Origin of the sequence: Pseudomonas oligotrophica (assembly GCF_021726475.1) — a bacterium.
GTDB classification, from domain to species: Bacteria; Pseudomonadota; Gammaproteobacteria; order Pseudomonadales; family Pseudomonadaceae; genus Stutzerimonas; species Stutzerimonas oligotrophica.
Window position 1 is genome coordinate 1 of record NZ_JAKJRU010000009.1, and the last position, 108,194, is coordinate 108,194.

Annotated in this window: 120 protein-coding genes, 4 tRNA genes, 1 pseudogene and 2 riboswitches (1 of these 127 running past the window's edge); of the genes and pseudogenes, 82 read left to right on the forward strand and 43 right to left on the reverse strand. The window is 66.6% G+C overall.

From position 1 onward, the window contains the following. Window positions 1–166: 166 nt before the first annotated feature. The 49 genes from birA to L3N39_RS17650 all read left to right on the forward strand — a co-directional run bounded on the left by birA (window position 167) and on the right by L3N39_RS17650 (window position 36,138). Complete coding sequence (birA, locus tag L3N39_RS17410) at window positions 167–1,129, forward strand: bifunctional biotin--[acetyl-CoA-carboxylase] ligase/biotin operon repressor BirA (protein WP_237258690.1); 963 nt, start codon at window positions 167–169, stop codon at window positions 1,127–1,129. Then, window positions 1,119–1,853, forward strand: coding sequence for a type III pantothenate kinase (locus L3N39_RS17415; protein WP_237258691.1), 735 nt, complete (start codon window positions 1,119–1,121; stop codon window positions 1,851–1,853). The genes birA and L3N39_RS17415 overlap by 11 nt, the downstream gene beginning before the upstream one ends. Window positions 1,854–1,862: 9 nt before the next feature. After that, window positions 1,863–2,546 carry an SPOR domain-containing protein gene (locus L3N39_RS17420; protein WP_237258692.1) on the forward strand — a complete coding sequence of 228 codons (684 nt, stop codon included), beginning with the start codon at window positions 1,863–1,865 and terminating at the stop codon, window positions 2,544–2,546. A gap of 132 nt (window positions 2,547–2,678) precedes the next feature. Further along, window positions 2,679–2,763, forward strand: a tRNA-Tyr gene (locus L3N39_RS17425). A 24-nt stretch (window positions 2,764–2,787) separates the two neighbouring features. Next, window positions 2,788–2,861 (forward strand) — tRNA-Gly (locus tag L3N39_RS17430). Between the two features lie 21 nt (window positions 2,862–2,882). Further along, window positions 2,883–2,958, forward strand: a tRNA-Thr gene (locus tag L3N39_RS17435). An 81-nt stretch (window positions 2,959–3,039) separates the two neighbouring features. After that, window positions 3,040–4,233, forward strand: coding sequence for an elongation factor Tu (tuf, locus tag L3N39_RS17440; protein WP_237258693.1), 1,194 nt, complete (start codon window positions 3,040–3,042; stop codon window positions 4,231–4,233). A gap of 52 nt (window positions 4,234–4,285) precedes the next feature. Further along, window positions 4,286–4,361 (forward strand) — tRNA-Trp (locus L3N39_RS17445). A gap of 44 nt (window positions 4,362–4,405) precedes the next feature. After that, window positions 4,406–4,774, forward strand: coding sequence for a preprotein translocase subunit SecE (secE, locus tag L3N39_RS17450; protein WP_237258694.1), 369 nt, complete (start codon window positions 4,406–4,408; stop codon window positions 4,772–4,774). A gap of 9 nt (window positions 4,775–4,783) precedes the next feature. Continuing rightward, complete coding sequence (nusG, locus tag L3N39_RS17455) at window positions 4,784–5,317, forward strand: transcription termination/antitermination protein NusG (RefSeq protein WP_237258695.1); 534 nt, start codon at window positions 4,784–4,786, stop codon at window positions 5,315–5,317. A 111-nt stretch (window positions 5,318–5,428) separates the two neighbouring features. After that, window positions 5,429–5,860, forward strand: a complete 432-nt coding sequence (gene rplK / locus L3N39_RS17460; protein WP_237258696.1) for a 50S ribosomal protein L11 — start codon at window positions 5,429–5,431, stop codon at window positions 5,858–5,860. Next, window positions 5,860–6,555: a 50S ribosomal protein L1 gene (gene rplA / locus L3N39_RS17465; protein WP_237258697.1), complete on the forward strand. Its 696-nt coding sequence runs from the start codon at window positions 5,860–5,862 to the stop codon at window positions 6,553–6,555. Before rplK ends, rplA begins: the two co-directional genes overlap by 1 nt. A gap of 193 nt (window positions 6,556–6,748) precedes the next feature. Then, window positions 6,749–7,249, forward strand: coding sequence for a 50S ribosomal protein L10 (gene rplJ / locus L3N39_RS17470; RefSeq protein ID WP_237258698.1), 501 nt, complete (start codon window positions 6,749–6,751; stop codon window positions 7,247–7,249). A gap of 75 nt (window positions 7,250–7,324) precedes the next feature. Next, on the forward strand, window positions 7,325–7,693 hold the full coding sequence (gene rplL / locus L3N39_RS17475) for a 50S ribosomal protein L7/L12 (RefSeq protein WP_237258699.1): 369 nt from the start codon (window positions 7,325–7,327) through the stop codon (window positions 7,691–7,693). A 205-nt stretch (window positions 7,694–7,898) separates the two neighbouring features. Continuing rightward, window positions 7,899–11,969, forward strand: a complete 4,071-nt coding sequence (gene rpoB, locus L3N39_RS17480; RefSeq protein WP_237258700.1) for a DNA-directed RNA polymerase subunit beta — start codon at window positions 7,899–7,901, stop codon at window positions 11,967–11,969. A gap of 65 nt (window positions 11,970–12,034) precedes the next feature. After that, a complete protein-coding gene (rpoC, locus tag L3N39_RS17485) occupies window positions 12,035–16,234 on the forward strand; it encodes a DNA-directed RNA polymerase subunit beta' (protein WP_237258701.1) in 4,200 nt (1,399 codons plus the stop codon). Between the two features lie 140 nt (window positions 16,235–16,374). Then, window positions 16,375–16,746: a 30S ribosomal protein S12 gene (gene rpsL / locus L3N39_RS17490; RefSeq protein WP_237258702.1), complete on the forward strand. Its 372-nt coding sequence runs from the start codon at window positions 16,375–16,377 to the stop codon at window positions 16,744–16,746. Window positions 16,747–16,831: 85 nt separating this feature from the next. Further along, on the forward strand, window positions 16,832–17,302 hold the full coding sequence (gene rpsG / locus L3N39_RS17495) for a 30S ribosomal protein S7 (protein ID WP_237258703.1): 471 nt from the start codon (window positions 16,832–16,834) through the stop codon (window positions 17,300–17,302). A 30-nt stretch (window positions 17,303–17,332) separates the two neighbouring features. Then, window positions 17,333–19,438 (forward strand): elongation factor G, encoded by a 2,106-nt coding sequence (fusA, locus tag L3N39_RS17500; RefSeq protein WP_237258704.1) that lies wholly within the window; start codon window positions 17,333–17,335, stop codon window positions 19,436–19,438. Window positions 19,439–19,468: 30 nt separating this feature from the next. Further along, window positions 19,469–20,662: an elongation factor Tu gene (tuf, locus tag L3N39_RS17505; RefSeq protein ID WP_237258693.1), complete on the forward strand. Its 1,194-nt coding sequence runs from the start codon at window positions 19,469–19,471 to the stop codon at window positions 20,660–20,662. 149 nt (window positions 20,663–20,811) lie between these two features. Next, entirely contained in the window at window positions 20,812–21,123 is a 312-nt protein-coding gene (gene rpsJ, locus L3N39_RS17510) for a 30S ribosomal protein S10 (RefSeq protein ID WP_003103876.1), read from the forward strand. A gap of 84 nt (window positions 21,124–21,207) precedes the next feature. Continuing rightward, entirely contained in the window at window positions 21,208–21,843 is a 636-nt protein-coding gene (gene rplC / locus L3N39_RS17515; protein ID WP_237258705.1) for a 50S ribosomal protein L3, read from the forward strand. A 12-nt stretch (window positions 21,844–21,855) separates the two neighbouring features. After that, window positions 21,856–22,458, forward strand: coding sequence for a 50S ribosomal protein L4 (rplD, locus tag L3N39_RS17520; protein ID WP_237258707.1), 603 nt, complete (start codon window positions 21,856–21,858; stop codon window positions 22,456–22,458). Continuing rightward, window positions 22,455–22,754 carry a 50S ribosomal protein L23 gene (rplW, locus tag L3N39_RS17525; protein ID WP_237258708.1) on the forward strand — a complete coding sequence of 100 codons (300 nt, stop codon included), beginning with the start codon at window positions 22,455–22,457 and terminating at the stop codon, window positions 22,752–22,754. The genes rplD and rplW overlap by 4 nt, the downstream gene beginning before the upstream one ends. A 14-nt stretch (window positions 22,755–22,768) precedes the next feature. Beyond that, on the forward strand, window positions 22,769–23,590 hold the full coding sequence (gene rplB / locus L3N39_RS17530; RefSeq protein WP_237258709.1) for a 50S ribosomal protein L2: 822 nt from the start codon (window positions 22,769–22,771) through the stop codon (window positions 23,588–23,590). Between the two features lie 16 nt (window positions 23,591–23,606). Then, window positions 23,607–23,882, forward strand: a complete 276-nt coding sequence (rpsS, locus tag L3N39_RS17535) for a 30S ribosomal protein S19 (protein WP_237258710.1) — start codon at window positions 23,607–23,609, stop codon at window positions 23,880–23,882. Between the two features lie 12 nt (window positions 23,883–23,894). Beyond that, window positions 23,895–24,227, forward strand: a complete 333-nt coding sequence (gene rplV / locus L3N39_RS17540) for a 50S ribosomal protein L22 (RefSeq protein WP_003103908.1) — start codon at window positions 23,895–23,897, stop codon at window positions 24,225–24,227. A 13-nt stretch (window positions 24,228–24,240) separates the two neighbouring features. Beyond that, window positions 24,241–24,927, forward strand: coding sequence for a 30S ribosomal protein S3 (rpsC, locus tag L3N39_RS17545; RefSeq protein ID WP_237258711.1), 687 nt, complete (start codon window positions 24,241–24,243; stop codon window positions 24,925–24,927). 12 nt (window positions 24,928–24,939) lie between these two features. Next, window positions 24,940–25,353: a 50S ribosomal protein L16 gene (gene rplP / locus L3N39_RS17550; RefSeq protein ID WP_041110237.1), complete on the forward strand. Its 414-nt coding sequence runs from the start codon at window positions 24,940–24,942 to the stop codon at window positions 25,351–25,353. Continuing rightward, window positions 25,353–25,544, forward strand: coding sequence for a 50S ribosomal protein L29 (gene rpmC / locus L3N39_RS17555; RefSeq protein ID WP_003289209.1), 192 nt, complete (start codon window positions 25,353–25,355; stop codon window positions 25,542–25,544). The genes rplP and rpmC overlap by 1 nt, the downstream gene beginning before the upstream one ends. 2 nt (window positions 25,545–25,546) lie before the next feature. Next, entirely contained in the window at window positions 25,547–25,813 is a 267-nt protein-coding gene (gene rpsQ / locus L3N39_RS17560) for a 30S ribosomal protein S17 (protein ID WP_237258712.1), read from the forward strand. Window positions 25,814–25,836: 23 nt separating this feature from the next. Then, window positions 25,837–26,205, forward strand: a complete 369-nt coding sequence (gene rplN, locus L3N39_RS17565; RefSeq protein WP_237258713.1) for a 50S ribosomal protein L14 — start codon at window positions 25,837–25,839, stop codon at window positions 26,203–26,205. A 12-nt stretch (window positions 26,206–26,217) separates the two neighbouring features. Next, window positions 26,218–26,532 carry a 50S ribosomal protein L24 gene (rplX, locus tag L3N39_RS17570; protein WP_237258714.1) on the forward strand — a complete coding sequence of 105 codons (315 nt, stop codon included), beginning with the start codon at window positions 26,218–26,220 and terminating at the stop codon, window positions 26,530–26,532. 19 nt (window positions 26,533–26,551) lie between these two features. Next, complete coding sequence (rplE, locus tag L3N39_RS17575; protein ID WP_237258715.1) at window positions 26,552–27,091, forward strand: 50S ribosomal protein L5; 540 nt, start codon at window positions 26,552–26,554, stop codon at window positions 27,089–27,091. 12 nt (window positions 27,092–27,103) lie between these two features. Then, window positions 27,104–27,409 (forward strand): 30S ribosomal protein S14, encoded by a 306-nt coding sequence (gene rpsN / locus L3N39_RS17580; RefSeq protein ID WP_237258716.1) that lies wholly within the window; start codon window positions 27,104–27,106, stop codon window positions 27,407–27,409. A gap of 178 nt (window positions 27,410–27,587) precedes the next feature. Next, on the forward strand, window positions 27,588–27,980 hold the full coding sequence (gene rpsH / locus L3N39_RS17585; RefSeq protein WP_237258717.1) for a 30S ribosomal protein S8: 393 nt from the start codon (window positions 27,588–27,590) through the stop codon (window positions 27,978–27,980). 13 nt (window positions 27,981–27,993) lie between these two features. Then, on the forward strand, window positions 27,994–28,527 hold the full coding sequence (gene rplF, locus L3N39_RS17590; RefSeq protein ID WP_237258718.1) for a 50S ribosomal protein L6: 534 nt from the start codon (window positions 27,994–27,996) through the stop codon (window positions 28,525–28,527). Between the two features lie 10 nt (window positions 28,528–28,537). Next, the gene (gene rplR / locus L3N39_RS17595; protein WP_237258719.1) at window positions 28,538–28,888 is read left to right on the forward strand and encodes a 50S ribosomal protein L18; all 351 of its coding nucleotides are present in this window, start codon (window positions 28,538–28,540) and stop codon (window positions 28,886–28,888) included. Window positions 28,889–28,891: 3 nt separating this feature from the next. Then, complete coding sequence (rpsE, locus tag L3N39_RS17600) at window positions 28,892–29,392, forward strand: 30S ribosomal protein S5 (protein ID WP_237258720.1); 501 nt, start codon at window positions 28,892–28,894, stop codon at window positions 29,390–29,392. A gap of 2 nt (window positions 29,393–29,394) precedes the next feature. Beyond that, window positions 29,395–29,574 (forward strand): 50S ribosomal protein L30, encoded by a 180-nt coding sequence (gene rpmD, locus L3N39_RS17605; RefSeq protein ID WP_041110244.1) that lies wholly within the window; start codon window positions 29,395–29,397, stop codon window positions 29,572–29,574. 2 nt (window positions 29,575–29,576) lie between these two features. Next, a complete protein-coding gene (gene rplO, locus L3N39_RS17610; RefSeq protein WP_237258721.1) occupies window positions 29,577–30,011 on the forward strand; it encodes a 50S ribosomal protein L15 in 435 nt (144 codons plus the stop codon). Beyond that, a complete protein-coding gene (gene secY, locus L3N39_RS17615) occupies window positions 30,012–31,340 on the forward strand; it encodes a preprotein translocase subunit SecY (protein WP_237258722.1) in 1,329 nt (442 codons plus the stop codon). A gap of 30 nt (window positions 31,341–31,370) precedes the next feature. Beyond that, window positions 31,371–31,487 (forward strand): 50S ribosomal protein L36, encoded by a 117-nt coding sequence (gene rpmJ / locus L3N39_RS17620; protein WP_043217073.1) that lies wholly within the window; start codon window positions 31,371–31,373, stop codon window positions 31,485–31,487. 127 nt (window positions 31,488–31,614) lie between these two features. After that, window positions 31,615–31,971, forward strand: coding sequence for a 30S ribosomal protein S13 (gene rpsM / locus L3N39_RS17625; protein WP_237258723.1), 357 nt, complete (start codon window positions 31,615–31,617; stop codon window positions 31,969–31,971). A gap of 32 nt (window positions 31,972–32,003) precedes the next feature. Beyond that, window positions 32,004–32,393, forward strand: a complete 390-nt coding sequence (gene rpsK / locus L3N39_RS17630; RefSeq protein ID WP_021702690.1) for a 30S ribosomal protein S11 — start codon at window positions 32,004–32,006, stop codon at window positions 32,391–32,393. Window positions 32,394–32,411: 18 nt separating this feature from the next. Continuing rightward, window positions 32,412–33,032: a 30S ribosomal protein S4 gene (gene rpsD / locus L3N39_RS17635; RefSeq protein ID WP_237258724.1), complete on the forward strand. Its 621-nt coding sequence runs from the start codon at window positions 32,412–32,414 to the stop codon at window positions 33,030–33,032. 22 nt (window positions 33,033–33,054) lie between these two features. Next, window positions 33,055–34,056 carry a DNA-directed RNA polymerase subunit alpha gene (locus L3N39_RS17640; protein WP_237258725.1) on the forward strand — a complete coding sequence of 334 codons (1,002 nt, stop codon included), beginning with the start codon at window positions 33,055–33,057 and terminating at the stop codon, window positions 34,054–34,056. A gap of 45 nt (window positions 34,057–34,101) precedes the next feature. Further along, window positions 34,102–34,488 (forward strand): 50S ribosomal protein L17, encoded by a 387-nt coding sequence (rplQ, locus tag L3N39_RS17645; RefSeq protein WP_237258726.1) that lies wholly within the window; start codon window positions 34,102–34,104, stop codon window positions 34,486–34,488. A gap of 189 nt (window positions 34,489–34,677) precedes the next feature. Then, window positions 34,678–36,138, forward strand: a complete 1,461-nt coding sequence (locus L3N39_RS17650; RefSeq protein ID WP_237258727.1) for a catalase — start codon at window positions 34,678–34,680, stop codon at window positions 36,136–36,138. A 66-nt stretch (window positions 36,139–36,204) separates the two neighbouring features. On the opposite strand, the gene L3N39_RS17655 is transcribed toward L3N39_RS17650, so the two are convergent. Then, the gene (locus tag L3N39_RS17655) at window positions 36,205–37,470 is read right to left on the reverse strand and encodes a M14 family zinc carboxypeptidase (RefSeq protein ID WP_237258728.1); all 1,266 of its coding nucleotides are present in this window, start codon (window positions 37,468–37,470) and stop codon (window positions 36,205–36,207) included. Window positions 37,471–37,565: 95 nt separating this feature from the next. Then, window positions 37,566–40,406 carry an excinuclease ABC subunit UvrA gene (gene uvrA, locus L3N39_RS17660; protein ID WP_237258729.1) on the reverse strand — a complete coding sequence of 947 codons (2,841 nt, stop codon included), beginning with the start codon at window positions 40,404–40,406 and terminating at the stop codon, window positions 37,566–37,568. Window positions 40,407–40,536: 130 nt separating this feature from the next. On the opposite strand from uvrA, the gene L3N39_RS17665 reads away from it, so the two are divergent. The 4 genes from L3N39_RS17665 (at window position 40,537) to L3N39_RS17680 (ending at window position 44,352) form a co-directional block, all read left to right on the forward strand. After that, complete coding sequence (locus L3N39_RS17665) at window positions 40,537–41,904, forward strand: MFS transporter (RefSeq protein ID WP_237258730.1); 1,368 nt, start codon at window positions 40,537–40,539, stop codon at window positions 41,902–41,904. Window positions 41,905–42,047: 143 nt separating this feature from the next. After that, window positions 42,048–42,536 (forward strand): single-stranded DNA-binding protein, encoded by a 489-nt coding sequence (locus tag L3N39_RS17670; protein ID WP_237258731.1) that lies wholly within the window; start codon window positions 42,048–42,050, stop codon window positions 42,534–42,536. A 9-nt stretch (window positions 42,537–42,545) separates the two neighbouring features. Then, window positions 42,546–43,430: a sugar nucleotide-binding protein gene (locus tag L3N39_RS17675; protein ID WP_237258732.1), complete on the forward strand. Its 885-nt coding sequence runs from the start codon at window positions 42,546–42,548 to the stop codon at window positions 43,428–43,430. Next, entirely contained in the window at window positions 43,423–44,352 is a 930-nt protein-coding gene (locus L3N39_RS17680; RefSeq protein ID WP_237258733.1) for an NAD-dependent epimerase/dehydratase family protein, read from the forward strand. The genes L3N39_RS17675 and L3N39_RS17680 overlap by 8 nt, the downstream gene beginning before the upstream one ends. A gap of 64 nt (window positions 44,353–44,416) precedes the next feature. On the opposite strand, the gene L3N39_RS17685 is transcribed toward L3N39_RS17680, so the two are convergent. Further along, window positions 44,417–45,082, reverse strand: a complete 666-nt coding sequence (locus L3N39_RS17685) for an OmpW/AlkL family protein (RefSeq protein ID WP_237258734.1) — start codon at window positions 45,080–45,082, stop codon at window positions 44,417–44,419. Window positions 45,083–45,262: 180 nt separating this feature from the next. On the opposite strand from L3N39_RS17685, the gene L3N39_RS17690 reads away from it, so the two are divergent. Genes L3N39_RS17690 through L3N39_RS17715 form a run of 6 tightly spaced genes read left to right on the forward strand, consistent with a single transcriptional unit; the run spans window position 45,263 to window position 50,157 of the window. Beyond that, window positions 45,263–46,045 carry a DUF3450 domain-containing protein gene (locus L3N39_RS17690; protein ID WP_237258735.1) on the forward strand — a complete coding sequence of 261 codons (783 nt, stop codon included), beginning with the start codon at window positions 45,263–45,265 and terminating at the stop codon, window positions 46,043–46,045. Continuing rightward, window positions 46,042–47,388, forward strand: a complete 1,347-nt coding sequence (locus L3N39_RS17695; RefSeq protein ID WP_237258736.1) for a MotA/TolQ/ExbB proton channel family protein — start codon at window positions 46,042–46,044, stop codon at window positions 47,386–47,388. The genes L3N39_RS17690 and L3N39_RS17695 overlap by 4 nt, the downstream gene beginning before the upstream one ends. After that, entirely contained in the window at window positions 47,381–47,926 is a 546-nt protein-coding gene (locus L3N39_RS17700) for a MotA/TolQ/ExbB proton channel family protein (RefSeq protein WP_237258737.1), read from the forward strand. The genes L3N39_RS17695 and L3N39_RS17700 overlap by 8 nt, the downstream gene beginning before the upstream one ends. Window positions 47,927–47,936: 10 nt before the next feature. Further along, on the forward strand, window positions 47,937–48,350 hold the full coding sequence (locus L3N39_RS17705) for an ExbD/TolR family protein (RefSeq protein ID WP_237258738.1): 414 nt from the start codon (window positions 47,937–47,939) through the stop codon (window positions 48,348–48,350). After that, a complete protein-coding gene (locus L3N39_RS17710) occupies window positions 48,351–49,064 on the forward strand; it encodes an energy transducer TonB (RefSeq protein WP_237258739.1) in 714 nt (237 codons plus the stop codon). Window position 49,065: 1 nt separating this feature from the next. Beyond that, a complete protein-coding gene (locus L3N39_RS17715; RefSeq protein WP_237258740.1) occupies window positions 49,066–50,157 on the forward strand; it encodes a tetratricopeptide repeat protein in 1,092 nt (363 codons plus the stop codon). A 7-nt stretch (window positions 50,158–50,164) separates the two neighbouring features. On the opposite strand, the gene L3N39_RS17720 is transcribed toward L3N39_RS17715, so the two are convergent. From L3N39_RS17720 to L3N39_RS17735, 4 genes are read right to left on the reverse strand one after another with little or no spacing between them, the layout of a single operon-like run. Beyond that, window positions 50,165–50,677, reverse strand: coding sequence for a DUF3299 domain-containing protein (locus L3N39_RS17720; RefSeq protein WP_237258741.1), 513 nt, complete (start codon window positions 50,675–50,677; stop codon window positions 50,165–50,167). Window positions 50,678–50,685: 8 nt separating this feature from the next. After that, the gene (locus L3N39_RS17725; RefSeq protein ID WP_237258742.1) at window positions 50,686–51,951 is read right to left on the reverse strand and encodes an ABC transporter permease; all 1,266 of its coding nucleotides are present in this window, start codon (window positions 51,949–51,951) and stop codon (window positions 50,686–50,688) included. A 3-nt stretch (window positions 51,952–51,954) separates the two neighbouring features. Continuing rightward, window positions 51,955–52,662 (reverse strand): ABC transporter ATP-binding protein, encoded by a 708-nt coding sequence (locus L3N39_RS17730; protein ID WP_237258743.1) that lies wholly within the window; start codon window positions 52,660–52,662, stop codon window positions 51,955–51,957. 7 nt (window positions 52,663–52,669) lie between these two features. Next, window positions 52,670–53,272, reverse strand: a complete 603-nt coding sequence (locus tag L3N39_RS17735) for a DUF2796 domain-containing protein (protein WP_237258744.1) — start codon at window positions 53,270–53,272, stop codon at window positions 52,670–52,672. Window positions 53,273–53,382: 110 nt separating this feature from the next. On the opposite strand from L3N39_RS17735, the gene L3N39_RS17740 reads away from it, so the two are divergent. Beyond that, a complete protein-coding gene (locus tag L3N39_RS17740) occupies window positions 53,383–53,733 on the forward strand; it encodes a hypothetical protein (RefSeq protein ID WP_237258745.1) in 351 nt (116 codons plus the stop codon). Between the two features lie 6 nt (window positions 53,734–53,739). On the opposite strand, the gene trxA is transcribed toward L3N39_RS17740, so the two are convergent. The 4 genes from trxA to L3N39_RS17760 all read right to left on the reverse strand — a co-directional run bounded on the left by trxA (window position 53,740) and on the right by L3N39_RS17760 (window position 56,329). Continuing rightward, entirely contained in the window at window positions 53,740–54,609 is an 870-nt protein-coding gene (trxA, locus tag L3N39_RS17745) for a thioredoxin (RefSeq protein ID WP_237258746.1), read from the reverse strand. Between the two features lie 99 nt (window positions 54,610–54,708). Beyond that, on the reverse strand, window positions 54,709–55,245 hold the full coding sequence (thpR, locus tag L3N39_RS17750; protein WP_237258747.1) for an RNA 2',3'-cyclic phosphodiesterase: 537 nt from the start codon (window positions 55,243–55,245) through the stop codon (window positions 54,709–54,711). Further along, window positions 55,242–55,910: a class I SAM-dependent methyltransferase gene (locus L3N39_RS17755; protein ID WP_237258748.1), complete on the reverse strand. Its 669-nt coding sequence runs from the start codon at window positions 55,908–55,910 to the stop codon at window positions 55,242–55,244. Before L3N39_RS17755 ends, thpR begins: the two co-directional genes overlap by 4 nt. Continuing rightward, window positions 55,907–56,329: a YbaY family lipoprotein gene (locus L3N39_RS17760; protein ID WP_237258749.1), complete on the reverse strand. Its 423-nt coding sequence runs from the start codon at window positions 56,327–56,329 to the stop codon at window positions 55,907–55,909. The genes L3N39_RS17755 and L3N39_RS17760 overlap by 4 nt, the downstream gene beginning before the upstream one ends. Window positions 56,330–56,447: 118 nt before the next feature. Here L3N39_RS17760 and nrdR point away from each other — a divergent pair, with 118 nt between their 5' ends. The 11 genes from nrdR to L3N39_RS17815 all read left to right on the forward strand — a co-directional run bounded on the left by nrdR (window position 56,448) and on the right by L3N39_RS17815 (window position 64,492). Then, window positions 56,448–56,915: a transcriptional regulator NrdR gene (gene nrdR / locus L3N39_RS17765; protein ID WP_041110273.1), complete on the forward strand. Its 468-nt coding sequence runs from the start codon at window positions 56,448–56,450 to the stop codon at window positions 56,913–56,915. Next, window positions 56,915–58,012, forward strand: coding sequence for a bifunctional diaminohydroxyphosphoribosylaminopyrimidine deaminase/5-amino-6-(5-phosphoribosylamino)uracil reductase RibD (gene ribD / locus L3N39_RS17770; RefSeq protein WP_237258750.1), 1,098 nt, complete (start codon window positions 56,915–56,917; stop codon window positions 58,010–58,012). Before nrdR ends, ribD begins: the two co-directional genes overlap by 1 nt. A gap of 79 nt (window positions 58,013–58,091) precedes the next feature. Beyond that, a riboswitch (FMN riboswitch) is annotated at window positions 58,092–58,237 on the forward strand. A 115-nt stretch (window positions 58,238–58,352) separates the two neighbouring features. After that, a complete protein-coding gene (locus L3N39_RS17775) occupies window positions 58,353–59,015 on the forward strand; it encodes a riboflavin synthase (RefSeq protein ID WP_237258751.1) in 663 nt (220 codons plus the stop codon). A 10-nt stretch (window positions 59,016–59,025) separates the two neighbouring features. Beyond that, window positions 59,026–60,105 carry a bifunctional 3,4-dihydroxy-2-butanone-4-phosphate synthase/GTP cyclohydrolase II gene (ribBA, locus tag L3N39_RS17780; protein WP_237258752.1) on the forward strand — a complete coding sequence of 360 codons (1,080 nt, stop codon included), beginning with the start codon at window positions 59,026–59,028 and terminating at the stop codon, window positions 60,103–60,105. Between the two features lie 58 nt (window positions 60,106–60,163). Further along, window positions 60,164–60,640 carry a 6,7-dimethyl-8-ribityllumazine synthase gene (gene ribH, locus L3N39_RS17785; RefSeq protein WP_237258753.1) on the forward strand — a complete coding sequence of 159 codons (477 nt, stop codon included), beginning with the start codon at window positions 60,164–60,166 and terminating at the stop codon, window positions 60,638–60,640. 2 nt (window positions 60,641–60,642) lie between these two features. Beyond that, on the forward strand, window positions 60,643–61,122 hold the full coding sequence (gene nusB / locus L3N39_RS17790) for a transcription antitermination factor NusB (protein WP_250646618.1): 480 nt from the start codon (window positions 60,643–60,645) through the stop codon (window positions 61,120–61,122). Window positions 61,123–61,135: 13 nt separating this feature from the next. Continuing rightward, window positions 61,136–62,092, forward strand: a complete 957-nt coding sequence (gene thiL / locus L3N39_RS17795; protein WP_237258831.1) for a thiamine-phosphate kinase — start codon at window positions 61,136–61,138, stop codon at window positions 62,090–62,092. A 49-nt stretch (window positions 62,093–62,141) separates the two neighbouring features. After that, entirely contained in the window at window positions 62,142–62,633 is a 492-nt protein-coding gene (locus L3N39_RS17800; RefSeq protein WP_237258832.1) for a phosphatidylglycerophosphatase A family protein, read from the forward strand. A 79-nt stretch (window positions 62,634–62,712) separates the two neighbouring features. Then, window positions 62,713–63,360, forward strand: coding sequence for a retropepsin-like aspartic protease family protein (locus L3N39_RS17805; protein WP_237258755.1), 648 nt, complete (start codon window positions 62,713–62,715; stop codon window positions 63,358–63,360). 110 nt (window positions 63,361–63,470) lie between these two features. Beyond that, window positions 63,471–64,088: a GTP cyclohydrolase II gene (gene ribA, locus L3N39_RS17810; RefSeq protein ID WP_237258756.1), complete on the forward strand. Its 618-nt coding sequence runs from the start codon at window positions 63,471–63,473 to the stop codon at window positions 64,086–64,088. Beyond that, a complete protein-coding gene (locus tag L3N39_RS17815; protein ID WP_237258757.1) occupies window positions 64,085–64,492 on the forward strand; it encodes a hypothetical protein in 408 nt (135 codons plus the stop codon). The genes ribA and L3N39_RS17815 overlap by 4 nt, the downstream gene beginning before the upstream one ends. A gap of 7 nt (window positions 64,493–64,499) precedes the next feature. On the opposite strand, the gene L3N39_RS17820 is transcribed toward L3N39_RS17815, so the two are convergent. From L3N39_RS17820 to L3N39_RS17835, 4 genes are all read right to left on the reverse strand, one after another. Beyond that, complete coding sequence (locus L3N39_RS17820; protein ID WP_237258758.1) at window positions 64,500–65,228, reverse strand: ABC transporter ATP-binding protein; 729 nt, start codon at window positions 65,226–65,228, stop codon at window positions 64,500–64,502. Beyond that, window positions 65,219–66,205, reverse strand: coding sequence for a FecCD family ABC transporter permease (locus L3N39_RS17825; protein WP_237258759.1), 987 nt, complete (start codon window positions 66,203–66,205; stop codon window positions 65,219–65,221). Before L3N39_RS17825 ends, L3N39_RS17820 begins: the two co-directional genes overlap by 10 nt. Further along, window positions 66,193–66,966 carry a substrate-binding domain-containing protein gene (locus L3N39_RS17830; RefSeq protein ID WP_237258760.1) on the reverse strand — a complete coding sequence of 258 codons (774 nt, stop codon included), beginning with the start codon at window positions 66,964–66,966 and terminating at the stop codon, window positions 66,193–66,195. The genes L3N39_RS17825 and L3N39_RS17830 overlap by 13 nt, the downstream gene beginning before the upstream one ends. Before the next feature lie 85 nt (window positions 66,967–67,051). Continuing rightward, complete coding sequence (locus tag L3N39_RS17835) at window positions 67,052–68,944, reverse strand: TonB-dependent receptor plug domain-containing protein (RefSeq protein ID WP_237258761.1); 1,893 nt, start codon at window positions 68,942–68,944, stop codon at window positions 67,052–67,054. 91 nt (window positions 68,945–69,035) lie between these two features. Next, window positions 69,036–69,250, reverse strand: a riboswitch (cobalamin riboswitch). Between the two features lie 177 nt (window positions 69,251–69,427). Here L3N39_RS17835 and L3N39_RS17840 point away from each other — a divergent pair. Further along, the gene (locus L3N39_RS17840) at window positions 69,428–70,753 is read left to right on the forward strand and encodes an RNA helicase RhlE1 (protein ID WP_237258762.1); all 1,326 of its coding nucleotides are present in this window, start codon (window positions 69,428–69,430) and stop codon (window positions 70,751–70,753) included. Between the two features lie 12 nt (window positions 70,754–70,765). Here the strand turns inward: L3N39_RS17840 and L3N39_RS17845 are convergent, their stop codons facing one another. Next, window positions 70,766–71,995 carry a BaiN/RdsA family NAD(P)/FAD-dependent oxidoreductase gene (locus L3N39_RS17845; protein WP_237258763.1) on the reverse strand — a complete coding sequence of 410 codons (1,230 nt, stop codon included), beginning with the start codon at window positions 71,993–71,995 and terminating at the stop codon, window positions 70,766–70,768. Between the two features lie 147 nt (window positions 71,996–72,142). Here L3N39_RS17845 and bfr point away from each other — a divergent pair, with 147 nt between their 5' ends. Then, entirely contained in the window at window positions 72,143–72,607 is a 465-nt protein-coding gene (bfr, locus tag L3N39_RS17850; protein ID WP_237258764.1) for a bacterioferritin, read from the forward strand. A 37-nt stretch (window positions 72,608–72,644) separates the two neighbouring features. Here bfr and cueR read toward each other — a convergent pair whose 3' ends face one another. After that, window positions 72,645–73,049 carry a Cu(I)-responsive transcriptional regulator gene (gene cueR / locus L3N39_RS17855; RefSeq protein ID WP_237258765.1) on the reverse strand — a complete coding sequence of 135 codons (405 nt, stop codon included), beginning with the start codon at window positions 73,047–73,049 and terminating at the stop codon, window positions 72,645–72,647. Then, on the reverse strand, window positions 73,046–75,457 hold the full coding sequence (locus tag L3N39_RS17860) for a heavy metal translocating P-type ATPase (protein WP_237258766.1): 2,412 nt from the start codon (window positions 75,455–75,457) through the stop codon (window positions 73,046–73,048). The genes cueR and L3N39_RS17860 overlap by 4 nt, the downstream gene beginning before the upstream one ends. Before the next feature lie 142 nt (window positions 75,458–75,599). On the opposite strand from L3N39_RS17860, the gene L3N39_RS17865 reads away from it, so the two are divergent. Continuing rightward, window positions 75,600–75,791 carry a heavy-metal-associated domain-containing protein gene (locus tag L3N39_RS17865; protein WP_237258767.1) on the forward strand — a complete coding sequence of 64 codons (192 nt, stop codon included), beginning with the start codon at window positions 75,600–75,602 and terminating at the stop codon, window positions 75,789–75,791. An 8-nt stretch (window positions 75,792–75,799) separates the two neighbouring features. Here L3N39_RS17865 and L3N39_RS17870 read toward each other — a convergent pair whose 3' ends face one another. Beyond that, window positions 75,800–76,450 carry a TetR family transcriptional regulator gene (locus L3N39_RS17870; RefSeq protein ID WP_237258768.1) on the reverse strand — a complete coding sequence of 217 codons (651 nt, stop codon included), beginning with the start codon at window positions 76,448–76,450 and terminating at the stop codon, window positions 75,800–75,802. Between the two features lie 182 nt (window positions 76,451–76,632). Between L3N39_RS17870 and L3N39_RS17875 the strand changes: the two genes are divergently transcribed. Continuing rightward, the gene (locus L3N39_RS17875) at window positions 76,633–77,805 is read left to right on the forward strand and encodes a multidrug effflux MFS transporter (RefSeq protein ID WP_237258769.1); all 1,173 of its coding nucleotides are present in this window, start codon (window positions 76,633–76,635) and stop codon (window positions 77,803–77,805) included. Here the strand turns inward: L3N39_RS17875 and L3N39_RS17880 are convergent, their stop codons facing one another. The 3 genes from L3N39_RS17880 to L3N39_RS17890 form a co-directional block, all read right to left on the reverse strand. Beyond that, window positions 77,806–77,967 (reverse strand): hypothetical protein, encoded by a 162-nt coding sequence (locus L3N39_RS17880; protein ID WP_237258770.1) that lies wholly within the window; start codon window positions 77,965–77,967, stop codon window positions 77,806–77,808. Window positions 77,968–78,057: 90 nt separating this feature from the next. Next, window positions 78,058–79,008 (reverse strand): adenosine deaminase, encoded by a 951-nt coding sequence (locus tag L3N39_RS17885; protein ID WP_237258771.1) that lies wholly within the window; start codon window positions 79,006–79,008, stop codon window positions 78,058–78,060. Between the two features lie 369 nt (window positions 79,009–79,377). After that, window positions 79,378–79,980: an IMPACT family protein gene (locus L3N39_RS17890; protein ID WP_237258833.1), complete on the reverse strand. Its 603-nt coding sequence runs from the start codon at window positions 79,978–79,980 to the stop codon at window positions 79,378–79,380. A gap of 185 nt (window positions 79,981–80,165) precedes the next feature. Here L3N39_RS17890 and L3N39_RS17895 point away from each other — a divergent pair, with 185 nt between their 5' ends. Further along, entirely contained in the window at window positions 80,166–80,495 is a 330-nt protein-coding gene (locus tag L3N39_RS17895; RefSeq protein ID WP_237258772.1) for a four-helix bundle copper-binding protein, read from the forward strand. A gap of 20 nt (window positions 80,496–80,515) precedes the next feature. Here L3N39_RS17895 and L3N39_RS17900 read toward each other — a convergent pair whose 3' ends face one another. The 5 genes from L3N39_RS17900 to L3N39_RS17920 all read right to left on the reverse strand — a co-directional run bounded on the left by L3N39_RS17900 (window position 80,516) and on the right by L3N39_RS17920 (window position 85,417). Continuing rightward, window positions 80,516–80,896, reverse strand: coding sequence for a hypothetical protein (locus L3N39_RS17900; protein WP_237258773.1), 381 nt, complete (start codon window positions 80,894–80,896; stop codon window positions 80,516–80,518). Between the two features lie 95 nt (window positions 80,897–80,991). Next, window positions 80,992–81,816 carry an NYN domain-containing protein gene (locus L3N39_RS17905; protein ID WP_237258774.1) on the reverse strand — a complete coding sequence of 275 codons (825 nt, stop codon included), beginning with the start codon at window positions 81,814–81,816 and terminating at the stop codon, window positions 80,992–80,994. Between the two features lie 69 nt (window positions 81,817–81,885). Beyond that, on the reverse strand, window positions 81,886–83,442 hold the full coding sequence (locus L3N39_RS17910; RefSeq protein WP_237258775.1) for a GGDEF domain-containing protein: 1,557 nt from the start codon (window positions 83,440–83,442) through the stop codon (window positions 81,886–81,888). A 236-nt stretch (window positions 83,443–83,678) separates the two neighbouring features. Continuing rightward, window positions 83,679–84,971 (reverse strand): PQQ-dependent sugar dehydrogenase, encoded by a 1,293-nt coding sequence (locus L3N39_RS17915; protein WP_237258776.1) that lies wholly within the window; start codon window positions 84,969–84,971, stop codon window positions 83,679–83,681. Further along, window positions 84,968–85,417, reverse strand: a complete 450-nt coding sequence (locus L3N39_RS17920; RefSeq protein WP_237258777.1) for a DUF2231 domain-containing protein — start codon at window positions 85,415–85,417, stop codon at window positions 84,968–84,970. The genes L3N39_RS17915 and L3N39_RS17920 overlap by 4 nt, the downstream gene beginning before the upstream one ends. Before the next feature lie 183 nt (window positions 85,418–85,600). On the opposite strand from L3N39_RS17920, the gene L3N39_RS17925 reads away from it, so the two are divergent. Then, window positions 85,601–86,296, forward strand: a complete 696-nt coding sequence (locus L3N39_RS17925) for a DUF1294 domain-containing protein (protein ID WP_237258778.1) — start codon at window positions 85,601–85,603, stop codon at window positions 86,294–86,296. Window positions 86,297–86,348: 52 nt separating this feature from the next. Here L3N39_RS17925 and L3N39_RS17930 read toward each other — a convergent pair. Continuing rightward, a pseudogene (locus L3N39_RS17930) lies at window positions 86,349–86,692 on the reverse strand (zinc ribbon domain-containing protein YjdM). Between the two features lie 65 nt (window positions 86,693–86,757). Continuing rightward, entirely contained in the window at window positions 86,758–87,264 is a 507-nt protein-coding gene (locus L3N39_RS17935) for an acyl-CoA thioesterase (RefSeq protein ID WP_237258779.1), read from the reverse strand. A 279-nt stretch (window positions 87,265–87,543) separates the two neighbouring features. On the opposite strand from L3N39_RS17935, the gene L3N39_RS17940 reads away from it, so the two are divergent. Then, window positions 87,544–88,224 (forward strand): c-type cytochrome, encoded by a 681-nt coding sequence (locus L3N39_RS17940; RefSeq protein ID WP_237258780.1) that lies wholly within the window; start codon window positions 87,544–87,546, stop codon window positions 88,222–88,224. Here the strand turns inward: L3N39_RS17940 and codA are convergent. The 8 genes from codA to L3N39_RS17980 all read right to left on the reverse strand — a co-directional run bounded on the left by codA (window position 88,218) and on the right by L3N39_RS17980 (window position 100,623). Then, on the reverse strand, window positions 88,218–89,453 hold the full coding sequence (gene codA, locus L3N39_RS17945; RefSeq protein ID WP_237258781.1) for a cytosine deaminase: 1,236 nt from the start codon (window positions 89,451–89,453) through the stop codon (window positions 88,218–88,220). The two genes, L3N39_RS17940 and codA, sit on opposite strands and share 7 nt — an antisense overlap. Before the next feature lie 97 nt (window positions 89,454–89,550). Beyond that, a complete protein-coding gene (gene cynS / locus L3N39_RS17950; protein WP_237258782.1) occupies window positions 89,551–90,000 on the reverse strand; it encodes a cyanase in 450 nt (149 codons plus the stop codon). 77 nt (window positions 90,001–90,077) lie between these two features. Then, window positions 90,078–90,833, reverse strand: a complete 756-nt coding sequence (locus tag L3N39_RS17955) for a phytanoyl-CoA dioxygenase family protein (RefSeq protein WP_237258783.1) — start codon at window positions 90,831–90,833, stop codon at window positions 90,078–90,080. 58 nt (window positions 90,834–90,891) lie between these two features. After that, window positions 90,892–92,289, reverse strand: coding sequence for a glutamine synthetase family protein (locus L3N39_RS17960; RefSeq protein ID WP_237258784.1), 1,398 nt, complete (start codon window positions 92,287–92,289; stop codon window positions 90,892–90,894). A 106-nt stretch (window positions 92,290–92,395) separates the two neighbouring features. Further along, window positions 92,396–93,790, reverse strand: a complete 1,395-nt coding sequence (locus L3N39_RS17965; protein WP_237258785.1) for an aspartate aminotransferase family protein — start codon at window positions 93,788–93,790, stop codon at window positions 92,396–92,398. 113 nt (window positions 93,791–93,903) lie between these two features. After that, the gene (locus L3N39_RS17970) at window positions 93,904–97,557 is read right to left on the reverse strand and encodes an AAA family ATPase (protein WP_237258786.1); all 3,654 of its coding nucleotides are present in this window, start codon (window positions 97,555–97,557) and stop codon (window positions 93,904–93,906) included. Then, window positions 97,554–98,789, reverse strand: a complete 1,236-nt coding sequence (locus L3N39_RS17975) for an exonuclease SbcCD subunit D C-terminal domain-containing protein (RefSeq protein WP_237258787.1) — start codon at window positions 98,787–98,789, stop codon at window positions 97,554–97,556. The genes L3N39_RS17970 and L3N39_RS17975 overlap by 4 nt, the downstream gene beginning before the upstream one ends. Window positions 98,790–99,750: 961 nt before the next feature. After that, the gene (locus tag L3N39_RS17980) at window positions 99,751–100,623 is read right to left on the reverse strand and encodes a WYL domain-containing protein (RefSeq protein WP_237258788.1); all 873 of its coding nucleotides are present in this window, start codon (window positions 100,621–100,623) and stop codon (window positions 99,751–99,753) included. A 323-nt stretch (window positions 100,624–100,946) separates the two neighbouring features. Here L3N39_RS17980 and L3N39_RS17985 point away from each other — a divergent pair, with 323 nt between their 5' ends. Then, the gene (locus L3N39_RS17985; protein WP_237258789.1) at window positions 100,947–101,162 is read left to right on the forward strand and encodes a DUF3509 domain-containing protein; all 216 of its coding nucleotides are present in this window, start codon (window positions 100,947–100,949) and stop codon (window positions 101,160–101,162) included. Here L3N39_RS17985 and L3N39_RS17990 read toward each other — a convergent pair. From L3N39_RS17990 to L3N39_RS18005, 4 genes are read right to left on the reverse strand one after another with little or no spacing between them, the layout of a single operon-like run. Beyond that, window positions 101,156–102,499, reverse strand: coding sequence for an ATP-binding protein (locus tag L3N39_RS17990; protein ID WP_237258790.1), 1,344 nt, complete (start codon window positions 102,497–102,499; stop codon window positions 101,156–101,158). The genes L3N39_RS17985 and L3N39_RS17990 overlap by 7 nt on opposite strands. After that, window positions 102,496–103,161, reverse strand: coding sequence for a response regulator transcription factor (locus tag L3N39_RS17995; RefSeq protein WP_237258791.1), 666 nt, complete (start codon window positions 103,159–103,161; stop codon window positions 102,496–102,498). Before L3N39_RS17995 ends, L3N39_RS17990 begins: the two co-directional genes overlap by 4 nt. Next, window positions 103,161–103,469 carry a PepSY domain-containing protein gene (locus L3N39_RS18000; protein ID WP_237258792.1) on the reverse strand — a complete coding sequence of 103 codons (309 nt, stop codon included), beginning with the start codon at window positions 103,467–103,469 and terminating at the stop codon, window positions 103,161–103,163. Before L3N39_RS18000 ends, L3N39_RS17995 begins: the two co-directional genes overlap by 1 nt. After that, the gene (locus L3N39_RS18005; protein WP_237258793.1) at window positions 103,469–103,777 is read right to left on the reverse strand and encodes a PepSY domain-containing protein; all 309 of its coding nucleotides are present in this window, start codon (window positions 103,775–103,777) and stop codon (window positions 103,469–103,471) included. The genes L3N39_RS18000 and L3N39_RS18005 overlap by 1 nt, the downstream gene beginning before the upstream one ends. A 159-nt stretch (window positions 103,778–103,936) precedes the next feature. Between L3N39_RS18005 and L3N39_RS18010 the strand changes: the two genes are divergently transcribed. Together L3N39_RS18010 and L3N39_RS18015 are read left to right on the forward strand one after the other, a co-directional pair. Beyond that, on the forward strand, window positions 103,937–104,302 hold the full coding sequence (locus L3N39_RS18010; protein ID WP_237258794.1) for a copper-binding protein: 366 nt from the start codon (window positions 103,937–103,939) through the stop codon (window positions 104,300–104,302). Window positions 104,303–104,382: 80 nt separating this feature from the next. Then, entirely contained in the window at window positions 104,383–105,267 is an 885-nt protein-coding gene (locus tag L3N39_RS18015) for a pseudouridine synthase (protein WP_237258795.1), read from the forward strand. Between the two features lie 306 nt (window positions 105,268–105,573). Here the strand turns inward: L3N39_RS18015 and L3N39_RS18020 are convergent, their stop codons facing one another. After that, window positions 105,574–106,740: a PilT/PilU family type 4a pilus ATPase gene (locus L3N39_RS18020; protein WP_237258796.1), complete on the reverse strand. Its 1,167-nt coding sequence runs from the start codon at window positions 106,738–106,740 to the stop codon at window positions 105,574–105,576. A 221-nt stretch (window positions 106,741–106,961) separates the two neighbouring features. Between L3N39_RS18020 and L3N39_RS18025 the strand changes: the two genes are divergently transcribed. Continuing rightward, window positions 106,962–107,747, forward strand: a complete 786-nt coding sequence (locus L3N39_RS18025; RefSeq protein ID WP_237258797.1) for a DNA-formamidopyrimidine glycosylase family protein — start codon at window positions 106,962–106,964, stop codon at window positions 107,745–107,747. 221 nt (window positions 107,748–107,968) lie between these two features. Here L3N39_RS18025 and L3N39_RS18030 read toward each other — a convergent pair whose 3' ends face one another. Continuing rightward, a protein-coding gene (locus L3N39_RS18030; protein ID WP_237258798.1) for a ribose-phosphate diphosphokinase crosses the window boundary here: on the reverse strand, window positions 107,969–108,194 show its end. 671 nt of this gene lie beyond the right edge of the window; only the last 226 of its 897 coding nucleotides appear in the window; its start codon lies beyond the right edge, outside the window; it ends in the stop codon at window positions 107,969–107,971.

Here is a 108,194-nt window from a genome sequence, read left to right on the forward strand (position 1 = left end):
GACGCATCGCCGATGGTAGTGTGGGGCTTCCCCATGTGAGAGTAGGTCATCGTCAAGCACCTATACCAAACCCCCGATCCGCTCTAGCGGGTCGGGGGTTTGTCTTTGGCGAGCGAAAAGGTCAGACTCGCCGGCTTGGTAAATATCGGTTGCGCTTGGAGCGCGTATGCAAAGGGTCCTCGAGTTGTTGCAAGACGGCTGTTTTCACTCCGGGGAGGAGTTGGGTGCCGTCTTTGGGGTTACGCGCACTGCAGTCTGGAAACATCTCAAGAAGTTGGAGTCCGAGAGCGGCATCGTCGTGCATCGTGTCCCTGGAAAAGGATACCGCCTGGCCTCTCCTTTATCCTTGCTGCGCGCCTCTCCACTTGAGGCGGGCTTCAAGGCGATGGGCTGGGTGTTGCATTGCCATGATCGGATCGACTCGACGAACGCTGAAGCGTTACGCCTGCTGGCAGCGGGGGGCGATGCGCCCCTTGTCGTTCTGACAGAGGCGCAAATCAGCGGGCGAGGGCGGCGAGGACGGGCTTGGGTAAGTCCGTATGGAGACAATCTCTATTTCAGCTTGGGCTGCAGGATCGTCGGGGGTTTTTCGCGGCTTGCCGGGCTCAGCCTGATTGTCGGGCTTGCCGTTGTTCGTGCGATCCAGGCGCAAGGCTTTGCCGATGTCGGCGTCAAATGGCCAAACGACGTCTATCTAGCCGGAAAGAAGGTCGCAGGTATCCTCGTGGAAATCGCCGGTGACCCGGCCGATGCTTGTGACGTGGCTATCGGGATAGGTATCAATGTCAACATGACTGGCACCGAGGCGTGCATCGACCAGCCATGGACGTCGTTGCGCCTTCGGTCCGGGGCCTTGGTGGATCGAACGAATTTCGCGCTGGGCGTGGGCAGTGCGCTGGAACGCTACCTTGCGCGGTTTCTTGCTGAGGGTTTCGCGGGGCTCAGGGGCGAGTGGGAGTCCTGCCATCTTTGGCAGGGGAGGGAGTGCGTGCTGGGCACGCCTACCCAAGGTATCCAGGGCACCGTGCTGGGCGTGGATAGTCAGGGCGGCCTCAGGCTTCGAGTCGATGGTAAAGAAGAGGTGTTTTCCGGTGGTGAGCTTAGCCTGAGGCGTGTGCATGATTCTTGAACTGGACTGTGGTAACAGCTTCATCAAATGGCGGCTGGTATCCCCCTCTGGCGAGGTCATTGCCTGGCATGTCGCGCCCGACCAGGCCGAACTGCAAGGCTGGCTGCAACAGCGCCGGGATGGGGGCCTGACTGCCGCCCGCCTGGTAAGCGTCCGCGGTGAAGAGGAGACCAGGTCGATCGTTCGCCTCGTCGAGAAATTCGTGGCGGGTCCGGTGCTCGAGGCCAAAGTCAGTGCCGAACGGGGCGGCGTCCAGAACGGCTACGAGAATCCTCTGCAATTGGGCGTGGATCGCTGGCTGGCTATGCTGGGTGCCTATGATTTGGTCCGGCGGTCGCTGGTAGTGATCGATCTGGGAACTGCAGTTACCGTGGACCTTGTCCACGCCTCTGGACGGCATTTAGGCGGATATATTGCTCCGGGACTGCCCCTGTTGCGCCGCCAGCTCCGATCCTCCACGAGCCGGATATCGTTCGACCTGCGCGAGCAGACGCTGGGAAGTATCGACGAGCCCGCGCGTAGCACCAAGCAATGCGTCGAGCGAGGCTGCCATCTGATGCTCGTGTCTTATGTGGCAGCGCAGATCGAAAATGCTCGACGCCATCTGCCAGATGATCCTGTCATCTTTGTCACTGGGGGCGACGCGGGCACGGTCTCTGCGCTTCGCGGGGTCAGGCATGTGCCAGACCTGGTCTTTCGTGGCTTGGCTATCGCCTGCCCCTGAGGAGACGGAATGCGCTGGATATTGCTGCTCCTGCTTACGCTGAACGTGCTGTTCTACCTGGCGCATCAGCAGCAGGCTCCCTTCAGGGTGCATGAGGTCGCCCCGGTCGGCGGCTACACAAGCGCTGCGCCTGCGATTCAGCTCGTCTCGGAGGCAAAACCCTCGCCGCGCAAGCAGGTCGAGGAGGATGAGGCGGTCGAGGCGAATGCCTGTCTGTACCTCGGCGGTTTCGACCAGGAGGTGGCTGCGCGGCAAATCGAGCAACGCCTGCTGAGCCTGGACATCAGGTCCGACATCCAGGTAATGGAGCGATCGGCGGGCACCGATTACTGGGTCTACTTGCCACCGCTTGCCTCCCGAGCAGCGTCGCTGCGCCAGCTGCGCGAGCTCCAGTCGCGAAACATCGACAGCTATATCGTCACCGTGGGCGATCTGGCCAACGGGATATCGCTCGGCATATTCACCCAAAGGGCATCTGCCGAAGGGGTGGTGACGCGCCTCCAGGAGGCCGGCTACGAGGCGCTCATTCGCGAGCTTCCACGCATGCACCGTCGTTATTGGGTGCGCGTCGGGAAGGAGGATGCTCGCCTGGTTGACGCGCCGATGCTGCAGGCCATGCTAAGGGACATGCCAGCGATGCAGCATGCGCAAATGCCCTGCAACGGCGTTGCAAGGCCGGCTGGTTTTGAATAGAATGGCGCCCGCTTCAGCGCTGGTGGCTTTGCTGCCGATGATGAGGTTGCTGTCAGATCACCTAAGCTCAAGATATTTATGAGAAAAAGGTTGACAGCAGGGCGGCCGATCTAGAAAATGCCGCCTCACTTTGGAGGGGTTCCCGAGCGGCCAAAGGGATCAGACTGTAAATCTGACGTCATCGACTTCGAAGGTTCGAATCCTTCCCCCTCCACCAGATTAAGCGCAGGCGCAAGCTTACGCGGGTATAGTTCAGTGGTAGAACCTCAGCCTTCCAAGCTGATGATGCGGGTTCGATTCCCGCTACCCGCTCCAGAGTGCGAATGTCAGTTTAATGCTCATGTAGCTCAGCTGGTAGAGCACACCCTTGGTAAGGGTGAGGTCAGCGGTTCAAATCCGCTCATGAGCTCCAAATCCAACAAAGGCAGATATGAAAATATCTGCCTTTGTTTTAATGGCGGATTAGTTCAGCTCGACATGGGAGACGGTCTCGATGGCTAAAGAGAAGTTCGAACGTAACAAACCGCACGTCAACGTCGGCACCATCGGTCACGTTGACCATGGCAAGACCACTCTGACTGCTGCGCTGACCCGCGTGTGCTCGGAAGTGTTCGGTTCGGCTCGCGTCGACTTCGACAAGATCGACAGCGCTCCGGAAGAAAAGGCGCGCGGTATCACCATCAACACCGCCCACGTGGAATACGACTCCAACATTCGTCACTACGCGCACGTTGACTGCCCCGGTCACGCCGACTACGTAAAGAACATGATCACCGGTGCTGCCCAGATGGACGGCGCGATCCTGGTCTGCTCGGCTGCCGACGGCCCCATGCCGCAGACTCGCGAGCACATCCTGCTGTCCCGCCAGGTAGGCGTTCCGTACATCGTCGTGTTCCTGAACAAGGCCGACATGGTCGATGATGCCGAGCTGCTGGAACTGGTCGAGATGGAAGTTCGCGACCTGCTGAGCACCTACGACTTCCCGGGCGACGACACGCCGATCATCGTCGGTTCTGCGCTGATGGCGCTGAACGGCGAAGACGAGAACGGCCTGGGTACCTCGGCAGTGAAGAAGCTGGTCGAGACCCTGGATACCTACATCCCCGAGCCGGTTCGTGCCATCGACAAGCCGTTCCTGATGCCGATCGAAGACGTGTTCTCGATCTCCGGTCGCGGTACCGTGGTCACCGGTCGTGTGGAGCGTGGCATCGTCAAGGTGCAGGAAGAGATCGAGATCGTCGGTCTGCGTCCGACCACCAAGACCACCTGCACCGGCGTGGAAATGTTCCGCAAGCTGCTCGACGAAGGTCGTGCCGGCGAGAACTGCGGCGTGCTGCTGCGCGGTACCAAGCGTGATGAAGTCGAGCGTGGCCAGGTTCTGGCCAAGCCGGGCACCATCAAGCCGCACACCAAGTTCGAAGCCGAAGTGTACGTGCTGTCCAAGGAAGAAGGTGGTCGTCACACCCCGTTCTTCAAGGGCTACCGTCCGCAGTTCTACTTCCGTACCACTGACGTGACCGGCTCGTGCGAACTGCCGGAAGGCGTCGAGATGGTGATGCCGGGCGACAACATCAAGATGGTTGTCACCCTGATCAAGCCGATCGCCATGGAAGACGGCCTGCGCTTCGCGATCCGCGAAGGTGGCCGTACCGTCGGCGCCGGCGTGGTCGCGAAGATCATCGAATAAGTAGTTGATCTAGCCTCTGCAGGCCGGCATAATAGTCGGCCTGTCTCTTTCTAGGCCAGTAGCTCAATTGGCAGAGCGGCGGTCTCCAAAACCGCAGGTTGGGGGTTCGATTCCCTCCTGGCCTGCCAAATTCCAGCAGGGAATTTTGGCAGTCTTTAGAAGGTTCTAGCAGATGAATGTCAAAGCTGAAGCCAATGAGTCGCGCTTCGATCTCGTGAAGTGGCTGGTGGTGGCTGCTTTGGTCGTGGTTGCCGTGGTCGGCAATCAATACTATTCCGCTGAGCCGATTCTCTATCGCGTGCTGGCGCTTGTGGCTGTGGCTGCGGTTGCTGGTTTTGTCGCGTTTCAGACTGTCAAGGGGCGCGCCTTTCAGCTGTTGCTGAAGGAAGCTCGCGTCGAAATTCGTAAGGTCGTCTGGCCGACTCGTCAGGAAACCACCCAGACCACTTTGATCGTCGTGGTGGTGGTTCTCGTCATGGCCTTGCTCTTGTGGGGTCTCGATACCCTGCTGGGCTGGCTGGTTTCCATGATTGTGGGTTAAGGGTGTCTCGTGGCTAAGCGTTGGTATGTTGTTCATGCTTATTCGGGTTACGAAAAGCATGTGATGCGCTCGCTGGTCGAGCGCGTCAAGCTTGCTGGCATGGAGGAGTTTTTTGGCGAGATTCTCGTGCCCACTGAGGAAGTGGTCGAGATGCGCAATGGCCAGAAGCGCAAGAGTGAGCGCAAGTTCTTTCCGGGCTACGTGCTGGTCCAGATGGAAATGAACGAAGGTACCTGGCACCTGGTGAAAGATACGCCGCGTGTCATGGGTTTCATCGGTGGGACCGCCGATAAGCCGGCGCCCATCACCGATCGTGAGGCCGAGGCAATCCTGCGGCGCGTGGCTGATGGCAGCGACAAGCCGAAGCCGAAGACGTTGTTCGAGCCGGGTGAGGTTGTTCGTGTCGCCGATGGTCCGTTCGCCGATTTCAATGGCGTCGTCGAAGAAGTGAATTACGAGAAGAGCCGCATCCAGGTTGCTGTGCTCATTTTCGGTCGCTCTACTCCGGTGGAGCTCGAGTTCAGTCAGGTCGAGAAGGTCTGACGACAAAAGCGCGTTCCCTGATCCCCGCAGCTGTCTGGCTGCGGGGTTTTTTGTCGGTGGGGCGCTGGTAAGCGGGGAGCCGAAAGGCGTTTAACCCATAGCGGAGTAATTATGGCTAAGAAGATTCAAGCTTATATCAAGCTTCAGGTTAAGGCCGGCCAGGCCAACCCGTCGCCGCCGGTAGGTCCTGCCCTCGGCCAGCACGGCGTCAACATCATGGAGTTCTGCAAGGCGTTCAATGCCCGTACCCAGGGCATGGAGCCGGGCCTGCCGACTCCGGTGATCATCACCGTATACAGCGACCGTAGCTTCACTTTCGAGACCAAGAGCACTCCTGCCTCGGTTCTGCTGAAGAAGGCTGCCGGCATCACCAGCGGTTCGGCGCGTCCCAATACCCAGAAGGTGGGTACTGTGACTCGTGCTCAGCTGGAAGAGATCGCCAAGACCAAGAATGCCGATCTGACTGCAGCGGATCTCGAAGCGGCCGTGCGCACCATCGCTGGTTCTGCGCGCAGCATGGGCCTGAACGTGGAGGGTGTGTAATGGCTAAGTTGACCAAGCGCCAGAAGGCCATTGCCGCCAAGGTAGAGGCTGGCAAGCAGTACGGTTTCGAAGACGCGGCCAAGCTGCTTGCCGAGCTGTCGGCGGTGAAGTTTACCGAGTCGTTCGATATCGCCATCAACCTGGGCGTCGATCCGCGTAAATCCGACCAGGTCGTGCGCGGTGCTACCGTGCTGCCCAACGGCACCGGCAAGAGCGTTCGCGTGGCGGTGTTCACCCAGGGTCCGGCGGCCGAAGCTGCGCTGGCCGCAGGTGCCGATCGCGTCGGCATGGACGAGCTGGCTGCCGAGATGAAGGGTGGCGACCTGAACTATGACGTCGTGATTGCTTCTCCGGATGCGATGCGCGTAGTAGGCCAGCTGGGTCAGATCCTCGGTCCGCGTGGCCTGATGCCGAACCCCAAGGTCGGCACCGTGACTCCGGACGTTGCCACCGCGGTGAAGAACGCCAAGGCCGGCCAGGTCCGCTTCCGTACCGACAAGAACGGCATCATCCACACCTCCGTCGGCAAGGTCGGCTTCGAGGCCGCTGCGCTGAAGCAGAACGTGGAAGCCCTGCTGGCTGACCTGAAGCGTCTGAAGCCGTCGACCTCGAAGGGCATCTACGTCAAGCGCGTGACCCTGAGCACCACCATGGGCCCGGGGCTGATCATCGATCAGGCATCGCTCGAGGCTTAAGTTTCAAGGCAGGCCCGCGCGGCGGGCCTGCGAAATTTTGGGGTCCCTGCCTGGCGGGGGCTATCCAAGACCGTAGGCGACGCAAGTCTTAAACGGGAAAGCCTACGCAGAGGTGCTCCCGATTCGTACCGAATCGACACCAACACCCGTCCGGCCCTGCCGGATGAAACGGTAAAAACCAGGAGTTAAACCCGTGGCAATCAAGCTCGAAGACAAGAAGGCCATCGTCGCTGAAGTCAACGAGGCTGCCAATGCTGCCCTGTCCGCTGTCGTGGCTGATGCCCGTGGCGTGACCGTGGGCGCCATGACCGGACTCCGTAAAGAGGCCCGCGCCGCCGGCGTATACGTGCGTGTCGTACGTAATACCCTGCTGCGTCGCGCAGTCGAAGGCACTCAGTTCGAAGTGCTGAACGATGCGTTCAAGGGCCCGACCCTGATTGCGTTCTCCAAAGAACATCCGGGCGCTGCTGCTCGTATCTTCAAGGAATTCGCCAAGGGTCAGGACAAGTTCGAGATCAAGGCGGCCGCGTTCGAGGGGCAGTTCCTCGCAGCCAATCAGATCGACGTACTGGCAACCCTGCCGACCTACGACGAAGCCGTAGCACAGCTGATGAGCGTCATTCAGGGCGCAACCAGCAAGCTGGCTCGTACGCTGGCGGCAATCCGCGACCAGAAAGAAGCCGCGGCTGCCTGATCGGCGCCCGTTCTTTCAGCTTTCTTATCTATTCAGATGGCCGAAGGCCGTCAACCCAATACAGGAACTAGAGTCATGGCTCTTACCAACGAAGATATCATCAACGCCGTTTCCGAAATGTCCGTGATGCAGGTCGTCGAGCTGATCAAGGCAATGGAAGAGAAGTTCGGCGTTACCGCCGCTGCTGCCGTTGCTGCCGGCCCGGCTGCTGCTGCTCCGGCTGCCGAAGAGCAGACCGAGTTCACCATCGTCCTGGCCGAAGCCGGCGACAAGAAAGTGAACGTCATCAAGGCCGTTCGCGAACTGACCGGTCTGGGCCTGAAAGAAGCCAAGGCTGTTGTTGACGGCGCCCCGGGCGTGGTCAAGGAAGGCGTTTCCAAGGAAGAGGCCGAAGCGGCCAAGAAGGCTCTGGAAGAAGCTGGCGCCAAAGTCGAGCTCAAGTAAGCACCGACCTTGCGTCTACAGCCGAAACGTTAAGCGTGAGGCTGACGGCTGGTGGCTTTTGCCACCGGCCTTTTTCCGTTATGGCCAGCCTAGGCTGGCATGACGGACCACCCGATCAGGGTGGCGCGAACCTGGGTTCGCACGATTTTCTGGCAGCTCCCGCCGGGAGTGGCCAACAAGCAGGTGACCAAGCTGGGGAACGCTGATGGCTTACTCATACACTGAGAAAAAACGTATCCGCAAGGACTTTAGCAAGTTACCGCACGTGATGGACGTGCCGTATCTTTTGGCCATCCAGCTGGATTCGTATCGCGAATTCCTGCAGGCAGGAGCTAGCAAAGAGCAGCTCCGCGACGTCGGCTTGCATGCCGCCTTCAAATCCGTTTTCCCGATTATCAGCTACTCCGGCAATGCAGCGCTGGAGTACGTGGGCTATCGCCTCGGCGAGCCGGCTTTCGACGTCAAGGAGTGCGTGCTGCGCGGCGTCACCTTTGCCGTGCCGCTGCGCGTCAAGGTGCGTCTGATTATTTTCGACAAGGAGTCGTCGAACAAGGCCATCAAGGACATCAAGGAGCAGGAAGTCTACATGGGGGAAATCCCCCTGATGACCGAGAACGGTACCTTCATCATCAACGGTACCGAGCGGGTGATCGTTTCCCAGCTGCACCGTTCGCCAGGCGTGTTCTTCGATCACGACCGCGGCAAGACCCACAGCTCCGGCAAGCTGCTGTATTCCGCGCGCATCATTCCCTACCGTGGCTCCTGGCTGGACTTCGAGTTCGACCCGAAGGATGCCGTGTTCGTTCGTATCGACCGCCGTCGCAAGTTGCCGGCAAGCGTCCTGCTGCGTGCGCTGAACTACAGCACCGAAGAAATCCTCGACGCGTTCTACGACACCAACGTGTTCCATGTCCGCGGTGAGCAACTCGCCCTGGAACTGGTGCCGCAGCGCCTGCGCGGCGAGATCGCTACCTTCGACATCACCGATGGCAGCGGCAAGGTCATCGTCGAGCAGGGTCGCCGCATCACCGCGCGCCACATCAACCAGCTCGACAAGTCCGGCATCAAGGAACTGATGATGCCCATGGACTACGTGCTGGGTCGCACCGTGGCCAAGGCCATCGTGCATCCGGCCACCGGCGAGATCATCGCTGAGTGCAACACCGAGCTCACCGTCGAGGCCATGGCCAAGATCGTCAAGGCTGGCGTGGTGCGTTTCGAGACGCTGTACACCAACGACATCGACTGCGGTCCGTTCATCTCCGACACGCTGAAGATCGACTCGACCACCAACCAGCTCGAGGCGCTGGTCGAGATCTACCGCATGATGCGTCCCGGCGAGCCGCCGACCAAGGATGCTGCCGAGACCCTGTTCAACAACCTGTTCTTCACCGCCGAGCGCTACGACCTGTCCGCGGTCGGCCGCATGAAGTTCAACCGCCGGATCGGTCGTTCGGAGATCGAAGGCCCGGGCGTGCTGAGCCGCGAGGACATCGTCGCGGTGCTGCGCACCCTGGTCGACATCCGCAACGGCAAGGGTATCGTCGACGACATCGACCACCTGGGTAACCGTCGCGTGCGTTGCGTCGGCGAGATGGCCGAGAACCAGTTCCGTGTAGGCCTGGTGCGGGTCGAGCGCGCGGTCAAGGAACGCCTGTCGATGGCCGAGAGCGAAGGCCTGATGCCGCAGGACCTGATCAACGCCAAGCCGGTCGCGGCGGCGGTCAAGGAATTCTTCGGTTCCAGCCAGCTTTCGCAGTTCATGGACCAGAACAACCCGCTTTCGGAAATTACCCACAAGCGCCGTGTTTCCGCACTCGGCCCGGGTGGTCTGACCCGTGAGCGCGCCGGCTTCGAGGTTCGCGACGTACACCCGACCCACTACGGCCGCGTGTGCCCGATCGAAACCCCGGAAGGCCCGAACATCGGCCTGATCAACTCGCTGGCAGCCTATGCCCGCACCAACCAGTACGGCTTCCTGGAAAGCCCGTACCGCGTGGTCAAGGAAGGCGAGGTCACCGACGAGATCGTCTTCCTGTCGGCGATCGAGGAAGCCGACCATGTCATCGCCCAGGCCAGCGCCAAGCTGGACGGCCGCAAGCTGGTCGACGAGCTGGTGGCCGTGCGTCACCTGAACGAATTCACCGTCAAGGCGCCGGAAGACGTGACCCTGATGGACGTGTCGCCGAAACAGGTGGTTTCCGTCGCGGCTTCGCTGATTCCGTTCCTCGAGCACGACGACGCCAACCGGGCCCTCATGGGTTCGAACATGCAGCGCCAGGCCGTGCCGACCCTGCGTTCGGATAAACCGCTGGTGGGGACCGGCATGGAGCGCAACGTCGCCCGTGACTCCGGTGTCTGCGTGGTTGCCCGTCGCGGTGGCGTGATCGACTCGGTCGATGCCAGCCGTATCGTGGTGCGCGTGCGTGACGATGAAGTCGAGACCGGTGAGGCGGGTGTCGACATCTACAACCTGACCAAATACACCCGCTCCAACCAGAACACCTGCATCAACCAGCGCCCGCTGGTGAACAAGGGTGACGTGGTGGCGCGGGGCGACATCATGGCCGATGGCCCGTCCACCGACATGGGTGAGCTGGCCCTGGGTCAGAACATGCGCGTGGCGTTCATGCCATGGAACGGCTTCAACTTCGAAGACTCCATCTGCCTGTCCGAGCGCGTGGTCCAGGAAGACCGCTTCACCACCATCCACATCCAGGAACTGACCTGCGTGTCGCGCGACACCAAGCTCGGCCCGGAAGAAATCACCGCGGACATCCCGAACGTGGGTGAGGCTGCGCTGAACAAGCTGGATGAGGCCGGTATCGTCTACGTCGGTGCCGAAGTCGGCCCGGGCGACATCCTGGTCGGCAAGGTCACGCCGAAGGGCGAGACCCAGCTGACGCCGGAAGAGAAGCTGCTGCGCGCGATCTTCGGCGAGAAGGCCAGCGATGTGAAGGACACCTCCCTGCGCGTACCGACCGGCACCAAGGGCACCGTCATCGACGTGCAGGTATTCACTCGCGACGGCGTCGAGCGCGACTCCCGTGCGCTGGCCATCGAGAAGATGCAGCTCGACGAGATCCGCAAGGACCTCAACGAAGAGTTCCGCATCGTCGAAGGCGCCACGTTCGAGCGCCTGCGTTCGGCGTTGGTCGGTGCGGTCGCCGAGGGTGGCGCGGGCCTGAAGAAGGGCGCCGAGATCACCAACGAGGTGCTCGACGGTCTCGAGCACGGCCAGTGGTTCAAGCTGCGCATGGCCGAGGACGCGCTGAACGAGCAGTTGGAGAAGGCCCAGGCCTATCTGTCCGACCGTCGCCAGCTGCTCGACGAGAAGTTCGAGGACAAGAAGCGCAAGCTGCAACAGGGCGACGACCTGGCGCCAGGCGTACTGAAGATCGTCAAGGTCTACCTGGCGATCAAGCGTCGCATCCAGCCGGGCGACAAGATGGCCGGCCGTCACGGTAACAAGGGTGTGGTCTCGGTGATCATGCCGGTCGAGGACATGCCGCACGACGCCAACGGCGTGCCGGTGGACATCGTGCTCAACCCGCTGGGCGTACCGTCGCGCATGAACGTCGGTCAGATCCTCGAAACCCACCTGGGCCTGGCGGCCAAGGGCCTGGGCGAGAAGATCAACCTGATGCTCGAAGAGCAGCGCAAGGTGATCGAGCTGCGCAAGTTCCTCAACGAGATCTACAACGAGATCGGTGGGCGCCAGGAAAACCTCGACGAGCTGAACGACCAGGAAGTCCTTGCGCTGGCGGAGAACCTGCGCAAGGGCGTGCCGATGGCCACGCCGGTGTTCGACGGTGCCAAGGAACGCGAGATCAAGGCCATGCTGAAGCTGGCCGATCTGCCGGAAAGCGGCCAGATGCAGCTGTTCGACGGTCGTACCGGCAACGCTTTCGAGCGCACCACCACCGTCGGCTACATGTACATGCTCAAGCTGAACCACCTGGTCGACGACAAGATGCACGCGCGTTCCACCGGTTCCTACAGCCTGGTCACCCAGCAGCCGCTGGGTGGTAAGGCGCAGTTCGGTGGCCAGCGCTTCGGGGAAATGGAGGTCTGGGCGCTGGAAGCCTATGGCGCCGCCTACACCCTGCAGGAAATGCTCACGGTCAAGTCGGACGACGTGAACGGGCGGACCAAGATGTACAAGAACATCGTGGACGGCGATCACCGCATGGAGGCCGGCATGCCGGAATCCTTCAACGTGCTGATCAAAGAGATCCGCTCGCTCGGTATCGATATCGATCTGGAAACCGAATAACCACGCACCGCGCACGCGGCACCCGGCGAGAGCCGGCTGCCGCAGGTCCGTGAGGAGGAAAGGCCTTGAAAGACTTGCTTAATCTGTTGAAAAACCAGGGTCAAATCGAAGAGTTCGATGCCATCAAGATTGCCCTGGCTTCGCCCGAGATGATCCGCTCGTGGTCGTTCGGTGAAGTGAAGAAGCCCGAGACCATCAACTACCGTACGTTCAAGCCCGAGCGTGACGGCCTGTTCTGCGCCAAGATCTTCGGCCCGGTGAAGGACTACGAGTGCCTGTGCGGCAAGTACAAGCGCCTCAAGCACCGCGGCGTGATCTGCGAGAAGTGCGGCGTGGAAGTCGCCCTGGCCAAGGTGCGCCGCGAGCGCATGGCACACATCGAGCTGGCCTCGCCGGTCGCCCACATCTGGTTCCTCAAGTCGCTGCCGTCGCGTATCGGCCTGCTGCTGGACATGACCCTGCGTGACATCGAGCGCGTGCTCTATTTCGAGAGCTACGTGGTGATCGATCCGGGCATGACCACCCTGGAAAAGGGCCAGCTGCTGAACGACGAGCAGTACTTCGAGGCGCTGGAAGAGTTCGGCGACGACTTCGACGCGCGCATGGGCGCCGAGGCGGTCCGCGAGCTGCTCAGCCAGATCGATCTGGAGCACGAGATCAACCGTCTGCGCGAAGAGATTCCGCAGACCAACTCGGAAACCAAGATTAAGAAGCTGTCCAAGCGGCTGAAGCTGATGGAAGCCTTCCACGGCTCGGGCAACCTGCCCGAGTGGATGGTGCTGACCGTGCTGCCAGTGCTGCCGCCGGACCTGCGTCCGCTGGTGCCGCTGGATGGTGGTCGCTTCGCGACTTCGGATCTCAACGATCTTTACCGCCGGGTGATCAACCGTAACAACCGTCTGAAGCGCCTGCTCGACCTGGCTGCTCCGGACATCATCGTGCGCAACGAAAAGCGCATGCTGCAGGAAGCGGTCGACGCGCTGCTGGACAACGGTCGTCGTGGCCGTGCCATCACCGGCTCGAACAAGCGTCCGCTCAAGTCCCTGGCCGACATGATCAAGGGCAAGCAGGGCCGCTTCCGTCAGAACCTGCTCGGCAAGCGCGTCGACTACTCCGGTCGTTCGGTGATCACCGTCGGCCCGACCCTGCGCCTGCACCAGTGCGGCCTGCCGAAGAAGATGGCGCTCGAGCTGTTCAAGCCGTTCATCTTCGGCAAGCTCGAAGCCAAGGGCATGGCCACCACCATCAAGGCGGCCAAGAAGATGGTCGAGCGCGAGCTGCCCGAGGTCTGGGACGTGCTCGCCGAGGTGATCCGCGAGCATCCCGTGCTGCTCAACCGCGCACCGACCCTGCACCGTCTGGGTATCCAGGCGTTCGAGCCGGTGCTGATCGAAGGCAAGGCTATCCAGTTGCATCCGCTGGTCTGTGCCGCGTACAACGCCGACTTCGACGGCGACCAAATGGCCGTGCACGTTCCGCTGACCCTCGAGGCCCAGCTGGAAGCGCGTGCGCTGATGATGTCGACCAACAACGTGCTGTCGCCGGCCAACGGCGAGCCGATCATCGTGCCGTCGCAGGACGTGGTACTGGGCCTGTACTACATGACTCGCGAGGCGGTGAACGCCAAGGGCGAGGGTCGCGTGTTCGCCGACCTGCAGGAAGTCGACCGCGTGTTCCGTGCCGGCGAGGCGTCGCTGCATGCGCGCATCAAGGTGCGCATCAACGAGACCGTCAACGAGCGTGACGGCAGCGTCAACCACAACACCCGCATCGTCGACACCACCGTCGGCCGTGCGCTGCTGTTCCAGGTTGTCCCGAAAGGCATGCCTTTCGAGGTGGTCAACCAGCCGATGAAGAAGAAGGCGATCTCCAAGCTGATCAACCAGGCCTACCGCACCGTCGGCCTGAAGGACACCGTCATCTTCGCCGACCAGCTGATGTACACCGGTTTCGCCTACTCGACGCTGTCTGGTGTCTCGATCGGCGTGAACGACTTCGTCATTCCCGAGGAGAAGGCGCGCATCATCGACGCCGCCACCGAGGAAGTGAAGGAGATCGAGAGCCAGTACGCCTCCGGCCTGGTGACCCAGGGCGAGAAGTACAACAAGGTGATCGACCTCTGGTCCAAGGCCAACGACGAAGTGTCCAAGGCGATGATGGCCAACCTCTCGAAGGAGAAGGTGATCGACCGCGAGGGCAAGGAGGTCGAGCAGGACTCCTTCAACTCGATGTACATGATGGCCGACTCCGGTGCGCGGGGTTCCGCTGCCCAGATCCGTCAGCTGGCCGGTATGCGTGGTCTGATGGCCAAGCCGGACGGCTCGATCATCGAGACGCCGATCACCGCGAACTTCCGCGAAGGCCTGAACGTACTGCAGTACTTCATTTCCACCCACGGTGCTCGTAAGGGTCTGGCGGATACCGCGCTGAAGACCGCGAACTCCGGTTACCTAACCCGTCGCCTGGTCGACGTGGCCCAGGACCTGGTGGTGACCGAGCACGACTGCGGCACCGAGCATGGCCTGCACATGACGCCGCACATCGAGGGTGGCGACGTGGTCGAGCCGCTCGGCGAGCGCGTGCTGGGTCGGGTGATCGCCCGTGACGTGCTCAAGCCGGGCACCGAGGAAGTGCTGGTTCCGGCCGGCACGCTGATTGACGAGCAGTGGGTCGACTTCATCGAGCTGAATAGCATCGACGAAGTGGTCGTGCGTTCGCCGATCAGCTGCGAAACCCGCTACGGCATCTGCTCGAAGTGCTATGGCCGCGATCTGGCCCGTGGTCACTTGGTGAACATCGGCGAAGCGGTCGGCGTCATCGCCGCGCAGTCGATCGGTGAGCCGGGTACCCAGCTGACCATGCGTACCTTCCACATCGGTGGTGCGGCGAGCCGGACCTCGGCGGTCGACAACGTGCTGGTGAAGAATGGCGGCGTCATCCGCCTGCACAACCTCAAGTACGTCGAGCGCGCCGACGGCGCCCTGATTGCGGTTTCCCGTTCCGGCGAGCTGGCGGTTGCCGACGACTTCGGCCGCGAGCGCGAGCGCTACAAGCTGCCGTACGGTGCCGTGATCTCGGTGAAGGAAGGCGACAAGGTCGAGGCGGGTGCGGTGGTGGCCAAGTGGGATCCGCACACCCACCCGATCGTTACCGAGATGAAAGGTCGCGTGACCTTCGTCGGCATGGAAGAGAACATCACCATCAAGCGCCAGACCGACGAACTCACCGGTCTGACCAACATCGAGGTGATGGATCCGAAGGATCGTCCGGCGGCCGGCAAGGACATCCGTCCGGCGGTCAAGTTGGTCGACGCCAACGGCAAGGACCTGCTGCTGCCGGGCACCGACGTGCCGGCCCAGTACTTCCTGCCGGCCAACGCGCTGGTCGGTGTGGCCGACGGTGCCGAGGTGGGCGTGGGCGACGTCATCGCACGTATCCCGCAGGAAACCTCCAAGACCCGCGACATCACCGGTGGTCTGCCGCGCGTCGCCGACCTGTTCGAGGCGCGTCGTCCGAAGGAGCCGTCGATCCTCGCGGAAATCAGCGGCACCATCTCGTTCGGCAAGGAGACCAAGGGCAAGCGCCGTCTGGTCATCACGCCGACCGATGGCAGCGATCCGTACGAGGAGCTGATTCCGAAGTGGCGTCACCTGAACGTCTTCGAAGGCGAGCAGGTAAACAAGGGCGAAGTGATTTCCGACGGTCCGAGCAACCCGCACGACATCCTGCGCCTGCTGGGCGTCAGCGCGCTGGCCCGCTACATCGTCAACGAGATCCAGGACGTCTATCGCCTGCAGGGTGTGAAGATCAACGACAAGCACATCGAGACCATCCTGCGGCAGATGCTGCGCAAGGTCGAGATCAACGAGTCGGGCGATTCGAGCTTCATCAAGGGCGACCAGATGGAGCTGACCCAGGTCCTGGAGGAGAACGAGCGGCTGGTGGTCGAGGACCGCTTCCCGGCGAAGTTCGTGCGCGTGCTGCTGGGTATCACCAAGGCCTCGCTGTCGACCGAGTCCTTCATCTCGGCGGCTTCCTTCCAGGAGACCACCCGCGTGCTTACCGAAGCGGCGGTCACCGGCAAGCGTGACTACCTGCGCGGCCTGAAGGAAAACGTCGTCGTCGGTCGCCTGATTCCGGCCGGTACCGGTCTGGCCTATCACAGCGAGCGCAAGCGCAAGCGTGATGCGGAGAAGCCGGTGCGTGTGAGTGCCGACGAAGTGGAAGCGGCGCTGACCGAAGCGCTGAATTCCAGCGGCAGCTGAGTCTCGAGCGGGCCCTGGCGCTGCCGGGGCCTGCCTTGACGGGGTATGAGAAGCTCTTTAGACTCTCGTTCCCTTAATTTGGCGGGGCTTTTCGCCCTGCCATTTTTCGTTTGTGTCGAAAGACAACAGTGGAGCTATAGATGGCAACTATCAACCAGCTGGTGCGTCAGCCGCGCAAGCGCGTCGTCGACAAGAGCGACGTTCCTGCGCTGCAGAACTGCCCGCAGCGTCGTGGCGTGTGCACCCGCGTGTACACCACCACGCCGAAGAAACCGAACTCCGCACTGCGTAAGGTGTGCCGTGTTCGCCTGACCAATGGCTACGAAGTCGCCTCCTACATCGGTGGTGAAGGCCATAACCTGCAAGAGCACAGCGTCGTGCTGATTCGCGGTGGTCGTGTGAAGGACTTGCCGGGTGTGCGTTATCACACCGTGCGCGGCTCGCTGGATACCTCCGGCGTCAAGGACCGCAAGCAGGGCCGTTCCAAGTACGGCGCCAAGCGTCCGAAGTAAGCAGTATTTCTATTTATTTGAGTCGATAAGAGTAAGGTCGGGCATCTGTCCCGAGCTAACCTGAAGACCGTTTGAGGGCTTATCAATGCCAAGACGTCGTGTAGCAGCCAAGCGCGAGATTCTGGACGATCCGAAGTACGGGAGCCAGATCCTCGCCAAGTTCATGAACCACGTGATGGAAAGCGGCAAGAAGGCCGTTGCCGAGCGTATCGTTTACGGTGCGCTGGACAAGGTCAAGGAACGCAAGAACAGCGATCCCCTGGAAGTCTTCGAAAAAGCACTCGATGCCATCGCTCCGCTGGTCGAAGTCAAGTCCCGCCGTGTAGGCGGTGCAACCTACCAGGTTCCGGTCGAAGTTCGCCCGTCCCGCCGCAACGCGTTGGCCATGCGCTGGCTGGTAGATGCCGCGCGCAAGCGTGGCGAGAAGTCCATGGCTCTGCGTCTCGCCGGCGAACTGCTGGATGCCTTTGAAGGCAAAGGCGCTGCCGTGAAGAAGCGTGAAGACGTGCACCGCATGGCCGAGGCCAACAAGGCGTTCTCGCACTACCGCTTCTAATTCAAGCGCAATTTCTACGAGGACCTTATTTTGGCTCGTACTACCCCGATCAACCGCTACCGTAACATCGGTATCTGTGCCCACGTCGACGCGGGCAAGACCACCACGACGGAGCGGGTTCTTTTCTACACCGGCATCAACCACAAGCTGGGTGAGGTGCACGACGGTGCGGCGACCACCGACTGGATGGTGCAAGAGCAGGAGCGTGGTATCACCATCACCTCCGCAGCGGTTACCACCTTCTGGCAGGGCTCGCGCGCGCAGTTCCCGGACAAATATCGCATCAACGTGATCGATACCCCCGGCCACGTGGACTTCACCATCGAAGTGGAGCGTTCGCTGCGCGTGCTCGACGGTGCTGTCGTGGTGTTCTGCGGTACTTCCGGTGTCGAGCCGCAGTCCGAGACCGTTTGGCGTCAGGCCAACAAGTACGGCGTGCCGCGTATCGTCTACGTCAACAAGATGGACCGCCAGGGTGCCAACTTCCTGCGCGTCGTCGAGCAGATCAAGAAGCGTCTGGGCCACACCCCGGTCCCGGTCCAGCTCGCCATCGGCGCCGAGGAAAACTTCGAAGGCCAGATCGACCTGCTCAAGATGAAGGCGATCTACTGGAATGACGAAGACAAGGGCATGACCTACCGCGAGGAAGAGATTCCTGCGGAGCTGGCCGAGCTGGCTGCCGAGTACCGTTCGAACATGGTCGAATCGGCTGCCGAGGCCAATGAAGAGCTGATGAACAAGTACCTGGAAGAAGGTGACTTGTCGAACGAGGAAATCAAGGCCGGCCTGCGTCAGCGCACCCTGGCTTGCGAGATCGTTCCGGCTGTCTGTGGTTCGTCGTTCAAGAACAAGGGCGTGCCGCTGGTTCTCGACGCCGTGATCGACTACCTGCCGGCCCCGGACGAGGTTCCGGCGATCAAGGGTGTGAACCCGGACAACGACGAGATCGTCGACGAGCGTCATTCCTCGGACGACGAGCCGTTCGCCGCGCTGGCGTTCAAGATCGCGACCGACCCGTTCGTCGGCACCCTGACCTTCGTTCGCGTGTATTCCGGCGTGCTGGCATCCGGTGACTCGGTGATCAACTCGGTCAAGGGCAAGAAGGAGCGCGTTGGCCGGATGGTGCAGATGCACGCCAACCAGCGTGAAGAGATCAAGGAATGCCGCGCTGGTGACATCGCTGCGCTGATCGGCATGAAGGACGTCACCACCGGTGACACCCTTTGCGATTCCGACAAGCAGATCGTCCTCGAGCGCATGGACTTCCCGGAGCCGGTGATTCACGTCGCCGTCGAGCCGAAGACCAAGGCTGACCAGGAGAAGATGGGTATCGCGCTGGGCAAGCTGGCCCAGGAAGACCCGTCGTTCCGCGTCAAGACTGACGAAGAGTCCGGCCAGACCATCATCGGTGGTATGGGTGAGCTGCACCTGGACATCATCGTCGACCGCATGAAGCGCGAGTTCGGCGTCGAGGCCAACATCGGCAAGCCGCAGGTCGCCTACCGCGAAATGATCCGCAACAAGTGCGAGATCGAAGGCAAGTTCGTTCGCCAGTCCGGCGGTCGTGGCCAGTTCGGTCACTGCTGGATCCGCTTCGAGCCCTCCGACGAAGGTCAGGAAGGTCTGGAGTTCAAGAACGAGGTTGTCGGTGGTGTGGTTCCGAAGGAATACATCCCGGCGATCCAGAAGGGCATCGAGGAGCAGATGAAGAACGGCGTGCTCGCCGGCTACCCGCTGCTCGGCCTGAAGGCGACCGTGTTCGATGGTTCTTACCACGACGTGGACTCCAACGAGATGGCGTTCAAGATCGCGGCCTCGATGGCAACCAAGCAGCTGTCCCAGAAGGGCGGTGCGGTGCTGCTCGAGCCGATCATGAAGGTCGAGGTGGTTACTCCCGAGGACTACATGGGCGACGTGATGGGTGACTTGAACCGTCGTCGCGGCCTGATCCAGGGCATGGAAGACACCGTTTCCGGCAAGGTCATCCGTGCCGAGGTGCCGCTGGGCGAGATGTTCGGTTACGCTACCGACGTTCGCTCCATGTCGCAGGGGCGTGCCAGCTACTCCATGGAGTTCGCGAAGTACGCGGAAGCGCCAGCCAACATCGCCGACGCTATCATCAAAAAACAAGGTTGATTCAGCCCTTTAAGTAAGAGGTTTACTGTCGTGGCTAAGGAAAAATTCGAACGTAACAAACCGCACGTCAACGTCGGCACCATCGGTCACGTTGACCATGGCAAGACCACTCTGACTGCTGCGCTGACCCGCGTGTGCTCGGAAGTGTTCGGTTCGGCTCGCGTCGACTTCGACAAGATCGACAGCGCTCCGGAAGAAAAGGCGCGCGGTATCACCATCAACACCGCCCACGTGGAATACGACTCCAACATTCGTCACTACGCGCACGTTGACTGCCCCGGTCACGCCGACTACGTAAAGAACATGATCACCGGTGCTGCCCAGATGGACGGCGCGATCCTGGTCTGCTCGGCTGCCGACGGCCCCATGCCGCAGACTCGCGAGCACATCCTGCTGTCCCGCCAGGTAGGCGTTCCGTACATCGTCGTGTTCCTGAACAAGGCCGACATGGTCGATGATGCCGAGCTGCTGGAACTGGTCGAGATGGAAGTTCGCGACCTGCTGAGCACCTACGACTTCCCGGGCGACGACACGCCGATCATCGTCGGTTCTGCGCTGATGGCGCTGAACGGCGAAGACGAGAACGGCCTGGGTACCTCGGCAGTGAAGAAGCTGGTCGAGACCCTGGATACCTACATCCCCGAGCCGGTTCGTGCCATCGACAAGCCGTTCCTGATGCCGATCGAAGACGTGTTCTCGATCTCCGGTCGCGGTACCGTGGTCACCGGTCGTGTGGAGCGTGGCATCGTCAAGGTGCAGGAAGAGATCGAGATCGTCGGTCTGCGTCCGACCACCAAGACCACCTGCACCGGCGTGGAAATGTTCCGCAAGCTGCTCGACGAAGGTCGTGCCGGCGAGAACTGCGGCGTGCTGCTGCGCGGTACCAAGCGTGATGAAGTCGAGCGTGGCCAGGTTCTGGCCAAGCCGGGCACCATCAAGCCGCACACCAAGTTCGAAGCCGAAGTGTACGTGCTGTCCAAGGAAGAAGGTGGTCGTCACACCCCGTTCTTCAAGGGCTACCGTCCGCAGTTCTACTTCCGTACCACTGACGTGACCGGCTCGTGCGAACTGCCGGAAGGCGTCGAGATGGTGATGCCGGGCGACAACATCAAGATGGTTGTCACCCTGATCAAGCCGATCGCCATGGAAGACGGCCTGCGCTTCGCGATCCGCGAAGGTGGCCGTACCGTCGGCGCCGGCGTGGTCGCCAAGATCATCGAGTGATTGCGGTGATCTGAAAAAGGCCCCTTCGGGGGCCTTTTTCTATTGCTGGTCATTTATTGACACCCCCTGGACGCATCCGTACAATTGCGCCTCCTTTTATCGGGCGTTTTTCGCCTGGTAGGGATGGCTACTTGGAGTCTGAGGTCAAAATGCAAAACCAACAAATCCGTATTCGGTTGAAGGCTTTTGACCATCGCCTGATCGATCAATCAACCCAGGAAATCGTGGAAACCGCGAAACGTACTGGTGCTCAGGTGCGTGGTCCGATTCCGCTGCCAACCCGCAAAGAGCGGTTCACTGTGCTGATCTCCCCGCACGTCAACAAGGACGCGCGTGACCAGTACGAAATCCGGACCCACAAGCGTGTGCTGGACATCGTTCAGCCGACCGATAAAACGGTCGATGCGCTGATGAAGCTCGATCTTGCGGCTGGTGTGGAAGTGCAGATCAGCCTCGGCTAATAACCTGCCGGTTGTTAGTCGTGTAACGCTCTGAAATGGGCGGCCATAGCGGGTGAAAGCCCCGTACACTCAAGAGGTTTCAAAATGACTATTGGTGTAGTCGGTCGTAAGTGCGGCATGACCCGCATTTTCACCGAGGATGGTGTCTCTATTCCGGTTACGGTCATCGAGATCGAGCCGAATCGCGTCACTCAGTTCAAAAATGAAGAGAGCGATGGCTATCGTGCAGTGCAGGTCACTGTCGGTGAGCGTCGTGCGTCCCGCGTGACCAAGGCTCAGGCCGGCCATTTCGCCAAGGCGAATGTCGCTGCAGGCCGTGCTGTTCTGGAGTTCCGCCTGGAAGACGGCGAATACCAGGCTGGTGACGAGATCAAGGCGGAAATTTTCCAGGCGGGTCAGCTGGTGGACGTCACCGGTCAATCCAAGGGTAAGGGCTTTGCCGGTACCATCAAGCGCTGGAATTTCCGTGGTCAGGACAATACCCACGGTAACTCCGTATCCCACCGCGTCCCGGGTTCCATCGGCCAGTGCCAGACTCCTGGTCGTGTATTCAAGGGCAAGAAGATGTCCGGGCACATGGGCGCCGAGCGCGTCACCGTGCAGTCCCTGGAAATCGTGCGTGTCGATGCCGAACGCAACCTGCTGTTGGTCAAGGGCGCAGTCCCTGGTGCCACTGGCGGCGACGTAATCGTGCGTCCGGCCGTCAAGGCTCGCGGGTAAGGGGGAGTTCACATGCAATTGAATGTTAATGGCGCTCAGGCCATCGAAGTCTCCGATCGCGCGTTCGGTGGGGAATTCAACGAGACCCTCGTGCACCAGGCCGTAGTGGCCTACATGGCTGGCGGTCGCCAGGGCAGCAAGCAGCAGAAGAGCCGTTCCGACGTCTCCGGCGGTGGCAAGCGTCCGTGGCGCCAGAAGGGCACCGGTCGTGCCCGTGCCGGTACCACCCGTGGTCCGATCTGGCGTGGCGGTGGCGTCACCTTCGCTGCGCGTCCGCAGAACCATGACCAAAAGCTCAACAAGAAGATGTATCGCGCAGCCCTGCGCTCCATTCTTGCCGAGCTGGTCCGTTCCGAGCGTCTGGTCGTTGTCGAGGATTTCGCCGTTGATTCGCCGAAAACCAAGCAGCTGGCCGGTAAGCTGAACGGCATGGGTCTGAACGACGTGCTGATCGTTTCCGATGCCGTCGACCAGAACCTGTACCTGGCTGCCCGCAACCTGCCGCATGTCGATGTTCGCGACGTGCAGGGTTCGGATCCGGTCAGTCTCATTGCCTACGACAAGGTGCTCATCACCGTGTCGGCCGTGAAGAAATTCGAGGAGCTGCTGGGATGAACCAGGAACGCGTATTCAAAGTCCTGCTTGGTCCGCACGTCTCCGAGAAGGCAACCGTGCTGGCCGATGGCAAGAGCCAATTCGTTTTCAAGGTTGCGACTGACGCAACCAAGCTGGAAATCAAGAAGGCCGTTGAAAGCCTGTTCAACGTGAAGGTGGCTGCAGTCAACACCCTGAATGTCCAGGGCAAGACCAAGCGCACCGCTCGCGGTCTGGGCAAGCGCAACGACTGGAAGAAGGCCTACATCGCTCTTCAGCCAGGCCAGGATCTCGATTTCGCCAGCAGTGCTGAGTAAGGAAGGGGTGCATCATGGCAATCGTTAAATGCAAGCCGACTTCCGCTGGCCGCCGTTTTGTGGTCAAGGTGGTCAACCAGGAGCTGCACAAGGGCGCTCCCTACGCACCGCTGCTCGAGAAGAAGTCGAAGTCCGGTGGCCGTAACAACAACGGTCGCATCACCACTCGCCATGTTGGCGGTGGCCACAAGCAGCACTATCGCCTGGTCGATTTTCGTCGCAACAAGGATGGCATCCCTGCCATCGTCGAGCGCGTCGAATACGATCCGAACCGTACTGCCCACATCGCGCTGCTGAAGTACGCCGATGGCGAGCGTCGTTACATCATCGCGCCGAAGGGCGTGTCTGCCGGTGACCAGCTGGTGTCCGGTGTGCATGCGCCGATCAAGGCCGGTAACAGCCTGCCGCTGCGCAACATCCCGGTCGGTTCGACCGTGCATGGCATCGAACTGAAGCCGGGCAAGGGTGCGCAGATCGCTCGTTCCGCTGGTGCCTCGGCTCAGCTGGTTGCGCGTGAGGGTGCCTATGTGACTCTGCGTCTGCGCTCCGGCGAAATGCGCAAAGTCCTGGCCGAGTGCCGCGCCACCCTGGGCGAAGTCTCGAACTCCGAGCACAGCCTGCGCTCGCTGGGTAAGGCTGGTGCCAAGCGCTGGCGTGGCGTTCGTCCGACCGTTCGTGGTGTTGCCATGAACCCGGTCGATCACCCGCACGGTGGTGGTGAAGGTCGTACCTCCGGTGGTCGTCATCCGGTGTCGCCATGGGGCTTCCCGACCAAGGGCGCGAAGACTCGCTCCAACAAGCGCACCGATAACATGATCGTCCGTCGTCGCAAGTAACTAGAGGGATACGACAGTGCCGCGTTCTCTGAAAAAAGGTCCTTTTATCGATCTTCACCTGTTGAAGAAGGTCGAGGCGGCGGTGGAAAAGAACGAGCGCAAGCCGGTGAAAACCTGGTCGCGCCGTTCGATGATCCTGCCGCAGATGGTCGGTCTGACCATCGCTGTACACAACGGTCGTCAGCATGTCCCGGTCCTCGTGAGCGAAGACATGGTCGGCCACAAGCTCGGCGAGTTCGCTGCCACCCGCACCTATCGCGGGCATGTAGCGGACAAGAAAGGCAAGCGCTAAGGGGTATTGAAGATGGAAGTTGCCGCTAAGTTGTCGGGCGCTCGCATCTCCGCCCAGAAAGCCCGCCTGGTCGCCGACCAGATCCGCGGGAAGAAGGTGGGCGAAGCGCTCAACCTGCTGGCTTTCAGCAGTAAGAAAGCCGCGGAAATCATGAAGAAGGTGCTGGAGTCGGCCGTGGCCAACGCCGAGCACAACGAAGGCGCCGATGTGGACGACCTGAAGGTCTCCACCGTCTTCGTCAACGAAGGGCGTTCGCTTAAGCGCATCATGCCGCGCGCCAAGGGCCGCGCTGATCGCATCGTCAAGCGGTCTTGCCATATCACTGTCAAGGTTGCGGACAAGTAACGGAGTCGATCAGATGGGTCAGAAAGTACATCCCAATGGCATTCGCCTGGGAATCGTCAAGGAGCATACCTCCGTCTGGTACGCAGACGGTCGGACCTACGCCGATTATCTGCTTGCAGATCTGAACGTGCGTGAGTACCTCCAAGACAAACTAAAAAGCGCGTCCGTAAGCCGTATCGATATTCATCGTCCGGCTCAAACCGCACGCATCACCATCCACACCGCTCGTCCCGGCATTGTGATCGGCAAGAAAGGTGAGGATGTCGAGAAGCTGCGCCAGGACCTGACCAAGCAAATGGGTGTGCCGGTGCACATCAACATCGAGGAAATCCGCAAGCCGGAACTCGATGCCATGCTGGTTGCACAGAGCGTTGCTCAGCAGCTGGAGCGTCGTGTGATGTTCCGTCGCGCCATGAAGCGTGCGGTCCAGAACGCCATCCGCATTGGTGCCAAGGGCATCAAGATCCAGGTCAGCGGTCGTCTCGGCGGTGCCGAGATCGCTCGTACCGAATGGTATCGCGAAGGTCGTGTGCCGCTGCACACCCTGCGTGCGGATATCGACTATGCCACCTACGAAGCGCACACCACCTACGGTGTGATCGGTGTCAAGGTATGGATCTTCAAGGGTGAGGTCATCGGTGGCCGCCATGAAGAGCTCAAGCCGCAGGCGCCCGCTCCTCGTAAAAAAGCTGCCAAGTAAGGAGTACGCCAAATGTTGCAACCCAAGCGTACAAAATTCCGCAAGCAGATGACCGGCCACAACCGTGGTCTGGCTCAGCGCGGTAGCAAAGTAAGCTTCGGCGAGTTCGCCCTGAAGTCCGTTTCCCGTGGTCGTCTGACCGCGCGTCAGATCGAGGCTGCACGTCGTGCGCTGACCCGTCACGTGAAGCGTGGCGGCAAGATCTGGATCCGCGTGTTCCCCGACAAGCCCGTGACCAAGAAGCCCCTCGAAGTTCGTATGGGTAAAGGTAAGGGGGGCGTGGAGTACTGGGTAGCCCAGATTCAGCCGGGCAAGGTGCTTTACGAGATCGAGGGTGTTTCCGAAGAGCTGGCGCGTGAGGCTTTCGCCCTGGCTGCTGCAAAGCTGCCGCTCGCCACCTCCTTTGTTAAGCGGACGGTGATGTGATGAAAGCGAATGAACTTCGTGAAAAATCCGCTCAGCAGCTGAACGAGCAATTGCTCGAGCTGCTGCGCGACCAGTTCAATCTGCGCATGCAGAAGGCGACTGGTCAGTTGGGGCAGTCTCACCTGCTCTCGCAAGTCAAGCGCGATATCGCTCGTGTCAAGACTGTGCTCAACCAGCAGGCAGGTAAGTGATCATGGCTGAAGCTCAGAAAACCGTCCGCACGCTGACCGGTCGTGTCGTCAGCGACAAAATGGACAAGACCATCACCGTACTGATCGAGCGTCGCGTCAAGCACCCGATCTACGGCAAATACGTTAAGCGTTCGACCAAGCTGCACGCTCACGACGAAACCAACCAGTGCCGCATCGGCGACAAGGTCACCATCCGCGAGACTCGCCCGATGGCCAAGACCAAGTCCTGGACCCTGGTTGACGTCGTCGAACGCGCCGTCGAAGTCTAAGGGCTAGGGGTCGGAGAAAGTATATGATTCAGACTCAATCCATGCTCGATGTGGCTGACAACAGCGGTGCCCGCCGTGTCATGTGCATCAAGGTGCTCGGCGGTTCGCATCGTCGCTATGCCGGCATCGGCGACATCATCAAGGTCACCGTGAAGGAAGCGATTCCGCGCGGCAAGGTCAAGAAGGGCCAGGTGATGACCGCGGTCGTCGTGCGTACCCGTCACGGTGTGCGTCGCCCCGACGGCTCGATCGTCCGTTTCGACGGCAACGCTGCGGTCCTGCTGAACAACAAGCAGGAGCCGATCGGCACCCGTATCTTTGGGCCGGTGACTCGTGAGCTTCGTTCCGAGAAGTTCATGAAGATCGTCTCGCTTGCCCCTGAAGTGCTGTAAAGGAGTAGCCGCATGCAAAAGATTCGTCGCAACGACGAGATCATCGTCATCGCCGGCAAAGACAAGGGCAAGCGCGGTAAGGTGCTCAAGGTTCTCGCTGACGACCGTCTGGTCGTTGGTGGGATCAACCTGGTCAAGCGCCACACCAAGCCAAACCCGATGGCCGGCATCCAGGGCGGTATCGTCGAGAAAGAGGCGCCGCTGCACGCCTCCAACGTTGCCATTTTCAACGGTGAAACCAACAAGGCTGATCGCGTGGGTTTCAAGGTTGAAGACGGCAAGAAAATTCGTGTCTTCAAGTCGACCCAAAAGCCGGTTGATGCTTGAGACTGCTAGGTAGATAACCATGGCACGACTGAAAGAAGTTTATCGGAACGAAATCGCGCCGAAGCTGAAGGAAGAGCTGAAGCTTGCGAACGTGATGGAAGTTCCGCGTATCACCAAGATCACCCTGAACATGGGTCTTGGCGAAGCGATTGGTGACAAGAAGATCATCGAGAACGCGGTTGCCGACCTGGAAAAGATCACGGGTCAAAAGTGCGTCGTCACTCACGCGCGCAAGTCCATCGCTGGTTTCAAGGTCCGTGAGGGCTGGCCGATCGGTGTGAAGGTGACTCTGCGTCGCGAGCGGATGTACGAGTTCCTGGATCGTCTGCTGTCGATCTCGCTGCCGCGCGTGCGCGACTTCCGTGGCCTGAATGCCAAGTCCTTCGATGGTCGCGGCAACTACAGCATGGGCGTGAAAGAGCAGATCATCTTCCCGGAAATCGATTACGACAAGATCGATGCGCTGCGTGGTCTGGACATCACCCTGACCACCACCGCCCGTACGGACGAGGAAGGTCGTGCGCTGCTGCGCGCGTTCAACTTCCCGTTCCGCAACTGATCGGAGTAGGACATGGCTAAAGAAAGCATGAAGAACCGCGAGCTGAAGCGTCAGCGTCTGGTCGCGAAGTTCGCTCAGAAGCGCGCTGCTCTGAAGGCGGTGATCGTGAATCCGAACGCCTCGCCGGAAGAGCGCTGGAACGCCCAGATCGCGCTGCAAAAGCAGCCGCGTGATGCCAGCGCATCCCGCCTGCGCAATCGCTGCCGCCTGACCGGTCGTCCGCACGGCGTGTACCGCAAGTTCGGCCTGTCGCGCAACATGCTGCGCCAGGCCGCCATGCGCGGTGACGTGCCGGGTCTGGTCAAGGCCAGCTGGTAAGGGGCACGCGGGCCGGAGTCCTCCGGTTCGTCGCCTTGAACGAATCAAGCCCCGCATGGGGCTTGATTCGTTTCTGAACGGTCTCTAGAATGTTCGGCTCGCTTGAGCCTCGCATTTTGGGGCGTATAAGCGGTGCAAGCCATTCGGCTTATTTTTTTGTTCTAGGAGCCAAGAGCCCATGAGTATGCAGGACCCGTTAGCGGACATGCTAACTCGTATCCGTAATGCCCAGATGGCCGAAAAGTCCGTCGTAAGCATGCCGTCTTCCAAGCTGAAGGTGGCTGTAGCCAATGTTCTTCAGGGCGAAGGCTATATCGCGGGATACCAGGTCAGCGAAGATGTGAAGCCTCAGCTGACTATCGAGCTTAAGTATTTCGAAGGCCGTCCGGTCATCGAAGAGCTCAAGCGCGTGAGCCGTCCTGGCCTTCGCCAGTACAAATCCGTCGATCAGCTGCCGAAAGTGCGTGGCGGTCTGGGCGTGTCCATCGTCTCCACCAACAAGGGTGTGATGACTGATCGTGCTGCCCGTGCCGCTGGCGTTGGTGGCGAAGTGCTCTGCACTGTGTTCTAAGGGGGATTAAGGCATGTCTCGCGTTGCTAAAAACCCCGTCAAGGTGCCTGCTGGCGTCGAAATCAAGCTCGTTGGTCAGCAGCTGTCGGTCAAGGGTGCCAAGGGCGCTCTGGATCTGAATGTGCATCCTTCCGTTGAAGTGCTGGAAGAGTCCGGTGAGCTGCGTTTCGCTGCTCGCAACGGCGACCAGCAGACTCGCGCCATGGCCGGCACCACCCGTGCCCTGGTCAACAACATGGTGATCGGTGTCAGCCAGGGCTTCGAGCGCAAGCTGCAGCTGGTTGGTGTTGGTTACAAGGCGCAGGCCAAGGGCTCGGTACTGTCCCTGGCGCTCGGCTTCTCGCATCCGATCGACTACGAGCTGCCGCAGGGTGTCACCGCTGAAACCCCGAGCCAGACCGATATCCTGATCAAGGGCATCGACAAGCAGCTGGTTGGTCAGGTGGCCGCCGAAATCCGCGATTTCCGTCGTCCGGAGCCTTACAAGGGCAAGGGCGTTCGCTACTCGGATGAAGTGGTTCGTCGCAAAGAAGCTAAGAAGAAGTAGGGCATAGCAAATGAGCGCAAAGAAAGAAACTCGTCTGCGTCGTGCTCGCAAGGCACGTCTGAAGATGCGCGAGCTGGAAACCGTACGCCTGTGCGTGTACCGGTCTTCCCAGCACATCTACGCCCAGGTCCTCTCGGCCGACGGCGGCAAGGTCCTGGCCAGCGCCTCGACCCTGGACAAGGAACTGCGCGACGGAGCCACCGGCAACGTCGAGGCGGCCAAGAAGGTTGGTCAGCTGGTTGCCGAGCGTGCGAAAGCCGCTGGCGTTACCCAGGTGGCGTTCGACCGTTCTGGCTTCAAGTACCACGGTCGTGTGAAGGCACTGGCTGATGCTGCTCGTGAAGGCGGGCTGGAGTTCTAAGTTATGGCAAATAACGAGCAAAAGCGCGACGAAGGCTACATTGAGAAGCTGGTTCAGGTTAACCGCGTCGCCAAAACCGTGAAGGGTGGTCGTATCTTCACCTTCACCGCCCTCACCGTGGTAGGTGATGGCAAGGGCCGTGTCGGCTTCGGTCGCGGCAAGTCCCGCGAGGTTCCGGCCGCCATTCAGAAGGCCATGGAAGCGGCTCGCCGCAACATGATCCAGGTCGAGCTGAACGGCACCACCCTGCAGTATCCGACCAAGGCCGTGCATGGCGCCTCGCGCGTCTACATGCAGCCTGCCTCCGAAGGTACCGGTGTGATCGCCGGCGGCGCCATGCGCGCACTGCTGGAAGTGGCTGGCGTTCATAACGTCCTGGCCAAGTGCTACGGCTCCACCAACCCGGTGAACGTCGTCCACGCCACCTTCAAGGGTCTGAAGGCCATGCAGTCGCCCGAGTCCGTTGCTGCCAAGCGTGGCAAGAGCGTCGAGGAGATTCTGTAATCATGGCTAACACCGTCAAGGTCACGCTGGTCAAGAGCGTGAACGGCCGACTGGCCAACCACAAGGCATGCGTCAAGGGTCTCGGCCTGCGTCGCATTGGTCATACCGTCGAGGTTCAGGATACTCCCGAGAATCGCGGCATGATCAACAAGGCCTACTACCTTCTCCGCGTGGAGGGTTAATCATGCAACTGAACGATCTGCGTTCCGCGCCGGGTGCCCGTCGCGAAAAGCTGCGTCCGGGCCGTGGTATCGGCAGCGGACTCGGCAAAACCGGTGGCCGCGGCCACAAGGGTCAGACCTCTCGCTCCGGTGGCAAGATCGCTCCCGGCTTCGAGGGTGGCCAGCAGCCGCTGCATCGCCGTCTGCCCAAGTTCGGCTTCGTCTCGCTCAAGGCAATGGACCGCGCCGAGGTGCGTACCGCCGAACTGGCCAAGGTCGAGGGTGACGTCGTGACCCTGCAGAGCCTCAAGGATGCCAACGTCATCAACCAGAACGTACAGCGCGTCAAGGTCATGCTGTCGGGCGAGGTTGGTCGTGCGCTGACTCTGAAGGGCATCGCAGCCACCAAGGGTGCGCGTGCGGCGGTTGAAGCAGCTGGCGGTAAGTTCGAGGACTAAATGGCTAAGCAAGGTGCTCTCTCCGCGCTGGCAAACGGCGGGTTGTCTGAACTCTGGGCTCGTTTGCGTTTCCTGCTCCTGGCGATTGTCGTCTACAGGATAGGTGCGCACATTCCGGTTCCGGGGATCAATCCGGATAGGCTCGCCGAGCTGTTTCGCCAGAATGAGGGGACCATTCTTAGTCTGTTCAACATGTTTTCCGGTGGTGCGCTGGAGCGCATGAGCATCTTCGCGCTGGGGATCATGCCGTACATCTCGGCATCGATCATCATGCAGCTGATGACGGCGGTCAGTCCGCAACTGGAGCAGTTGAAGAAGGAAGGCGAGGCTGGTCGTCGTAAGATCAGCCAGTACACTCGCTACGGCACGCTCGTGCTGGCCATCGTCCAGGCCATCGGCATGTCCGTTGGTCTGGCGGGCCAGGGCGTGGCGTTCACCAGCGATTTCGGCTTCTACTTCGTGGCTGTCACCACCTTTGTGGCTGGTGCCATGTTCATGATGTGGCTGGGTGAGCAGATCACCGAGCGGGGTATCGGCAACGGGATCTCGATGCTGATCTTCGCTGGAATCGTGGCGGGCCTTCCGGGTGCTCTTGGGCAGTCCTTCGAGTCTGCAAGGCAGGGTGATATCAATATCATCGCCCTGCTGGCGGTCGGCCTTCTGGCGGTGGCGATCATCGGCTTCGTGGTGTTCATCGAGCGTGGGCAGCGGCGTATCGCCGTGCATTACGCCAAGCGCCAGCAAGGGCGCAAGGTGTTCGCCGCGCAAACCAGTCATCTGCCGCTGAAGGTCAACATGGCCGGCGTGATTCCCGCGATCTTCGCCAGCAGCATCCTGCTGTTCCCGGCTTCGCTGGGGCAGTGGTTCGGTCAGTCCGAGAACATGGGCTGGCTGGCTGACCTGTCGCAGGCCATCGCTCCGGGGCAGCCGCTCAATATCCTGCTGTTCAGTGCCGGTATCATCTTCTTCTGCTACTTCTACACGGCGTTGATGTTCAACCCGAAGGATGTGGCGGAGAACCTGAAGAAGTCCGGTGCATTCATTCCGGGGATTCGTCCGGGTGAGCAGTCCGCGCGCTACATCGATGGCGTGCTGACTCGTCTGACCCTGTTCGGCGCCCTGTACATGACGGCCGTATGCCTGCTGCCCCAGTTCCTGGTGGTGGCGGCCAACGTGCCGTTCTACCTTGGCGGGACCTCGTTGCTGATCGTGGTCGTGGTTGTCATGGACTTCATGTCCCAAGTGCAATCGCACCTCATGTCGCACCAGTACGATTCCCTCATGAAGAAAGCCAACCTGAAGAGCTACGGCGGCGGCATGCTCCGCTGAAGTGGTTCGTAAGGTTCGAGGAGTTGGTTGATGAAAGTTCGTGCATCGGTCAAGAAGCTGTGCCGCAACTGCAAAGTGATCCGTCGCGACGGCGTCGTACGGGTTATCTGCAGCGCAGAACCGCGCCACAAGCAGCGCCAAGGCTGATTGTGGAAGTGTGAGGCCCGGCAGCTAGTGCGCTGTCGGGTTGAATATTTGTTTCTACAGCGATAATATCTCGCGCCCTTTTCTTGGCTTCCGGGGCGTAGGTAGCTGTCAATTGGAGTTTCACTGAATGGCCCGTATTGCAGGCGTCAACATTCCGGATAACAAGCATGCTGTTATCTCGCTGACCTACATCTACGGTGTTGGTCGCACCACTGCACAGCAGCTTTGTGCAGCTACCGGCGTAAATCCGTCGGCAAAGATCAAGGATCTCTCTGACGAGCAGATCGAGCAGCTGCGGGGCGAAGTCGCGAAGCTCACCACCGAGGGTGACCTGCGCCGCGAAATCAACATGAAGATCAAGCGTCTGATGGACCTGGGTTGCTACCGCGGCCTGCGTCATCGTCGTGGGCTGCCGGTCCGCGGCCAGCGCACCAAGACCAACGCGCGTACCCGCAAGGGCCCGCGTAAGCCGATCCGCAAGTAATTTTGCGTCCGCGTATCGACAGGAATTAATTCATGGCTAAGCCTGCTGCTCGTACTCGTAAGAAAGTCAAAAAGACAGTGGTCGATGGGATCGCCCATATCCACGCGTCTTTCAACAACACCATCGTGACCATCACCGACCGTCAGGGCAATGCCCTGTCCTGGGCCACCTCCGGTGGTTCGGGTTTCCGTGGTTCGCGCAAGAGCACTCCGTTCGCAGCCCAGGTCGCTGCCGAGCGCGCCGGCCAGGCCGCTCTGGAGTACGGTCTGAAGAACCTCGATGTGAACGTCAAGGGCCCCGGCCCGGGTCGTGAGTCTGCCGTGCGCGCGCTGAACGCCTGCGGCTACAAGATCGCCAGCATCACCGACGTGACGCCTATCCCGCACAACGGGTGCCGTCCGCCGAAGAAGCGCCGCGTGTAATTCAGGAGACAGTGAAATATGGCTCGTTATATTGGTCCCAAGTGCAAACTGTCTCGTCGTGAAGGTACTGATCTCTTCCTGAAGAGTGGTGCGCGCGCCCTTGAATCCAAGTGCAACATCGAGACTCCGCCCGGCGTGCATGGTCAGCGTCGCGGTCGTCTGTCCGACTACGGCACCCAGCTGCGCGAGAAGCAGAAGGTTCGTCGTATCTACGGCGTGCTGGAGCGCCAGTTCAGCGGTTACTACAAGGAAGCTGCCCGTCGCAAGGGCGCAACCGGCGAGAACCTGCTGCAGTTGCTCGAGTGCCGTCTGGACAACGTGGTCTATCGCATGGGCTTCGGCTCCACGCGTGCCGAATCCCGCCAGCTGGTTTCGCACAAGTCGATCACCGTCAACGGCAAGACCGTGAACATTCCTTCGTTCCAGGTCAAGGTCGGTGATGTGGTTGCCGTTCGTGAGAAGTGCCGCAACCAGCTGCGTATCGCTCAGGCGCTCGAGCTGTGTGCCCAGCGTGGCCGCGTCGAGTGGGTGGAAGTGGATGCCGACAAGAAGAGCGGTGTTTTCAAGAATGTTCCGGCCCGCAGCGACCTGTCCGCCGACATCAACGAAAACCTGATTGTCGAGCTCTACTCCAAGTAAGGGCTAGAAAATAGGTGTATCCATGCAGAGTTCGGTAAATGAGTTCCTGACCCCCCGCCACATCGATGTGCAGGTGGTCAGTCCGACCCGCGCCAAGATCACTCTCGAGCCCCTCGAGCGTGGCTTTGGCCACACCCTGGGCAACGCGCTGCGTCGTATCCTGTTGTCCTCCATGCCCGGCTGCGCCGTAGTCGAGGCGGAGATCGACGGTGTGCTCCACGAGTACAGCGCGATCGAGGGCGTGCAGGAAGATGTCATCGAGATCCTGCTCAACCTCAAAGGTATCGCCATCAAGCTGCACGGCCGTGATGAAGTGACCTTGAACCTGGTGAAGAAGGGCCCGGGCGCTGTGACCGCTGCCGATATCCAGCTGGATCACGATGTCGAAATCGTCAATGGCGATCACCTGATCGCCAATCTGGCGGCCAACGGCTCGATCAACATGAAGCTCAAGGTCGCGCGCGGTCGCGGCTACGAGCCGGCGGATGCGCGCCAGAGCGACGAGGACGAGAGCCGTAGCATCGGCCGTCTGCAGCTCGACGCGACCTTCAGCCCGGTTCGTCGTGTTGCCTATGTGGTCGAGAACGCTCGTGTCGAACAGCGTACCAACCTGGACAAGCTGGTCATCGATCTGGAAACCAACGGCACGCTGGATCCTGAAGAAGCGATCCGCCGTGCTGCGACCATCCTGCAACAGCAGCTGGCTGCGTTCGTCGACCTGAAGGGCGACAGCGAGCCGGTGGTGATCGAGCAGGAAGACGAGATCGATCCGATCCTGCTGCGCCCGGTCGACGACCTGGAGCTGACTGTCCGTTCGGCTAACTGCCTCAAGGCAGAGAACATCTACTACATCGGTGACCTGATCCAGCGCACCGAGGTAGAGCTGCTCAAGACGCCGAACCTGGGCAAGAAGTCGCTCACCGAGATCAAGGACGTCCTGGCTTCTCGTGGTCTGTCCCTCGGTATGCGCCTCGACAACTGGCCGCCGGCAAGTCTCAAGAAAGACGACAAGGCTACGGCCTGATCGTCTCCAGTAACCGAACTATTCGTTTGGTAAGGAATTGCAATCATGCGTCATCGTAAAAGTGGCCGTCATCTGAGCCGCACCAGCGCCCACCGCAAGGCCATGTTCCAGAACATGGCGGTGTCGCTGTTCGAGCACGAACTGATCAAGACCACCCTGCCGAAAGCCAAGGAACTGCGCCGCGTTGCCGAGCCGCTGATCACCCTGGCCAAGGAAGACAGCGTCGCCAACCGTCGCCTGGCCTTCGATCGTACCCGCTCGAAAGCTGCCGTCGGCAAGCTGTTCAACGATCTGGGCAAGCGTTACGCCAACCGTCAGGGCGGCTACCTGCGCATCCTCAAGTGCGGTTTCCGCGCCGGCGATAATGCGCCCATGGCTTATGTCGAGCTGGTCGACCGTCCGGTTGCCGGTGCGGTAGAAGCAGCCGAGTAAGATCGGCGAAACGAAAAAACCGAGCCTAGTGCTCGGTTTTTTCGTTTATGAGCTGCAGTATTACGACAGTTTTTCTCTATCAGACGCGTTGGCCTTCCTCATTGGGCGCCGTTTCGCCTGCTTCCTATCATGACCGCCAATAGCCGGGGTGTCCCGGTTCCACGCGACATGAAGCCAGGAGATGCAGCCATGACCGACAAGCCCAGACTCACCACCGTTGCCGGTGCGCCTGTGACGGAAAACCAGAATGCCATGACCGCCGGGCGGCGAGGCCCCATGCTGCTGCAGGATGTCTGGTTCCTCGAGAAGCTCGCGCACTTCGACCGCGAGGTGATTCCCGAGCGGCGCATGCATGCAAAGGGCTCGGGCGCCTTTGGCGAGTTCGTAGTGACCCACGACATCAGCCGCTACAGCAAGGCCCGGCTGTTCTCCGAGGTGGGCAAGCGCACCCCACTGTTTGTCCGTTTCTCCACCGTGGCGGGCGAGCGCGGGGCCGCTGACGCCGAACGCGATATCCGCGGCTTCGCCCTGAAGTTCTATACCGAGCAGGGCAACTGGGATCTGGTGGGCAACAACACGCCGGTATTCTTCTTCCGCGATCCGCTGAAGTTCCCCGACCTCAACCACGCGGTCAAGCGCGACCCGCGCACCAACATGCGCAGCGCCAACAACAACTGGGATTTCTGGACCGGTCTGCCCGAGGCGTTGCACCAGATCACCTACGTCATGGGCGATCGCGGCATCCCGGCCTCGTACCGCCACATGCATGGCTTCGGTTCGCACACCTACAGCTTCATCAGCCCGGACAACGAGCGCTACTGGGTGAAGTTCCACTTTCGCACCCAGCAGGGCATCAAGAACCTGACCGATGCCGAGGCGGCTGCCATCGTCGCCAACGATCGCGAGAGCTCGCAGCGCGACCTGTTCGAAGCAATCGAGCGCGGTGACTACCCGCGCTGGACCATGTTCGTGCAGGTGATGCCCGAGGCCGATGCGGCGACGGTTCCCTACCATCCGTTCGACCTGACGAAGGTTTGGCCGCACACGGACTACCCGTTGATCGAAGTGGGCTATTTCGAGCTCAACCGCAACCCGGACAACTACTTCCAGGATGTCGAGCAGGCGGCGTTCACGCCGGCCAACGTGGTGCCCGGCATCAGCTTCTCGCCGGATCGCATGTTGCAGGGCCGACTGTTCTCCTACGGCGATGCACAGCGCTACCGGCTGGGTGTGAACCACCATCAGATTCCGGTGAACGCGCCGCGCTGCCCGGTGCACAGCTACCATCGCGACGGCGCCATGCGGGTCGATGGCAACCAGGGTGGGCGACTGCACTACGAGCCGAACAGCTACGGCGAATGGCGCGAGCAGCCGGATTTCAGCGAGCCCCCGCTGGCGCTGGAAGGAGCCGCCGACCGCTATGACTATCGAGCGGACGACAGCGACTACTTCACCCAGCCGGGCAACCTGTTCCGCCTGATGTCCGCAGACGAGCAGCAGCGGTTGTTCGCCAACACCGCACGCTCGATGCAGGGCGTGGAGCGGCATATCAAGCTGCGCCACATCCGTCACTGTCTGCAGGCGGATCCGGCCTATGGCGAGGGAATCGCCGCGGCGCTGGGCATCCCCCTCGGCGAGGCGCAGGGCTGAGGCAGCCTGCTGTCCCAGGAACCGGAGCCCGCAGCGTTGCCTGCGGGCTCTTTCGTTGCGGGCATCCTATTCGTGCGGGTTGCTCAGTGGCTGGTCGCTGAGATTGCCCGGCGGCAGCAGGCGGTCCGCCTGCGCCGGGTCGATGGCCAGCAGGCTGCCATCGGCGGTGGCCAGCAACACCGCCTCGAGCATTTCGCGGACGTTGTTGCGCAGCATGCCCACCGATTTCTGCCCGCGGCTGTTCAGCCCGGCGATCTCGACCAGCACGCTGCCACCCAGCGGGCCGGGTTCGCCGGCGGCCAGCCGCTGGCTTCCCAGCAGGCCATAGGCATTGCGTGCGATGCCCGGGTCGCCGCCACCGCGGCGCACGTCGCCGTTGGGGTACTGGTAGTAGTAGTTGGTGAGCTCCATGAAGCCCAGTTGCAGCGAGCGTTGTTTCATCACGATGGCCAGCTGCTTGGAAAGCGCGACCGCCTCCGGCGCGACATCTTCATGGGTGGGCCAGGTCAGCGAGCCGGTCACCTGGCGGCCGGGGCGATTGACCTCGGGATCGACATCGTCCAGCACCTCGGCTGGATTCTGGTTGTGCACATCGACCATCCAGATGGGGCGGTAGCGCTCGTAGACCCCGCGTAGCGCTACGGCCTCCGGCACCGGATTCTGCCCGGGGTTGAAGTGGCGCTCGCCGGCCAGGCCCGGGTTGCAGCGGACCTGCGTACTCTGGCTCCAGTCGACCCAATGGTAGCGGTTGATGTCGTAGCTCCAGCGGCGCAGGCCGTCGCCGTCGGTATAGGCGGTGACGTTGGCGCCCAGGCGCTGATCGAGCCTGGCCGGATCCAGGCTGCCATCCTCGCGCAGGCAGTTTGCGTTGCTCTGCGGGGCGCTGAAGTCCATGTTGCCGCGACTGAAGCGCTCGGCACCGTCCGGGTTGACCCGCGGCACGATCAGGACATGCAGGTTGTCCAGTATCTGCCGCGACATGCCGCCGCCCGAGGCCAGGCGCTGGAGCAGGTCGACCACCGCTTCGGTGCCATGGGGCTCGTTGCCGTGCTGCTGGGTGATGATCATCACGGCCGGCTTGTCCGCGTTGCCCAGCCGCGCCAGCCAGATAGGCCGGCCCTCGTTGCTGGTGCCGGCCTGTTCCAGGCGCAGCGCATCGGGAAAGCGCCGGGACAGTGCGTTGAGCTGATCGTAGAGCTGCTGGTTGCTCATGAACGCCTCGAGCGAGACGTTCTGCTGGTCGGTGATCCAGGGGCCGTTGGGTTGGGCGGCAGTAGCGAGGCTCGGCAACAGGCCGGCGCCAAGCAGGCAGGCAGCAAGCGCGACACGCATGGGAGTGTTCCTCTCTGGGCAGGGATGGCCCGCCCAACGGCCCGGCGGGTCCGTTATGGACCCCGCCGGGCTCGCTGCGGTTGCCGCCGCGGCGCTCAGCCCGCCGAGCGGTCGCGCTCGAGCAGCGGCTTGAGGAACCGCCCCGTGTGCGAGGCGGGGTTCGCCGCGACGGCCTCCGGCGTGCCGGTGGCGATGATCTGCCCGCCGCGCGAGCCGCCCTCCGGGCCGAGGTCGACCAGCCAGTCGGCGGTCTTGATCACGTCCAGGTTGTGCTCGATCACCACCACGGTATTGCCGTGGTCGCGCAGGCGGTGCAGCACGTCGAGCAACTGCTGGATGTCGGCGAAGTGCAGGCCGGTGGTCGGCTCGTCGAGGATGTACAGGGTCTTGCCGGTGTCGCGTTTGGACAGCTCGCGCGACAGTTTGACCCGCTGCGCCTCGCCGCCGGACAGCGTGGTGGCGCTCTGACCGAGCTTGATGTACGACAGGCCGACGTCCATCAGCGTCTGCAGCTTGCGCGCCACGGCGGGGACTGCGTCGAAGAAGTCGCGCGCTTCCTCGATGGTCATGTCCAGCACCTCGGTGATGTTCTTGCCCTTGTACTTCACCTCCAGAGTTTCGCGGTTATAGCGCTTGCCCTTGCACACGTCGCAGGGGACGTAGATGTCCGGCAGGAAATGCATTTCCACCTTGATCACGCCGTCGCCCTGGCAGGCCTCGCAGCGGCCGCCCTTGACGTTGAAGGAGAAGCGCCCCGGGCCGTAGCCGCGCGAGCGGGCCTCGGGCACGCCGGCGAAGAGCTCGCGGATCGGCGTGAACAGGCCGGTATACGTCGCCGGATTGGAACGCGGCGTGCGGCCGATCGGGCTCTGGTCGATGTCGACCACCTTGTCCAGGTGCTGCAAGCCGTCGAAGCTGTCGTAGGGCGCCACTTCCAGGGTGCTGGCGCCATTCAGCGCGCTGGCGGTGATCGGGAACAGGGTGTTGTTGATCAGTGTCGACTTGCCCGAGCCGGACACGCCGGTGATGCAGGTCAGCAGGCCGACCGGGATCTCCAGGTCGACGCCCTGCAGGTTGTTGCCACGTGCGCCGGTCAGCTTCAGCAGGCGCTTGGCGTCGCGTGCGGTGCGCTCGGCCGGATAGCGGATGCGCTCGCGCCCGGACAGGTACTTGCCGGTCAGCGAGTCGGGATGGGCCATCACCTCGTCCGGTGTGCCCTGGGCGACCACCTGGCCGCCATGCACGCCGGCGCCGGGTCCGATGTCGACCACGTAGTCGGCCAGGCGGATGGCGTCCTCGTCGTGCTCGACCACGATCACCGTGTTGCCGAGGTTGCGCAGGTGCGTCAGCGTGCCGAGCAGGCGCTCGTTGTCGCGCTGGTGCAGGCCGATGGACGGCTCGTCGAGGATGTACATGACGCCGACCAGGCCGGCGCCGATCTGGCTGGCCAGGCGGATGCGCTGGGCCTCGCCGCCGGACAGGGTGTCGGCACTGCGGTCCAGGGTCAGGTAGTCGAGGCCGACGTTGACCAGGAACTGCAGGCGCTCGCGGATCTCCTTGAGGATCTTGTCGGCGATCTCGCCGCGCCGGCCGCTGAGCGACAGCGTGGCGAAATAGTCGCAGGCATCGCCCACCGGCAGCGCAGTCACCGCCGGCAGCGTCTTGTCGCCGACCCAGACGTGGCGTGCCTCGCGGCGCAGGCGGGTGCCCAGGCATTCCGGGCAGGGCTGGGTGCTGAGGTACTTGGCCAGCTCCTCGCGCACCGAGTTGGACTCGGTCTCCCGGTAGCGCCGCTCGAGGTTCGGCAGGATGCCCTCGAACGGATGCGAGCGCTTGACGATGTCGCCGCGGTCGTTGAGGTAGCGGAAGTCGACGTTCTCCCGCCCGCTGCCGCGCAGCACCACCTTCTGGTGCTCGGCCGCCAGCGAGTCGAACGGCTCGTCCAGGCTGAAGCCGTAGTGCGCGGCGAGCGAGCCGAGCATCTGGAAGTAATAGACGTTGCGCCGGTCCCAGCCGCGGATCGCGCCTTCGGCCAGGGTCAGCTCGCCGTTGACCAGGCGCTTGGCGTCGAAGAACTGCTTGACCCCCAGGCCGTCGCAGGTCGGGCAGGCGCCGGCCGGGTTGTTGAAGGAGAACAGCTTGGGCTCGAGTTCGCTGATCGAGTGGCCGCAGATCGGGCAGGCGAAGCGCGCGGAGAAGATCAGGTCCTCGGCGCCGTCGTCCTCCATCGAGGCGACCAGGGCGATGCCGTCGGCCAGCTTCAACGCCGTCTCGAAGGATTCGGCCAGGCGCTGCTGCAGGTCGGTGCGGACCTTGAAGCGATCGACCACTACCTCGATGGTGTGTTTCTTCTGCTTGTCCAGCTTGGGCAGCTCGTCCAGTTCATGCAGCTTGCCGTTGACCCGGGCGCGCACGAAGCCCTGGGCGCGCAGCTCGTCGAACACGGCCAGATGCTCGCCCTTGCGCTCACGGATCACCGGCGCCAGCAGCATCAGCTTGCGACCCTCAGGCAGCGCCAGCACCTGGTCGACCATCTGGCTGACAGTCTGCGCCTCCAGCGGGGTGTCGTGGTCCGGGCAGCGTGGTGTGCCGACCCGCGCATAGAGCAGGCGCAGGTAATCGTAGATCTCGGTGATGGTGCCGACGGTCGAGCGCGGGTTGTGCGACGTCGACTTCTGCTCGATGGAAATCGCCGGCGACAACCCTTCGATGGTGTCGACGTCGGGCTTCTCCATCATCGACAGGAACTGCCGGGCGTAGGCCGACAGCGACTCGACATAGCGACGCTGGCCCTCGGCATAGAGCGTGTCGAAGGCCAGCGACGACTTGCCCGAGCCGGACAGGCCGGTGATCACGATCAGCTTGTCGCGCGGCAGGGTCAGGTCGATGTTCTTCAGGTTGTGGGTGCGCGCCCCACGGATCAGGATCTTGTCCAAAGCAGCCTCGCATGGCGGGCGAAAGCCCGGAAGTATAAGGCCGGGGCGAAAGGCGCGGCAAAGCGCGCGCCTGTGACGGGCCGGGGATGGCTGCTAGAATCGCCGCCGGTTCAATTAGCGAGATTTCCCCATGCCGGATCCGTACAGCGAACGCATGAGCGCCAGCGAAACCCGTGCAGCCGCTGGCCTCGCGCTGGTGTTCGCGTTTCGCATGCTCGGCATGTTCATGGTCCTCCCGGTACTGGCGACCTATGGCATGGAGCTCGAGGGCGCCACGCCGGCGCTCATCGGTTTCGCCATCGGTGCCTATGGTTTGACCCAGGCGGTGCTGCAAATTCCGTTCGGCGTGCTCTCGGATCGCATCGGTCGCCTGCCGATCATCTACTTCGGCCTGCTGGTGTTCGCCCTCGGTGCGGTCGTCGCGGCGATGGCCGACAGCATCGGCGGGGTGATCCTCGGCCGCGTGCTGCAGGGCGCCGGGGCGATTTCCGCGGCGGTCATGGCGCTGCTTTCGGACCTGACCCGTGAGCAGCACCGAACCAAGGCGATGGCCATGATCGGCATGAGCATCGGCCTGTCGTTCGCCGTGGCGATGGTCGTCGGGCCGCTGCTGACCCGCGCGTTCGGCCTGTCCGGTCTGTTCTGGACCACCGCGGCGATGGCCGTGCTCGGCGCGGTCATCGTGGCCTTCCTGCCGCGCCCGCATGCCCATGTCCGGCATCGCGAATCCGGCGTGGCGCGCCAGGCCTTCGCCACCACGCTGCGCCATCCGGAACTTTTGCGCCTGGACTTCGCCATCCTCGCTCTGCACGCCGTGCTCATGGCCAGTTTCGTCGCCTTGCCGCTGGCGCTGGTGGAGCAGGGCGGACTGCCGCGCGAGCAGCACTGGTGGGTCTACCTGACCGCGCTGCTGGTCGGTTTCTTCGGCATGGTGCCGTTCATCATCTATGGCGAGAAGAAGCGCCAGATGCGCCGTGTCGTGCTCGGCGCGGTCGCCGGCCTGCTGCTGTGCGAGCTGTTCTTCTGGCAGCTGGGTGGCACGCTGTGGACGCTGGTTGGCGGGATGATCGCCTTCTTCATCGCCTTCAACCTGCTCGAGGCCTCGCTGCCCTCGCTGATCAGCAAGGTCGCACCGGCCGGCGGCAAGGGCACGGCGATGGGGGTGTATTCCACCAGCCAGTTCCTTGGCGCCGGGCTCGGCGGCGTGCTTGGCGGCTGGCTCTACCAGCATGGTGGGCTGGCCACGGTGTTCATCGGCTGCGCCGCGCTCTGCGGACTCTGGCTGGTGGTTGCGCTGGGCATGCGCGAGCCGCCCTACGTCACCAGCCTGCGGCTGCCGCTGTCGACGCGGGCGCAGGCCGATGCCGGGCTCGCTGCGCGGCTGCTGGCGCTCGACGGCGTGACCGACGTGCTCATCGTCGCCGACGAGGCGGCTGTCTATGTCAAGGTCGACAGCCAGCGGGTCAATCGCCAGGCACTCGATCAGCTGGTCGCCTGAGTCGCGACCCGGGTCGGCCCGCTGCCTGGTTGGCCCGGGTCGAGGCGGTAGGGTAAGATTCGCCGTTACCGGTCTCTGTTCTGCCGCCCGGGCAGGACGCGTTGGGGCCCCTTTGAAACACTATTTCCCGAAAGGAGTTACCCATGGCCAGAGGGGTGAATAAGGTCATCTTGATCGGCAACGTGGGCGGTGATCCCGAGACCCGCTACCTGCCCAATGGCAATGCGGTGACCAACATCACGCTCGCCACCACCGACAGCTGGAAGGACAAGCAGACCGGCCAGCTGCAGGAGCGCACCGAGTGGCACCGCGTTGTGCTGTTCGGCAAGGTCGCCGAGATCGCCGGCGAATACCTGCGCAAGGGTTCGCAGTGCTACATCGAAGGCCGCCTGCAGACCCGCGAGTGGGAGAAGGACGGGGTCAAGCGCTACACCACCGAGATCGTCGTCGACATGAACGGCACCATGCAGCTGCTCGGCGGCCGCGGTGGCAACTCCGACGACGCGCCGCGCCAGCCGCGTCCGCAGCGCGAGCCGCAGCAGGCGCCGCGCCAGCAGGCCCAGCCGCAGCGCCAGGCGGCACCGCAGCCCGCGCCGGACTACGACAGCTTCGACGACGATATCCCGTTCTAGGTCCGCTTGATGCGAATGCGCCTGTTACTGTTGGGTGGAGGCAATGCCCTCGGGCAGGCGCTGATTCGCCTCGGTGCCGAGGAAGACATCGGCTTTCTCGCGCCGCGCCCGCCCGCCCAGGGCTGGGATGCCCCCAGCCTGACCCAGTTGCTCGACGACAACCGTCCGGACGTCGTGATCAACCTGGCCTACTACTTCGACTGGTTCCAGAGCGGCCAGGCCAACGAGGCGGCACTGGCCGCCCAGGAGCGCTCGGTGGAGCGCCTGGCCGAGCTCTGCCAGCACCACGACTTCATTCTCCTGCAGCCGTCCAGCTACCGGGTGTTCGACGGCGCGCGCACCACGGCCTACAGCGAGAAGGACGAGGTCGCGCCGCTGGATGCCCGCGGGCAGGCGCTGTGGCGCTTCGAGCAGAGCGTGCGCTCGCTCTGCCCGCGGCATGTGCTGCTGCGCTTCGGCTGGCTGCTGGACGACAGCCACGACGGGCTGCTGGGGCGCTTCCTGCAGCGCCTGGCGCAGGGCGAGCCGATCCAGCTGGCCGATGACCGGCGCGGCAACCCGACGCCGGTGGACGATGCGGCGCGGGTCATCCTCGCGGTGCTCAAGCAGCTGGACTGCCACGCGCCGCTCTGGGGCACCTATCACTACGGCGGCCACGAGGCGTCGACGCCGCTGCTGGTGAGCCAGGCCCTGCTGGCCGAGGCCGCCCGGCACTGCCCGCTGAGCGCCGAGATCCTGGTGCCCACCGCGCACGCCGATTGCGAGGACGCCGATACCGAACCGCAGCACGGCGTGCTGGCCTGCAAGAAGATCTTCAACACCTTCGGCATCAAGCCGCGCGCCTGGCGCGCCGGCCTGCCGAGCCTCCTGGAACGTTACTACCGCCATGGCTGAAGCTCCTATCCTGGTGACCGGGGGGGCTGGCTTCATCGGCTCCAACCTGGTCGATGCTCTCCTGGCGCGCGGCTATCACGTCCGCGTGCTGGACAACCTTTCCACCGGCAAGCGCAGCAACCTGCCGCAGGATGCACGCGTCGAGCTGATCGTTGGCGACGTGGCGGACGCCGATTGCGTGCATCGCGCCGTCGACGGTTGTCGAGCCGTGGTGCACCTGGCCGCGGTGGCCTCGGTGCAGGCCTCGGTGGAAGACCCGCTGGGCACCCACCGGGCCAACCTGATCGGCACCCTGAATGTCTGCGAAGGCATGCGCGCTGCGGGCGTGCGTCGCGTGGTGTTCGCCTCGAGCGCGGCGGTGTACGGCAACAATGGCGAAGGCGAGGCGATCGGCGAGGACCTGCCCAAGGCGCCGCTGACTCCCTACGCGGCGGACAAGCTGGCCAGCGAGCACTACCTCGACTTCTACCGCCGCCAGCACGGCCTGGAGCCGGTGGTGTTCCGCTTCTTCAATATCTACGGGCCGCGCCAGGACCCGTCCTCGCCGTATTCAGGGGTGATCAGTATCTTCACCGAGCGCGCGCAGAAGAGCCTGCCCATCAGCGTGTTCGGCGATGGCGAGCAGACCCGCGACTTCCTCTATGTCGGCGATCTGGTCGAGGTGCTGGTGCAGGCGCTGGAGGCGCCGCAGGTGGAGCAGGGCGCGGTGAACGTCGGCCTCGCCCGCGCCACCTCGCTGAACCAGCTGCTGCAGGCGATCGGCGCGGTGCTCGGCCAGTTGCCGGCGATCAGCCACCTGCCGGCCCGGGCCGGGGACATCCGTCATTCGCGCGCGGACAACAGCCGCCTGCTGTCGCGCTATCGTCTGCCCGAGCCGCCAACCGATATCCGCGAGGGGCTCGCCCGGCTGCTCGGCAAATAGCCGTTGGCAGAACGCAAGAAAGGCGCCGATTGGCGCCTTTCTGTTGTCCGGGTGGCTCGGTTCGTCAGAACTTGTAGCCGAGGCCGACCATGTAGACGAAGGGGTCGACGTCGACGTCGACGGTCACCTTGGCCGGGCCGGCATAGGTGGTGCCTTCGGTATCGATGTCGATGTAGCGAACCTGGGCGTTGAGCATGACGTTCTCGGTCAGCATGTAGTCCATGCCTACCTGGGCGGCAAGGCCCCAGGAATCCTTCATGTCCAGGCCGCGGAAGCCGGCGGTCTCCGCTTCGCTGGTCAGCTTGTCATCGAAGAACCAAGTGTAGTTGATGCCGGCGCCGACATAGGGCTGGAAGGCCGAAGTCTTTTCCAACGGGTAGTAGATGACGCTCAGGGTCGGCGGCAGGTGCTTCAGACTACCCAGCTTCGACGATGCACCGCCTGCCTTCAGGCCGACATCGTGGCTGAAGGGGGTGGCGGCCAGCAGTTCTAGGCCAACCTTGTCGGTCAGCATGTAGGCGAAGTTCAGGCCCAGCTGGGTGTCGCTATCCAGGGTTGCCTGGGCGTCAATGCTGCCGACGCCTGCGATCTTCACATTGCCGCTGTCTTCATGGGGATCAACCGTGATCGCACCGGCGCGAACGATGATGTCCCCGGCCTCGAAGGCCTGGGCGAAGGGGGCGGCCAGCGCCAGGGCCAGCGCGGAAGCGGTGAACAGGGTCTTGCGCATAGTGCTTGCTCCATGTGTGCGTATTCGATGGGGCAATGGTAGGGAGGGGCGTTTCGCGCTTTTTGACTTGGCTCAATGAAAGGCTAGGGGTGCGCTGCGACCTTTTGACCTGCTTGCTTTGGATCAATTGTCTAATGATAATGGTTCTTCTTTGAGTTAGTTTCCCCGCAAGGATCCCCCATGCCGTCCTTCCTCCCCCGCCTGCTGGCGGTCGCCGTGCTGCCGTATTGCGTGCAGTTCGCCGCGCCGCTGGTGGCAGCCCCCCTCGATGCGGCGCTCGAAGAGAGCGAACGCCTGGCCAGCGAGGCGACCTCCTCGCAGGCGCGCATCGAGCAGCTCGACGATGCCACCCGGCAGATGCTCACCGACTACCGCAATGCCGTGCAGCAGGCCGACGCGCTCAAGGCCTACAACGCGCAGATGCGCGAGCTGGTCGCGGCGCAGCGCAAGGAGCTCGAGGGCTACGAGCGCCAGCTGCAGGGCATCGAGCGGACCCAGGAAGCGGTGACGCCGCAGATGAGCCGGATGGTCGAGGTGCTGGGCCAGTTCATCGAGGCGGACCTGCCGTTCCTGCCGGACGAGCGGGCCGATCGCATGGCGCAGCTCGAGGAGCTGTTGCCGCGCGCCGATGTCAGCCTGGCGGAGAAGTACCGGCGCATCCTCGAGGCCTACCAGATCGAGAGCGACTACGGCCGCACCCTCGAAGCCTGGCGTGGCGAATTGCCGGGCGACGGGGACGCACGCAGCGTCGAGTTCCTGCGCCTGGGGCGGGTGATGCTCTATTACCAGACGCTGGATGCCCACCAGAGCGGCTGGTGGAACCCGGCGACCCGTGCCTGGGAAGTGCTCGACGGCAGTGCCCGGCGACCGCTGACCCAGGCGATCGCCATCGCCCGGCAACAACAGGCGCCGGCCTATCTGCAACTGCCGGTGAAGACGCCTGGTCGGGAGAGTGCGCAATGAATCGTCTGTTTTCGCTGTTCGTCCTGGCCCTGGCGCCGGTGCTGGCCCAGGCCGCCGAGCCGTTGAACCCCGACCAGCTGCTCGAGCGCATCCGCAGCGAGCGCGCCGCCGAGGTCAGTGCCATGCAGGCGCGCGAGCAGGCCTTCGTCCGCGATCGCGGCGAGCAGGCCCGCCTGCTGGCCGAGGCGCAGGCCGCGCTGGCCGCGCAGAAGGCCGAGGCCGAGCGGCTGAAGGCCGAGTTCGATCGCCAGGAGGCCCAGCTCGCCGAGCAGGAAAAGCTGCTCGCCCAGCGCGTCGGGCACTTGGGTGAACTGTTCGGCGTGGTCCGCCAGAGCGCCGGCGACATCGCCGGGCAATGGCAGGACAGCCTGCTCAACGTGCAGTACCCCGAGCGCCTGGCCCAGCTGCGCGGCCTGGCCGAGAGCCGCGCGCTGCCGTCGGCCGAGGACCTCGACGCCTTCTGGATGACGCTGCTGGAAGACCTCGCCGCCAGCGGCCGGGTCGAGCAGGTCAAGCTGCCGGTGGTCGGCGCCGATGGCCAGCGCAGCGAGCAGCCGGTGCTGCGCGTCGGTACCTTCTCGGCCTTTGCCGAGCAGGGCTTCCTGCGCTACGACGCCGATGCCGGCCAGTTGCTCGCCCCGGCACGCCAGCCTTCGGGCATGGGCCTGGTCGAGGACTACCTCGGCAGTTCCGCCGCGCTGGCCGAGCTGCCCATCGACCCCAGCCGCGGCACGCTGCTGGCGCAGCTGCAGCGTGAGCCGGACTTCTGGGCGCGCCTGCAGCAGGGCGGCCTGGTGGGCTGGGTGATCGTCGCGCTGGGCATCCTCGGCCTCTGCCTGGCCGCCTGGCGGATGGCCTATCTCGCCGGGGTCAGCCGCAAGGTCAATGGCCAGATGCGCGAGTTGAACAGCCCGCGCGACGACAACCCGCTGGGCCGCATCATCGGCGTGCTCGGGCCGAAGCCGCAGCTGGCCGACCTGGAGACCCTGGAGCTCAAGCTCGACGAGGCCATCCTCCAGGAAACCCCGCCGCTGGAGCGCGGCCAGCCGTTGCTCAAGCTGCTCACCGCGGTGGCGCCGCTGCTCGGCCTGCTGGGCACCGTGACCGGCATGATCGTCACCTTCCAGGCCATCACCCAGAGCGGTGGCGGCGACTCGCGGCTGATGGCCGACGGCATCTCCCAGGCCCTGGTGACCACCGTGATGGGCCTGGTGGTGGCCATTCCGCTGCTGTTCCTGCATGCGCTGCTGGCCAGCCGCAGCAAGGCGCTGATCCAGTTGCTCGAGCAGCAGAGCGCCGGGCTGATCGCCCTGCACCTGTCGGGGACGCCGCGCCGTGACTGACCTGCACGGGCTCTGGCTGCGCCTGGTCGACAGCGGGCACCTGCTGCTCGACTTCATGGGCGCCGGCGGGGTGGTCATGTGGGCGCTGGCGCTGCTCTGCGTGCTGTACTGGACGCTGGTGTTCGAGCGCCTGTGGTTCATGCGCCGGGTCTTTCCGCGTTGGGTCGACGCACGCCGCCAGGCCTGGGCACGGATGGCCGGCGAGCCCGGTGCCTGGCAGCGCGCGGTGCGTACCGCCTGGCTGGCCGAGGCCCAGCAGCAACTGGCCGGGCCGTTGCGCCTGAGCAAGGCGCTGGTGGCGCTCTACCCGCTGCTCGGCCTGCTCGGCACCGTGACCGGGATGATCGCCGTGTTCGACGTCCTCTCGCTCAACGGCACCGGTAACCCGCGCGGCATGGCCGCGGGCGTCTGGCAGGCGACCCTGCCGACCATGGCCGGCATGGTGCTGGCCATCACTGGATTGTTCAGCCTGGCGCGCCTCGAGCGCATCGCCCGGCTGTCGCTCGACCGGCTGGCCGACCAGCTGCGTCACGATTGAGGATTTGCGGATGCGCATGCGTCGCCATCATTACCAGCAGGACGAAGACACCGGCATCGACCTCACGCCGATGCTCGACGTGGTCTTCATCATGCTGATCTTCTTCATCGTCACCAGCTCCTTCATCAAGGAGTCCGGCGTCGAGGTGCAGCGCCCGCAGGCCGACACCGCCAGCGCGCAGGACAAGGGCAACATCCTGATCGCGGTGACCGCCGACGGGCAGGTCTGGATCGACAAGCAGCAGGTCGACGTGCGCAGCGTGCGCGCCCATGTCGAGCGCATGCGCGTCGATCAGCCCGACGGCGCGGTGGTGGTGCAGGCCGACCAGGATGCGCGCACCGGGCTGGTGGTGCAGGTCATGGACCAGGCGCGCCAGGCCGGCGTCCGCGACGTCGCGCTGGCGGCCAGCACGGGAGCACGCTAGATGCGCCAGGGGCTGGCCCGCACCGGGTTGTCGCTGCTCGCGGCCTGCGTCGTCACGCTGCTGCTGTTCGCGCTGATGCTGAGCATGGTCTCGCCGCCGCGCAGCGACGCCATCGACGAGCCGGTGGCAATCGCCAATTTCGTGCGCATGGACGGGCGCAATCAGGATGCCGCGTCGCGCTCGCGCCAGCAGGCCCCGCAGCCGCCCCAGCCGAAGACGCCGCAACCGCCGAGTCCGCCGACCCCGAGCATGGCGACGCCGGCGGCGAACCTGCCCAAGCTCGACCTCGACCTGCCGAACATCGACAGCGGCGTCTCGGTGGCGGCCGCGCCGGCGCCGAGCCTGAGCGGACTCACCGCGGCGACGACCCCGGCACCTGCCGCCGCGGCACCGGCCGCAGCGGCAGCCGAGGCGGGCGGCCAGCCCGGCGGCCCGGAGCAGGAGGTCATGCCGCTCAACGACGTGCGTCCCGAATACCCCTACCGCGCCCGCCAGCGTGGCATCGAGGGCCATATCAAGCTGGCCTTTACCATCACCGCCGGCGGGCGGGTGGAGAACATCCGCGTGCTGGACGCCTCGCCGCCCAACGTGTTCGACCGTGAGGCACGCCGCGCCGCGGCGCGCTGGCGCTTCGCCCCGCGCACCGAGAACGGCGTGGCGGTCGCGCGCGAAGCGGTGAAAACCCTGCACTTCCGCCTCCAGGGAGAACGCTGAGATGCCCCGTCTGCTGCTCGTGCTGTTGCTGTCCTTCGTCGGCGCCGCCCAGGCCGCGCAGAGCATCGATCCTCGCGTATTGATGGCTCTGCAACAGGCCCAGGGGGCCCAGCAGAAGGGCAATCACGCCGCCGCCCGCAAGCTGCTCGAGGGCGCCGAGGCCAAGCCCGGCAGCCTGGAGCAGGCACTGCTCTGGCGCAGTCTGGGCTACCTGGCCTGGGCCGAGGGCGACACGGCGCGGGCCGCGCAATGGCTGGACAAGGCGATCGCCAGCGGCAAGCTCGACGAGCAGAGCCTCGCCGGCGAGCGCGCCAACCTGGCGCGGCTGTTCCTCGCCGAAGGCCAGTTCGCGCGGGTAGTGACTCTGCTGCAGGGCGCGGATCAGCAGGATGGCGCAGTCCTGCGCATGCTGGTGCAGGCCTACCAGGGCCTCGGCCAGCATGCCAAGGCGCTGCCGCTGGCCGAGCGCTACGTCGCGGCCAACCCGCGCGCCGAGGACGTCTGGCTGCAACTGCTGGTCGCCGGCAATGCCGAGCTCAAGCGCTACCAGGCCGCCGAGCGCTGGCAGCGCCAGTTGCTGCTGCGCCATCCCGACCAGCCGCGCGCCTGGCGCCAGCTGGCCGGCCTGCAGCAGCTGGCCGGCGCCGAGGATCGTGCGCTGGCGACCCTGCGTACCGCCTACGCCAAGGGGCTGCGCTTCAGCGAGGCGGAGCTGGACAACCTGGTGCTGCTGGCCGCGGCGGCCGACCAGCCCTGGCAGGGCGCGCGGCTGCTCGACGGCCTGCTCGACGCCGGCCTGCTGGCGCCCAGCGCCACCCGGCGCGAGCGCCTGGGCATGCTCTGGTGGCAGGCGCGCGAACGCGGCAGCGCCGCGCGGATCCTGCGCGAGCTGGCCAGCCAGTCCGGCAGTGCCAAGCTGTGGATGAACGTCGCCCAGCTGGAACTCGAGCAGGCGCGCTGGCAGGCCGGCCTGGAGGCGCTCAAGCAGGCCGAGCGCGCCGGTGCCGAACGGCGCCGGGTGCGCGCCTGGCGCGACTGGGCCGAAGCCGAGCTGAGCTTCGAGCGCGAGCGGCAGGTGGCCCGCGCCGACTGAGTGAGGCTCAGGGCAGCTCGTAGGTCAGGATGCGCTGGGCCTGCATGCGATAACCCGCCTCGGCCAGCTCGCTGCTGGCCGGCTCGACCCGCAGCGGTCCCTCGACCCAGAACGGCTGGTAGAGCTGCTCCATCTTCACCCCCAGCTCGCTGACCGCATGCACGATCTGGTTCGACGGCGGCGGTGGCACATGAATGCAGGCGCCGAAATAGGGCACCAGCAGAAACTCCACCACGCGGCCTTCCTCGCTCGTCTCCAGCGGCACGATGTAACCGGGCAGGCGAACCTCCAGACCGTCCAGCTCGTGCACCACCGGCGCGTCCGGTAGTTGCTGCGCCGCCGCCGGGCCGTTCTCGGCGGCCAGTACGTCGGCCAGCTGCGACAGGTCGTGCAGGGGCGTCGGTGCCGGCGCCGGCGGCGCGCCGGCCGGAACCAGCTCCGACCAGCGCAGTTCGCGCACTTCGGCGGCGGCAGCGGTCGACAGCAGGCAGAGCAGCAGGGCAGGCAGGACGCGGCGCATGGCGGACCTCACAGGCGAATGGACAGGCCGTCGGCGAGCGACTGGCGGTAGGCGCGCCAGGCCGGAACGGCGCTCATCAGCACGGCGGCCACCAGCACCGCCGCGAGCAGGCGCCACTCGTGGGCGCCAGGCCAGGCCAGCGGCAGGTAGAGGCCGTAATGCGCCTGCAGCGGGCCCTGGGCCGCGGCGATGCCGAGGCAGAGCAGGGCCAGGCCGCCGAGCATGCCGGCCAGCGCCAGCACCAGCGCCTCGGCCACCAGCAGCGCGGCGATGTGCCAGGGCCGTGCGCCGACCGAGCGCAGGATGGCCATCTCCCGGCGCCGCTCGTTGAGGCTGGCGAGGATGGCGGTGAGCATGCCCACCAGGCCGATCAGCACGACGAACAGCGAGATCACGAACAGCGCCTGCTCTGCGGTGCCCATCAGGCTCCACAGCTCCTGCAGGGCGACGCCCGGCAGCACCGCCAGCAGCGGCTCGCCGGGATAGGCGTTGATCTCGCGCTGCACGGCGAAGGTGGCGATGCGACTGTCGAGCCCGAGCAGGAAGGCGGTGATCTGCCGCGGCGCCAGGTCCGCCTCGCGCGCCTGGTCGGCGCTCAGCCGCGCGCTGCCCTGCGCCGGCATGCCGTTGCGCCAGTCCAGGTGCAGCGCCTGCATGCCGGCCAGGCTGACGTGCAGGGTGCGATCGACCGGCGTGCCGGTGCGCGCGAGGATGCCCACCACGCGGAACGGCTTGTCGTCGTGCTTGAGCAGACTGATGCGCGCCACGCCGTGGGCCAGCACCAGCGAATCGCCGAGCCGGTAATCGAGCGCCTGTGCCACCTCGGCGCCGAGTACGACCTCGAAGGGATCGGCGGCGAAGGGCCGGCCTTCGGCCAGCTGCAGCGCTTGCCGGCGGCCGTAGCGGTAGTGCTCGAAATACGCAGTGCTGGTGCCGAGCACGCGATAGCCGCGGTGCGAGTCGCCCAGCGACAGCGGGATCGCCCAGCTCACCCGCGGATGGCGGGCGTAGTGCTCGAAGCTCTCCCAGCGGATGTTGTTGGTGGCGTTGCCGATGCGGAACACCGAGTAGAGCAGCAGGTTGACCGAGCCGGATCTCGCGCCGACCACCAGGTCCGTGCCGCTGATGGTGCTGGCGAAGCTGGCCCGCGCCTCGTTGCGCACGCGTTCGACCGTCAGCAGCAGGCACACCGAGAGAGCGATGGCCAGCACCGTGAGCAGGGCGGTGAAGCGGCGGTTGTTCAGGCTGGCCAGCGCCAGTCGCAGCAGAAGCATGGTTCAGCGCTCCGTGGCCGGGTGCGCCCGGTTCAGCTCGGGCAGCGCCAGGCGGCGGTCGAAGTGCCGGGCCAGGCTGCGGTCGTGGCTGACCAGCAACAGGCTGGCGCCCGCTGCGCGGCATTCGTCGAACAGCAGGCGGAGAAAGCCGTCGCGGCGGTCGGCATCCAGCGCCGAAGTCGGTTCGTCGGCGATCACCAGCTCCGGCTGGCCGATCAGCGCCCGTGCCGCCGCCACGCGCTGCTGCTGGCCGATGGACAGCGCGCCGGCACGGCGCGGCAACAGCGCCGGCGAGAGGCCGAGATGTTCGAGCAGGCGGCCCGCCGCGGCGCGTTCGCTGCCGTGCCGCTGGCAGGCGCGCTGGCGGCGCAGTGCGGAAAACTGGCAGGGCAGCAGCACGTTGGCCTCGACCGAGAGGAACGGCAGCAAGTTGAACTGCTGGAAGATGAAGCCGGTGTGGTCGACCCGCAGGCGGTCGCGGGCACCGGCGCGCAGGGCCGCCAGGTCGGCGCCCAGCAGCCGTACATGCCCGCGGCTGGCGGTCTGCACGCCGCCGATCAGGCCCAGCAGGGTGGTCTTGCCGCTGCCGGACGGGCCTTCGAGGAACACCCGCTCGCCGGCGTCCAGGCGAAGCTGCGCGATGTGCAGCAGCTCCGGCTGGCCCGGCCAGGCGAAGTGCAGGTCATCGATGTCGAGCAGCGGCGTGGTCATCGACCGCTCAGAGTGCGAGGGCGCTGCGGCCCGGTTCCAGTTCTACGGCACGCTGGCCGCTGGCGCCGAGCAGCTGGACGCGAACGCGCTGCAGCTGCGGATAGGCGGTGAACAGCTCGCCCAGCTCGAGGCTGGTCAGCGCCGCGGGCTCGGCGCATTGCAGCCGGTAGCGGGCGTGGATGTCGGTGTGCTCGCCCTGGCTGGCGGCCTCCTTCGGTGCGCCGCCGCGGCTGTAGCCGGCATGGCCGCCGCCGAGCAGCGGGCTCTCGATGGCCTGTTCCTCGACCGAGCAGGCCGCCCGTTCCGGCAGGCCGAACAGCCACTGCGGCTGCTCCAGGTGCGCGCGCACCTGTGCGACCTGGCGCTCGTCGGCGTCGCCGTCCGGGGCGTGCTCGAAGCCGAGCAGGTTGGCCGCCGGGCTGCGCAGCTCCAGCTCCACGAGCGCGCCGTCGACCGCGACGTCCAGCTCCGCCGTGCCGTGTTCGTGGGCCGGCAGCGCGGCATGGCCGTGGGCGTCGGCATGGGTGTGGTGCGGCGCCGCATCGGCCGCCAGGGCGGGCGCGGCCAGCGGCAGGAGGGACAGGGGCAGGGCGAGAAGCAGCTGGCGCATGGCGGGTCCGGGCGGGCTTGAGGGGTTACGTTATAACAACTTTTCCGCCTCGCTGGCCAGCGCCCGGGCAGTCATGTGAGCATGGCCGCATTTCGAGGAAGGAGGCAGCGATGATCAGGGTATCCGGGAAGATCGGCGAATGGCCGGTGGAGCTGGCCATCGAACTGGACGACGAGGACTGGGCCCGGCTGGCGACGCAGTTGACGGTCGGTCCAGCGCTGGCGGCTCCTGCATCGGCAGCTGGCGAGGCGCCTCGTCGTGGCGACGACGGCCTCTGGCTGACGGCGCAGGAACGGCTGCGCCAGGCCGGCGCGCTGGACGGCCCGCAGCTGTTCGAGGAACTCAAGGCGCTGGCCGGCAGCGAGCAGGCGGCCAAGCGGCTGCTGGTCAGGCTGCGTCACAGCGCGCAGGTGCAGGTCGAGCCCGGCGCCCACGCGCCGACCTATCGCTGGATCGGCTGAACCGGCTCAGTAGAGCGCCTGGTACAGCTTGCGGCGGTACTGGCCGACCAGCGGGTGATCGCTGCCGAGCAGCTCGAAGACCTGCAGCAGGGTCTTGTGCGCGACGCCTTCGTTGAAGCCGCGGTTGCGCACGAACAGCCGGAGCAGGCCGTCCAGGGCCGCCTCGTACTGCTGCCGGGCGAGCTGCTGCACGGCCAGCTGATAGGTGGCTTCGTCGTCGGACGGGTCCTGCGCCAGGCGCGACTTCAGCGTGGCGGGCTCGGGCAGGTCGTTGGCCTGGCGCAGGAAGGTCAGCTGCGCGCGGGCGCCGGCCAGCACCTGCTTGTGCTCATCGCCCTTGACCGCATCGAGGACGGCCTCGGCCTCGCCCAGCTCGCCGCGTTCGGCCAGGCAGCGCGCATAGAGGATCAGCGCCTCGGCGTTCTCGTTGTCCTCTCCGAGCAACTGCTTGAGCTGGCTTTCCGCCTCGCCGATGCGGCCTTCGGCAAACTGCGCCCTGGCGCTGTCCAGCAGGTCGGCCTCCGGCGCCGGCGGCAGCTGCACGTGCGGTTCGAGCATCGCGCGGATCGCCGATTCGGGTTGCGCCCCGGCGAAGCCGTCGACCGGCTGGCCGTCCTTGAACAGCACCACCGTCGGCAGGCTGCGGATGCCGAAGCGCATCACCACGTCCTGCTCGATGTCGCAGTTGACCTTGGCCAGCAGCAACTCGCCGGCGTATTCCTCGGTGATCTTCGCCAGCAGCGGCATCAGCGCCTTGCACGGCGCGCACCACTCGGCCCAGAAGTCCACCAGCACCGGTTTGTGAAAGGAGTTTTCCAGCACCAGCTGCTCGAAGTTGGCACTGGTGACATCGAAGATGAAGGGACTCTGGCTCATCGGTAAGCGTCTCGGCAGGAACATGAAAAAGCGTTGCAGCATGACATGGGGGCAATGGCGATGCCATGCAAGGGCCTGCGTGGTCTGCAGCCGTGCCGCTCAGCCTGCCAGTGGGGCCGGCGTGCGCAGCAGCGGCCAGCTGCAGAGCTCGCGATAACGCACGCCGCTCGCCGCCTGCTCCGAGATGTAGAGCACGAAGCGCTCGACCGGCCAGGCGAACGCCGGGCTCGTGCCGTGCCGGCGCTCGCCTGCCTGGCGCACCAGCGTCAGGTGCGGCAGGAAGGGGCGGTCGTCCACCGGCAGCCCGCGCTCGGCCAGGCCGGCGCGCAGCAGGGCGACGAGATCGGCCAGTGCGCGTGGCGGCTGGCCTGGCGCCAGACAGATGAAACCCTTGCCGAGGCTGATCAGCCGATCCAGGCGCAGCTCGAAGGCTTCGGCACGGATCGACTCGCCCAGGCGCGCGATCTCGGCCAGTGCGTCGGCCGGCTGCGCGCCGAGAAAGGCCAGGGTCAGGTGCAGGTTCGCCGGCGGCACGGCGCGCCCGCCCAGGCCCTGCTCGTCGCGCCAGCGGCAAATTGCCTGCGCCTGGTCGGCCGGGCAGGGCAGGGCGAAGAACAGCCGCAGTGGGTCGTTCATGCTGCCGCCTCTGCGCGGCGGGCGTGGTAGAGGCTGACCCGGCGAAATTCTGCTGGTTCGGCGAGGTCCGGCCAGGTGCAGGCTTCGAGCATGCCAAGGCGCTGGTACAGCGGGTGGGCGAAGTCGCGCACCCGCGAGTCGGCGACCAGTGCCTCGCGGCCGCGGCTGAGGAACTGGTCGAGCAGCGGCAGGTTGGCGCGGTCGTAGAGCACGTCGGCGACGATGATCAGGTCGAAGCGGTCGGCTTCGGTGAAGAAGTCCGCCGAGTAGCTCAGCTGGACGTCATTCAGCGCGGCATTGGCGCGGCAGGCCGCCAGGGCCAGCGGGTCGAGGTCGCAGGCCACCACTTCGGCCGCACCCGCCCTGGCCGCGGCGATCGCGGCGACGCCGGAGCCGGCGCCGAAGTCCAGCACACGACGGCCACGCACCCATTCGGGACGCTCGGCCAGCCACTGCGCCAGGGCCAGGCCGCTGGCCCAGCAGAAGCACCAGTAGGGCGGCTCCTCGAGGATGAGCCGGGTTTCGTCGGGGCTAAAGGCGCGGTCCATGTTCACCGCATCGATCAGCCATAGGCGCAGATCGGTGCCCGGCAGCGTCTCGATGCCCAGGCGCGCATCGCCGAGCAGCGTGGCCAGCGCCTGTTGCAGCGCGCGCGGTGGGCTCATGGTGCCGGTACCAGGCGCAGATCACCGAGCGCCTGGCTGCCGGCACTTTCGATGGGGATCGCCGGCAGGCGCATGATCAGCTGTCCGGCGCGGGTCACGCGGCCGCGCAGCTCGACCCGGCGCCCGGCGGGGAAGGCCTCGGGATTGAACTGCAGGGCGAACGGCAGTGGCTGGCCCTGGCTCTGCAGCTGCAGCGAGCTGAGCAGGCGGTCGGGCTGGTCGCGGCGGTCGACCTGCAGCAGCGCCAGCTCCACCTGGCTGCCGGCCGGGGCGCCGAGCAGCCGGCCCTGCAGCTGGTTGAGGATGTCCGACTGCTGCACCGGCAGCTCGACCGGCTGCACCGGCGCCTCGCTCGGCTGGCTGCTGCAGCCGGCAGCGGCGAGCAGGACGGCGCTGAAAAGGAAGGGACGAAACGGCACGAAGGGCTCCTCCGGCGGGCAGTGGCAGTGCGTACGGCATGGTACTGCGCCCTCGTTTGTCTTGCCTGGGCGATGCGCTACCATGGCGCTCCTCTCCACTCTGACCACGAATGTCACCATGCATTGTCCCTTCTGCAGCGCGCATGACACCAAGGTCATCGACTCCCGCCTGGTGGCCGAGGGCGACCAGGTCCGCCGGCGCCGCGAATGCCTGGCCTGCGGCGAGCGCTTTACCACCTTCGAAACCGCCGAACTGGTGATGCCGCGCCTGATCAAGTCCGATGGCAGCCGCCAGCCGTTCGACGAGGACAAGCTGCGCGCCGGCATGCAGCGCGCACTGGAGAAACGCCCGGTCAGCGTCGAGCGCCTCGAGGCCGCGATCGGCCACATCAAGCACCAGTTGCGCGCCACCGGCGAGCGCGAGGTCAAGTCGCGCGTGCTCGGCGAGCTGGTGATGGCCGAGCTGCAGAAGCTCGACGAGGTCGCCTATATCCGCTTCGCCTCGGTCTACCGCCGCTTCCAGGACCTCAACGAGTTCCGCGAGGAGATCGAGCGGCTGTCCTCGCGCGATCCGGGCAAGGCCTGATGCTGCCCGATCAGGCCTGGATGGCCCGCGCGCTGCAGCTGGCGCGCCAGGGCCTGTATTCCACCCACCCGAACCCGCGGGTCGGCTGCGTGATCGTCAAGGACGGCCAGCTGGTCGGCGAGGGCTGGCATGTACGCGCCGGCGAGCCGCACGCCGAGGTGCATGCCCTGCGCCAGGCCGGCGAGCAGGCCCGCGGCGCCACCGCCTACGTCACCCTGGAACCCTGCAGCCATCACGGGCGCACGCCGCCCTGCGCCGAGGCGCTGGTCGCCGCCGGCGTCGCCCGCGTGGTGGCGGCCATGCAGGACCCCAACCCGCAGGTCGCCGGGCGCGGCCTGGCGCGCCTGCGCAGCGTCGGCATCGAGGTCGCCAGCGGGGTGCTGGAGGACGAGGCGCGCGAACTCAACCGCGGCTTCATCAAACGCATGGAAAGCGGCCTGCCGTTCGTCAGTGCCAAGCTGGCGATGAGCCTGGACGGGCGCACGGCGATGGCCAGCGGCGAGAGCCAGTGGATCACCGGACCGGCCGCCCGTGCCGAGGTGCAGCGCCTGCGCGCCCGCGCCAGCGTGGTGCTGACCGGCGCCGATACCGTGCTGATGGACGGCGCGCGCCTGACCGTGCGCGGCGCCGAGCTGGGGCTGGACGGGGCGCAGACCGCGCTGGCACTGTCGCGCCCGCCGCTGCGGGTGCTGGTCGATGGCCGGCTGCGCGTGCCGCTGGATGCACCGTTCTTCCAGGCTGGCGAGGTGTTGGTCGCCACGGCGATGGCCGGCTGCGAGGATGCCTATCGTCGCGCCGGCCACGAGGCGCTGGTGCTGGGCCAGGAACGGGTCGATCTGGCTGCGCTGTTGCGTGAGCTGGCCGCGCGTGGCGCCAACGAGGTGCTGGTCGAGGCCGGCCCGCGCCTGGTCGGTGCCTTTGCCGCGCTGCAGCTGATCGACGAATACCAGCTGTTCGTCGCCGCCAAGTTCCTCGGCTCCGCGGCGCGGCCGCTGCTGGATCTGCCGCTCGAGCGCATGAGCGAGGCGCGCGAACTCTGCATCCGCGACATCCGCGCGGTGGGCGAGGACTGGAAGATCGTCGCGACGCCAAAGTAGCGGCCGGAGCGGCCGGGCGCTGCGCTTGGCTGCAAGTTGCGCCCATCTGTGGTAAAAATTCGCCCCGGGCCGCAAGGCCCGACGTTCTCAGGGCGGGGCGCAATTCCCCACCGGCGGTGATGGCGCAAGCCCAGCCCGCGAGCGCTCGCCGCCTGGTCGGCGAGGTCAGCAGATCCGGTGCGATTCCGGAGCCGACGGTCATAGTCCGGATGAGAGAGAGCGGGATATTCAGGCGGCGCCGCTCGGCGGCGGGCCAGTCCCTGCGATCTGCATTGCCCTGTTTTTCACAAACAGGAGTTCACTGAATGCATTCGTTCCTCGGCCTCGACAGGGAGGCCACATGTTCACCGGAATAATCGAAGCGATCGGCAGCATCCGCGCGATGACGCCCAAGGGCGGCGACGTGCGCGTCTACGTGGCCACCGGCAAGCTCGACCTGGCCGACGTCAAGCTTGGCGACAGCATCGCGGTCAACGGCGTCTGCCTGACCGCGGTGGAGCTGCCTGGCGACGGCTTCTGGGCCGACGTCAGCCGCGAGACCCTGGCGCGCACCGCCTTCGTCGACCTCAAGACCGGCAGCCGGGTCAACCTGGAAAAGGCGCTGACGCCCACCAGCCGCCTCGGCGGTCACCTGGTCAGCGGCCATGTCGACGGCGTCGGCGAGATCGTCGCCCGCGAGGATAACGCCCGCGCCGTGCAGTTCCGCATCCGCGCGCCGCGCGAGCTGGCCCGCTACATTGCGCTCAAGGGCTCGATCACCGTCGACGGCACCAGCCTCACGGTCAATGCGGTCAATGGCGCCGAGTTCGAGCTGACCATCGTGCCGCACACCTTGGCCGAGACCATCATGGCCGACTACCGGCCGGGGCGCCGGGTCAACCTCGAAGTGGACCTGCTGGCGCGCTACCTGGAGCGCCTGCTGCTGGGCGACAAGGCCGCCGAGCCGAGCTCGAACGGCATCAGCGAAGCCTTCCTCGCCGAACACGGCTACCTGAACAAGTGAGACTGCCAGCATGGCCCTGAATACCGCAGAAGAACTGATCGAAGACATCCGCGCCGGCAAGATGGTCATCCTCATGGATGACGAGGACCGCGAGAACGAGGGCGACATCATCATCGCCTCCGAATGCGTGACCGCCGAGCACATCAACTTCATGGCGCGCTTCGCCCGCGGGCTGATCTGCATGCCGATGACCCGCGAGCGTTGCGAGCTGCTCAAGCTGCCGCTGATGGCGCCGCGCAACGGCTCGGGCTTCGGCACCAAGTTCACCGTGTCGATCGAGGCCGCCGAAGGCGTGACCACCGGCATCTCCGCCGCCGACCGCGCGCGCACCGTGCAGGCCGCGGTGGCGAAGAGCGCCGTGGCCGAGGATATCGTCAGCCCCGGGCATATCTTCCCGCTGATGGCCCAGCCCGGCGGCGTGCTGGCGCGTGCCGGCCACACCGAGGCGGCCTGTGACCTGGCGCGCATGGCGGGCTTCGAGCCTTCCGGCGTGATCTGCGAGATCATGAACGATGACGGCACCATGGCGCGCCGCCCGGAGCTGGAAGTCTTCGCCGAGCAGCACGGGTTGAAGATCGGCACCATCGCCGACCTGATCCACTACCGCATGATCCACGAACGCACCGTCGAGCGCGTCTCCGAGCAGCCGCTGGACACCGAGCTGGGGCAGTTCAACCTGGTCACCTACCGCGACGGTGTCGAGGACACCGTGCACATGGCGCTGACCCGTGGCGAGATCTCGCCGGAAGAGCCGACCCTGGTGCGCGTGCACAACATGGAGCCGCTGCGCGACCTGCTGCTGGTCACCGTGCCCGGCCGCTGGAGCCTGCGCGCGGCGATGGGCGAGGTGGCCAAGGCCGGCAAGGGCGTGGTGCTGCTGCTCGGCAACCCGCTGACCGGGCCGCAGCTGCTCAGCCAGCTCAACCGCCAGCAGCTCCCCACGCCCGCCACCTACAGCACCGTCGGTGCCGGTTCGCAGATCCTGCGTGACCTGGGCGTGCGCAAGATGCGCCTGATGAGCTCGCCGATGAAGTTCAACGCGATATCCGGCTTCGATCTGGAAGTTGTAGAATATCTCCCGGCCGAATAACCAGAGGCGCCGCGCAGTCCGCGGCGCCTTCGTTCTTTAAAGAGATGAGAAAGCACCCATGCCCCTGAAGACCATCGAAGGAACCTTCATCGCCCCGCAGGGCAAATACGCCCTGGTCGTAGGCCGCTTCAACAGCTTCGTCGTCGAGAGCCTGGTCAGCGGCGCGGTCGATGCGCTGGTTCGCCACGGCGTCAGCGAGAACGACATCACCATCATCCGCGCACCGGGTGCCTTCGAGATTCCGCTGGTCGCGCAGAAGGTCGCCCAGCAGGGTGAATACGACGCCATCGTCGCCCTCGGCGCGGTGATCCGCGGTGGCACGCCGCACTTCGAATACGTCGCCGGCGAATGCACCAAGGGCCTGGCCCAGGTCTCCATGGAATTCGGCGTACCGGTCGCCTTCGGCGTGCTGACCGTCGACTCCATCGAGCAGGCCATCGAGCGTTCCGGCACCAAGGCCGGCAACAAAGGCGCCGAAGCCGCACTCTCCGCACTGGAAATGGTGAGCCTGCTCGCGCAGCTGGAGGCCAAGTGAGTCTGAATCGCGACGACAGCCAGGACGCCCCGCAGCCCAAGGCCAAGGGCAAGATCGCGACCCGCAGGGTGGCGCGCAGCCTGGCGATGCAGGCGCTGTACCAGTGGCACATGGCGGGCCAGAGCCTGAACGAGATCGAAGCGCAGTTTCGCGTCGACAACGATTTCAGCGCTGTCGACGGCGCCTACTTCCACGAGCTGCTCAACGGCGTGGCACGCAACAAGGGTGACGTCGACCAGGCGCTCACCCCGCACCTGGATCGCGCCCTCGACGAGCTCGACCCGGTGGAACTGGCGATCCTGCGGCTGTGCACCTACGAGCTGATGAAGCGCATCGACGTGCCCTACCGCGTGGTGATCAACGAGGGCATCGAGCTGGCCAAGACCTTCGGCGCCACCGACGGACACAAGTTCGTCAACGGCGTGCTGGACAAGCTGGCGCCCGACCTGCGCAGTGCCGAAGTGCGCAGCCAGAAGCGCTGAGGCCCGCGCCTTGCTGGGGGAGTTCGAGCTGATCCGCCACTACTTCGCCGCCGCGGCCTGTGCCAGGTCCGGCGGCGAAGTCGTGCTCGGCATCGGCGACGATTGCGCCCTGCTGGAGCTGCCGGCCGGCGAGCAGCTGGCGATCTCCACCGACACCCTGGTCGCCGGGGTGCATTTCCCCGACGGCTGCGACCCCTTCCTGCTCGGCCAGCGCGCCCTGGCGGTGGCCACCAGCGACCTGGCGGCGATGGGCGCCGCGCCCATCGGTTTCACCCTCGCTTTGACGCTGCCTTCGGCCGATCCGCTCTGGCTCGGCGAGTTCGCCCGCGGCCTCGACGAGATGGCGCTGGCCTGCAGCATGCGCCTGCTCGGCGGCGACACCACCTGCGGGCCGCTGTGCCTGACCGTCACCGTGTTCGGCCGCGCCCCCGCGGGCCAGGCGCTGACCCGGCGCGGCGCCCGGCCGGGCGAGCTGCTCTGCGTCGGCGGCGTGCTCGGCGAGGGCGCGGCGGCCCTGCCGCTGGTACTCGGCGAGCGAAAGGCCGAGGCGACCGTCGCCGAGCACCTGCTGGCGCGCTACTGGTCGCCCGAGCCGCAGCTGGCCCTAGGCGAGGCGCTGCGCGGCAAGGCCAGCGCGGCGCTGGACATCTCCGACGGCCTGCTCGCCGACTGCGGCCATATCGCCCGCGCCTCCGGCGTGCGGCTGGTCATCGAACAATCACGCCTGCCGCTGTCGCCGGCGGCCGTGGCGCTGCTCGGCGCGGCCGAGGCCGAGCGCTGTGCGCTGGCCGGCGGCGACGACTACGTGCTGGCCTTCACCCTGCCGCCCGCCGAATTGCCCGCGCTGCTCGAGGCCGGCTGGCCGCTGCGGCCGATCGGCCGGGTCGAGGCGGGGCAGGGTGTGGCCCTGCTCGATGCCCGCGGCACCGAGGTCAGCGTCGCAGCGCGCGGCTACACCCACTTCGGCTGAGTTCCGGCAGGCCGATCCGTACACAGAAAAGGACCGAGTCTTGAGCGAAATACACCAGGCGACCCGCGACGAAGTGCGCCCCGCGATCTGGCGCGATCCCTGGCAGAACCTGGCCTTCGGCTTCGGCTCGGGACTGATGCCCAGGGCACCGGGCACCTGGGGCTCGCTGGTGGCGCTGCTCTTCGTGCCGCTCTGGCAGCTGCTGCCGGGCTGGGGGTATGCCGCGCTACTGGCGGCCAGCCTGCTGTTCGGCATCTGGCTGTGCGGCAAGGTGGCGCGTGAGCTCGGCGTGCACGACCACGAGGGCATCGTCTGGGACGAGTTCGTCGGCATCTGGATCACCTTCTGGCTGGTGCCGGCCGGCTGGCCCTGGCTGCTCGCCGGCTTCGTGGTATTCCGCGTGATGGACATCCTCAAGCCCTGGCCGATCAGCTGGGTCGACCGCCACGTGCACGGCGGCCTGGGCATCATGCTCGACGACATCCTCGCCGGGCTGGCGGCACTGGCGGTCATGCACGGCCTGGTCGCCTGGCTGGGATGAGCGAATGTGCGGCAGGTCGCGGCAGCGAGTGGCCGGCCTGGCGGAAGATCGCTTCCCCGCCGATCACGAGATGACGCCCATGCGCCGCGCCAACCTGCTGCTTGCCTGCCTGCTTTCGCTGCTGCCTGCCGCAGCCCACAGCGCCTCGAGCGTGCAGGTGGTGGGGCTGTTTCCCAACGCGGCAGTGCTCAACGTCGACGGCCAGCGCAAGCTGGTGCGTGCCGGCCAGCGCGGCCCGGGCGGCGTCGAAGTGGTCAGCGCCGATGCCCACGGCGCGCTGTTGCGCGTCGACGGCATCGAGCGTCGCTACGAACTCAGCCGCGAATATTCCGGCGGCTACACCGCGCCCAGCCGCAGCCAGCTGAGCGTGGCCAGGGGCAATGGCGGGCACTACTGGGTCGCCGGCGCGATCGACGGCCAGCCGCTGCAGTTCCTCGTCGACACCGGTGCCACCTCGGTGGCGCTCAACGAGAACCAGGCGCGGCGCCTGGGTATCGACTACCGGGTGGCCGGCCGGCCGATGCTGGTGAACACCGCCAGCGGCACGGCCAAGGCCTGGAGCGTGCGCCTGAACCGGATCAAGGTCGGCGCCATCGAGGTGCTCGGGGTCGAGGCCGTGGTGCTGCAGGGCGACGCGCCGAGCGATGCGCTGCTGGGCATGAGCTTCCTCAACCGGGTCAGTTGGCGCGAGGAGCAGGGCGTGTTGATGCTGGAGTCCAAGCTCTAGCACGGCGCCTGCGCATCGGCCGGCTGAATAGTGCCCGCCGCTTTCGCGGGCGGGTTCTCCCGGCGCGAGTGATGTTACAATATCCGCTTTCCGTTTCTGGGGTTCCGCCCGTGTCTGTCGTTTTCGTCGCTGCCTCCAAACTGCCGACGCCGTTCGGCGTGTTCACCATGCATGGCTTCCTCGACCAGGATACGGGCAAGGAACATGTCGCGCTGACGATGGGCGAGGTGGCCGACGGCGAGCCGGTGCTCGGCCGCCTGCACTCCGAGTGCCTGACCGGCGACGCCTTGTTCAGCCTGCGCTGCGACTGCGGTGCGCAGCTCGAAGCGGCGTTGCAGGCCATCGCCGCCGAGGGGCGCGGGGTGCTGCTCTACCTGCGCCAGGAGGGCCGCGGCATCGGCTTGCTGAACAAGATCCGCGCCTACGAGCTGCAGGATGGCGGCGCCGATACGGTGGAGGCCAACGAGCGCCTGGGCTTCGCCCCGGACATGCGCGACTACGCCATCTGCCTGCCGATGCTCGAACACCTGGGCATCCGCGAGATCAAGCTGATGACCAACAACCCGCGCAAGATGAAGGCGTTGCAGGGCTTCGGCATCCGCATCGCCGAGCGCAAGCCGCTGCAGATCGCGCACAATCCCTACAACCGCAAGTACCTGGCGACCAAGGCCGGCAAGCTCGGGCACCTGCTCGGCGAGATTCACCAGGGCGAAGCCGAGCAGTCGTGACGCGCGCGCAATGGCGCAGCCGGCTGGTGCGTGACGGCTGGCTGCACATCGTCCTGCTGGTGGTGCCGGTGCTGCTGCTCGGGCGCCTCGCGCCGCTGGCTGCGGACTGGGGGCTGGCGCTGTTCGCCCTCGGGCTGCTCGCGCTGTTTCCCAGCCTGCGCAGTTTCACCGCCTACAAGCACGGCCTGATCGCCACCGAGCAGGCGCTGGGCGGCGCCGACGAAGACGCCGCCTGGGCCGATCTGCGCCGCATCCGCCGGCGCGGCCTGCTGGTCGCCTCGCTGCCCGGCTGGCTGGCGGCGCTCGGCGCACTGTTCGGCATGGAGCCGGTCGCCCGGCTGCTGCTGGTGTTCGCCAGCCTGGTGCTCTTCGTCCTCTACCGCATTCCCCGCCAGCTCGCCTGAGCCCGCCTCACCTGGGCGCGACCACGGGCGGACGGGCCGCCAGGTCGACATGCACCTCGACGCCGAACACCGCCAGCAGGTTCGCCTCGCTCAGCACCTCGGCGGGCGTGCCGCAGGCATGCACCCGGCCGCCGTCCAGCAGGCAGAAGCGATCGCAGTAGCGTGCCGCCAGGGCCAGGTCGTGCAGCGCGACGATCACCCCGCCGCCACTGTCGGCGTGGCGCCTGAGCAGCCCCATCACCTGGCGTTGGTACAGCAGGTCGAGGCTGGCGATCGGCTCGTCGGCCAGCAACAGGTGCGGCTCGCCGGCCAGCACCCGCGCCAGCCAGACCCGCGCCTGTTCGCCGCCGGACAGCCGGTCGACGCGCTCGTCGAGCCAGGCGCCGATGCCGGTCAGCTCGATGGCCCGGGCCACGGCCTCGGCGCCCTGGTCGTGCCACGGCAGGCGGCCGAGCGCGACCACGTCGCGCACGCGCAGGGCCCAGGCGCTGTGGCCGGCCTGCGGTAGCAGGCCGATGCGGCGGGCGCGCTCGTCGGGCGGCAGGCGCTGCAGATCGCGACCTTCGAGGACGACCTGCCCGTGATGGCGGCCGATCCCGGCCAGGCACTGCAGCAGGGTCGACTTGCCCGAGCCGTTGGGGCCGATCAGCCCGAGCATCTGCCCGGCGGAAAGCGCCAGCTGCACCTCGTGCAGCCGGCCCGGCACCGCCAGCCGGTGCGCGGTGATCAGCTCCATCGATTGCGCTCCCGCCAGACCAGCCAGATGAACAGCGGCGCGCCGAGCAGCGCGGTGAGCACGCCGAGCTTGAGCTCGCGGCCCGGCGGCAGCAGGCGCACGCAGACGTCGGCCAGGCAGACCAGGCAGCCGCCGGCCAGCGCCGAGGGCAGCAGCATGCGCTCCGGGCGGTGGCGCACCAGCGGGCGCACCAGATGCGGGACCAGCAGGCCGACGAAGCCGATCGTGCCGGCCACCGCCACCGAGCCGCCGACCAGCAGCGCCGCGCCGAGCACCAGGATGCGCCCGCCGCGCGCCACGTTCAGGCCCATGCTCTGTGCCACCTGTTCGCCGAGGCTGAGCCCGGCGAGCAGGCGCCGCTGGCTGAACACCAGCGCCGAGCCGGCCAGCAGCGCAGGCAGCAGCAGCGCCAGGTGTTCCAGCCCGCGCTCGGATACCGAGCCCAGCAGCCAGAACACCAGTTCCTGCATGGCGTAGGGGTTGGGGGCGAAATTGAGCACCGTCGCCAGCGCCGCGCCGGCGAGGGTGGAGATCGCCAGCCCGGCCATGATCACCATCGACGGGCGCGCACTGCCGGCCAGCGCGAGCATCAGCAGCAAGGCCGCCAGTGCACCGGCCAGCCCGGCCACCGCCGGGGCGGCGCTGCCCAGCTGCGGCAGCAGGCCGAAGTAGAACACTGCGGCGGCGCCCAGCGCGGCGCCCTGGCTGGCACCGGTCAGCGCCGGGTCGGCCAGCGGGTTGCGCAACAGGCCCTGCAGCGCCGCGCCGCTGAGCCCGAGGGCCGCGCCGACGCCGATCGCCAGCAGCGTGCGTGGCAGGCGGATCTCGCCGATGACGATGGCGCCCAGGCTGGCCTCGCCGGCGAGCCAGTCGGACAGGCCGCCGAATACCGGCACCGCGGCCGAGCCGAGGCTGAGCGAAAGCAAGGCGCTGGCCAGCAACAGCGCGGCCAGCGCCGGGACCACTAGTCGAGCCATTGGTTGAGTTGTCCTGTCAGGCGCCACATCCAGCCACCGGGGCATTGCCAGCGCCAGTAGTCGGTGCTGAGCCAGGCCTCGGCGGGGATCGCCCGGCGCAGCGCCGGATGCATGGCGAAGCCGTTGGCCAGTGCCTGCGCCGCCGGGGCGGCGAACAGCACCGCCTCCGGCGGGTCGGCGACGATCGCTTCCAGGTCGAGCCGCTGGTGACCGGGCTGCGTCAGGTAGTTGCGCCAGCCGGCTTGTTCGATCAGCTGGTGTTCGAAGGTATCGCGGCCGGTGCCGATGCCGTTGCCGCCGAGCAGCAGCAGGCGCGGGGCGTCGCGGCGCGGCGTGCGTGGTGCAGGTGGCGGGAGCGCGCGCGCCGGGTCCTGGCCGAGCAGGGCGAGGATGCGTCGTTCGTAGGCGCTGATGCCGGCCAGGGTGGTCGGCAACGCAATCACCTCGACGCGCAAGCCCAGCGTGCGCAGCCGTTCACGCAGCAAGAGCGCGCTGTACTGGCCGACCAGCACCAGGTCCGGACGCAGGGCCACCAGGCCCTCCAGCGAACCGTCATGGCTGGGCAGGCCGGCATCGAGATCAGGCCTGGGGTAGCGGCGGTACATCGGCGACAGCGCGGCGATCTGCCCCGGCGCGGCATGCTGCGCCAGCGCCCAGTCCATGCACAGGTCCAGCGAGACGACGCGACTGGGCGCCGCCTGCGCGGCCAGCGGCGCCAGCAGCAGGCCGAGCAGGCAGAGGAGGTGTTTCAGATCTCGCAACGCGGCGAACCCCGGAATCGACAGAGGCGGGAGCGTAGCACTCCCGCCGCAGGGTAACGAGCGGGCCGCCGGCGGCCCGGATGGGTCAGAGCGAGGGGGTCCAGGTCACGGCGAACAGCGCGGTGCGGCCTTCGGTGTTGTAGCCGAAGCGACCGTTGCTGGTGCTGTAGGTGGCTTCTGCATAGTCCTTATCGAGCAGGTTGTTCAGCTTCAGGTCCAGCTTCAGCTCCGGCAGCGCCTGCCAGCTGCCGCGTACGCCGAGCACGCCGTAGCCGCCCAGAGCGATGCTGTTGGCGGCATCGTCGTAGCGGCCGCTGACCGCGCGCCAGCTGGCGCCGACGGCGAAGTCGCCGAACGCGCGGTCCAGGTCGAGGCTGAGGGTGCGCTTGGCGCGGCGGGCGAGGGTGTGGCCGCTGTCGCGGTCGCGCGGATCGATCAGGCCGGCGGCCAGGCTGGCCTGCCAGCCGAACAGGTCCTGGCGGAGCGCGGCTTCCAGGCCGTTGATCCGGGCCGTCTGCACGTTGTAGGGGATCCACCCGGTGCTGCCGTCCGAGACGATGGCATCCTCGATGTCGGTGCGGTAGAGCGAGACTTCCAGCGAGCCGCTGTCGCTGTAGCGACTGCGCCACTGCAGTTCGTAGCTCCTGGATTTTTCCGGCGACAGATCCGGATTGGCATTGGCAAAGCAGAAGCCGAAGTAGCAGGAATCGGGGTAGTACAGCTCGTTGAAGGTCGGTGCGCGGAAGCCTTCGCTGTACGACAGGATCATCTCGTTGCGGGTGTTCAGCGGGACGGTAAGTGCCGCATTCCAGCTGTTTTCGCTGCCGTACTGCTCGTTCTTGTCATGGCGCAGGCCCAGTTCGGTGGAAAACGCGCGGGCGGTATAGCGGTGCTGGATGAAGGCGGCCTGGTTCCAGCGCGAATCCTCGACGAAATCGGTGGTGCTGTGCAGGCGGTCCTCGTGCCAGTCGGCGCCGAGCAGCAGCTGGTGCGCCGGAGCGAGCTGCAGGGTATTCACCCAGCTGGCCGAGTCACGGTAGGTGCTGAAGGCGTAGCGGCTGCCGGCGCCGGCGAGGTCGTTGGCGGTGTCGCGCTTGTCCTCGCTGTGGCCGATCTCGAGGCGGCTGCTCCAGGCGTCGCTGAGCCGGGTGTCGGCGTAGGTCGAGAAGCTGCTGAGCTGGAAGTCCACGGTTGGCAGCGAGGTGGCGTAGGTGTCGTCGAACTCGACTTGGCCACGCTGGTCGAGTGCGTTGATGCCGACCTCCAGGCGCTCGTTCAGGCGATGGGCGAGGTTCAGGCTCAGCGAGCGATTGCGGTAGGCGTCCTCGTCGCCATTGGCGCCGAAGCCGTCGCGGGTGGCATCGATACCCTGGGTTTCGTCCAGCGCGGCGCCGAGGTGGAAGCGCGTCTGCGCGTTGCCACCGGACAACCCCAGGTTGCGCTCGAAGGTGCCGTCGCTGCCGGCTGCCAGGCGCACCTGCGGTGCCAGGCCGGTGCCGCCGCCCTGGCGGGTGAAGATCTGCACGACCCCGCCGATGGCATCGGAGCCATACAGCGCCGAGCGCGACCCGCGTACGACCTCGACACGCTCGATCTGGTCCGGACTGAGGAACTCCAGGCTGCTGGTCCCGCTGGAAGCGGCGGCGATGCGCTGGCCGTCGACCAGCACCAGGGTCTGGGTGCTGGCGGTGCCGCGCAGGAACAGGCCGGTCTGGCTGCCGGCCCCACCCGTGCGGGATACGCTCAGGCCCGGCACGCGCTCGAGCAGCTCGGCCACGCTGCGTACCTGCAGGCGCTCGATGTCGTCCCGGGTGAACACGCTGGTCGCCGCCGAAACCTGGCTGCGTGCCTGCGGCACGCGGTTGGCGCTGACCACGGTGTCGTCGAGCAGCAGGGCTTCGCTGCGGCTGGGTTCTGCGGCAAAGGGGGATGCGCCTGGCAGCAGGGCTACGGCCAGCGCGAGTCGGGACAGTTTCATCAGTGGTTTCCTCAAAAGATCGCAACTTTTGAGGAGGGCAGGAACAAGCGCGCAGCCAGGCAGGCGCTTGACGGTGCTGCCCTCCGCAACACCAGTCGAATCCGTCCAGGCCGGTCTCCGGGCTCTCGACACGCATCGCGCTCGCCTTCCCGTGTCGAAACACAGTGGCGTCCGAGCGAACGGCGATCCGGGGATCGCGGTCGATTACCGTTGCGGGGGCAGCGCCGGGATTGTTCGAGCGAACGCACCGGCTTCCCGTTTCATGCGGCCTGTGGAGGCGCGCACACCTTGGCGGATAAGAAAACGCGCGCACCTTACGGGGCCGTGCCGGCAAACACAAGGTGTCGGGTCAAGAAGCGCGGCGCCGGTGGAAAAACGGCTGGCCCGGCGTGACGCTGGCTGGCGGCGCCGCGGGTCTGGCGGGCGCGGGCCTGCTAGAATCCGCAGCTTTTCCCCCGCCCGTTGCGGCGCTGCGAGCCTGCCATGACCTTCGCCTCCCTCGGCCTGATCGAACCGCTGCTGCGGACCCTGGAAACCCTCGACTACCGCCAGCCGACGCCGATCCAGGCCCAGGCCATTCCTGCCGTGCTCAAGGGCCGCGACCTGATGGGCGCGGCGCAGACCGGCACCGGCAAGACCGCCGGCTTCGCCCTGCCCGTACTGCAAAGGCTGTGCACCGACGGGCCGAAGGTGGCCGGCAATTCGGTCCGCGCGCTGGTGCTGGTGCCGACCCGCGAACTGGCCGAGCAGGTGCACCAGAGCCTGCGCACCTACGGCCAGGCGCTGCCGCTGCGCAGCTATGCGGTGTACGGCGGGGTCAGCCTCAACCCGCAGATGCTCGCCCTGCGCAAGGGTATCGACGTGCTGGTCGCCACCCCCGGGCGGCTGCTCGACCTGTACCGGCAGAACGCGGTGAAGTTCGCCCAGCTGCAGATCCTGGTGCTCGACGAGGCCGACCGCATGCTCGACCTCGGCTTCGCCCGCGAGCTGGACGAACTGTTCGCCGCGCTGCCGAAACGGCGCCAGACGCTGCTGTTCTCGGCGACCTTCTCCGACGCCATCCGCCAGCTGGCCGGCGAGCTGCTGCGCGACCCGCTGTCGATCGAGGTCAGCCCGCGCAACGCCGCGGCGAAGACGGTCAAGCAGTGGCTGATGCCGGTGGACAAGAAGCGCAAGACCGAGCTGTTCCTGCAACTGCTGGGCGAGCGCCGCTGGGGCCAGGTGCTGGTCTTCGCCAGGACGCGCAAGGGCGTCGATGCACTGGTCGAGGCGCTCGCGCAGGCCGGCATCGCCGCCGACTCGATCCATGGCGACAAGCCGCAGCCCAGCCGCCTGCGCGCGCTGGAGCGCTTCAAGGCCGGCGAGGTGCAGGTGTTGGTGGCCACCGATGTCGCCGCCCGCGGGCTGGACATCCAGGACCTGCCGCAGGTGGTCAACTTCGATCTGCCGATCGTCGCCGAGGACTATGTGCACCGCATCGGCCGTACCGGCCGTGCCGGCGCCAGTGGCGAGGCGGTCTCGCTGGTCGCCGCCGACGAGGTCGACCAGCTGGCGGCGATCGAGACGCTGATCGGCCAACTGCTGGTGCGTCACGAGCACGCCGACTTCATTCCCGAGCATCGCGTGCCGGCCACCGCCGTGGGCGGCCAGGTGATCAAGAAGCCGAAGAAGCCGAAAAAACCCAAGGAGGTGCCTGGCAAGGGGCGTATCCACCTGGGCAACTGGTTCGACGAGAACGAAAAGCCCAACGCCCGGCCGGTGCGCAAGGCGCCGAGCCTGGGCGGCAAGCCGGCGAAGAACAAGCGCTGACCCGCGCCAGCCTCAGCGCCCGGCCAGCCAGCGCAGCATGCCCTCGGCGGCGGCGCGACCGCTGGCAAGGCAGGCGGTCAGCAGGTAGCCGCCGGTGGGCGCCTCCCAGTCGAGCATCTCGCCGGCACAGAACACGCCGGGCAGCCGGCGCAGCATCAGGTTTTCGTCCAGTTCGGCGAAGCGCACGCCGCCGGCGCTGCTGATGGCTTCGTCCAGCGGCCGCGGGCGCAGCAGGGTGATCGGCAGGGCCTTGATCGCCGCGGCCAGCGCCTGCGGGTCGCCGAAGGTCGCGGCATCGGTCAGTTCGCGCAGCAGCGCGGCCTTGACCCCGTCCAGGCGCAGCTGGCGATGCAGGTGCTTGGCCATCGACTGCGAGCCGCGCGGCCGCGCCAGCGCCTGGGCGATCTGCGCGGCGGAGCGGTCGGGCAGCAGGTCCAGTTCGACCCGGGCGTTGCCGCTGCGGTTGATGGCCTCGCGAATCTCTGCTGACAGCGCATACACCAGGCTGCCCTCGATGCCGCTGGCGGTGAGCACGAACTCGCCGCGCCGCGGCGTGCAACCCGGCAGCGCCAGGGCGACGGTCTTCAGCGGTGCGCCGGCGAACTTTCCGCGCAGGTGCTCGCTCCAGCCGCTGACCTCGAAGCCACAGTTGGCCGGCTGCAGCCGGGCGACCGCCACGCCGCGGGCTTCCAGCAGCGGCACCCAGGCGCCGTCCGAGCCGAGCCGGGCCCAGCTGCCGCCGCCGAGGGCGAGCAGGGTGGCCGCCGGCGCCGGGTGGACCTCGCCGTCGGCGCCGGCGATGCGCAGCGCGCCCTGGTCGTCCCAGCCCAGCCAGCGATGGCGGGTGTGGATCTGCACGCCGGCCTCGCGCAGGCGCTTGAGCCAGGCGCGCAACAGCGGTGCGGCCTTCATGTCGGTGGGGAAGACCCGGCCGGAGCTGCCGACGAAGGTGTCGATGCCCAGCGCATGGATCCACTGGCGCAGCGCGTCCGGGGCGAAGGCCTCGAGCATCGGCTGCAGCGCGGCCCGGGCTTCGCGGTAGCGGCCGAGGAAGTCGGCGAAGGGCTCGGCGTGGGTGATGTTCATGCCGCCGACGCCGGCGAGCAGGAACTTGCGCCCCACCGAGGGCATGGCGTCGTAGAGATCCACGCGCAGCCCGGCGCGGGCGAGCACTTCGGCGGCCATCAGCCCGGCAGGGCCGCCGCCGACGATGGCGATGCGGGAGGCGGAATCGGCGCTCATCTGCAATGCTCTGTGAATGGGAGGCGCGCATTGTAGCCGGCCGCCGCCCGCGCGGCTGCGACGACGCGGCAACGCCCGGCGCTTGACCGCCCCGGGCCCAGCCACGATCCTTGCCGCCTTGTGGCAATCCTACCCGAGGACCGATTCATGAAAGGCCAGGCACCGGTGGTCGACTACCTGAAGGAGCTGCTGCGCGGCGAGCTGGCGGCGCGCGACCAGTACTTCCTGCATTCGCGCATGTACGCCGACTGGGGCTTCGAGAAGCTCTACGAACGCATCAACCACGAGATGCAGGAGGAAACCGAGCATGCCGATGCGCTGCTGCAGCGCATCCTCTTCCTCGAGGGCACGCCGGACATGACGCCGGAGGCGATCCACCCGGGGCAGAACGTGCCGGACATGCTGCGCAGCGACCTGGCGCTGGAGTACCGCGTACGCGAGGCGCTGGCCAAGGGCATCGCCCTGGCCGAGAGCCACGGCGACTACGTGACCCGCGACATCCTCGCCGCGCAGCTGCACGACACCGAGGAAGACCATGCCTACTGGCTGGAGCAGCAGCTCGGCCTGATCGACCGCGTCGGCCTGCAGAACTACCTGCAGTCCCAGGCCTGACCGGCGCGCCGGCGCCGCCCTGGCGTGGCTGCCGGCCTCACCCCTCGCAACAGCCGCCCGACTCCAGCTCGCGCAGGATCGGGCAGTCCGGTCGATGGTCGCCCGAGCAATGGTCGACCAGCTCTTGCAGGGTGTCGCGCAGCGACACCAGCTCGGCGATGCGCCGGTTCAGCGTCTCGATATGCGCGCCGGCCAGCGCCTTGACGTCGGCGCTGGCGCGCTGGCGGTCCTGCCACAGCGCCAGCAGCTTGCCGACTTCCTCCAGCGAGAAGCCGAGGTCGCGCGAGCGCTTGATGAATGCCAGGCGGTGCAGGTCGTCCTCGCTGTAGCGCCGATAGCCATTGGCCCCGCGCCCGGCGGGGCTGATCAGCCCGATGGACTCGTAGTAGCGGATCATCTTCGCCGACAGCCCGCTGCGGCTGGCGGCCTGGCCGATGTTCATGGCCGTTCCTCCCGGCGTTGCGCCCCGAGTATGCCCGGCTGCCAGCGCTTGAGCAGCAGGGCGTTGCTGATCACGCTGACGCTGGACATGGCCATCGCCGCGCCGGCCACCACCGGGCTGAGAAAGCCCAGCGCCGCCAGCGGGATGCCGATCAGGTTGTAGATGAAGGCCCAGAACAGGTTCTGCTGGATCTTGCGGTAGGTGCGCCGGCTGATGTCCAGCGCGGCCGGCACCAGGCGCGGGTCGCCGCGCATCAGGGTGATGCCGGCGGCGTGCATGGCCACGTCGGTACCGCCGCCCATGGCGATGCCGACGTCGGCGGCGGCCAGCGCCGGGGCGTCATTGATGCCGTCGCCGACCATCGCCACGGTGGCGCCGCCGTGCTTCAGCGCCGCGACGGTGGCCGCCTTGTCGGCCGGCAGCACCTCGGCATGCACGTCGTCGATCCGCAGGGCTTCGGCCACCACCCGCGCGCTGCCGCGGTTGTCGCCGGTGATCAGGTGGCTGCGGATGTGCCGCCCGTGCAGCGCGGCCACGGCGGCCGCCGCACCGTCCTTGAGGCTGTCGCCAAAGGCGAACAGGGCGAGCACGCGGGCTGCCGGGGCGCGTTCGATGAGCCAGGACAGCGTACGGCCCTCGGCTTCCCAGCGCTGCGCCTGCTCGCCCAGGGCACCAGCGGCCAGGCCGCTCTCCTCGAGCAGGCGACGGTTGCCCAGGGCCAGTTCGCGACCTTCCAGCTGGCCGGCGATACCGCGCCCGGCCAGCGCCTGGCTGGCCTGGACCTCGGGCAGGGCGATCTCCAGCGCGCCGCAGCGCTCGATCACCGCGCGTGCCAGCGGATGCTCGCTGCCGCGCTGCAGCGCGCCGGCCAGGCGCAGCACCTCGCGCTCGTCGCCGGCGACGGCCTGCAGGTGGACGATCTCCGGCTTGCCGGAGGTGAGGGTGCCGGTCTTGTCGAAGGCGACCGCGGTGACCGCGTGGGCGATCTCCAGGGCTTCGGGGGCCTTGATCAGGATGCCGTGGCGGGCCGCGACGCCGGTGCCGGCCATGATCGCCGCGGGCGTCGCCAGGCCGAGTGCGCAGGGGCAGGCGATGACCAGCACCGCGACGGCATTGATCAGCGCGGTTTCGACCGGCGCGCCGGCCAGCAGCCAGCCGGCCAGGGTCGCCAGGGCGATCACCAGCACGGCCGGGACGAACACCTGGCTGACCCGGTCGACCAGCTTCTGGATCGGCGCCTTGGCCGCCTGGGCGTCCTCCACCAGGCGGATGATGCGCGCCAGCACCGTCTCGCCGCCGAGCGCGGTGGCGCGCACCAGCAGGCGCCCCTCACCGTTGATCGCACCGCCGGTGATACGGTCGCCGGGCTGCTTGTCGACCGGCAGGCTCTCGCCGCTGATCAGCGCCTCGTCGGCCTGGCTGCTGCCCTCGACCACCTCGCCATCGACGGGAAAGCGCTCGCCCGGCTTCACCACGACGACATCGCCGAGCACCAGGGCGGCGATCGCGACCTCTTCCTCGCGGCCGTCCACCAGGCGCCGGGCGCGCTCGGGGCGCAGTGCTTCCAGTGCGCGGATGGCGGCGCTGGTCTGGCGCTTGGCGCGACTTTCCAGGTACTTGCCGAGCAGCACCAGCGCGATGACCACCGCCGAGGCTTCGAAGTAGAGGTGCGGCATCTGCCCGGCCGGCGTCGCCCACCACTGGTACAGGCTCAGGCCGTAGCCGGCGCTGGTGCCCAGGGCGACCAGCAGGTCCATGTTGCCGGCGCGAGCACGCACCGCCTTCCAGCCGGCCACGTAGAAGCGGGCGCCGAGGACGAACTGCACCGGTGTGGCCAGCAGCCACTGCAGCCACGGCGGCAGCATCCAGTGCTGGCCGAACAGGTCGGCGAACATCGGCACCACCAGCGGCGCGGCGAGCAGCAGGGCGGCGATCACTGCCAGCCGTTCGCGGCGCAGGCGCTGCTCGGCGCCATCCGTGGCGGGGCGCTCGGCGCCCGCCAGCTGCGCCTGGTAGCCGGCCGCGACGACGGCCTCGACCAGCACCTGCGGATCGAGGCTGGCGAGGGCCTGCACCTGCGCGCGTTCGCTGGCCAGGTTGACTGCCGCGCTGCGCACCCCGGGCACCTTGCGCAGCGCGCGCTCGACGCGGCCGACGCAGCTGGCGCAGGTCATGCCGCCCAGGAGCAGCTCGTGGCTGCTCAGGGCGACGCCGTAGCCGGCCTTTTCCACGGCCTCGATCAGCGCTTCCACGGAGCTTGCGCCGGTCTCCACGTGGACCTGCTCGCGGGCCAGGTTGACGGTCGCCGACTGCACCTCGGGCAGCTTGCGCAGGGCGCGCTCGATGCGCCCGGCGCAGCTGGCGCAGGTCATGCCGGTGACCGGCAGGGTGTAGCTGGTCTGGGTCATCTGCTCTCTCCCGGATCGATTGCTGCAAAGCTTTGACCTTGACCCTGTGGGAAGGTCAAGCCCGGGCGGCAATTCGGCGCAGTTGACCTTGCCCCGGTGGCAGGGTCGACAATCGCCGCGACAACCGATGAGGAGGTATCCGATGCAAGTCTTCAAGGTGACAGGCATGACCTGCGGCCACTGCGAGCGCGCGGTGATCCAGGCGATCAAGGCGCTCGATGCGCAGGCCGAGGTCAAGGTCGACCTGGCCGCCGGTACGGTGAGCGTCGCGGGGGCGCCGAGCGAACAGGCGATCCGCGCGGCGATCGAGGAAGAGGGCTACCGGGTCGACTGAGGCCTTGCTCAGCCGGCACCGCCCGCCGGCACCACCTGTTCCCAGTCGCGGATCAGCCCGCGGAACAGCGGGTCGACCAGCGCCGCGGTGTCGCCGATCGGGTCGAACAGCGCGTTGTCGCGGGTCCAGTCACTGAACAGCCCGACGATCAGCGCGTGCATCGAGCGCGCCGCCAGCCGCGGCGTGACGCCCGGCAGCAGGCGGTCGGCGGCCTTGCTGAACAGCGTCTCGCACAGCTCGATGAACTGGTTGATGAAGGCTTCGTGGCGCTCCTGGGCGTCGCGCAGTTCCTCGGTGAACTCGCAGCGGTGCAGCAGGATGGTGAACACCCGGCGCTTCTGCGGATTGCTGCCCAGCGCAGTCAGCCCCTCGCAGAAGAGTTCGCGCAGCACGCGCAATGCGCCGAGCGGGTCGCGTTCCTCGCAGGCGCTCAGGCGCTCGGCGATCTGCTCGGGCGGCAGGCGTACCTGGTCGAGCATCGCGTGGAACAGGTGCGCCTTGTTTTCGAAGTGCCAGTAGACCGCGCCGCGCGTCACCCCGGCGTCACGGGCGATCTGGTCGAGGCTGGTGTGCGCCACGCCACGCTCGAGGAACAGCCGTTCGGCAGATTCGAGGATGGCCAGGCGGGTCTTCTCGGCGTCTTCTTTGGTTCGACGCATCGACATCTCCAGGCAGTGGCCGCGCCGCCGTGCCGGCGGGGCTGGCGAAACGGTGACGGGCTGTCTGTCGTTTTGCAGGTTTACAATCGGCGGTGTATGTAACAGCATCTTCGGCTCGTGTAAACGCCTGTGCGCCAGTTCGCGGGCGCAGATCGCCCACCTTTCTGCCTGACGAGCCTGCAATGCCTCTGCGGATCCTGCTTATCCTGGGCGCGCTCAGCGCCTTCGGCCCGCTGGCCATCGACATGTACCTGCCGGCCTTCCCGGCGCTGGCCAGGGCCTTTGCCACCGACGTCGAGCAGGTCCAGTTGTCGCTGGCCGCCTATTTCGTCGGCCTCGCCCTCGGCCAGCTGGTATACGGCCCGCTGGCCGACCGCTACGGCCGGCGCCGGCCGCTGCTGGCGGGTGTCGCGCTGTTCGCCATGGCCTCGCTGGCGGCAGCCTTCGCGCCATCGCTGGAGTGGCTGGTCGCCGCGCGCTTCGTCCAGGCCCTGGGCGGTTGCGCGGGAATGGTGATCGCCCGCGCGGTGGTGCGCGACCGCTGCGATCCGCTGGCCAGCGCCAAGGTGTTCTCGCAACTGATGCTGGTGATGGGCCTGGCGCCGATCCTCGCGCCGGTGGCCGGCGGTGCGCTGCTGGCCAGCTCTGGCTGGCAGGCGATCTTCGTGCTGCTGGCGCTGTTCGGTGCGGCCTGCCTGCTGGCGGTTCTGCTGTGGCTGCCGGAAACCATCCCGGCGGATCAGCCGCGGGCGCCGATCAGTGGGGCGCTGGGCAAGTACCGCGGGCTGTTCGCCGATCGCTTCTTCATCGGCCACGCGCTGAGCGGCGGGCTGTGCATGGGCGGGATGTTCGCCTACATCGCCGGCTCGCCGTTCGTGTTCATCGAACTCTACGGGGTGCCGGCCGAGCACTACGGCTGGCTGTTCGGCATCAACGCCGCCGGTTTCATCCTGATGGCGCAGGTCAACGTGCGGCTTATGCGCTGGCGCGGGCCGGAGTTCTGGGTGCGTCGCTGGGTGTGGTTCTACTTCGCCAGCGCCTTGCTGCTGCTGGCCATCGCCGCGGCGCGGCCGGTGGCGCTCTGGCCGCTGCTGATCCCGCTGTTCGGCTGCGTGGCGTCGCTCGGCTGCCTGCTGCCCAACGCGACCGCCTGTGCCATGGCCGACCAGCGGGCCAACGCCGGCAGCGCCTCGGCACTGCTCGGCAGCCTGCAGTTCAGCCTGGCGGCCACCGCGGCCACGCTGGTCGGTGCGCTGCACGACGGCACGGCAGTACCGATGGCGGCGGTGATCGCCGCGTGTGGGTTGCTGGCGGCGCTGGTGGCCTACGCCACCGCACGCGCCACCAGCGGCTGATCAGCCGGCCTTGGGCAGCGCGTGCGGCTCGGCGATGCGGCGCTGCAGGGTGGCGACGAAGTGGCGCGCCTCGGCCTCGCTGCGAAAGCTCACCCGGTGATGGTCGAGGTCGACCTGCCAGCGGTTCTCGGTCGAACGAAGCGGACGAATGTTGATCTTCATCAGGATCACTCCCGGCTTGGCAAAAAGGGGGCTTCACCATAGGCCCGGCCGCCCCGGTCGCGTTTGACCGGGGTCATGCCTGGGGCTGCGTCAAAATGCCAGGCGCGCATCCAGGCTGTTCTGCGCCAGGCGCCTGGCCTGCGCCTCGTCCATGCCCAGGTGCTCGTGCAGGGCGAGGAAATTCTCCGTCACGTAGCCGCCGAAATAGGCCGGGTCGTCCGAGTTGACCGTGACCTTCACGCCCTGCTCGAGCAGCTGGAGGATGTTGTGCTCGCGCATGTGGCCGAACACCTTGAGCCGGGTGTTGGACAGCGGGCAGACGGTCAGCGGGATCTGCTCCTCGATCAGCCGGGCGATCAGCCGCGGGTCTTCGGCGGCGCGCACGCCGTGGTCGATGCGACTGACCTTGAGCAGGTCCAGCGCCTCCCAGATGTATTCCGGCGGACCTTCCTCGCCGGCGTGGGCGACGGCGAGCAGCCCTTCGCCGCGGGCCTTGTCGAACACGCGCTGGAACTTGCTCGGCGGGTGGCCGACCTCGGAGCTGTCCAGGCCGACGGCGAAGAAGGCGTCGCGGTAGGGCAGCGCCTGCTCCAGGGTCTTGAAGGCGTCCTCTTCCGGCAGGTGGCGCAGGAAGCTGAGGATCAGCCCGCTGCTGATGCCGAGCAGTTCGCGGCCATCGGCGAGGGCGGCGCTGATGCCCTCCAGCGCGGCCTCGAAGGGCACGCCGCGGGCGGTGTGCGTCTGCGGGTCGAAGAACGGCTCGGTGTGCACCACGTTCTGTTCCTCGCATTTCTGCAGGTAGGCCCAGGTCAGGTCGTAGAAATCCTGCTCGGTGCGCAGCACGTCGGCGCCGGCATAGTAGAGGTCGAGAAATTCCTGCAGGTTGTTGAAGTCGTAGGCGCTGCGCAGCGCCTCGACGTCGCGCCAGGGCAGGACGATCTTGTTGCGTTCGGCCAGCCGGAACATCAGCTCGGGCTCCAGCGAGCCTTCCAGGTGCAGGTGCAGTTCGGCCTTGGGCAGGTTGTTCAGCCAGTCGCGCATCGGGGTCTTCTCTTCGTCGGGGTGCCAGGCATTCTAGCCAGCCTTGCGCGGCAAGGGGGATGGGTAGGCCGCGTGCTGTACATTTTCTGCGCAGCTGGCCGCAGGCCGCACGGAGACTGGGATCGGTAAATTACTCCCAGTTTTATCCACAAGGTTTTCCACGAAAAACGGGCATAACCGCAAACCTTTTCCAGTACCGGCTGATGGCGCTTTAATGGCCATTTTGCCCCGCTAAAAGTGCCTGAAATCAAGGTCTTGCAAGCTGCCTCAGCGTACAGCGTCCAATTTGAGCAAAAACTGATCAGTTTCGCGCAGGCCCCGAGCCACGCTGCTCGCAGCCAGACGTCCAGAGGTTATCCACAGCGAAGCTCACACTTTCTGTGGGTCGTCCAGCGGCTCGAGCTGGCTGCGCCCGCGGCTGATATCGGCCAGCAGCCTGGCCAGCGGAGCGATCTGCTGCCGCGGCAGGGCGAGCAGCAGGCTGGCGCCCTCGGCGTCGTAGCTTTCGTCCTCCACCAGTGCCTCGAACTCCGCCAGTCGCGCCTTGACCAGCGCCAGTTCGGCGAAGCGGCAATGGGTCCGGCAGCGGCTGCGGGTCACCAGCTCGATGCGCCCGGCCTGTTGCAGGCACTTGGCGGTGGTCCCGCCGTAGGCGCGGGCGAGCCCGCCGGTGCCCAGCTTGATGCCGCCGAACCAGCGCGTCACCACGGCGACCACGCGGTCGCAGTCCTGGCCCTCGATGGCGCTGAGCATCGGCCGGCCGGCGGTGCCGCCGGGCTCGCCATCGTCGCTGAAGCGGTACTGCTGGCCGAGCTTCCAGGCCCAGCAGTTGTGCGTGGCGCCCGGGTCGCTGACCGCCTGGATGAAGGCCTGCGCCTGTTCGGGCGTCTGGATCGGCGCCGCGCGGACCAGGAAGCGGCTCTTGTGGATCAGCTCCTGGTATTCACAGGGCTCGGCGAGGGTGAAGGGCATAGCGAAGCAACGGCCGGTGAGCGGGGACGCCATTGTAATCGCTCGGCCTGGCCCCGCGTCGTCGACCACTGGGTCGATCGGGCTGAACTTCGCCGGCGCGGGTGCTGCCCCTAGTCAGGAGGGCGGCAGCGCGGGGAATGCCGGGCTGCCGAACACTCGTCTCATTGCAAACCGAGGAGGCACCCATGCTCAACGCCAAATACCAGGCCTGTATCGAAGCCTGTTCCAACTGCGCGCTGGTCTGCGAGACCTGCGCGGCAGCCTGCCTGCGCGAGGATGACGTGAAGATGATGGCGCGCTGCATCGAACTGGACCGTGACTGCGCCGACCTGTGCGCGCTGGCGGCCCGCCTGATGAGCCGCGACAGCGCCCAGGCCGCCGCCCTGTGCAGGCTCTGCGCGCAAATCTGTCGGGCCTGTGGCGAGGAATGCGGCAAGCACCAGGCCGAGCACTGTCAGAAGTGCGCCGAGGCCTGTCGCCGCTGCGCCGAGGAATGCGAGCGCATGGCCGCCTGAGGGCGGCCGGGCGGGCCGGGTCAGCGGGCGCTGCCGGCCTCGCTGCCCCGGCAGGTGATCTCGGCGAACGGCTCGCCCGGGGTGTAGTCGCCGGGGACTCGCTCGGTGCGCTGGGTGTTCGGCGCGACGTTGAACACCGGTGGCGCCGAGGTATCGGAACGCGCTTCGGCCGGGACGTGGAACTCGCAGGTGACCGGCTGGGCGCTGTTGTTCATCACCTTGATGGCGCGGATGCCGAGCAACTCGCCGTCGATGGCATCGGTGCGGGCCGGTACGCCCATCGGGCTGATGCGCACGTCGAGCCCGTTCAGGTGGGTGATCACCTCGGGCTCGGGCGTCTGCGCCAGGGCGAACGGCGCGGCACCCAGCAGGGCGCAGGTGGCCAGCAGCGGTTTGCTCATGATGTCTCCTCCATGCACAGGTAGTGCTTGGAGGGACGAAGCGCGGCGAGGTTCGCCGCTGTGCCAGGCAAATGTTGCAGCAGATGACCGTGCGGCTAGCGCTTGGCGCTGCGGCGGGGCTTGCGCACCTTGACATAGAGGTCCTTGCCGCCGGCGCTGCCGCTGCCGCGCGCCTCGAGTTCGAAATGCCCGGGCTGCGCGCGGATCAGCTCGCTGAGCTTGTTGCAGCCGTACAGGCGCGGGTCGAAGGCCGGGCGCAGCTTGCTGATGTTCTGTCCGAGGGTGCCGAGCTGCACCCAGTCGTCTTCCTCGGAGATGTCGTCGAGCACCTTGGCGATGAACTCCACCGGTACCTGCTGGCACTCGATGGGTGCGGGCTTGTCCGCGGCGCCGGGTTTGGGCATGGCGGCCGGCTCGGGCACCGCGGCGAGCGGCTTGTCATCGGCCGCCGCAGCCTTGGCGTCGGAGCGCAGGATCTCGGTGTAGATGAACTTGTCGCAGGCCGAGACGAACGGCGAGGGGGTCTTCTGCTCGCCGAAACCGTACACGGTCAGGCCCTCCTCGCGGATGCGCGCGGCCAGGCGGGTGAAGTCGCTGTCGCTGGAGACCAGGCAGAAGCCGTCGAAGCGCCGAGTGTAGAGCAGGTCCATGGCGTCGATGATCAGCGCGCTGTCGGTGGCGTTCTTGCCCGAGGTGTAGGCGAACTGCTGGATCGGCTGGATGGAATGATCGAGCAGCACCTTCTTCCAGCTGCCCAGGTTCGGCTTGGTCCAGTCGCCGTAGATGCGCTTGACGCTGGCCACGCCGTACTTGGCGATCTCCTCGAACAGGCCTTCGACGATGGCCACCGGTGCGTTATCCGCGTCGATCAACACGGCCAGGTGGCGTTGCTTGTTCGGTGCTACGGGCTTGGCGGCCATGGTGGCTCCCGGTAATGACGATGCGCCGACCATAGCGCCTGGCGCGCGTGGCAGCCAGTGGGCGGCGTCTCAGTGCCAGCGCACGCCGAAGGCGACGTTGTCGCGGCCCTGCTGCTTGATGCGGTACATCGCCTGGTCGGCGGCGTTGAGCAGGGTGTCGAAGCTCTCGCCGTGGATCGGGCACAACGCCACGCCGATACTGCAGGAAATCGTCTGCACGCCGGCGGCAGTCGGGATCGGCCGGCCGATCGCCTCGAGGATCTTGCGCGCCGCGGCTTCGGCGTCCTGCGGGGCAGCCAGGTCGCGCATCAGCACGATGAACTCGTCGCCGCCGTAGCGGGCCACGGTGTCGTAGGCGCGGGTCGAGTCGAGCATGCGCTCGGCGATGCGGGCCAGCACCTGGTCGCCGACCTCATGGCCGAAGCGGTCGTTGATCGCCTTGAAGTGGTCGAGGTCGACCACCATCAGGGCGAACGGCGTGTGTTCGCGCTGCCAGTACGACAGCGCCTCGGCGAAGCGATCGGCCAGCAGATGGCGGTTGGGCAGCCCGGTGAGCGGGTCGTGGGTCGCCAGGTAGGCCGACTCCTCGTGCTCGCGCTCGGAGCGCTCGACGGCGCGCAGGTGGCGCACCAGCGTGGTCGGCAGCAGCACCAGGATGCCAGCGAGGATTGCCAGGATGATCAAGGTGTCGCCGGTCAGCACGTCGCCCAGGCGCAACTGGCGCTCGAACAGCAGGGTGGTGGGTTGCGACTGGCTGGCCAGGTCGACGCGAGTGCGCAGCCGCGGCAGCAGGCGATCGAGCGGGCGCGCCGGCTCCGGCTCGCGGGCGAACAGCTGCTCGCCGACGTGGCTGCCGCCGCGCTGCAGCGCGACGATGCTCAGATGCGGGTCCTGCTCGAGGGGGCGTACGGCGTCGAACAGCGCATCGGTGCGCATCAGCAGCAGCGCCAGCATGTTGCTGCCGAACAGGTTGGGGCCGGCTTCGGGCATCGCCCGCGGCGGGCGGTTGACCGCCTGCATCAGGATGTAGGCCCGGCCGCCTTCGTAGAGGTCGAACACCGGCGTGGCCACCGGTTCGTTGCTGCCGACGGCCAGCGGCAAGGTGCGCGACAGGTGCCCGACGGTCTCCAGGCGCACGCCATAGATATCGCTCGCCTCCGGCAGCAGCGGGTACATGAACAGCAGGGGCCAGGTTTCCTTCGCCGCCAGCCGCGGTTCTGCCGGCTGGCCGGTCAGCTGGGTGAAGTCCTTGAGCACGAAGTCGGGGCGCCAGTTGTGGCGCAGGTGCTGCATGAGCACCGATTCCTCGCGGTGCGGGACGCTGCGCGCCACCTCGAGCATGTAGACCTGCGGATAGGCCGCCACGACCGCGGCGGCGTAGCGGGTCGCGGCGTCCTCGTCGCTCTGCTCGACCGCCTGGAGAAAGGCCGAGAAGCCGGCCAGGATCGCCTCGTTGGTGTCCAGCCGGTTGCCGACCGCCGCCGAGAGCGTCTGCACCTGCTGGTCGAAGCGCGCCTGCCAGCGGTGGATTTCCGAGCGCACCAGCAACTGCGCGGAAAACCCGGTCAACAGCAGCGACAACGCGATGAAGCCGGTGAAGTTACCCCGGCGGCTGGTCAGTTTCATCTACTACATCTCCCGGCGCACTGCGGACAGTTCGCATGCCGGCCCTGCCGAGCTCTGATTGTAAGTGTGGTCGGCGCAGCGTGCGCCGAGTCGCGCTTCCGTGCGCGACTGTGAGCCCGACGTCTGGTGCGGATCGAGAGGCTGAGGAGAAAGCTAGCAAAAGGCTATTAAGGCTGCCATCGCGGCGGCAATAAATCGGCGACAGAAAGTTGCCGGCCCTGGCCGGCAAGCGCTTATCAGCGCGCCGGGGTGATCCGCCAGACGATGTTGGCCAGGTCGTCGGCGACGATCAGCGCGCCGCGCGGGTCGACCGTCACGCCCACCGGGCGGCCGCGGGTCTTGCCGTCCGCGCTGCGAAAGCCGGTGACGAAATCCAGCGGCTGCCCCGTCGGTCGGCCGTCCTCGAACGGCACGAAGACCACCTTGTAGCCGGCCGGATCCTTGCGGTTCCAGCTGCCGTGCTCGCCGATGAACACGCCGTCGGCATAGGCCTCGCCCAGTGCGCCTTCGGCGAAGTCGAGGCCGAGTGCGGCGACGTGGGCGCCGAGGGCGTAGTCCGGGGTGAGGGCCGTGTCGACCAGCTCGGGCTTCTGCGGCCTGACCCGGTCGTCGACGTTCTGGCCCCAGTAGCTGTACGGCCAGCCATAGAAGCCGCCTTCCTGCACCGCGGTGAGGTAGTCGGGTACCAGGTTCTCGCCCAGTTCGTCGCGCTCGTTGACCACCGCCCACAGTTGTCCGGAGTCGGGCTGGATCGCCAGTGCCGTCGGGTTGCGCAGGCCGGTGGCGTAGGGCTTGTGGGCACCGGTCTCGGCATCGACCTGCCAGACCATGGCGCGGTCGACTTCGGCCGCCATGCCGCGTTCGGTGATGTTGCTGTTCGAGCCGATGCCGACGTACAGGTGGCGGCCATCGGGGCTGACCGCCAGGGCCTTGGTCCAGTGGTGGTTGATCTCCGCCGGCAGGTCGGTGACCTTGGTCGGCGGGCCGCTGGCCTGGGTCTGGCCCTCCTGGTAGTCGAAGCGCAGCAGGGCGTCCTGGTTGGCGACGTACAGCCGGTCTTCATGCAAGGCCAGGCCGTAGGGGGCGTTGAGGTCTTCGGCGAACAGGCTGCGGGTCTCGTACTCGCCATCCCCGTCGGCGTCGCGCAGCAGGGTCAGGCGATCGCCGCCCTCGACCGCGGTGACGCCCTTGGCCTTGATGTAGCCGGCGATGACGTCCTTTGGCTTGAGGGCCGGTGCGCTGCTGCCGCGTCCCTCGGCGACCAGGATGTCGCCGTTGGGCAGCACCAGGGTCTGCCGTGGAATCTTCAGTTCGCGTGCAATGGCACGGACGCGGTAGCCCTCCGGCACCGTCGGCACGGCGTCGCCCCAGGGCGAGGGCGCGGCGATTTCCATGCTCGGCAGCAGGCCGCGCTCGGGCTCGGGCAGCACGGGCTTGGCGCCGTACAGGCGCTCGGCCTCCGGCTCGCCGTCGCAGGCAGCCAGCAGTGAGGCGACGATCAGGGCGGGAAGGGCGGCGGCGCGGTTCATGCTTCACCTCCCGCGCGCAGGCCGGACAGGCCGACCCAGCTTGCCGCGCCGGCCAGCAGCGTCACCAGCGCCGACAGCAGCAGGCCCTGGGGCATGGTCGCCCAGGCGTCCTTGGCGTGCTCCAGGGCGGCGATGAAGCCGAGCAGCCAGGTCGCCGCCAGCAGCAGGAGATAGACCAGCGGACGCCCGGTCTTTATGCGCGCGCGCGCCAGGTTGACCAGCGCAAAGAGCATGGCCAGGCCGCCGAACAGCAGCCCGCCGGCGATCAGCCAGGCCGCGAAGTTGCTCCACTGGACGTGGTAGCTGCGCAGGTAGGCGAGGTCGCTGAGCAGGGCGCCGAGGAACAGCGGCACGGTCCCGCCCAGCAGGGTCGCATGCAGCGGGCCGGGCACATGGCGCGAAACGCTGTGGGTGGTCTCGGTGGTGCGGTGGGTGATGACAGTCACGGGGCGCTCCTTGAGTTTGCGATCCGGCCAGGTCGGGGCGTGCTGGCTGTGCTTCTAGGAGGGATCGCCGGGCCCGGCCGTTAGTTCACCCCACTGGCGCCAGTGGCTGCGCCGAGCGCCTGCTCCAGACGCGTTGCGCCGGCTTCGGGTAGCATCTGGCGTCTTTTTTTCGAGGGGCGGGCGATGGAGCTGCGCGGCACGCTGGCAAGCTGGAACGATGGCAAGGGATTTGGCTTCATCCGCCCGGAACGCGGTGGCGAGGCCGTCTTCGTGCACGCCTCGGCGATGCACGGCGAGCGCCGCCCGCAGGTCGGCGATCGGGTCCGCTACGTGCCGGGGCGCGACGGCCAGGGCCGTCCGCGCGCCGAGCACATGCGCCTGGACGGACCGCCGACGCTGGACCGGCCCGAGATCCGCCAGCGCCCGGCAGCCCCGGCGACCACCCGGCCGGCGCGTGTCAAGGGTGCCCGACGCCGCGCCAGTGGGCCGTTGCAGCAGTTGCCGGCCAAGCTCCTGGTTTTCGCCGCGCTGTGCCTGCTGCCGCTGGCGGGGAGTCTCAAGCTCGGTTCGGCGTTGCCGCTGCTGCTCTACGTCGGTGCCAGCCTGGTGAGCCTGTTGCTCTACTGGCACGACAAGCGCAGCGCCATGCACGGCCAGTGGCGCACGCCGGAGTCGACGCTGCACCTGTCCGAGCTGCTCGGCGGCTGGCCGGGGGCGCTGCTGGCGCAGCAGCTGTTCCGCCACAAGACGCGCAAGCCCGGCTACCAGGTGCTGTTCTGGCTGATCGTGGTGGTGCACCAGGCGTTCTGGATCGACCTGCTGTTCATCGGCAGCACGCTGACCCGCGAGCGCTGGGACTGGCTGCTGCAGCTGCTCTGAGGCCGAAACGAAACAGCCCGGCGCAGGGCCGGGCCGTCGGTACGGGTGGTGCTCAGGCCTTCTTGACGAACTCGGACTTGAGCTTCATGGCGCCGATGCCGTCGATCTTGCAATCGATGTCGTGGTCGCCATCGACCAGGCGGATGTTCTTCACCTTGGTGCCGACCTTGACCACCAGCGACGAGCCCTTGACCTTGAGGTCCTTGATCACGGTGACGGTGTCGCCGTCCTGCAGCGGGTTGCCGACCGAATCGCGAATCAGCTTCTCGCCTTCGGCGCGCCGGCGGCAGCCTCGCCGGGCGACCACTCGTGGGCGCACTCGGGGCAGACCAGCAGCGGGCCGTCCTCATAGGTGTAGGGGCTGTTGCAGTTCGGGCAGGGCGGCAGGGTGCTCACGGGCGTTACCTTCGATGTTGCGAAAAGGCGCGCATTGTATAGGGTTTTGCCCCCTGCCGGGTGCTTCAGGCCAGCGCTGGCTCCGCTTCGCCTTCGGCGCGCAGGGCCTGGTAGCGCTGCTCCAGCTCGCGACGGATCTCGCGGCGCTGGTAGGCCTGGGCGAAGCGGCGCTTCTGCTCGGGAGTCACCGGGTTGAGCGGCGGCACCGACACCGGCTTGCCGTCCTCGCCGAGGGCGACCATGGTGAAGAAGCAGCTGTTGGTATGGCGGACCGTCTTGCGGCGGATGTCCTCGGTGATGACCTTGATGCCGATCTCCATCGAGGTGGTGCCGGTGTAGTTGACCGAGGCGAGGAAGGTCACCAGCTCGCCGACGTGCACCGGCTGGCGGAAGATCACCTGGTCCACCGAGAGGGTGACCACGTACTGGCCGGCGTAGCGGCTGGCGCAGGCATAGGCGACTTCGTCGAGGTACTTCAGCAGGGTGCCCCCGTGGACGTTCCCGGAAAAGTTGGCCTTGTCCGGGGTCATCAGTACGGTCATGGTCAGTTCGGCATGTCCATCGAGCGGCATGGGGTCGGGGCTCCTGCGGTGAAAGGGGCTGCTACTTTAGTCGAATATTCACCGCATGTATCGCCTTTTCTGGATGTTTCGTTCATCCAATCCGGCGGCCGTCAATGCGACAGAGGCGCGCAGGGGCAAGTGGCGCCGACATGGTCGAAGGTGAACTGCATCACGGAAAGCGGGCGGTGGCCCCCAGGCGGGACATTTCGTTGACCTGCGCCGGTATCCGCCGCGGCGACGCTTCCTATAGTCGCGCGCCGATACCGACCATAGCTCAGGGACCGAACCATGCGAATCCTCGTCATTGCACTGCTCGGCTGTCTCTCGGCCCTGGCCCAGGCCGACCAGGACCTGGCCCGGCGCTTCACCCAGGTGATGGGCGACGAAGCCAGTCGCCAGCAGGCCTATGCCGCCGGCCAGGAGCGTGCGGTGTTCTGCACCTACTGCCACGGCGAGACCGGCAACAGCAAGCGCCCGCACATCCCCAACCTGGCCGGGCAGAACCCGCTGTACCTGTTCAACGCGTTCGAGAAGTTCGCCGGCGGCCAGCGCATCGACTTCGTCATGTCCAAGCTGGCGAAGAACCTGACCCAGGACGACCGCGTCAACATCGCCGTCTATTTCAGCCAGCAGCAGGTCAGCCCGGTGGCCGCGCCGGTCAGCGAGGGGCTGCGCAGCCGCGGCCAGACGCTGTTCCAGAACACCTGCACCGGCTGCCACGGCCAGCATGCCGAGGGCATGGAGAACACCCCGCGCCTGGCCGGGCAGCCCGACGAGTACCTGCGCAAGGCGTTGAACCGCTTCCGCACCAACGACCCCAGCCGCGCCGGCTCGGTGATGATGGGCATCGCCGCGAAGCTGTCCGAGCAGGATGTCAACGCGGTGGCCGCCTACCTGTCGCGACTGTCGCTCGACGCCGCCGACGAGCAGGCGCGCATCGCCCGGGTCATGAGCGCGGTCGCTCAGTAACGCTCGACCCGCGCCGGGGTACGCCGCAGCAGCACCTTGCCGCCGCGGATCGACACCCGCGCCTGCCCCTGGCTGCGCAGCAGCTCGTAGTCGTCCGGCGCCGAGAGCACCAGCAGGTTCGCCGGACGCCCCACCACCAGCCCGTAGCCCTCGCCGAGGTTCAGCGTGCGTGCGCTGTGGTCAGTGACCAGGTCCAGGCAGCGCGCCAGGTCCTGGTAGCCGAGCATGTGGCAGATGTGCAGCCCGGCCTCGAGGATGCGCAGGATGTTGCCGTTGCCCAGTGGGTACCAGGGATCGACGATCGAATCCTGGCCAAAGCAGACGTTCAGCCCGGCGCGGTCCAGCTCGGCCACGCGGGTCAGGCCACGGCGCTTGGGGTAGGTGTCGAAGCGGCCCTGCAGGTGGATGCTCTCGGTCGGGCAGGAGACGAAGTTGATGCCACTCAGCTTCAGCAGACGGAACAGCTTGGAGCAGTAGGCGTTGTCGTAGGAGCCCATCGCCGTGGTGTGGCTGGCGGTGACCCGCTCGCCCATCTCGCGTACCCGCGCCTCTTCGGCGAGCACCTCGAGAAAGCGCGACTGCGGGTCGTCGGTCTCGTCGCAGTGCACGTCCACCAGGCAGCCGCTGCGCTCGGCCAGGTCCATGAGGAACCTGATCGAGCTGACGCCCTGCTCGCGGGTGTTCTCGAAGTGCGGGATGCCGCCGACCACGTCGGCGCCCATGGCGATCGCCTCGGCCATCAGCTCGCGGCCGCCCTTGAACGACTCGATACCCTCCTGCGGAAAGGCGACGATCTGCAGGTCGATCAGGTGACGGGTTTCCTCGCGCACCTCGAGCATGGACTTGAGCGCCGACAGCGTCGGGTCGGTGACGTCGACATGGGTGCGCACGTGCTGGATGCCGTGCTCGACCAGCATGTCGATGGTCTTTTTCGCCCGCGCCTTGGTGTCATCAAAGGTGACCAGCGCCTTGCGCTCGCTCCAGCGCTCGATGCCCTCGAACAGCGTGCCGCTCATGTTCCAGGCCGGCTCGCCGGCGGTCAGGCTGGCGTCGAGGTGAATGTGCGGCTCGACGAAGGGTGGCACCACCAGGTTGCTGGCGGCGTCGATGTCGCCGGGGCCGGCCTCGGCCGGCGCCTGCTGCGGCGCGATGGCAGCGATGCGCTCGCCGGCCAGTTCGATGCGGTACAGGCCTTCGCGGCCACGCAGGCGGGCATTGACGATGTTCATCGAGCGTTCCTCCAGGCGATCCGGGCACGGCGTCGGCGTGCGACGCCGACCTGGCAGCAGCATACATCCCCGGCGGCGTTCGGCCGATGGGCGCCGCTCAGTAACTCTTGTACGGCAGGAACTTACCCGAGAGCACCACGTTCACCCGGTCGCCCCGGGGGTCGTGCTCGCGCTGGATGTCCATGGAGAAATCGATGGCGCTCATGATGCCGTCGCCGAACTCCTCGTGGATCAGTTCCTTGATGGTGCTGCCGTAGACGTTGACCAGCTCGTACCAGCGATAGATCAGCGGGTCAGTGGGCACGGCGCTGGGCAGTGACCCCTTATGGGGCACGATCTGCAGCCAGGCGACCGCCTCGTCGGGCAGTTCGAAGAGCCGGCCGAGGGCTTCGGCCTGGGGCTTGTCGAAGGCCATCTGGCCCAGACAGCCGGCGGTGGTCCACTCCTTCGACTTGCCGATGGCCTCGGCGGCCTGCGTCCATTTCAGGCGCTTGCGCACCTTGGCGGCGATGATCATCGCGGTCACCTGTTCGCGGCTGGTAATCATGGCAATACCTCTCTGGCTGGGATGGCGGGGCCGCAGGGCGCGGCGCTCGCAGCAGGAGGTTGCAGGGGGCGTGCCAGTCAGTCGTATTCGGCCGGCTCGTGCTCGCCGAGCAGGCGCCGCTGGCGCGGTGTGGCGGCGGCCAGCACCGCCGGGTTGAAGCTGAAGTGGAGGTAGGGCGAGAACTTCTGCGCGACCATTCGCCGACCGTAGTGCACCTGCAGCAGGTAGCGACTGCGGTTGGCCGTGCGGTTGCGGCTGCCGGCGTGCCAGAGGTCGCTGCGAAAGAACAGCACGTCGCCGGCACGGCACAGCACCGGCTCGGCCTCGCGGCCGTGCCACTGCGTTTCGCCCGGGCGCGGCTTGCGCCCGGCGCGGTGGCTGCCGGGGATCACCAGGGTCGGGCAGAGGTCGGCGTCGATGTCGTCCAGGTACAGGTGCGCGGTGCAGACCTGCATCGGCAGCTCGAAGGCCGGGTCGGCCAGCAGGCTTTCCGGCAGCTCCATGACCAGGTAGTCGGCATGCAGCTCGCCGCCGACGAAGCCCGGGCGGCTGCGCCAGGCGGTCTGGCCGATGACGTGGCAGTCGCTGCCCAGTGCCGCCTCGGCCAGCTCGATCACCCCGGGCAGGTCAAGAAAGGCCAGCCAGAACGGCTCGCGGTTGAACACGCACTTGTAGTGGTCGTCGACCATGCCCTGGTAGTCCAGGCCGACCGGCGTCAGCCGGTCGATCGCCGCGCGCAGCCCGGCAACCTGCGCCGGGGCGAGTACAGCGGGCAGCAGGACGAAACCCTGATGGTGCAGGGCGGCGAGGCGTTGGCGGGTCCGGCTGTCCATCGGCAGGGTCTCCCGGTGGCTGGCTACCCGTTCAGCCTAGTCCGGTTGCGCTGGCCGCTCAGGCATGGCCGAGATACCAGCGCCAGTCCTGCTCACCGACTTCGCCCATGAACTGCGCGTATTCGGCCTGCTTGATCGCCAGGTAGACGCGGTGGAAATCGCCGCCGAGCGCCTCGCGCGCCCAGGCGGAGTGCTCGAGATCGCCCAGCGCCTGGCGCCAGTCGCAGCCGAGCCGCTGGCCTGCCTGCGCATAACCGTTGCCGCTGACCGGCGCGCCGGGCTCGAGGCCGAGCGTGAGGCCGCGGAGCATGCCGTGCAGCACCAGCGCCGCGGCCAGGTAGGGGTTGGCATCGGCGCCGCAGATGCGGTGCTCGATATGCCGGCTGGCCGCCGGTCCACCGGGCACGCGCAGCGACACGGTTCGGTTGTTGATGCCCCAGTTGCGTGCCAGCGGGGCATAGCTGTTGGCCTGGAAGCGCCGGTAGGAGTTGGCGTTCGGGCAGAACAGCGCCAGGCCGTCGGCCAGGCTGTCGAGCAGCCCGGCAATCGACTGGCGCAGCAGCGTCGCCGCGCCGTCGCCGTCGCCATCGCCGCGCTCCAGCGCCTCGACCTCGCAGGCGAACAGGTTGCGGCCCTCTGCGTCGGCCAGGCTGGCGTGCAGGTGCAGGCCGCTGCCGGCCAGCTCGGCGAAGGGCTTGGCCATGAAGCAGGCCTTGAGCCCGTGGCTGAGCGCGACGCCGCGTACCAGGCGCTTGTAGCGCACCGCCTCGTCCATTGCCTGCAGCGCATCGTGGCGGTGCTGCAGGGTGATCTCCAGTTGCCCCGGTGCGTACTCGGAAATCGCCGTGCGCACCGGCAGGCCCCCGGCTTCGCAGGCGCGGTAGAGGTCGTCGAGAAAGGCGTCGAGGCGTTCCAGTTCGAGCACGCCATAGACCTGCGGCGCCTGCGGCCGCTCGCCGTTGGCGAATGCGGCCGGCTGCGGGCGGCCTGCCGCATCGCACTCGGCATCGAGCAGGTAGAACTCCAGCTCCGCGGCCATCACCGGCTGGTAGCCGGCGGCCTGCAGCCGCTCGATGGCGCGCGCCAGCACGTGGCGCGGGTCGGCCACCGTTGCCGGCAGGCCGCGCGCCGGGTGCATCGACACCTGCACCTGGGCGGTGGCCGGCCGGCGCCAGGTCTGCAGCTGCAGGCTGCCGGGCAGCGGGAAGGCCCAGCAGTCGGCGTCGGCGACGTCCCAGACCAGGCCGGTGGCGTCGACATCCTCGCCGCGGATGGTCAGGCCGAGGATGCTGCTCGGCAGCGGGCGGCCATCGATGTAGATCGCACGCAGCTCGTCGCGGTGCAGGAGCTTGCCGCGCGGCACGCCGCAGGGGTCGATGATGAACAGTTCGATGCGTTGCACGTCCGGGTGGGCGGCGAGGAAGGCATCGGCTTCCGCGAGGTCGGCGAAGCGCATGGAGGAATCCTTGTCTGGCATGGTGGTGCGCGCGGCGCACCCTACATTGGGCGGGTCGGGAATCAACCGCGCCCGGGTGCGATGCCCGAAGGATAGAGCGCCATGCTCAGACCTCCCGCGCACCCGGCAGTGCCAGCAGTTCGCCGAGCCCGGCGTCGAGGGTGGCGAGCAGCCGGTCGACGTCCTCGGGACGGGTGTCCGGGCAGCACAGCGTCATGTTGTGGAACGGCGTGATGAGGATGCCGCGGTTGATCAGGTACAGGTGCAGGGCCATCTGCAGGCTGTCGTGGAAGGCCGCTTCGGCCTCGGCGCCGTTCTTCGGCGCGCTGGGGCAGAACTGGAATTCGCAGCGTGCGCCCAGCTCGCTGACCGACCAGGCCAGGCCATGCCGCGCGATCACCTCGCGCAGCCCCGCGGCCAGCCGGGCGGCAAGCGCCAGCATGTGCGCGTAGGCTTCGGCGGTCATCACCTGTTCGAGGTTGGCGCGCATGCAGTGCATCGCCAGGGCGTTGGCCGAGAGCGTGGTACCCATGCCGCTGTGGCCATGGCCGTGGCTCATTTCGCTGGCATGCTGGCGGGCGATCTGCATGGCCTGCGCCATCGCCGCGCTGCAGCCGTAGACCGATGCCGGCACGCCGCCGGCCACGGGTTTGCCGAGGGTGAGGAAGTCCGGCTCGAGGTGCCAGGCGCGGGTGCAGCCGCCAGGGCCGGTGGAGATGGTGTGGGTCTCGTCGATGATCAGCAGGGTACCGTGGCGACGGGTCAGCGCGCGGACCTGCTCGAGGTAGCCAGGCTCGGGCAGCACCATGCCGATATTGGTCATCGCCGGCTCCAGCAGCAGCGCGGCGACGTCGCCCGGCGCCAGCGCGGCCTCGAGCGCGGCGAGATCGTTGAACGGCACCGCGCGGCAGGTCTTGGCCAGGTTGCGCGCCTGGCCGATCAGCCCGGCGCGGTGCACGGTCAGGCCTTCGCGGTAGCGCACCAGGGTGTCGTCGACGGTGCCGTGGTAGCAGCCGTCGATCACCAGCAGCATCTTGCGCCCGGTGATGGCGCGCGCCCAGCGGATGACGAAGCGGTTGGCATCGGTGGCGGTGGTCGCCACCTGCCAGTAGGGCAGGCCGAAGCGCTCGGCCAAGAGCTCGCCGCAGACCACCGCATCCTCGCCCGGCAGCATGGTGGTCAGCCCGCGCCCGGCCTGCTCGGCCAGGGCCGCGGCAATCGGTGCTGGCGAGTGGCCGAACATGCTGCCGGTATCGCCGAGGCAGAAGTCCACGTACTCGTGCCCGTCGACATCGCGAAAGCGCGCGCCCTGGGCGCTCTCGACGAACAGTGGCACCGGCGTCGACCAGTCGCTCATCCAGTGCATGGGCACGCCGGCGAACAGCGAATGGCGGGCACGTCCGGCCAGCGCGACCGAGCGCGGGTTGGCGGCCAGGAAGCGCTCGCGCTCGCGCCGGGTGAAGAGGGTGACCGCCTGTTCGCCGATGCCGCTGGAGCTCATGATTGAACGCCTCGTAAAATTTTTCGCACATCTTTGAGGCGCCGAGGCGGCAAAGTCAATCGCTGTTTGCACGCCCGCGGCATGCGGCTCTGCGCCTGCATCGGCCGGCCCGGTCAGCCCCCTGCGCCAACGATTTTCAGCCCGCTCTGCCCGTTGCCCTGGCGCTGTACCTGAATCTGCACCGGGATGCGTTCGTGCATCTCGGCGACGTGGCTGATCACCGCCACCTTGCGACCCTGGGCCTGCAGCGAATCCAGCGCGTCCATGGCGATCTGCAGCGACTCGGGGTCGAGGCTGCCGAAGCCTTCGTCGATGAACAGCGATTCGATCCTGAGCTTGCTCGAGGCCATCGAGGCCAGGCCCAGTGCCAGGGCCAGCGAGACGAGAAAGGTCTCGCCGCCGGACAGGGAATGCACCGAGCGCAGCTCGTCGCCCATCTCGGTATCCATCACCAAGAGGCCCAGCGGACTGCCGCCGCGCTTGAGCCGATAACGGCGGGCCAGCTGACGCAGCTGCACGTTGGCGTGCTGCACCAGCAGGTCGAGGTTGTAGGCCTGGGCGATCTTGCGGAAGGCGCCGCCGTCGCTCGAGCCGATCAGCGCGGCGATGCGCCCCCAGCGCTGCATTTCGGCGCGCGCCTCGTCGATCTGCGCCAGCAGCGCCTGGCTCTGGCTACGACGCTTGTCGTCGTCGAGCAGCGCGGCGCGGGTTTCGGCACAGCGCTGCTCGGCCTGTTCGCACTGCTGCAGTTGCTCGGCATGGCGCTGCTGCAGCAGTTCGGTATCCGGCGTTTCGGCCTGCTGCTGTTTGTGCACGTTCAGGCGATTAAGGCAGCCGTCGAGGCGTTCGCGGCAGCGGGTCAGGGTTTCGGCGTTCTGCTGCAGGCGCTGGCGCGCCTCGGCCAGCAGCGCCTCGTCCATCTGCAGCAACTGGGCGAGGGTGGCGTCGTCCAGCGCCGGATGGGCGCTGCGCCAGGCGGCGAGTTCGACTTGCAGCACGTCGCGCTCCTGCTGCAGTTCGGCGTGGCGCTGGCGGCAGTTCTGTTGCTCGCTGTGCAGGCGCGTCAGGCCAAGCTTGCTCTCGTTGAGCTGCCGATCGATCCCGGCCTGGGTTTGCCGCGCAGCCTGGATGGTCGCGTCCAGCTGCTGTTGCCAGGCGCTGGCGCTGGTCTGTTCGCCAAGGCTGGTACGCAGCGCCTGCTGGCAGGCCAGCAGCAGTTTCTCGCGCTCGGTCAGTCGTGCGCTGCAGCTTGCCTGTTTCTCCTGGCGATGGCGCTGCTGCAGCTGTTCGTCGCTGCGGCGCTGCTCGCACTGGCGCAGCTCCTCGGCCAGCTCGGCTTGCGCCTGCAGCTGCTGCAGGCGCGTGGCGATGCTGGCGTCCAGCTGCATAAAGGTCTGTGCCGGATCTTCGCGCCAGCGCTGCAGTTGTTCGGTGGGCAGCAGTTCGGCAAAGGCCGCCAGCTCCTCGTCGAGCTGCTGGCTGTCGCGGGCCAGAGCATCGCGCTGGCGCGCGAGCCGTTGAGTCGCCTCGACACAGGCCTCGCGCGCGGCCTGCCAGGCCTGCTGCAGGGTTTCGCTGCGCTGTTGCAGGGCGAGCAGTTGCTGCTGACGCTGGCTGGCGCTGGTGATCTGGCCTTTGAGTGTCGTCAGCTGCGCTTGCAGCCATTGCGAACGCTCGGCTTCCGGCTGCTCAAGCAATCGCGAGTGTGCGGGCAGGGCTAGCAGGCGCGGTGCCAGGGCCTGCAGCTGCACCTCGACTTCGCCCTGGCGTTGCTGCGTCTGGCGCAACTGCGTGCTGAGCGCCACATGGCGATCGCGCAGCTCCTGCAGGCGCTGGTCCTGTTGCTGTAACGCCTGCTGCGCGCGCGCGGCCTCGCTGTCGTCGTGCCGAGCAAGGCTGGCAACCAGCGCATCGGTCTGCTGCCAGGGATGTTCATCGCTGCCGCAGACCGGGCAGGGCTCGCCGGGCACTAGTGCCGCGCGCAACGCCTCGACATTCTCGCTGCGCGCCAGACGCTGGCGCTCGAGCACGGCGAGGGTGACCGTGAGCGCCTGCTCGGCGGCATCTCGATCGATGCGGACCTGTTTGCCCAGCGGTACCAGGCTGTCCAGTTCGGCCTGCTGTTCGGTGGCGGCGTCCAACAGTTCGCGCCGGCTGGCTTCGAGCGCACGCTGCTGCGACCAGAGCTCGCGCAGGGCCTCGGTTTCGCGCTCGGCCTGGCGCCAGTCGTCGAGCTGTCGATGCAGTCGGGCCAGCTGTTCGGCCAGCCCGACGTCGCTGTCGCGCTCGCGTTGCAGGTCGTCCAGCGCCTCGCGGGCCACATTCTGCTGGGTTTCGGCAGCCTGGGCCTGCGCTTCCAGCGCGGGGAGCTCGCGCTGGCCTTGCTGCAAGCGTGCCGCCAGCTGGACGGCCTGTTGCAGACGCGGACGGTAACCGTCCCATGCCGCACAGAGTGGTTGCAGGGCTGCACTCGTTTCGAGTGGCTGTGCCAGCGCCGCGAGCTGTTCGGCGGTGCGCTGTTGCTGCTGCTCGAGCTGTTTGAGCGTTGCCTCGCCGGCGCTGGCCGCGGCATCGGCCTGGATGCTTTCTTCGCGGATCAAGGCGAGGTCGGCGTTCAAATGCTGCAGGCGTTCTTCTTCACGGCGCGCCTGGACGAGCCGCGGCTCGGCGTCCTGGCGCGCCTGTTCGGCCGAACGCAGTTGCCCGCTGGCGGCGCTGCATTGGCTCTGCAGCTCGGCCAGGCGCTGCTGCACGGCCTGTTCCTCATGCTGCAGGCGCGCCAGGCTGTCGGCGGCCTTGTCCAGCAGCGGGCCGAGATCCTGCAGGCGCAGGAAGCGATGGCGTTGCGGCGCCAGTTGCTCGAACAGGTCGAGGATGCGCCGGGCCTCGGCGAGGTTTTCACGCTCGTCTTCGGCACCCTGCAGTTGCTGCTGAGCGGCATCGCGCTCGGCTTGCAGCCGCTCCAGTTCGGCCAGCCATTGCCGCTGGGCTTCGAGCGCCTTGAGCTGCTGTTGCAGCGCTTTCAGCGCATCGAGCTGCGCCTGGTGTTCCTTCTCCAGACCCTCGCGCTGCTCCGGCTCCAGTGGCTGCAGGCCGCCGGCCTGCTGCTCCAGGCGGGCGAGGCCTTCCTTCGCCTGCTTGGCGGCCTCGAAGGCGGCCTGGCCGAGGCGGCTGTAGAGGCCGGTATCGGTGAGCTTTTCCAGGAGAGTGCCGCGCTCGTTGTCGTCGGCCTTGAGGAAGGCGGCGAACTCGCTCTGCGCCAGCAGCACGGCGCGGGTGAACTGGGCCAGGGTCAGCCCCAGGCGGGCTTCGAGCAGCTCCCTGAACTCGCGTTTCTTGCCGCTGGCCAGCAGCGTGCCGCTGTCGAGATCCGTAAGGCTCTGGCTGCTGGCCTGCAGGCGGCCGTCGATCCTCTCGCGGGCGCGCTTGACCTCCCAGCGTGCGCGGTAGCGGTGGCCGTCGACACCGACGAAATCCACCTCGGCGTAGCCACTGCCGCAGCCACGGCGCAGCAGGTTGCGCTCGTCGCCACCGCCGATCTCGGCATCCACCTCGGGCACCTTGTTCAGTGGCGACACGCCGTCCAGCCGCGGCGTGCTGCCGAACAGCGCCAGGCACAGGGCGTCGAGAATGGTGCTCTTGCCGGCGCCGGTAGGCCCGGTGATGGCGAACAGCCCGGCGCTGGCCAGGGGTTCCGCGCTGAAGTCGATGACCTGCTCGCCGGCCAGCGAGGCCAGGTTCTTCAGGCGGATGGCGAGGATTCTCATTGGTCATCTTCCTCATGGGCGAACTCGACCCGTTGCAGCAGCGTGGCGAAATCGTCCAGCGCCTGTTCATCCGCCGGGTTGCCGTACTGTTCTTCCCAGGCGCGGGCGAACAGTTCCTGCGGGCTGATCTGGTCGAGGCCGAGCAGCACTTCCGATTCCGTCTCGCCGCGTTTGCCGGCGTATTCGCTGGCGATGCGCACCAGTCGGCAGGCCTTGCCGGTTATCGCGCTTTCGATGCGCTGGCGCAGGTCCGGCAGCGGTTCGTCGAGCAGTACGCGTACCTCCAGCCAGGGCAGATGTTCGTCGAACAGGCCGGTGGGCGGCAGCGCCTCCAGCGCGGCGATAACCTCGGTCAGCGGCGCACGGCCGATGCGGATCATCTCCACCGCGCGCGGTACCGCCAGGCTGTCGACCTGTTTCAGGGCCTCGCCATCGAGCTCGACCAGCAGCACCTGATGCGGGTAATTGATCTCGGTGAAGGACAGCGGCAGCGGCGAGCCGCTGTAGCGGATGCGCGCCTGCCCGGCGACCTGCTGCGGCTTGTGCAGGTGGCCGAGGGCGACGTAGGCGACGGACTCGGGAAACAGGCTGGCCGGCAGGGCCTCGGCATTGCCAATAACGATATTGCGCTCGGACTCCTCCGACACCGCGCCGCCGGCCATGTGCGCATGGCTCATGGCAACCAGTGCCTGGCCGGGCTGGCGTGCGGATTCGGCGGCGGCGATGAGGCGTTCATGCACCTGGCGAATGCCGGCCATGTAGTCGTCGCCCAGCGTCATTCCGGTGACCTCGGCCGGGCGCAGGAAGGGCAGGGTGAGGCACCAGGCGGCGGTGTTGCCAGCGGCGTCGTGCAGCGGCACCAGCAGCCGCTGGTGGTCGAGCTGGCCCTCGGCGACCCAGCTGATGCGGCCAACGGCATGGGCATTGAGGCGCTTCATCAGCGGCGCCGGCAGCTCGATGCGCCCGCCCGAGTCGTGGTTGCCGGCGATCATCACGATGTCCAGCTGCGGGAGCTTTTCGTGGGCGCGGACGATGAAGTCGTAGAGGCGTTCCTGGGCCTTGAGTGGCGGGTTGACCGTGTCGAACACGTCGCCGGCGATCAGCAGGGCGTCGGCGCGGTGGGCTACCAGCTGGTCGAGCAGCCAGGCGAGGAACTGCGCGTGTTCGTGGTCGCGGTCCTGGCCGTGGAGGGTCTGGCCGAGGTGCCAGTCGGAGGTGTGGATCAGGCGCATGGGCTCAGGCTCATTGTCTGCGGGCGCCGCGGCGTACCGCTGGCGAGGGATGTGCTGCGGGTGGTTGCGTCGGTCGCCGCATCCATGTGGCTCACCTGCGCAACGATTTCACTCACCCTCCTGGGGAAGCGGGTGTTGCCTGCTAGGCCGTGCATGGAAAAGCGAAAGGCAAATCCAACAAACAAAGCGAGGCGAAGCGAAGCCAGCCGCTGTTCCGTCAGGCAACTCGGACTCTCTTCCCCTTCAGGAGGCCGAACGCAGGCGTTGCGTAGGGGGGCGCGAGGCATGGACGCCGAGCGAGGAACGAAGGGGCAGGGACGCCCCTTCGTGACGTACCCCCGGAGCGGCGCCGGAGTGAGGGAAGTCTGGGCGCGCAGCGGCCAGACCCGGATGTCGGGGTCGCCTTCTCTTTGGTTACTTTCTCTTGGCGAGACAAGAGAAAGTGACGCGCCGTGCAAGGCGCAACCTATAGGCAGGGCCGAGAAACGCGCCGCGTCTAACCCAAGCGGGAGTGCCACCCCCGGTGGAAAACGCTGCGCGGTTTTCCACCCTACGGTTTCCTCCGCGAGCGGAAAAAGTAGGTCGGCGTTCAGCGCGCAGGTGGTACGTCGGGCCGGGGAAAGCCTGGCGTGCCGATAGTGGGCTCCGTGCCCGGTCTCTTCGCGGTCAAGACCGCTCCCACTCGGGGGCAGCAGCCTTTCGCGGTCAAGACCGCTCCCACTCGGGGGCAGCGGCCTTTCGCGGTCAAGACCGCTCCCATTCGGGGGCAGCGGCCTTTCGCGGTCAAGACCGCTCCCACTCGGGGGCAGCGGCCTTTCGCGGTCAAGACCGCACCCACTCGGGGGCAGAGGCCTGTCGCGGTCAAGACCGCTCCCACTCGGGGGCAGCGGCCTTTCGCGGTCGAGACCGCTCCTACATGGAGGCAGCGGCCCTTCACGGTCACGACCACCCTCACTAACCCTCACGAGTACAACCACCCCTTCAACGCCTGCAGATTCCCCACCTGCAGCTGCTGCGCCGCCGCATTGGCCTGCACGGTGTTCGGGTCGATGCCGAAGCGTTGCAGCACGTACTGCACCAGTGCGCCACGGGTCTCCACCGGCAGGTGGCCGTCGAGCATGCCGAAATCCGCCTCGATGATCGCCTTCTGTGCCGGGCTCAGCCGCGCATCCGGCTCGATCAGCACCGTCACCGGCGTGTTCCACGCCGCATCCTGCTCGCGGGTGTGTTCGCTTTCGTCCATCAGGTCCGGCTCGCCGCGGAAGCGGCTGAGCACGAAGTCGCGGTACGCGCGGTTCTTCTCGCAGTAGGCCCGCACATGCCAGCGCATGCCGGTGAAGACCAGCGTGTGCGGCGCCATCACGCGGATCTCCACCTCCGGGTTGGCCAGCGAGACGTACTCGCTCTCCAGCCGCAGCCCCTCGCGGCAAGCCTGCAGGATCGGCCGCAGCACCTCGGGGCGGATGCTGCGGTCCGGCACCTGCAGCACTTCCGTATGTGCATAGGCCAGCGCCAGGCCCTCGATGTGCGGGGCGCGCACGCGGTTCTGGTCGAGCAGGTGCAGGTAGGCGCTGGCGCTGCCGTCGATGAACAGCGGGCGGAAGGTCTTGCTCGGCTTGTAGCCCTTCAGGTGGCGGTCATATGTCAGGTTTTTCGGCGCATGTTCGTTCAGGTAGGTGTTGATGTCCTTCGACGCCTGCTGGCGGCTGATGCCGAAGCTCTGCATCAGGTGGCCGGTGGTCAGGCGGCCTTCCCACCAGGCGACCGTCTCGATCAGGCGGTAGCGAAGGGCGAGGTCCCAGCGGATGTGGCTGATCGACTGTTTGCGTTTCATGCGCAACCTGCTCCAAAAGCTTACATGCCCCTGTAGGCATGCTCGACGTGTCGTCGGACGCTACATATATTCCAGGGGTCTTTCAAGCCGATGGATGCCGAGGAGGGTATGCCCATGCTGCTGCAGGCTCTGGTGGTTTCGACGCTGGCAGTGCTGGCGATGGTGTTGCTGGCCTGGCTCGCCTATGGCGAGCCCCGGCATTGATGCGGGCGGCGGCGGGCCAATGTGACAGCAGGACGAATCCGCCCTGCTTCCCGATGAACGGTGTGAATCTCCGAGTCCGCGGCAGGGTCTTTGTGACAGGCTCACCTTCGAGATGCTCCATGAAGACGCTGTCCCGGCATTTGGCTGACAACTTCTCCTCGCAGTACAACACCCGTGTCGAACCGCAGCCCGATGGCTATCTGGTGGTGCGCGTCGGCTACCCGCTGAACGGGACCGAGGCCACGCGGGTCATGGCCGATCGGCAGGTGCAGAACACCCTGCTGGTGGAAACCATCCTCGAAGACATCCGCAACGAACTCGCCCGCCCTCACTGATCAACCGTAGCGCGCGCCTGCCGCCCCGGCAGTGGCAGCGTGACGCGCACCCGCAGGCCGCCCAGCGGGCCCTGCGCCAGTTCCCAGTCGCCGTGCCAGGCGGCCACGATGTCGCCGACGATGCTCAGCCCCAGCCCGTGCCCCTGGGCGTGCTCGTCCAGCCGAGCGCCGCGGGCCAGGGCCTGTTCGCGGCGCTCGGCGGGAATGCCCGGGCCGTCGTCGTCGACCAGCAGCAGGTAGCCGTCGGCATGGCGCTCGATACGCAGGCGCACCTGGCCGGCGGCCCATTTGCAGGCGTTGTCCAGCAGGTTGCCGAGCAGTTCGAGCATGTCCTCGCGGTCCCACGGCAGGCGGCAGCCCGGCGGTGCCTGCCAGCGCAGGTCCAGGCCCGGGCGGTGGATGGTGGCGAGGGTGTCGAACAAGGCCGGCAGCTCGGCATCGCAGTCGAAATGCCCGCCGGGCAGCACCTCCCCGGCCAGTCGCGCGCGGCCAAGTTCGCGGCTGACACGCTGCTGGATCTGCCCCAGTTGCTCTTCCAGCGCGGCGCGCAGTTGCGGGTGGGCGGCCAGCTCCTCGCGCTCGAGCAGGCTGGTGAGCACTGCCAGCGGCGTCTTCAGCGCGTGGCCGAGGTTGCCCAGGGCGTTGCGCGAGCGCTTGAGGGTTTCGTCGGTATGCAGCAGCAGGTGGTTGATCTGCTCGACCAGCGGCTGCAGCTCCAGCGGCACGTCGCCTTCGAGCTGCTGGCGCTGGCCCTGCTGCAACTGGGCGATCTGCCGGCGGGCGCGCTCCAGCGGGTGCAGCGCCAGGCTCACCGCGTAGCGCTGCAGCAGCAGGAATACCAGCAGGGCCATGCCGACCAGGCCCAGGCCGCTCAGGCGCACCCGGGCGAAGCTGTCGAGCACCGGCGTGTAGTCCTGCGCCACGCTGATGACGATGGCCTGGCCCTCGCGCTGGTAGTGCGCGGTATAGGCGAGCAGGCGCTGGTCCCGTGGGCCGGCGAGCAGTTCGGGTGCCAGGCCGGGCGCCTCGGGCCAGGCGGGGCTGGCATCCCACAGCGAACGCGAGCGCCAGGTCTGCCCGGGCAGCTGGATCAGGAAGTAGTGGCCGGAGAAGGCCCGGTGGTAGCGCGGGTTGAGCCGCTGGATGTCGAGTTTCATGCCCTCGCTGCCGCGTACCACGGCCAGCAGCAGGCCTTCGGTTTCCTCGCGCAGGTCGGTCTCCAAGCTGCGCTTGAGGCCTGCCTCGAACAGCCAGAGGCTGGTCTGCAGCAGCACCAGGCCGACGATCACCAGGATCGCCACCAGGCCGAGGCTGAGGCTGCGCTGGATGGACCTCACGAGGCGGCGCCGAAGCAGTAGCCCTGGCCGCGGCGGGTCTGGATCAGCTCGCGGCCGAGCTTGCCGCGTAGGCGGTTGATGTGCACCTCGATGACGTTCGAGTCGCGCTCGGTCTCGCCGTCGTAGAGGTGCTCGGCCAGCTGCGACTTGGACAGCACCTGGCCGGGGTGCAGCATGAAGTAGCGCAGCAGGCGGAACTCGCCGGCGGTCAGCTCGATGTCCTCGCCGTTGCGCCGGCAGCTCTGCCGCGCCTCGTCCAGCGCCAGGCCACCGGCCTCTAGCAGCGGCTGGTTGGCCAGCCCGTGGGCGCGGCGCAGCAACGCCTGCACGCGCAGCAGCAGCTCCTCGGGGTGGAAGGGCTTGGTCAGGTAGTCGTCGGCGCCGGCCTTGAGCCCGTCGATGCGCTCGGCCCAGGAGCCGCGCGCGGTGAGGATCAGCACCGGTGTGGCCAGGCCGCGGGCGCGCCAGGCGCGCAGCACCTCGAGCCCGGGTTTGCCGGGCAGGCCGAGGTCGAGAATGATCAGGTCGTAGGGCTCGCTGCTGCCCTGGTAGTCGGCGTCGCGGCCGTCGGCCAGCCAGTCGGTGGCGTAGCCCTGGCGGTTGAGGCTGGCGACCAGCTCGTCGGCCAGCGGGACATTGTCTTCGACGACCAGCAGGCGCATCAGTCCACCTCGTCCTTGAGCACCTCTCCGGTGCGGGCGTCGAGCTCAAGCTCGCGGGCGACGCCGCCGCGGGTCAGGAGCTCGATCTCGTATACGTAGCGACCATGCTCCTCCTCCAGCTCGGCTTCGAGCAGACGCGCTCCGGGGTGCCGCGCCAGCGCGCTGTCGAGCAGCCCGTCGAGCGGCAGGATAAGCCCTTCGCGGCGCAGCCGCAGGGCCTCGTCCTGGTCCAGGTCGCGGCTCGCCGCCGGGGTGGCGGCGAGCAGCAGGACCAGCGGCATCGTGCAGAGGAGGAGGGTGGCGCGCATCAGTCGTCCTGCTGGTCCTTGAGTACTTCGCCGGTCTTGGCGTCGAGTTCCAGGTCCCATTGCACACCTTTGTCGTCGCGCAGTTCAACCTGGTAGATGTAGCGGCCGTAGTTCTCTTCCAGCTCGGTCTCCTCGACCTTGGCGCCCGGGTGCTTGGCCAGCGCCGCCTCGTTGAGCTTCTCGAAGGACTGGATGGTGCCGGCGTCACGCAGCTGCAGCGCCTCGTCCGGGCCGAGGTCGCGGGCCATGGCCAGGTTGGCGGTGAGGGCCAGGGCAGCGGCAGTCATCAGCGTAGCGAAGGTTTTCATGGGGTGGATCTCCGTGGTTGGTTGGGACGCTTCGAAGGCTACCGGGCATCGCTTAAATCAAGCTGAATGGGCCTGCGGGCTCGACAATGCCGGCGTAGCTGCCAGCATTACCGGTGGCTGCGCAGTCCCCCGGCAGCCTGGCTCCGACGGAGACCCGCCATGACCTCCATGCCCCTGGCCGCCTTGCTCGCGGTCCTGCTCGTCGCCCCGGCCGCCGATGCCGAGGACCTGCTCAAGACGCCTGGCGAAGGGGCGCCGCCGGCGCTGCCCGAGGAGTCGCTGGAGCCGCTGCAGTCGGCGCCTGTGATCCAGGCCGAAGGGCGGATCGAGCGCATCGACCGCGATCGCGGCACCCTGAGCATCGCCCATGACGCGGTACCGGCGCTCGGCTGGGCGGCCGGCAGCCGGCGCTTCCACGTCATCGCCGAGCAGCTCGACGGCCTGCGGGCCGGCGACGAGGTGCGGTTCACCTTCCAGGGCCAGGGCGACGCGGCGGCGATCGTCGGTATCGAACCGCGACGCTGAACCCGCGCGGACGACGGCTACGCTGCGGCTGGCGCCCGCCTGCAGGTATCATCGCCGCCCCGATTGCCCGTTGCGCCGCCATGACCCCGCCTGATCCGCGTCCCAGCACCTTGCACCTGCCGCCCGGCGACTGGGCCACGGTGCTCGACTGCCTGTGCCAGCGCTTTCCCGCCATCGACCGCCGGACCTGGCTCGAGCGCATGGCGCGCGGCCGCGTGCTGGATGCCGAGGGCCAGCCGATCGACGCCAGCCGGCCGTACCGGGCGGGGCTCAAGGTGCGTTATTTCCGCGAGGTGCCCGACGAGACGCCGGTGCCGTTCGAGGAGCGCGTCCTGCACGCCGACGCGCACCTGGTGGTCGCCGACAAGCCGCATTTCCTGGCGGTGATGCCGGCCGGCGAGTACGTCGAGCAGACGCTGCTGGCGCGCCTGTGCCGGCGCCTCGGCAATCCGGACCTGGTGCCGATCCACCGCATCGACCGGCTCACCGCCGGGTTGGTGCTGTTCTCCGCCAACCGCGAGAGCCGCGGCGCCTACCAGGCGCTGTTCCGCGAACGTGCGGTGCACAAGCGCTACGAGGCGATCTGCCCGGCGCTGCCACAGCTGACCTTCCCGCGGGTGCAGCGGTTGTGCATGGAGCCTGGCGAGCCGTTCTTCCTGATGCGCGAGGGTGACGGCGAGCCCAACAGCGAGACCCGCATCGAGGTACTCGAGCGCCGCGGCGCATTGTGGCGCTACGCGCTGGAGCCGGTGACCGGGCGCAAGCATCAGTTGCGCCTGACCATGGCCAGCCTCGGCGCCGGCATCTGCAACGATCCCTTCTATCCGCAGCTGCTCGAGCGCGCGCGGCGCGAGCGCGACGACTACGCCCGGCCGCTGAAGCTGCTGGCACGCAGCCTGCGCTTTCGCGACCCGCTGAGCGGCGCGCTGCGCGAGTTCGAGAGCAGCTTGCACCTGGCGTGGTAGCGGCGCGGGTGCGAGGGCGGTGGAAAATCGCTGTGCGAGTTGTCCACCCTACGGACGGTTCGGTGCGTAGGGTGGACAAGGGCGCAGCCCTGTCCACGGTTGCGAGGGTGCCGGGTGGAAAATCGCTGTGCGAGTTTTCCAGCCTACGGGCGGTTCGATGCGTAGGGTGGACAACGGCGCAGCCCTGTCCACGGTTGCGAGGGTGCCGGTGGAAAATCGCTGTGCGAGTTTCCAGCCTCCGGACGGTTCGGTGCGTAGGGTGGACAACGGCGCAGCCTTGTCCACGGTTGCGAGGGTGCCTGGGGCTTACGGCTGCGGGCCGTCCTCGTCCGGTTCGTCGAGCATCTCCAGCTTGAGCCCGCCCCAGCCCTCGCCGGCCGGTGCCGTCGCGCCCGGCTTGCCGGCTTCGCCGCCGTCGCGGTAGAGCTTGAGCTTGAGGCGCACGTTGTTCGCCGAATCGGCGTTCTTGGTCGCTTCCTCCTCGTCCAGCACGCCTTCGTTGACCAGCTCGATCAGCGCCTGGTCGAAGGTCTGCATGCCGAGGTTCTTCGACTTCTCCATGATCTCCTTCAGCTCGCTGAATTCGTTGCGCTTGATCAGGTCGCGCACCGTCGGCGTGCCGAGCATCACCTCCACCGCGGCGCGGCGCTTGCCGTCGAGGGTCTTGACCAGGCGCTGGGAGATGAACGCCTTGAGGTTGTTGCCCAGGTCGTTGAGCAACTGCGGCCGGCGTTCCTCGGGGAAGAAGTTGATGATGCGGTCCAGCGCCTGGTTGGCGTTGTTGGCGTGCAGGGTGGAGATCGCCAGGTGCCCGGTATCGGCGAAGGCCAGGGCATGCTCCATGGTCTCGCGGTCGCGGATCTCGCCGATGAGGATCACATCCGGCGCCTGGCGCAGGGTGTTCTTCAGCGCCGCGTGGAAGCTGCGGGTGTCCACGCCGACCTCGCGCTGGTTGATGATCGACTTCTTGTGCCGGTGCACGTATTCGACCGGGTCCTCGATGGTGATGATGTGCCCGCCGCTGTTGCGGTTGCGGTGGTCGATCAGCGCCGCCAGCGAGGTCGACTTGCCCGAGCCGGTGCCGCCGACGAACAGCACCAGGCCGCGTTTCTCCATGATGACGTCGAGCAGTACCCGGGGCAGCTTGAGGTCCTCGAAGACGGGAATCTCCAGCTTGATGTTGCGCGCGACGATGGACACCTCGTTGCGCTGCTTGAAGATGTTGATGCGAAAGCGCCCGACGTTCGGCAGCGAAATCGCGAGGTTCATCTCCAGCTCGCGCTCGAACTCGGCACGCTGCTCGGCATCCATCAGGCCTTCGGCGACCTGGGCCACGTCGCCCGGTTGCAGCGCCTCGGCGGACAGCGCGCGGAGCACGCCGTTGAACTTGGCACAGGGTGGCGCGCCGGTGGAAAGGAACAGGTCGGAACCGTCCTTGGCGGCCAGCGTTTTCAGCAAGGGTTTGATATCCATCGACTTCATCCTGGCGAGTGGGGGACGCGAGCGATGGCACTGCATCACCGGCGCCGCGGACGGCGCCCACTTTATGGGCCAGCCTGCGACGGCACAACGCCGCGGACGTGAACTGGTTCCGCTCGTGGCGAGCCGGTTGCCGCCGGAGGACGATTGCGCCAGCGCCGCACCTTCAGGCCGGCGGCCAGTCGATATCCGTAAGCCAGCGAAAGGGGCAGGCCATGCCCGAAGGTCCTTCCATCGTCATCCTGCGCGACGAACTGGCGTCGTTCGTCGGCCGTTGCATCGAGCGCGCCGAGGGCAGCGCCCGCATCGATCAGGCGCGCCTGATCGGCCGGGCCGTGCGCGGCGTGCACAGCTGGGGCAAGCACCTGCTGATCGAGCTGGAGGATGTCTCCGTGCGCATCCACCTGCTGCTGTTCGGCAGCTACCGGATCAACGAGCGCAAGGAAGCCATCCCGCGCCTGAGCCTGGGCTTCGCCGGGGGCGGCGAGCTGAATTTCTACGCCTGTTCGGTGCAGTTGATCGATGGCCCGCTGGATGCGGTCTACGACTGGAGCCGCGACCTGATGAGCGATGCCTGGCGCCCACGCGCCACGCTCAAACGCCTGCGCGAGCGCCCGCGGCTGCTGGCCTGCGATGCGCTGCTCGACCAGAGCCTGTTCGCCGGCTCCGGCAACATCATCAAGAACGAGGTGCTCTACCGCGTCCGCGTGCACCCGCTGTCGCTGATCGGCGAACTGCCACCGGCCAAGCTGCGCGAGCTGGTGCACGAGGCGCGCCGCTACAGCTTCCAGTTCCTCGACTGGAAGAAGGCCGGCGTACTCAAGGCCAACTGGCTGGCGCATGGCAAGAGCACCTGCGTGCGCTGCCGCATCCCGCTGGTGAAAATGAAAGAACTGGGACGCAGCCGGCGCCGGGCGTTCTTCTGCGAGCGCTGCCAGAAGCGCTATGGCGACTCCACGCGGGACGCAGCCGAAGAGCCGAGCGCGCTGGATGAGGCGTAGGCTGGACAACGGTGCAGCCTTGTCCACGCGGTTGGTTCGGCGCCGCCGAGGTGCCTGGCCTGGGTGGAAAAGTGCTGCGCACGTTTTCCACCCTACGAGGTTGCGTCTCCGGGGCTTGTAGGGTGGACAACGGCGCAGCCTTGTCCACGCGGTGGGTTCGGCGCCGCCGGGGTGCCTGGTCTGGGTGGAAAAGTGCTTTGCACGTTTTCCACCCTACGTTTTCAGCGCAGCAGCGGCCTGAGCGCCTCGGCCAGCTGCGGGGCCATCGCCACGGCGTTGCTCTCGTGGGCGATGCAATCGGTGCTCCAGACGTGCCCGACACCCGCGGCGCGGATCACCTGCAGCGCATCGTCGGCGAACAGTGCGTGGGTCACCGCGACGTCCACCGAGGCGGCGCCGGCGGCGAGCAGCTTCTGCGCGGCTTCGGCGAGGGTGCGGCCGGAGCTG

Coding starts and splice junctions, on each gene's coding strand:
- birA (WP_237258690.1), top strand. CDS start 167: ATGCAAAGGGTCCTCGAGTTGTTGCAAGACGGCTGTTTTCACTCCGGG.
- L3N39_RS17415 (WP_237258691.1), top strand. CDS start 1,119: ATGATTCTTGAACTGGACTGTGGTAACAGCTTCATCAAATGGCGGCTG.
- L3N39_RS17420 (WP_237258692.1), top strand. CDS start 1,863: ATGCGCTGGATATTGCTGCTCCTGCTTACGCTGAACGTGCTGTTCTAC.
- tuf (WP_237258693.1), top strand. CDS start 3,040: ATGGCTAAAGAGAAGTTCGAACGTAACAAACCGCACGTCAACGTCGGC.
- secE (WP_237258694.1), top strand. CDS start 4,406: ATGAATGTCAAAGCTGAAGCCAATGAGTCGCGCTTCGATCTCGTGAAG.
- rplK (WP_237258696.1), top strand. CDS start 5,429: ATGGCTAAGAAGATTCAAGCTTATATCAAGCTTCAGGTTAAGGCCGGC.
- rplA (WP_237258697.1), top strand. CDS start 5,860: ATGGCTAAGTTGACCAAGCGCCAGAAGGCCATTGCCGCCAAGGTAGAG.
- rplL (WP_237258699.1), top strand. CDS start 7,325: ATGGCTCTTACCAACGAAGATATCATCAACGCCGTTTCCGAAATGTCC.
- rpoB (WP_237258700.1), top strand. CDS start 7,899: ATGGCTTACTCATACACTGAGAAAAAACGTATCCGCAAGGACTTTAGC.
- rpsL (WP_237258702.1), top strand. CDS start 16,375: ATGGCAACTATCAACCAGCTGGTGCGTCAGCCGCGCAAGCGCGTCGTC.
- rpsG (WP_237258703.1), top strand. CDS start 16,832: ATGCCAAGACGTCGTGTAGCAGCCAAGCGCGAGATTCTGGACGATCCG.
- rpsJ (WP_003103876.1), top strand. CDS start 20,812: ATGCAAAACCAACAAATCCGTATTCGGTTGAAGGCTTTTGACCATCGC.
- rplC (WP_237258705.1), top strand. CDS start 21,208: ATGACTATTGGTGTAGTCGGTCGTAAGTGCGGCATGACCCGCATTTTC.
- rplD (WP_237258707.1), top strand. CDS start 21,856: ATGCAATTGAATGTTAATGGCGCTCAGGCCATCGAAGTCTCCGATCGC.
- rplW (WP_237258708.1), top strand. CDS start 22,455: ATGAACCAGGAACGCGTATTCAAAGTCCTGCTTGGTCCGCACGTCTCC.
- rplB (WP_237258709.1), top strand. CDS start 22,769: ATGGCAATCGTTAAATGCAAGCCGACTTCCGCTGGCCGCCGTTTTGTG.
- rplV (WP_003103908.1), top strand. CDS start 23,895: ATGGAAGTTGCCGCTAAGTTGTCGGGCGCTCGCATCTCCGCCCAGAAA.
- rpsC (WP_237258711.1), top strand. CDS start 24,241: ATGGGTCAGAAAGTACATCCCAATGGCATTCGCCTGGGAATCGTCAAG.
- rplP (WP_041110237.1), top strand. CDS start 24,940: ATGTTGCAACCCAAGCGTACAAAATTCCGCAAGCAGATGACCGGCCAC.
- rpmC (WP_003289209.1), top strand. CDS start 25,353: ATGAAAGCGAATGAACTTCGTGAAAAATCCGCTCAGCAGCTGAACGAG.
- rpsQ (WP_237258712.1), top strand. CDS start 25,547: ATGGCTGAAGCTCAGAAAACCGTCCGCACGCTGACCGGTCGTGTCGTC.
- rplN (WP_237258713.1), top strand. CDS start 25,837: ATGATTCAGACTCAATCCATGCTCGATGTGGCTGACAACAGCGGTGCC.
- rplX (WP_237258714.1), top strand. CDS start 26,218: ATGCAAAAGATTCGTCGCAACGACGAGATCATCGTCATCGCCGGCAAA.
- rplE (WP_237258715.1), top strand. CDS start 26,552: ATGGCACGACTGAAAGAAGTTTATCGGAACGAAATCGCGCCGAAGCTG.
- rpsN (WP_237258716.1), top strand. CDS start 27,104: ATGGCTAAAGAAAGCATGAAGAACCGCGAGCTGAAGCGTCAGCGTCTG.
- rpsH (WP_237258717.1), top strand. CDS start 27,588: ATGAGTATGCAGGACCCGTTAGCGGACATGCTAACTCGTATCCGTAAT.
- rplF (WP_237258718.1), top strand. CDS start 27,994: ATGTCTCGCGTTGCTAAAAACCCCGTCAAGGTGCCTGCTGGCGTCGAA.
- rplR (WP_237258719.1), top strand. CDS start 28,538: ATGAGCGCAAAGAAAGAAACTCGTCTGCGTCGTGCTCGCAAGGCACGT.
- rpsE (WP_237258720.1), top strand. CDS start 28,892: ATGGCAAATAACGAGCAAAAGCGCGACGAAGGCTACATTGAGAAGCTG.
- rpmD (WP_041110244.1), top strand. CDS start 29,395: ATGGCTAACACCGTCAAGGTCACGCTGGTCAAGAGCGTGAACGGCCGA.
- rplO (WP_237258721.1), top strand. CDS start 29,577: ATGCAACTGAACGATCTGCGTTCCGCGCCGGGTGCCCGTCGCGAAAAG.
- secY (WP_237258722.1), top strand. CDS start 30,012: ATGGCTAAGCAAGGTGCTCTCTCCGCGCTGGCAAACGGCGGGTTGTCT.
- rpmJ (WP_043217073.1), top strand. CDS start 31,371: ATGAAAGTTCGTGCATCGGTCAAGAAGCTGTGCCGCAACTGCAAAGTG.
- rpsM (WP_237258723.1), top strand. CDS start 31,615: ATGGCCCGTATTGCAGGCGTCAACATTCCGGATAACAAGCATGCTGTT.
- rpsK (WP_021702690.1), top strand. CDS start 32,004: ATGGCTAAGCCTGCTGCTCGTACTCGTAAGAAAGTCAAAAAGACAGTG.
- rpsD (WP_237258724.1), top strand. CDS start 32,412: ATGGCTCGTTATATTGGTCCCAAGTGCAAACTGTCTCGTCGTGAAGGT.
- L3N39_RS17640 (WP_237258725.1), top strand. CDS start 33,055: ATGCAGAGTTCGGTAAATGAGTTCCTGACCCCCCGCCACATCGATGTG.
- rplQ (WP_237258726.1), top strand. CDS start 34,102: ATGCGTCATCGTAAAAGTGGCCGTCATCTGAGCCGCACCAGCGCCCAC.
- L3N39_RS17650 (WP_237258727.1), top strand. CDS start 34,678: ATGACCGACAAGCCCAGACTCACCACCGTTGCCGGTGCGCCTGTGACG.
- L3N39_RS17655 (WP_237258728.1), bottom strand. CDS start 37,470: ATGCGTGTCGCGCTTGCTGCCTGCCTGCTTGGCGCCGGCCTGTTGCCG.
- L3N39_RS17665 (WP_237258730.1), top strand. CDS start 40,537: ATGCCGGATCCGTACAGCGAACGCATGAGCGCCAGCGAAACCCGTGCA.
- L3N39_RS17670 (WP_237258731.1), top strand. CDS start 42,048: ATGGCCAGAGGGGTGAATAAGGTCATCTTGATCGGCAACGTGGGCGGT.
- L3N39_RS17675 (WP_237258732.1), top strand. CDS start 42,546: ATGCGAATGCGCCTGTTACTGTTGGGTGGAGGCAATGCCCTCGGGCAG.
- L3N39_RS17680 (WP_237258733.1), top strand. CDS start 43,423: ATGGCTGAAGCTCCTATCCTGGTGACCGGGGGGGCTGGCTTCATCGGC.
- L3N39_RS17685 (WP_237258734.1), bottom strand. CDS start 45,082: ATGCGCAAGACCCTGTTCACCGCTTCCGCGCTGGCCCTGGCGCTGGCC.
- L3N39_RS17690 (WP_237258735.1), top strand. CDS start 45,263: ATGCCGTCCTTCCTCCCCCGCCTGCTGGCGGTCGCCGTGCTGCCGTAT.
- L3N39_RS17695 (WP_237258736.1), top strand. CDS start 46,042: ATGAATCGTCTGTTTTCGCTGTTCGTCCTGGCCCTGGCGCCGGTGCTG.
- L3N39_RS17705 (WP_237258738.1), top strand. CDS start 47,937: ATGCGCATGCGTCGCCATCATTACCAGCAGGACGAAGACACCGGCATC.
- L3N39_RS17710 (WP_237258739.1), top strand. CDS start 48,351: ATGCGCCAGGGGCTGGCCCGCACCGGGTTGTCGCTGCTCGCGGCCTGC.
- L3N39_RS17715 (WP_237258740.1), top strand. CDS start 49,066: ATGCCCCGTCTGCTGCTCGTGCTGTTGCTGTCCTTCGTCGGCGCCGCC.
- L3N39_RS17720 (WP_237258741.1), bottom strand. CDS start 50,677: ATGCGCCGCGTCCTGCCTGCCCTGCTGCTCTGCCTGCTGTCGACCGCT.
- L3N39_RS17725 (WP_237258742.1), bottom strand. CDS start 51,951: ATGCTTCTGCTGCGACTGGCGCTGGCCAGCCTGAACAACCGCCGCTTC.
- L3N39_RS17730 (WP_237258743.1), bottom strand. CDS start 52,662: ATGACCACGCCGCTGCTCGACATCGATGACCTGCACTTCGCCTGGCCG.
- L3N39_RS17735 (WP_237258744.1), bottom strand. CDS start 53,272: ATGCGCCAGCTGCTTCTCGCCCTGCCCCTGTCCCTCCTGCCGCTGGCC.
- L3N39_RS17740 (WP_237258745.1), top strand. CDS start 53,383: ATGATCAGGGTATCCGGGAAGATCGGCGAATGGCCGGTGGAGCTGGCC.
- trxA (WP_237258746.1), bottom strand. CDS start 54,609: ATGAGCCAGAGTCCCTTCATCTTCGATGTCACCAGTGCCAACTTCGAG.
- thpR (WP_237258747.1), bottom strand. CDS start 55,245: ATGAACGACCCACTGCGGCTGTTCTTCGCCCTGCCCTGCCCGGCCGAC.
- L3N39_RS17755 (WP_237258748.1), bottom strand. CDS start 55,910: ATGAGCCCACCGCGCGCGCTGCAACAGGCGCTGGCCACGCTGCTCGGC.
- nrdR (WP_041110273.1), top strand. CDS start 56,448: ATGCATTGTCCCTTCTGCAGCGCGCATGACACCAAGGTCATCGACTCC.
- ribD (WP_237258750.1), top strand. CDS start 56,915: ATGCTGCCCGATCAGGCCTGGATGGCCCGCGCGCTGCAGCTGGCGCGC.
- L3N39_RS17775 (WP_237258751.1), top strand. CDS start 58,353: ATGTTCACCGGAATAATCGAAGCGATCGGCAGCATCCGCGCGATGACG.
- ribBA (WP_237258752.1), top strand. CDS start 59,026: ATGGCCCTGAATACCGCAGAAGAACTGATCGAAGACATCCGCGCCGGC.
- ribH (WP_237258753.1), top strand. CDS start 60,164: ATGCCCCTGAAGACCATCGAAGGAACCTTCATCGCCCCGCAGGGCAAA.
- L3N39_RS17805 (WP_237258755.1), top strand. CDS start 62,713: ATGCGCCGCGCCAACCTGCTGCTTGCCTGCCTGCTTTCGCTGCTGCCT.
- L3N39_RS17820 (WP_237258758.1), bottom strand. CDS start 65,228: ATGGAGCTGATCACCGCGCACCGGCTGGCGGTGCCGGGCCGGCTGCAC.
- L3N39_RS17825 (WP_237258759.1), bottom strand. CDS start 66,205: ATGGCTCGACTAGTGGTCCCGGCGCTGGCCGCGCTGTTGCTGGCCAGC.
- L3N39_RS17835 (WP_237258761.1), bottom strand. CDS start 68,944: ATGAAACTGTCCCGACTCGCGCTGGCCGTAGCCCTGCTGCCAGGCGCA.
- L3N39_RS17840 (WP_237258762.1), top strand. CDS start 69,428: ATGACCTTCGCCTCCCTCGGCCTGATCGAACCGCTGCTGCGGACCCTG.
- L3N39_RS17845 (WP_237258763.1), bottom strand. CDS start 71,995: ATGAGCGCCGATTCCGCCTCCCGCATCGCCATCGTCGGCGGCGGCCCT.
- bfr (WP_237258764.1), top strand. CDS start 72,143: ATGAAAGGCCAGGCACCGGTGGTCGACTACCTGAAGGAGCTGCTGCGC.
- cueR (WP_237258765.1), bottom strand. CDS start 73,049: ATGAACATCGGCCAGGCCGCCAGCCGCAGCGGGCTGTCGGCGAAGATG.
- L3N39_RS17860 (WP_237258766.1), bottom strand. CDS start 75,457: ATGACCCAGACCAGCTACACCCTGCCGGTCACCGGCATGACCTGCGCC.
- L3N39_RS17865 (WP_237258767.1), top strand. CDS start 75,600: ATGCAAGTCTTCAAGGTGACAGGCATGACCTGCGGCCACTGCGAGCGC.
- L3N39_RS17870 (WP_237258768.1), bottom strand. CDS start 76,450: ATGCGTCGAACCAAAGAAGACGCCGAGAAGACCCGCCTGGCCATCCTC.
- L3N39_RS17875 (WP_237258769.1), top strand. CDS start 76,633: ATGCCTCTGCGGATCCTGCTTATCCTGGGCGCGCTCAGCGCCTTCGGC.
- L3N39_RS17880 (WP_237258770.1), bottom strand. CDS start 77,967: ATGAAGATCAACATTCGTCCGCTTCGTTCGACCGAGAACCGCTGGCAG.
- L3N39_RS17885 (WP_237258771.1), bottom strand. CDS start 79,008: ATGCGCGACTGGCTGAACAACCTGCCCAAGGCCGAACTGCACCTGCAC.
- L3N39_RS17890 (WP_237258833.1), bottom strand. CDS start 79,980: ATGCCCTTCACCCTCGCCGAGCCCTGTGAATACCAGGAGCTGATCCAC.
- L3N39_RS17895 (WP_237258772.1), top strand. CDS start 80,166: ATGCTCAACGCCAAATACCAGGCCTGTATCGAAGCCTGTTCCAACTGC.
- L3N39_RS17900 (WP_237258773.1), bottom strand. CDS start 80,896: ATGAGCAAACCGCTGCTGGCCACCTGCGCCCTGCTGGGTGCCGCGCCG.
- L3N39_RS17905 (WP_237258774.1), bottom strand. CDS start 81,816: ATGGCCGCCAAGCCCGTAGCACCGAACAAGCAACGCCACCTGGCCGTG.
- L3N39_RS17910 (WP_237258775.1), bottom strand. CDS start 83,442: ATGAAACTGACCAGCCGCCGGGGTAACTTCACCGGCTTCATCGCGTTG.
- L3N39_RS17915 (WP_237258776.1), bottom strand. CDS start 84,971: ATGAACCGCGCCGCCGCCCTTCCCGCCCTGATCGTCGCCTCACTGCTG.
- L3N39_RS17925 (WP_237258778.1), top strand. CDS start 85,601: ATGGAGCTGCGCGGCACGCTGGCAAGCTGGAACGATGGCAAGGGATTT.
- L3N39_RS17935 (WP_237258779.1), bottom strand. CDS start 87,264: ATGCCGCTCGATGGACATGCCGAACTGACCATGACCGTACTGATGACC.
- L3N39_RS17940 (WP_237258780.1), top strand. CDS start 87,544: ATGCGAATCCTCGTCATTGCACTGCTCGGCTGTCTCTCGGCCCTGGCC.
- codA (WP_237258781.1), bottom strand. CDS start 89,453: ATGAACATCGTCAATGCCCGCCTGCGTGGCCGCGAAGGCCTGTACCGC.
- cynS (WP_237258782.1), bottom strand. CDS start 90,000: ATGATTACCAGCCGCGAACAGGTGACCGCGATGATCATCGCCGCCAAG.
- L3N39_RS17955 (WP_237258783.1), bottom strand. CDS start 90,833: ATGGACAGCCGGACCCGCCAACGCCTCGCCGCCCTGCACCATCAGGGT.
- L3N39_RS17960 (WP_237258784.1), bottom strand. CDS start 92,289: ATGCGCTTCGCCGACCTCGCGGAAGCCGATGCCTTCCTCGCCGCCCAC.
- L3N39_RS17965 (WP_237258785.1), bottom strand. CDS start 93,790: ATGAGCTCCAGCGGCATCGGCGAACAGGCGGTCACCCTCTTCACCCGG.
- L3N39_RS17970 (WP_237258786.1), bottom strand. CDS start 97,557: ATGAGAATCCTCGCCATCCGCCTGAAGAACCTGGCCTCGCTGGCCGGC.
- L3N39_RS17975 (WP_237258787.1), bottom strand. CDS start 98,789: ATGCGCCTGATCCACACCTCCGACTGGCACCTCGGCCAGACCCTCCAC.
- L3N39_RS17980 (WP_237258788.1), bottom strand. CDS start 100,623: ATGAAACGCAAACAGTCGATCAGCCACATCCGCTGGGACCTCGCCCTT.
- L3N39_RS17985 (WP_237258789.1), top strand. CDS start 100,947: ATGAAGACGCTGTCCCGGCATTTGGCTGACAACTTCTCCTCGCAGTAC.
- L3N39_RS17995 (WP_237258791.1), bottom strand. CDS start 103,161: ATGCGCCTGCTGGTCGTCGAAGACAATGTCCCGCTGGCCGACGAGCTG.
- L3N39_RS18000 (WP_237258792.1), bottom strand. CDS start 103,469: ATGCGCGCCACCCTCCTCCTCTGCACGATGCCGCTGGTCCTGCTGCTC.
- L3N39_RS18005 (WP_237258793.1), bottom strand. CDS start 103,777: ATGAAAACCTTCGCTACGCTGATGACTGCCGCTGCCCTGGCCCTCACC.
- L3N39_RS18010 (WP_237258794.1), top strand. CDS start 103,937: ATGACCTCCATGCCCCTGGCCGCCTTGCTCGCGGTCCTGCTCGTCGCC.
- L3N39_RS18015 (WP_237258795.1), top strand. CDS start 104,383: ATGACCCCGCCTGATCCGCGTCCCAGCACCTTGCACCTGCCGCCCGGC.
- L3N39_RS18020 (WP_237258796.1), bottom strand. CDS start 106,740: ATGGATATCAAACCCTTGCTGAAAACGCTGGCCGCCAAGGACGGTTCC.
- L3N39_RS18025 (WP_237258797.1), top strand. CDS start 106,962: ATGCCCGAAGGTCCTTCCATCGTCATCCTGCGCGACGAACTGGCGTCG.